The organism is Streptomyces sp. NPDC001339 (assembly GCF_042895955.1).
Taxonomy (GTDB): domain Bacteria; phylum Actinomycetota; class Actinomycetes; order Streptomycetales; family Streptomycetaceae; genus Streptomyces.
In genome coordinates, this window is the sequence record NZ_JBIAWT010000001.1 from 690,347 (window position 1) to 804,333 (window position 113,987).

Below are 113,987 nucleotides of genomic sequence, written 5' to 3' on the forward strand. Positions count from 1 at the left end.
GCTGGAGGCACCGGCGGTGGTGCTGGCCACCGGCGGTATCGGCAAGTCCTTCAAGGTGACCTCGAACTCCTGGGAGTACACCGGCGACGGGCACGCGCTGGCGCTGCTGGCCGGGGCGTCGCTGATCAACATGGAGTTCGTGCAGTTCCACCCCACCGGGATGGTCTGGCCGCCGTCGGTGAAGGGCATCCTCGTCACCGAATCCGTGCGCGGCGATGGCGGGGTGCTGCGCAACAGCGACGGCCGGCGCTTCATGTTCGACTACATCCCGGACGTCTTCAAGGAGAAGTACGCGGAGACCGAGGAGGAGGGCGACCGCTGGTACGAGGATCCGGAGCACAACCGGCGCCCGCCCGAGCTGCTGCCCCGCGACGAGGTCGCCCGCGCCATCAACGCCGAGGTCAAGGCGGGCCGCGGCTCCCCGCACGGCGGGGTGTTCCTGGACGTGTCGACCCGGCTGCCCGCCGAGGTCATCCAGCGGAAGCTGCCGTCCATGCACCACCAGTTCAAGGAGCTGGCGGATGTGGACATCACCGCCGAGCCGATGGAGGTCGGCCCGACCTGCCATTACGTGATGGGCGGGGTGGATGTGGACCCGGACACCGCGGCGGCGACCGGCGTACCGGGCCTGTTCGCGGCCGGCGAGGTGGCCGGCGGAATGCACGGCTCCAACCGTCTGGGCGGCAACTCCCTCTCCGACCTGCTGGTCTTCGGCCGCCGGGCGGGCCTGCACGCGGCCGAGTACGCGGCGGGGCTGGCCGACCGGCCGGCCGCCGATCCGCGGCAGATCGACGCCGCGGAGGCGGAGGCGTTGCGCCCGTTCAGCGCCGAGGTGACCGAAGCGGCGGACGGGACGGAAGCAGCTGAAGCGGCGGAAGGGGCAGAGGGCGGCGCGGTCGGCGGCCCGGCCCCGGCCGAGAACCCATACACCCTCCATCAGGAGCTCCAGCAGTCGATGAACGACCTGGTCGGCATCATCCGCCGGGAGAGCGAGATGTACGAGGCCCTCAAACGCCTGGCGGACCTGCGGGTACGGGCCCGGCGGGCCACCGTCGAGGGGCACCGCCAGTACAACCCCGGCTGGCACCTCGCCCTGGACCTGCGGAACATGCTGCTGGTCAGCGAGTGTGTGGCGCGGGCGGCGCTGGAGCGGGAGGAGAGCCGGGGCGGGCACACCCGCGACGACCATCCGGCGATGGACCGCGGCTGGCGCAACATCAACCTGGTGTGCCGGCTCGCCGATCCGCAGGGCGACTCCCGGGCCGCGGACCCGTCGCTGGGCCAGATCCGGCTGTCCCGCCGCGAGTCCCCGCCGATCCGGCCCGATCTGCTGGAGCTGTTCGAGAAGGACGAACTGGCGAAGTATCTGACGGACGAGGAGCTGAGCCGGTGAGCGAGGCACAGACGGCGCAGGGCGCGGACGAGCGGCGGCGCGACGGCCAGGGAGACGGGCAAGGAGACGGGCAGGGCGACGGGCAGGGCGAGCGGTCCGGGGCGTCCGGGGCGTATCCGGCCCGCTTCCGGGTGTGGCGGGGCGACGCGGGCTCCGGGGGCCTCGCGGACTTCACGGTCGAAGTGCACGAGGGCGAGGTGGTGCTGGACATCATCCACCGTCTGCAGGCGACCCAGGCACCCGATCTCGCGGTGCGCTGGAACTGCAAGGCGGGCAAGTGCGGTTCGTGCAGTGCGGAGATCAACGGGCGGCCGCGGCTGATGTGTATGACCCGGATGTCGGTGTTCGACCGTACGGAGACGATCACGGTCACCCCGATGCGGGCGTTCCCCGTCGTCCGCGACCTGGTCACCGATGTGTCGTTCAACTACACCAAGGCGCGGGAGATCCCGTCGTTCGTCCCGCCCGCGGAGCTGGCGCCCGGTGAGTACCGGATGCGGCAGGAGGACGTGGGCCGCTCACAGGAGTTCCGCAAGTGCATCGAGTGCTTCCTGTGCCAGGACACCTGCCATGTGGTGCGGGACCACGAGGAGAACAAGACGGCGTTCGCCGGTCCGCGGTTCCTGATGCGGATCGCCGAGCTGGACATGCATCCGCTGGACGCGGCGCCGGCTTCCGGGCTCGATCGGAAGACCACCGCGCAGGACGAGCACGGGCTGGGCTACTGCAACATCACCAAGTGCTGTACGGAGGTCTGCCCCGAGCACATCAAGATCACCGACAATGCGCTGATCCCGCTGAAGGAGCGTGCCGCGGACCGGAAGTACGACCCACTGGTGTGGCTCGGGAACAAGATCCGGCGCCGTACGGAGTGAGGCGGACATGCCTACCTCGGAGGGCATGCCTCCCTCGGAGGGGATGCCTACCTCGGAGGGGATGCCTCCCCCGAAGCCTGAGCTGACGCGGCGCGCGGTGCTGGCGGGGATCGGCGGCCTCCCGCTGGCCGCGGCGGCCGGGATGCCCGAGCCCGTCTCCCCGGCGGGCCGGGAGCCGGCCGCCCGTCGGGGCCGGGACGGAGCCCCGGCCGGCGACCGCACCGCCACCCTGCTGCGCGGCGCGGAGCTGGTGCTGACCATGGACCCGGCCGTCGGCGAGGGCCCCCTGGGCACGCTGGAGAACGGCGTCGACGTGCTGCTGCGCGACGGCCGGATCGACGCCGTCGGCCGGCGCCTCGGCGCGCCGCCCGGCGCCCGGGTCGTCGACGTCCGCGGCAAGCTCGTCCTGCCGGGCTTCGTGGACCTGCACAACCACCTCTGGCAGGCCGGTATCCGCGGCGGCTGCGCGGACCGGGACCTGGCCGGCTGGCTGTCCGGCTGCAACCGGCCCGCGCTGCCGAGGATCGACGCCCAGGACATGTACCGCCTGGTGCTGCTGGCCGCGCTCGACGTCGTCCGGACAGGCGTCACCACCGTCGTCGACTGGGTGCACCCGATCCCGTACGGCACCACCGAGCGCTATGTCCGGGCACTCGCCGACGCCGGACCGCGGTTCGTCTACGCGGCCTACCAGCCGGCCTCCGGCCTCCCGCTCGTCCGCAAGGCCGCGGCGGAGTTCCTGGATCCGCTGCCGCTGGCCTCGGCGCAGGTGGCGTCGCGGGCCGCCTGGCCCGACCGTGCCGAGCTCCGGCAGTGCCGGGAGCTCGCCCGCGAGCTGGGCGTGATGCTCAACTGCCATGTCCTCGAACGCCGCGCGGACCGTGCCGACCAGCCGGTCCGTGCGCTGCGGTGGGCCGGCGCCTTCGGGCCGGGGCTGCTGATGAACCACGCGGTGCACCTCACCGCCGAGGAGGTCGCGCTGACCGGCGCGCACGACGTGCGGGTGGCGTACTGCCCGCTGAGCAATATGCGGCTGGGCTCGGGCATCGCACCGCTGCCCGCGCTGCACCGGCACGGCGTACGGGCCGGGCTCGGGCAGGACGGCGGGACCAACGACACCTCGGACATGTTCGCGCTGATGAAGGCGGCGGTCGGGCTGCAGCGGGCCCGTCACGAGGACGCCTCGGTCCATCCGACGATCCCGGCGGTGCTGCGGATGGCGACGCTGGGCGGCGCGGAGTGTCTGGGCATGGCGGACCGGATCGGCTCGCTCACCCCGGGCAAGCGCGCCGATGTCGTCGTCCTGGATCCCGGCACGCTCAATTTCGCCCCGCGCTTCGACTGGACCAGCCAGATCGTCCTCAACGGCCAGCCGCCGAACGTCACCGATGTCTTCGTCGACGGCCGTCCGCTGAAGTCCGGCGGCGAACTGCCCCATGTGGACGTCGAGCGGGTGATCCACGAGGCGGAACGGGCGGCGGCGCGGCTCCGGGCGGCGGTGTGAGGGGGGGCCGGGCGGCGAGGTGGGGGCGGGCGGCGAGGTGAGGGGGCGGGCGGTCGGTCCCGTACGGAAGGCGCCTAAGGGAAGCCCCGTACGGAAGCCCGTACGGAAGGCGCCCCAAGGGAAACCCCGTACGGAAAGTCCCCTAAGGGAAGTCCCCTAAGGGTTCGATGGGCCCCCTTTCATCCAGGGTAGGGGCACCCGCCCATGGCCCGCGCCCCCTGTGGACAGCCGGCCCGTCAGACCCGTCAGACCCGTCAGAACAGGCTCAGCAACGCCTCCGCCGGGTCCGACGCCCCCGACTCCCCGTCCGGCAGGGCGAGTTCGAACCAGACGGTCTTGCCGCGCGGGGTGCGGCGGCTGCCCCAGCCCTGGCTCAGCAGGCCAACCAGCTGGAGCCCGCGGCCGCCCTCGTCGGTGTCGCGGGCGCGGCGGCGGCGCGGCTGGGCGAGGTCGGCGTCCCAGACCTCGCAGACCAGGGTGCGGTCCAGCAGCAGCCGTAGCCGGATATCGCCGTGGCCGTGCCGTAGCGCATTGGTGACCAGCTCGCTGACCAGCAGCTCCGTGGTGTCTACCAGGTCTTGCAGGCCCCAGTCCGTGAGCTGCTCGCGGGCCAGTTCACGGGCCCGGGCCACCGAACGGGCCTCCGGCGCCAGGTTCCAGTCGCCGACCGCGTCCTTGGGCACCCCGTGCACCCGCGCCATCAGCAGTGCGATGTCGTCCTCGCCGTGCGAGGTGTGCAGGGCGGTCAGGACGTGGTCGCAGGCGTCCTCCAACGGGCGGTCGGCGTCCGTCAGGGCGGCCCGGAAGGCGTCCAGCCCCTCGTCGAGGGGGTGGTGCCGGGACTCGACCAGGCCGTCGGTGTACAGCGCGAGCAGCGCCCCGTCCGGCAGCTCGACCTCGGTCTCCTCGAACGGCTCGCCGCCGACGCCCAGCGGCATCCCCGGTGGTACGTCGAGCAGCCGCGCTTCCTCGCCCTCCTGGACCAGCACCGGCGGCAGGTGCCCGGCGTTGGCGAAGGTGGCGCGCCGGGTGACCGGGTCGTACACGGCGTAGACGCAGGTGGCCAGGTAGACCTCGGAGAGGTCGGCGGTTCCGGCGGTGCGGGCGGCGGCGCCGGGTTCCAGTGCGCCCCGGGCGGGTCCGGACGGGCCGCGGGCGGCGGTCCGTCCGCCGCCGGTGCCGCCGAGCCCGCGGGCGATCTCGTCCAGCGCCGAGAGCACCTCGGCGGGCTCCAGGTCGAGCAGCGCCAAGGTCCGTACCGCGGTGCGCAGTTCGCCCATCGCCACGGCGGCGCGCAGGCCGCGGCCCATGACGTCGCCGACGACCAGCGCGGTGCGGTGGCCGGGCAGTTCGATGACGTCGAACCAGTCGCCGCCGACCTCGGTGGCGGTGGTGCCGGGCAGATAGCGGCAGGCGATGTCGAGGCCGGCCGCTTCGGGGTCGCCGGGCGGCAGCAGGCTGCGCTGGAGGATCAGGGCGCGTTCGTGCTCGCGGCGGTAGAGGCGGGCGTTGTCGATGCAGACCGCGGCCCGGGCGGCCAGTTCGACGGCGAGGGCGGTGTCTCGTTCGCCGAACGGCTCGCTGCCCTTCGTACGGGAGAACTGCACCAGTCCGACGACGGTGTCCCGGGCGACCATGGGGACGGCGAGGGTGGAGTGCACCACGGCGACGCCCAGCTCCGGTCCCTCGTCGCTCTCCCGGCCGGGGATGATCTGGGCCCGGGCGGTGCGCAGGGCGCCCGCGCAGGGGGAGTTGAAGGGGTAGCGGTGGACGGCGCCGACCTCGACCGGGCCCGGCCCGTCCGCGGTGACGCAGCAGGCGGTGCCGGCGAGCGGGGCGTCGGAGACGGCGCTGGCGAAGGCGACCCGGCGCAGTTCGGCGCTGCCGTCGCTCATGCCGGGCGGGGTCTCGTCGCCGGCGAGCAGGCCTTGGTAGAGGTCCACCGACGCCAGGTCGCAGAACTGCGGTACGGCGACGTCCAGGAGGGTGCGGGCGGTGGTCTCCAGGTCGAGGGAGTTGCCTATCCGGGCGCCGGCCTCGTTGAGCAGGGCGAGGTTGCGGCGGGCGTTGGCGGCCTCGCGTTCGGCCCGGCGCCGGCCGGTGATGTCGGCGGCGAGGGCGGCGACGCCGATGGGGCGGCCGCTGGCGCCGTGCAGCCGGTAGAGCGACACCGACCAGCGGCGGCGCTCCTCCTCGCCGGGCACCCCGCCGACCAGCTGCAGCTCGGTGACCGGTTCGCCGGTTTCCAGTACGCGGGCGAGGGCGGCGGTCATCCGCTCGGCCTCGGGGCGCGGCAGGAAGTCGTGTGGGGTGCGGCCGCGGTACTTGCTCGCGGGACCGCCGAAGACGGTGGCGAAGCGTTCGTTGACCCGCAGCAGCCTCAGGTCCGTACCGAACAGGGTGAAGCCCATGGGAGATTGGCCGAAAACGGCCTGCGAGGCGGCGAGGTCGGTCTCGATGCCGCGCAGCGCCCGGACGTCGACGACGACGCAGACCGCGGCGCGCTCACCGTCCTCGCCGCGCGAGGGCATCACATAGATCTCGGCGAGGCCGTCGGCGGTGGCGCCTTCCATCCTGCGGTAGGGCACCAGGCCGGTCCATTCACGGCCGTCGAGGATCTCGGAAACCTTGCGGTGTCCGGTCTCGCGCAACTCGCTGGGGACGAAGGCCTCGATGGGGTCCTTGCCGAGGGCGCCACGGGCGGGGATGCCGAGCATCTGCTCGGCTCGCTCGCTCCACTGGTCGATCCGCCCGTCGGGGCCCAGGGAGAAGGAGGCCACCCGGATGTAGTCGTAGATCGAACCGGGCCGGCTGCTCTGCCATACGGGCGGACCCTGCGGGCCGCCTGCCCGCGGACGGCCACTCGGGTCACCGGGGCCGTCCGCACCGCCCTGACCATCGGCCTGCGCGGGTTCCGCCCCGCCGGATGACATCTTGCTCACGAGCCCCGTCCCCTCCAGCTCATCGTGCCCGGACCGGACCAGCCTGAGTATCCAGCACCCGGACTGTCCGGAACACGGTCTTCACGATCACAGCACAGTCTCGATCGCAGGCCATCGACGGAATGTCGGTGGAATGGCAACGATCAGGACTCCACCTGTCTCCTAACCAGCCACCGACCCGGCTAACCAGCCACGGACAGCTCGAACCACACTGTCTTACCGGTCTTTCCATACCGAGTCCCCCAGCGCCGTGAAACGCCCGCGACCAGCTGCAACCCGCGGCCCCCCTCGTCGTCGGGGGCGGCGGTGCGCTCCTGCGGCGGGTCGGGCAGCGGATCGGAGACCTCGACGAGCAGCCCACCGGAGCCCAGCAGGACCATGCGGACGCCGATCGGACCGCTGGCGTAGCGCAGGGAGTTGGTGACGAGCTCGCTGACCAGGAGGACGGCCACATCGGCGGCGCCGTTCAGCCCCCAGTCGTCCAGGACGCGGCGGACCGCGGTGCGGGCGGTGCGTACCGCGCCGGGATCGGCCGGAAAGCTCCATTCGGCGATGGGGGAACCGGTGGCCATGCCGCGCCTGCGGACGGTACGGGAGCCGGTCTGCGGGACCCCTGCCGCTGCGCTGTCGCTCACGCCGATCACATCCCAGCCCGAGGCGTCTCTGACGGATTGCCCGCGTTGCCCGCATCAAACGACTGCAATCTGGACATACCCGATATCCGACCTGAAGTACCGCGCAGAGCGGAGCATCGCGGCACAAACAGCACAAGTGGCATAAACAGAGCGCTGCGGCGCAAATGGTTCATGGGGGACCCGGTACTGCGGTGCAAATGGCCCATACAGGGAAGGCGGGCCAGGGATACGAGGAGGACGGACCTCCGTACGCGCCGGAGAAGCGTGCGCCGGAGGGGCACGGTGCACGGGCAAGGGCACGCGCGGGCGCACGGGGCCCAGGCGCGGCCGCGCACAGCCGCCCGCACGCCGTCCCACGGAGGGGCACGGCGGCACACGGGCCTCAAGGCGCCACGGCCGCCACGGCCGCCACGGCCGCCAGGGCCTACCGCTGCGGCACGACGCCCGGCGTCCCCGGCGTCCCCGGCGCCCCGGCAGCCGCGACCAGTCGGCGCATCGCCTCGGCGACCGCCGGGCGGTCCTGGTCCAGCCAGTCGACCTGATCCTCCTCGCCGGGCAGCAGCCAGCGCAGCTGGTCGTGGTCCTGCAGAGGCCGCGGCGTCCCGGACACCAGCCGGGCGGTCCACACCCGCAGCACATAGCCGGGGCGCAGCACCCACTCGCCCGGAATCCGCTCCGCCACCGCCGCCTCGACGCCCAGCTCCTCGCGCAGCTCGCGCGCCAGCGCCTGTTCCGGCGTCTCGTCGTCCTCCACCTTGCCGCCGGGCAGCTCCCAGCGGCCGGCCAGCGCGGGCGGTGCGCTGCGCCGGGCGGCCAGCAGCCGCCCGCCGTCACACACCGCCGCGCCGACCACTACGCGCACGGTCGTCATGCGCGGCAGCCTACGTCCCCCGCTCTCGTCCCGCTTCTCGCCCGCCGCCCCTCAGGGCGCCTCTCGCCCGCTCTCAGGTCGTCGCGCGGTCGACCTTCTCGACCACGTAGAGCTGCCGGCTGCCGCGGGTGTCGAGCCGGTCGGCCACCTTCTCCGCCTCCACTCGGGTGGCATAGCGGCCGACGCGATACCGGTTGCCGCCTTCGTCCTGGCGGATGACGACCCAGGGGAGCACCGCTCCACCGTCGGTCATTGCGCCCCTCCGTCCGCCGTGCGGCGCGCTGTCACGCGCCCCTCGTCCGCTGATGCCGAAATCGCAATCCGCATATGCCCGAGCGTACGCCCGACCTTTACGCACCGGATATGGAATTACACAAAGAGATACCGAACCGGCCACCCGCGGACCCCGGCGAACCGGAATCGGCCTGCGAGTGGCCGGTTGCGCCCGATGGGCTCGGGCATACGTACGGAATGGCGTGCCGCATGACGTACTGAATGACGTGCGGCGACGCCGGGCCGGCTCAGGCCCCTGCGGGCGCCTTGGCCCCTTCGGTCTCCCCGGACCCGTCCGTCCCACGGGCCTCGTCCGCCGCCTGGATCTCGGCCTCGACCTGGACAAGCGTCGGGTTGCGCCAGGCGCTGCGCACGCCCCAGTAGTAGAAGGCGAGCGCGATCGCCACGACCACCGCGAGGTCGATGCCCTCCGGCAGATAGCCCTTGCCGCCGAACTCCTTACCGCCCAGGTAGGAGACGCACGCCATCACCACCAGGTAGACCACCATCCAGGCGCCCGCCTTCAGGTGCGGCATCAGCTCCCGCCACGGGCTGCGGCCCTGCTTCAGCGGCCGGACGATCTCGTACCACGCCCAGACCGGCAGACCGACGGCCATGATGAAGATGACCTTGCCGGTGAGCGGCCACCTGCCCCAGTACAGGACCAGCGAGCCGAAGATCATCGCGATCGGCGCGATGACAGGCATGGCGCGCAGCTTCACCGGCCGCTTCATATGGGGCGACATGCGCCGCAGGCCCATCACGGCGACCGGTCCGGTGATGTAGGAGATGACGGTCGCGACCGAGACGACCTCGGCGAGCGAGCCCCAGCCGCGGAAGACCGCCAGGAACAGGAAGGCGACGCCGAGGTTGAGCACCAGGGCGGGGCGCGGGATACCGGTCTTGCGGTCCACCTTGCCGAAGACGCCCGGCAGGTGGCCGTTCTCCTGGACGCCCTGGATCATGCGCGAGGTGGTGGCCGCGTAGATCATGCCGGTGCCGGACGGGGAGACGAAGGCGTCCGCGTACAGCAGCAGCGCCAGCCAGTTCAGGCCCCAGGCCAGGCCCAGCTCGGCGAGCGGGGAGTGGTAGTTGAGCCCGCCCCAGCCCCCGCTCAGGTCGGCGGCGGGGACGGCGAAGAGGAAGGCGACCTGCAGCGCGAGGTAGATGACCAGCGCGATGATGATCGAGAACGCGACGGCCTTCGGCAGCGACCGGCCCGGGTTACGGGCCTCACCGGCGAGGTTGAGCGGCGACTGGAAGCCGTTGTAGGCCCAGACGATGCCGGAGAGCGCCACACAGCTGAAGATCGCGCTCCAGCCGTTGGGGGCGAAGCCGCCCGCGCGCTCGATGTTGCCGGTGTCGAAGTGCGCGAACACCAGGGCGCCCGCGGTGAGGATCGGCACGACGACCTTGAACACGGTGATCGCGGTGTTGGTCTTCGCGAACAGCGACACCGCGAACCAGTTCATGAAGAAGTAGAAGATCAGCAGCACGCTGGCCACCGCGACGCCGGAGCCGGTGAGCTCCTTGCCGTCGAAGAGCGCCTTGGCCCAGCCGAAGTCCCAGGAGCTCATGTACTGGACCGAGGCGGTCGCCTCACCGGGGATGACCGAGACGATGGCGATCCAGTTGGCCCACGCCGCCAGGTAACCGGCCAGCGAGCCATGCGAGTACTGACCGTAGCGGACCATGCCGCCCGCCTTGGGGAACATCGAGCCGAGCTCGGTGTAGGTCAGGGCGATGGTCAGGGCGACGACCGCCCCGATGACCCAGGCGAGGATCGCGGCCGGGCCGGCGATGGCGGCGGCCCGCTCGGCTCCGAAGAGCCAGCCGGACCCGATGATCGACCCGAGACCAGTGGCGGTCAGGGCGATGGTCCCGAGGGACCGACGGTAATTCGAATGCGAACCCTGCTCCGCACCCAGGTTTTTCGTCGTGCTCACGTGCTGGTCTCCTGGTCTTCCCCCGTGCCGTGCACAAACTTCGCCATCGTAAGAGCGAATCGGAAGATCACCTGCCCGCAGCTGGCCAAATTTCCCGCCCAACTGAGGGTCTGTGAGGTTTCCAACACCAAGATCCGGCCAACATTTGCTCGCATATCACCGCAAACCGGACATTGAACTTGAGGCCGAAAGCGGTCAAGGATCGCTAACGGGGCGCCGGACGGGCCCACTCAGCGAGGCGAGCAGCAGAGGAAACACGGAGGGAACCGGGCGTAACCGAGGGTAAGCGGAAGGGAAGGGCGACCGGGAGGCCGAGGAGAGAGAAGGGGCCGAGGAGGGAGATAGGGAGATGGGGCCGAGGGACGAGCATGGAACGACAGGCAGAGCCGGCAGAAACCATAGGCAGAGCCGCCAGAACCACAGGCAGAGCCAGCAGGAAACGCCAACCAACAAACTCCGACCGACAAACTCCCACCGACAAGCCCCGACCGACCACCGCACAACCGCTGCCCTCGACCGGCCGCTACCCCTCGGGCAGACGCCCCCGCCGACGGGCGCCTACTGCTGCCCGTTCCCCTTCCCGTTCCCCGCAGGCGCCCACTGCTTCACCGGCAGGTGGTAGGCCACCCGATAGCGGTCCGCGAGCGTGACGACATCCGCCGTCTCCACCGGCCGGCCGCCCGCGTAGTACGTCCGCGAGATGACCAGGACCGCATGCCCCGGCACCCCGCCCAGCGCCATCGCCTCCTCGGCCAGCGCGGGCCGCGCCCCGACCTCCTCGACGACGTTGTCCACCACCACATCGATGGCCGCCATCCGCTCGACCACCCCACGCCCCGCCAGCGGCCCCTCCTCGGGCAGCATCACGGGCGTCCGCCCGGTGACGTCCAGGGGCTCCCAGGACGTCGACAGCATCGCCGGCTCGCCCTCCGCCCGGAAGACATAGCGGGTCCGCATCACCCTGCCCCCCGGCGGAATGCGCAGCCGGGCCGCGACCACCGAACTGGCCGGCTCCTGCTCACTGCTGGACTCCCAGGTGCCGCGCACCCGCTCGTCCGTCTGCTCCTGCCGGAAAGGCGTACAGCCGCCGACCGAGTGGTACCCGACGCGGGCGATACGGCGCGGCACGGGCCGCTCGCGCACGTACGTACCCGAACCCGACCGCCCCTCGACCAGCCCTTCCGCCATCAGCACCTTGCGCGCCTCCAGGGCGACGGTGTCCGAGACGCCGTACTCCTCACGGATCCGGGCCTGGGAGGGAAGGCGGGTGTGCGGCGGCAGCACCCCGTCGACGATCTTCTGGCGCAGGTCGCCGGCGACGCGGAGGTACGCGGGCTGCTCACCGAAAGGCACATGCCCCTCCAACAGCTTGACAGTCAGCAACAGCGTGACAACTCCACGTGGTCATCCGCAACCTTGGGCCAGATATTCACCTGATGTGATGAATCCCAGTTCAGTCCCCCGCAAACCGCACCCAGGCCCATACCGCGTGCCATCCCGCCCCCACGCGCCACCCCACTCCCACCGTGTCACGCTCGACGCACCCCCAACTGGAACCCGCCGACCGACGGACCGCACTACGCCCCACGCCCAGCCCTCCCCCTCCGCCCCGTACTCCGCGCGCATTGCACGAATTCCGCCACCAACCCCGCGACCTCCTCGGGGCGCTCCAGCACCATCGCATGCGTCCCGTCCACCCCCGCGACGCTCACATTCGGCCGGCTGCGCGCCAGCTCGTCCAGATCCCGCCGGAGCCCCACCACATACGCCGCCATCAGCTCATCGACCCACGGCGGCACGCCCGGCACCGGCGGATTGGGCCGCAGCGCCCGTGCGATCAGCAATGGCCGCGTCACCCGCCGGTACAGCGCGAACAGATCGATCCCCGCCATCGCCTCCTGCAGCTCCGCTGCCTGCCGCCGCCCCGGCCGCAGGAACAGCCGCCCGTCCGCCGTCTCCCCCAGCGACCGCCGCACCCCGGCCTCCATCAACTCCCCGGGAACCCCCAACTCCGCGCCCATCGACACCTGATACCCGAGTACCCCGCCCAACGCCTCGGCGCTGAAGGGCTGTCCACCCGCCTCCTCCGCGAACTTCCGTGCCTCCCCCAGCCGTTCCCGCACATACGAGGCGTCCAGCCCCACGTACTGCTCCGGCCGCCCCATACCGTGCCCGTCGAGGTTCACCGCGGCAGGCGTACCGTCCAGCCGCTCCAGACACCGCGCGGCCACCATCCCGCCCAGCGAATGCCCCACCACCACGGCCTCCGGCACCCCGCACGCCGCCAGCACGGCCCGTACGTCCGCCACGGCCACCTCGAACGTCCACGGCACCGTGCCGTCCCCGGACCGCCCGTGCCCCCGCAGATCCATCGCCAGCACCCGGTGCCCCTCGGCCAGCAACGGCGCCACCCGCGCCCAGTCCGCCAGCGTCCGCCCCGCCCCGTGCAGCAACACCACCGCTGCCCCGGCCCCGCCGTAATCCCTTACCGCCAGCTCCACCCCGTCGCCGGCCACACACACCACATCCCGCCCCGCCTGGTCCACCCGGTCCGCCCTACCCGGCTCATCCACCCTGCTCACCCTGCTCGCACTCCTCACACCGCTCTCGGTCATGCATCCACGCTAGGCGCCCGAAACCCCGCAGATTTCCCCCGAGAAGACGATGCGAAGGCCCATGAATCCGAGCCATAATGGATCAAGGCCACAAGGGATCCCGCCCCACGCGCAGGGCGACCAGGTCGCCGGGGCGACGCTGCGGGAACGCCCGACGGGAGCAACGTCAGCTCGGGATCGGCTCACTCTCGCGGGCGGCGCCCCGGAGGGCCTCACTCGACGCGGGCGACCTGCGAGGGGTGTACGCGCATGACGAGCAGACCGGGAACGACGACTCCCAGCAGTCCCAGTGCGGCGCAGCCGAGGGCCACCTGCGCCAGCGCGCCCCACGGCAGGAGGGTCAGCAGATCTGTCGTCGGAAGCGCCAGTCGCGTGGCGAGCCCGGCGAGGGACATGGCCACCACTGCGGTTGCGGCGCTGAGCCCGCTGAGCACGACGACGACGGACTCCCAGCCCAGCATGCGCAGCAGCTGGCCGCGTGTGCTTCCGGTGAGCCGCAGGACCGCGAACTCCTGCCGGCGCTGACGCGTCGCGAGCAGCAAGGTGTTCAGGATGCCGATTCCGGAGAACGTGATGAGGGGGACCATCAGGATGCGCATGCCCACCGCGTTGCGCTCCTGCTGCTTCTGGGCGCGCACCTGCAGCAGCCGCGCCTCCTCGGCGGCACGTTCCTTCGCTGCTTCGATGGCCGCCGGCCCTGTGGTGTGGCTCGACACCGACACCACCGTCGGCCTGGAATCCACCTCCTGCGACACGGAGTTGCCGCACAGCAGCATCGCGCTGAGGCCTGCTGCGATGAGTACGGGGCCGGCCATGGCGGCCACGCGGCGCGTGGCCGCCGCGCTGTTCGCCGCCGCCAGCATCCCTGTGTAACGGGAGAGCAGTCGCCCGGGTACGGCGCTCAGCGCGGCGATCGGGCGCACGAGGAGCGGCATGAGCAGCCATACGGACAGGATCAGCAACAGGCACAGCGCCATGGCTCCGTTGACCGCCTCGTGCGGGCCGTTGCGGCGCCCGTACCAGTCCCAGGACGCCCAGGTGAGCCCGAACATGACGAGCGCCCCGACGGCCCGCCCGGCCGGCATCGCGCGCCGCTCCGCCTCGGCCTCGCGCAGGGCGGCGATCGGTGAGGTCCGCATCGGGCCGTTCGCCGCGGTCCACGCCGCGAGCACGGCGATGCCCGTCGTGCACAACACCCCCGCGCTGAAGCCCGGCAGCGACATTCCACCCGTGGGCCCGGGCTCCAGAACGTCGTTGCGGATGAGCCAGGCCAGAGCGGGCCCGGCCGCGGCCAGGCCGATGCCCGCGCCCACCGCAGCTCCGGCGAGAGAGACCACCAAGGCCTCGCCGACGATTTCCAGCCGCAGTTGCCGGGCAGTGGCCCCGATGGTCCGCAACGCCCCGATCTCACGGCGGCGCTGCTGCACCACCAGGGACATCGTGTTGACGACAAGCAGCCAGGCGGTCAGCCCGGACGTGCCGCCCACAAGGCCCAGCAACGACCCGGCCGAACTCTCGGCACCACCCCCGGAACTCGCTTGATGCACCCGGTCCAGCACGGTCGTCAGGGTGGTGACCAGCGTCGCACTCATCACGACCACAATGAGCACTCCGGCGTACTGCCACAGCCGTGTGCGCAGGGAACCCAGAACGAGGAAGAACACCGTCAGACCTCCAGAGCGGCCATGCGAGCCGCGATGGTCTCGGCAGTGACCTCGGATCCGGCGAGGCGGTCCACGAGCCGGCCGTCGGCGAGCACCAGCACCTCGTCCGCCCAGGCGGCCGCCTGCGGGTCGTGCGTCACCATGACCACGGTCGTGTCCAGGTCGTTGACCGCGTCTCTCAGCAGACCGAGCACGTCACGGCCCGAGGCCCGGTCCAGGGCACCGGTCGGCTCGTCCGCGAAGACCACCTCGGGGCCGGTGACCAGTGCCCGGGCCACGGCGGCCCGCTGCTGCTGACCGCCCGACAACTCGCCCGGTCTGCGATGGCGCTTGTCGGACAGGCCCACAGTGGAGAGCAGTTCCTCCAGTCGGCACGGGTCCGGCCGACGCCCTGCCAGCCGCAGCGGCAGCGCCACGTTGGCGGCGACACTCAGAGCAGGGACGAGGTGGAAATCCTGAAAGACGAACCCGATGCGGTCCCGCCGCAGCAGCGTCAACTGCCGCTCGGAGAGCCCGGCGAGCTCCTGACCGGCCAGCGTCACAGAGCCCGAGGACGGGCGTTCAAGGCCTGCCGCACAGTGCAGCAACGTGGACTTCCCGGAGCCCGAAGGCCCCATCACCGCCGTGAAAGAGCCACGGGGAATGGCATGGTTGAAGTCGTGCAAGGCGATGACCGCCTGCCGGCCCCTTCCGTGCACCTTCCGCAGGGACCGCAAGTCGACGGCGAGACTGCTGCCCGTCACAGGCCTGTAGACGATGTGGGGCGGCTGCGTTGTCTTCATGACGCAAGTCAATCCTTCCCAGAGGGGCGATGTCGGTGGAGCGATCTGGACAGCCGGGGTAGAGCGAGGTCTACCCTTGATCCACTCCCCTGCCGGCGCATCGCAAGGGGTCGGTTGCGAGGACGGGTGGGGGACGGGTGAAGGTCGGGCAGCGTGCCGAGGCGGCACGCACACGATTACGCAGCGGGAGCGCGCGGCTGGCCCGGTCGGTGCTCTACCTGGCAGGTGGCTTCCCCGTCGGGCTGGTGTGGCTGGGCTGCTGCGCGGTCCTGCTGGGGCTGGGCCTGGCGACAGCGCTGTTCCTCGTGGGCATCCCGCTGATCGCCGCCGCGCTGCTGTCGGGCATCCCGCTGGGCGCGGTCGAGCGGGCCCGGCTGCGGATGTTCACCGGCACTGCCGTTCCCTCGCCGCACACCCCGGTCTCCGGCGGTGGACCGCACGCCTGGCTCCGGAAGCGAGCGGGCGAGCGGGCGACATGGTGGGAACTGGCCTACGCGGTGGCCCACTGTGCGCTGTCGATCGGTGACTTCGTCCTGGTGGCCGGAAGCCTGACCCTGTCCCTCGCACTGCTCATGGCGCCGCTCCTGCGCCGTTTCACCCCGGACGGCCAGGTGCGCGTAGCGGTCTTCCAGGCGCATTCGGATGCTCAGGCTGTCCTGCTGGTGCTGTGCGGCGCAGTCGTACTGGCCCTGACATACCTGGCGCTGACCAGGTACGCAGCCGCCCGTGCCCGGCTTGCCACGGGTGTGCTGACGAAACGCCACGACGAAGCCGGTACCGATCGCGACGAACGGATCGGTCAACTCGTCCGGTCCAGGGCCCGCATCCTGGACGCCTACGATGCGGAGCGCCGCCGGATCGAACGCGATCTGCACGACGGTGCCCAGCAGCGCATCACCGGCCTGATCATGACGCTCGGTCTCGCGCGCCTGGAACTCGCCGGGGCCGACACCGCGGCCCGCGAACTCGTGGAGAAGGCCGCCGAGGAGGCGCGGACGACCCTTCGGGAGCTTCGGGAACTCGTCCACGGCATCTATCCCGCGACGCTCACCGACCGGGGCCTGTCCGCCGCGCTCCTGGAGCTCGCGGAGGATTCCGTCCTGCCGGTGGAGGCCGATGTCGAGCTGGCCGAGCGCCCACCGGAGGCCGTGGAGGCAGCGACGTACTTCGTGGCCTGCGAGGCGATGGCCAACGTGACCAAGCACAGCGCCGCCACTGGCGCCCGGCTGTCGCTGCGTCGTACGAGCACAGGGCTCGTGCTGGAGGTGTACGACAATGGCGTCGGTGGTGCCGACGCGGAGTCCGGGACCGGTCTGCTGGGGCTCGCCGACAGAGTCGCGGTCTTCGGCGGAACCATTCATCTCTCAAGCCCGGTCGGGGGACCGACCCTCTTGCATGTGGAGATTCCATGCGGATCGTGATGGCGGAGGATTCCACCCTGCTCAGGGAGGGCCTGGTGCAGATCCTCACCAAGTTCGGCCATCAGGTCGTCGCCGCAGTCGACAACGCGCCCTCCCTCATCGCCGCAGTGCGTGAACACCGGCCTGATCTCGCCCTGGTGGACGTGCGCTTGCCGCCGGGTTTCAAGGACGAGGGGCTGCGTGCGGCCATCGCCCTGCGTGCGGAGCACCCCGGCCTCGGAGTGCTGGTGCTCTCGCAGTACCTGGACACGGACTACGCCGCGGAGCTGCTGGAGACGGATGCCTCCGGAGTCGGATACCTGCTCAAGGACCGGGTGGGCGACATCCCGGCATTCCTCGGCTCGGCGCAGCGCGTGGCCGACGGCGAGACCGTCATCGACACGGAGATTGTCCGGCGGCTGCTGGGCCGTCGCAGGGGACGGTCCTCGGTGCGGAGTCTGACGCCACGTGAGACAGAGGTCCTGGCCCTGATGGCCGAGGGGCGCTCCAACACCTCTATCGCGCACTCCCTGTCCGTCAGCCAGGCAGCGGTGTCGAAACACATCGGGAACATCTTCGACAAGCTCGGTCTGCAGGAAAGCAATACCGATCACCGACGCGTCCTGGCGGTTCTGGCCTACCTGCGGCAGTGACATCAGCGGGAACCGGTGGCAGCCACGGCCGTGGGCACCGCTTCGGCTCCTCCGCTCTGTGCGCGGTGCAGTGCCGCGTACATGCCTGCGGAGGCGAGCAGTTCTTCGTGGGTGCCGCTCTCGGCCACGCTCCCGTTCGCGAGGACGACGATCCGGTTCGCTCCCCGTACCGTCGACAGCCGATGCGCGATCATGAGGGCGGTACGCCCTCTCATCGCATGGGTCAGCGCCTGCTGGAGGCGGGCTTCGGATTCCGAGTCGAGGTGGGCCGTGGCCTCGTCGAGGATCACGATCCTCGGGTCCTTCAGCAGCAGCCGGGCGATCGCCAGCCGCTGCCGCTCGCCACCGGAGAGATGGTGACCGCCGTCACCGACGATGGTGTCCAGGCCATCGGGCAGCCGCTCGACCGTGTCCCAGACCAGGGCCTCCCGACAAACCCGCTCGCAGTCGTCGTCGGTGGCGCCCGGACGCGCATAGACGAGATTGGCGCGCAGGGTGTCGTGGAAGAAGTGGCTGTCCTGGGAGACGACGCCGATGGCGCTCCGCAGTGAGGCCTGGGTGACCGTGCGGAGGTCATGCCCGCCGACCTTCACCGTCCCGTCCGTCGGGTCGTGGAGCCTGCAGAGCAGTTTCATCAGGGTGGACTTGCCGCCGCCCGACGGTCCCACGACCGCGAAGGTCTGCCCCGCAGGGATGTGCAGGTCGATCCCCCGCAGGATGACGCGGTCCCCCGCCCCGTGGCCGGGCACCGGGGCGCCGGTGGGCTTCGGCTCCAGTGAGGCGAGCGTGGTACCGGCCGGCGTGCTGTAGCGGAAGCTCAGGTTCTCGAAGTCGACGGACGAGGCATCCGGCGGCAGGTCCCGGGCGCTCGGAGCGTCCTGGACAGGCGGGTCCAGGTCGAGCACCTCGAAGATCCGCTCGAAGCTGACGACCGCAGCGGTGACGTCGGCACGGGCCTGGGCGAGCGAGGTGATCGGGCCGTAGAGGCGGGCCAGCAGGGTGACCATCGCGATGAGCGTCCCCACGGAGATGCTCCCGCCGATCGCGAGGAAACCGCCGACGAGGTAGACGGCGGCGGTAGCCATGGTTGCCAGCCAGGACACCAAGAGCCCCAGCAGTGTGCCGGTCATCGTCAGCTTGACGCCTGTATCGCGGAGTCTCGCACCCCTGCTCTCGAAGGACCGCTGCTCCCTCTCCTTGTCTCCGTAGAGCTTGGCCAGCTCGGCGCCCTGGCCGGTGAAGCGTTCGGTGAAGAAGGCGGTCAGGGCGGCGTTGTCACCGCGCTGGCGCTGATTGAGCTCCCGCAGCCGCCCGTTGAGGAGGCGTGCCGGGATCAGGCACAGCGGAACGAGCACGGCGGCCAGCAGCGCCACCTGCCAGGACAGAACGAGAACAGTGACGGCCACGGTCAGCAGGGACACCAGGTTCGACAGCAAGCTCGATGCCGTGGTCGTCACGGCACGCTGGGCGGCCAGGACGTCGGTGTCCAGTCGGGCCACCAGGCTGCCGGTCGGTACGCGGGTGAAGAAGGAAACCGGCATGCGCGTCACGTGGGCGAAGGCCCGTCGTCTCAGATCGAGGGTCATGCCTTCGCCGATGCCGATGGACAGCCGGCGCTCGGCCAGGGTGACGGCCATGGTGACCACGGTCAGGAGAACGATGAGCAGCACGAGGGCGACGACGCGTGCCCGGTCGTGCCGGAGCACGCCTTCGTCGATGATGCGCTGGGTGAACAGAGCGGGCAGGACGACGAGTCCGGATTCCATGACGACGAGCACGAAGAAGGCGGCTATACGGCCTCGGTAGGGTCTGGCGCACTGTGCGATCCCGCGCCAGGTATGGGCACCCTGTCTGCCGGCCATGGGCTCGGTCTCTCCTTCGTGAGTTCGTGGGCGACGAAAACGACGTGCGGGGCGGCTCACGCCGCCCCGCACTCATCCAGGCTCGATCAGCCGATCAGCAGAAGACGCTGATGGTGCTGGTGTCGTCGCAGTGGTTGGACTGGCCGCTATCGGCCGAGAGCATGTCCTCCTGCGGGATCTCCATGGCCTGAAGGTCGAGAATGTTCGCCATTCTTATCTCCTTTGTAGGGGTGGGGCGTTGAGACCTCACCGTGGTGTGAACAACTCCGTCAGCCCGCGTGTGCGGCCTGTCGGAGGAACGGGAGGAAACCCACGGAGCCACCGCTCAGCACACTCTTGAGGCCGAGCAGGATGCCCGCGTTTCCAGTGGCGTAGTCCATCGATATCCGCAGCAGCTGGAACCCTGGAAAGACCGCTTCGCCGTGCAGGCCGAGCAGGTGCCAGGAAAGCCGCTCAAGGTGACGCCTGGTGACGTCGGCGACCTCGGGATCACCGGGACCGGACAGGTGCTGCAGCGCCGCCATCTGACCGACACGGCCGGTCCACAGCGCCGGCAGCACGAAGAATTCGCTGGCACAGGACTTTCGTGCCGCTGTGAGGGAGTCGGCCAGTCTGGCGTCCTCCCGGTAACGGATGAGTTCGGCGCACACCAGGGCGATACCGGCGGCTCCGCCTTCCAGGTACGGGTTGAGACGCCAGCCCTCGTCCACGTTGAGGGTGCCGAACTCCGAGACCCGGCATCGGTCGAGATCGCGATGCGATGCCTGGAACGCCGCGTCCAGCCAAGCCGACTCACCCGTGCGCTCGTATGCCCGCAGTAGCAGGAGAGCCGGACCGGACCAGCCGTTCAGCAGCCCGGCAGGCCCCATCAACTTGCGCACAAGGCCCAGTTCGGCAACGGCAGCGGCGGCATTGCCCGGCGTGGGGAAAGCACCCCGGGCCACGGTGTCCGCGACCCGCTGGGCCAGTTGCAGCGCACGATCGCCAAAGGCGCTGTCGCCCGTGACATCCGCGAAGTGCATCAGATTGAGGCCGATGCCGGAGAGGCCCCCGTACAAGTTGGGGTTGTGCAGCCGGTCCAGCAGGGGATCCGCGTGATCCAGCAGTTTCAGTGCCTCGTCCCGCAAGCCCATCTTGTCCAGCACATGAGCCGTGCCGTGGACTCCATCGAAGAACCCCGGCTGCAGGACACCGGCACGATCCACCGCCGCCATGAGCCAGGACTCAGCTCCCTCCGGAATCGGATAGCCGCACTCCATCAGCGCGTACAGCACACCCGAGGCGCCGAACGCGAAAGTGTCTCCTGTATGCGAGAACTGCCGTACGTCGCCGGGGAAGAGCCGGTCCGCCCGGCCGGGCGTCGCGCTCGCGTTGATGGCAGCGGCCATGGAGTCCATGAGCGCCGTCCAGTCGGTGGCGTCGCCTTCGATGCGCACCCTCGGCTTTCCGATGCCTGCCTCGACCGCTCTGGTACTGGGCATCGACGCCCCGAGGCCGTCCCGGATCGCTCTCACATAGGCATCGGACACCGGGAAGTTCTCGCGCATGGCGTCGATCAGGTCGTGTGCCTTGGAGCGATCCAGTGTCAGGACGGGAATGATCGGCATGAACAACCACAGGCGCAGGACGGCCAGGGCGAACTGGTCGATCGCCGCGCCCCGGAACTCGGGCGGTGCCGCGAAGCCCGGTGCCGCCAGGGCCTGCCGGAAGCCTGCCGGATCGGCGGAGGAGGTCTCGAAGTCCACGAGCACCGCCTGGCCGTCGCCCAGGATCAGGACGTTGTGGGGATGGACGTCCCCGTAGACGACTCCTCGGGCGTGAATGCCGTCGAGAAGCGCCTCTACCTGATCGCACACCTCCACGGCCCAGCTGGTGTAAGCGGCCTTCTCCTCGTGCGTGGCCGCAGGGCCGAGCAGCGGATAGGTCTGGGCCTCCCGGGAGCTCAGCCGCTCCCCGTCGAAGTATTCGATCGCCAGGAAGTGGTGGTCCCACGCCATGAAGTATTCGTAGACCCGCGGGACGCCCCGTGTTCCGGCGAGCCTTTCCAGGATGTCGCGCTCCCGCTGCAGCCGCGTGACCGCATCGGTGCCCGCCGCGTCCAGTGCCGCGTGCGGCCGCGCCTCCTTGAGGACCACCCGCGCGCCGTCCGCAGGACGGGTCGCCAGATAGATCCCACCACCGTTGGAGAAGTGCAGCGGCTTTTCCACGTGGTAAGGGAATGGCTCATCAGAGGGCACTGTGCGCGCCGTGATGCTGGCCTTGAGGATGTCCGGCGGAGTGACCCACTCGGGGATCTCGAAGACCGGCTTGCGGATGTCCGGTACCAGTTCCCCGTCGGGTCCCTGCATTGCGGGAACAACGTCGCCGCTCTCCAGGAGGAGTTCGCGCTTGCGGAAGCCGCCATAGCGTACGTACAGCGGCCCGGCCTCGTACCGTGCGTCGCTGAGGATGTAGGGCCCGGGCTCGCCTTCCAGGAGCGCGGAGAGTCCCGTCAGGACGTCCGTCAGTTCCTGCTCGTCCCGGGGATAGATGGTGACGAGCTTGCCACTGCCACCGCGCGGGGCGTACTTGGCGTTCTGCCCGAGGAAGGCGCGCCTGCTGGGCAGGAACTTGAACGCGTAGCCACGGGGCACGCAGAAGCGGTGGACCGTCTCGATGATGTGCTCGGCATTGGCGGCGGTACCCGAGGCGTGGACCTTCCAGCCCTGGTCCACCATGCGCTCACCGCGGGGAGTGAGCTCCAGCCAGATGTCGCCGCGGTGACGCCGCCAGCCTTCCGGAACCGTCCATCCGGCCACCTCGTAGTCGGTACCGGTCCCCTGCTCTCCGTCCCGGCCCGGCGCCTCGAAGAACACCGGGTCGGCCATGCAGTAGGTCTCGTAACGCTTGTCCACGAGTCCCCCTTCTCGATTGCGTGCCAAGTACCCCGGCACCGGCCTGGCGAAGGAGCTCGGGTGGCGATCCACAGTGCCGATCGGCACCTCACACATGCTGCCTTGCCACATGGCCCGGGACGAGAGAAGAACTCCTGAAATGCCCTGGTAATAGTTCATGAAGGGCCGCTGACGGCTCACATCGGCGCCGCACCTCCGGATTCACACCGTGAACCAGTAAGAACTCACAGCCAGTCGGCATCATCCGGAAGGCCGGGGTCAGCCGAGCCTGGGCCACTCCAGCCCGTGGACATGCCTCTCCGAGCCGCTCCCCCTCACCAACGAGCGATCAGTTTCGGACAGCCCATTACCGGCCATTGCTTTCGCCTGGCCCCCCGACCCCGCCCAGGGCTATCATGATCAATTGGAGTAGCGCTTTACAGGGAAGTCACCTGACGCTCTTCACATCGAGATGTCTCACGAACCGGGGGGAAACGTGGACACGACATCGACTTGCCGTAATACCGGACCAGCAGCGATGAGCTTGGTTCCTGGATCACCGTCACGGGTGCGAAATTGCACTTTGGTCGCCATCGCCCTCATCGTCTTCGGATGCTTCGCCGTGGCTTTCCTGTCTGCACTCAAAGAGCCAGGCAATAAAGCCGCGGCGATCGGGGGTGGCTCGGTTCTGCTGGCGCTCCTCGGATTGCAGGTCAAACTGTGCACCCACGCATTACGCAGAACTCCCGCGCCGCGCCTGCAACTGCTCCTCGCCCTGCAGTCCATACTCACGTATGCGCCGCTGCCGCTGACCGGGGAGCACTGGTTCGGCCCGCCCGGATTCCTGGCCGGCTCGCTGCTCCTCACCCTCCGTGGGCGATCCGCATGGGTGCTCGCAGGCTGCGCGACCGTAGCCGATCCCCTCCTGCTCCTCTTTCTTTTCGGCAACGCCCGGATAGCGCTTCACGGGCTGGCGTCGACCGCACTGACAGGGGTGGTGCTGTACTCCGTCGCACGCCTCGCATCCCTCGTCGGCGAGCTGCATGCGATGCGTACGGAACTGGCTCAGCTCGCAGTGACAAAAGAACGCCTCCGCTTCGCTCGCGATCTCCATGATCTAGTGGGATACACGCTGTCCATGGCATCCGTTCAGGCTGAGCTCTCCCGGCGCTTCCTGCACCAGGATCCGGATGCGGCCAGCGCCGAGATCGCTCAGCTCATCACCACACTCCGAAAGACACACCAGGAAGTACGGCAAGTCGCCCGCGGCTATCGCTGTCTATCACTGGAATCAGAGCTGGAATCCGCCCGGATGACTCTCGAATCGGCTGGTATCAAAGCTCATTTGTCGTTTCATGGCGTCGAATTTCCGCAGTATGCGAGCAGCGCCTTGGCGGCGGCCTTGCGAGAAGGCGTGACGAATGTGTTGCGTCACAGCGATGCACGCTCTTGCACCATACGACTCTCGCAATACAAGAACGCCACCCGACTGATCATCGTCAACGACCGCCCTCATCTCGGTCGGCCGAGTCACGAGGAGCACGATGGGTCGGGCCTTCAGAATCTCTCGGAACGCGTCGCGGCACTTGGCGGAGTACTGCTCACCGCCCGGCGGGGAACCGGCCAGAAGGAAGAGTTCCGGCTGGAAGCCCGGCTCCCTGGCGACGTGTCCACGGCCGGCAACACTGCCGAAGCCCGTTGGACCGCAGGTCGGCTTACACCGTGGCCTGCATCAAATCCATCCCTCGCCGAGTGCGATCCGGATGGCGTCGACGCGGTTTCTGGCACCTGACTTGGCGACCACACTGGACAGGTAGTTCCGCACGGTGCTGATCCCCAGATGAAGCCGTTCGGCGATCTCCTGCGCCGGGGCACCCTCGGCCGCCAGATTCAGGACTTCGGCCTCGCGTCTGGTCAGCGGGTTGGTTCTCCCCTCCAGGGCCGTGACGGCAAGCTCGACATCGAGCACCCGCTCGCCTGCCACGATCTTCCGTATCGCCGTGACCAGTTGATCCGGCGGAGTGTCCTTCAAAAGGAAGCCGCTGGCATGCGCCTTCATGGCCCGTCGCAGGTTCCCCGGACGCCCCAGGCTCGTGACGATGAGGCTACGGCACTCCGGCAGACTCCTGTGCAGCTCAGCTGCTGCAGCGATCCCGTCGAGGCCGGGCAGGTCGATGTCGATCAGTGCGACGTCCGGCTTCGTCTCCAGCGCAACGGGGACGATCTCATCACCTCGCCCGAGTTCGGCCACGACCGTGATGTCCTCCTCCCACCGCAGGAGCCGGACCAGGGCGCCACGCAACAGCTCCATGTCTTCCGCCAGAAGCACCCGGATCATTACGCCCCCACCCTCTCCATACGCCACACCCTCAACAAGTGTCACGCCCAAGTTCCCATTATGCTGGGAATAATGGCGATCGGGCGTCTGACCGACGCGCGGGATCACGGCGCCGGCACTCCTGCAGGTCTACCGACCCGAGCCAGTCACAGGTAGATCCACGCCGACGCATGGCCGCGCGCATCACTGTCGACGACGACGCCCGCGCGGCTACCGGCAAGCCGACGAGCACCTGGCGGCTGCGCACCGATCTGCGCATCGGCTCCGAAAGCGCCCGCCAGATCCGCCACTTACTGCCAACCCGCCACCCCGACCCACCCCTGATCGCATGAACGGGACAGCGCTCAGTCCGCCAGTCCGGTGCGATAGGCGTAGCGGACGGCCTGGGCGCGATCACGTACGCCGGTCTTCGCGAAGATGCGGTTGATGTGCGTCTTGACCGTGGCACGGCCGAGGAAGAGGCGCTCACTGATTTCGGCATTGGACAGCCCCTGCGCGATCAGCGCCAGAACCTCCGCCTCACGGGCGGTCAATCGCTCCGGCAGGGGGGCGAGGACGTCCCACCTCGGCTGAGCCGGTTCGGGCGCGGTGGTCGGGGAAGCCGACACGTCGCCGTCCGGAGCCACCTCGGACTGGGGCGGCAGCCCCGAGGTGACGGCCGTGACCAGACGTTCCTGCACCACCGGATCCATCCAGACCCGGCCTGCGTGGACGGCCCGGATCGCCCGTTCGATCTCCTCCGCACCCGCGTCCTTGGTGAGATATCCCTTCGCCCCCGCCCGCAGCGCGGGGAAGACCGACGCGTCGTCCGCGTAGGTCGTCAGCACCAGCACAGCGATCGCCGGGGCTTCCTCGCGCAGCGTCCGGGTTGCGGCAAAGCCGTCCGTTCCGGGCATCGCCAGGTCCATCAGCACGACATCCGGGTGGTGCTCACGGGCCAGCGCCACCGCCTCCGCGCCGTCGGCCGCACCACCCACGACCTCCATGCCCGCGTTCAGGCCGACCAACAGCATCAGGCCCTCGCGGGTCACCCGCTGGTCATCGGCGACCAGCACCTTCACCGGGGTCACGGAATCGCTCATGCCGGTACCTCCATCTCCACGGTCCAGCCCTGCCCGGCGGGCCCGGCATGGGCGACGCCACCGACCTGCTCGATGCGTTCGCGCATGCCCCGCAGTCCGTTTCCACCGCCCGTCCACGCTTCGACGGGCGCCACGGGAACGCCGGTCCCGGTCCCGGCGCCGTCGCCGTCCGCGCCGGAAGCCCGGCCCTGGTCCACGGTGCCCTGGTCCTGGTCCGAGACGGCCCGGCCCTGGTCCGAGATGGTCAGTACGGCGGCCTGTGGTGTGTAGCGCAGCACCATTGCGGTGGGCGAACCGGCCGCGTATCGGGCGGCGTTGGTGAGCGCCTCCTGGGCTCCCCGATAGAGCGCGAGGTTCGCCTCCGGCGCCAGCGTTCGGGCCTGCCCGGTCACCGTCAGCGTGATCGGCAACGCGAGGTCACGACGGCACCGGCGGACCAGGGTGGTGAGCTGATCGACCATCGGCACGTCATCCCCGCGCAAGGCGGCGACGGCCCTCCGTGCGTCGGAGAGGCCCTCCCGGGTCAGTTCGCCGCTGCGTACGATCAGCCGGTGCAGGGCTGGGTCGACCTGGTCACGCTCGGCGAGCTTGCGGGCGCCTTCCAGCTGCACGGAAAGCGCGGACAGGGACTGCGCCAGGATGTCGTGCAGTTCCCGGGCGATCCGGGTGCGTTCAGCGACGGCGGCGGCACGGGCCTGCGCCTCACGAGAGTCCTCGAGCTCGGCGAGCAGCAGTTCTGTGTGGTCGTGTCGCATCCGTGCCTGACGGGCGAAGAAGAAGACGGCGCCGAGCACCACGCAGAGCAACGCGCAGGCCACCGCGGCCTGGAACGCGTTGCGGGACGAGCCGGCGTACGCGGTGATGACCGCGATCGCCACGGTCAGGGGCGCGGCCGGCAGGGCGGCGAGGCTCGGCCGCAAGCGCGCGAAGAGCATCGCCACGGCGGTGGAGACGGGGACCACCGCCATCGAGGCCGGCTGGAGGAACGCAAGCACATTGCCGCTGACGCCCAGGACCAGCGACATCGCGGCGGTGGCCGCCTCCGGCTTCCCGGTGTCGCGGGCCAGGGCCGACACGATCAGGGACACCACGCACCCGGCCAGCGCCAGGCTGATGACAAGGCGTTCGCCGGTCACCCCCGGGTGCGGCCGGCTCTGCAGGACCGAGGCGATGGTGAGGACCATGACCACCCACAGCATCAGGTGCATCCGGGCACCCTGACGCCTGGCACGCGCGGCCGCACGCGACCGGGCCTCCGCCACTCTCGGGCTGTCCCCTCTACGGCCGCCCGGCGGCGTTGCGCTCATGACGTACAGCATAGGAACAACCGGTCCCGGAGAAACCGACCCGGCTCCTGCCCTCTGGTATTCACACCGCCACCGGGCGAGTGGCGGCTTCGGCGGAAGCCAACCGGTAGGCGCGGCAACGGATCACCACCAGCCGGGCCACCACCTGGGCCAGCGCCATCAGGACGAAGGCCGCCACCCACGCCTGGGACGATGAGATCCCATGGTTGCGGCTGAAGTCGGCGATGGCGTCACCGCCACCGTGATCGGCGGCCAAGGCGAAGCACATCCGGAACGCCATGCCGAAGACCCACAATGCTGCGGCGGTGAACCCCGCCTTGGCATACATGCCGTCGGCCTTGCGCCGGAGGTACGTCGTAAGCCCGCAGACCACCCCGAGAGCGGCTCCCGCGCCGGCCAGTACCAGTTCAAGGACGAGATCATTGCCGGCCATCGGCACCGACCGCAGGTAGTACAGGGCAGTGGCGCCGACCAGTGCAACCGGAACCACCAGGTTGATCAGGTCGAGCCGACTGCCCCGAACCTGGCGCACGACGAGCAGGACAAGAATCCCGCTGACGAAGTAATCAGTGATGTTCATGGCTGCAAGCCTGCTCCGACCGCGTCCGCCCATCGTCAGCCCCTGGGTTGAGCCGCGGGTTGACGGGCACCTCCACCCCCGGTTGACGGGGTGTGCCTCAGCTGCGCAGCAATTGCTCGGTGGCCCGACTGATCTGCTCCGGGGAACGGCGCACCTCGGCCAACTGAGCGGGGACCATAGGCCCTTCGCTCTTAGTTGCAACATGTTGCACCTTGGAGCAGTATGGCGCAGCAGGAGGCAGCCGTGGAGAAGCGCCACACAATCGGCACGTCCGGACCGCGAACCTTGGACGACCATGTCCGCGTGACAAAGGCCGACATCGCCGCGCGGCTGCGCTACATTCGCCGACACCACCCCGAGGGACCGTTCAGCCTGGCTGAACTCGCTGACCTCGCCGGGGTTTCCAAACGTAACCTGGCGTCGGCTGAGTCTGCCGAGGGTGCCAACCTCACCATCAAAACCCTGGTGAAGGTGGTGCACAGCCTCGGCATCATGCGCAGTGCGTACTTCCTCGATGAACAGGTCTTTCAGCAGGTCAACAATGAGCTGGACGTCATCCAGGAACTCCGACGCGGCAAAGCGCACGCTCTTGCCCTGCGGACATCGCATGCGGTCCCCGTTCCCAGGGCGGCCGAACAGATCTCACAACTCCTCACCGGGATCATCGATGCAGCGGCCACGGCCCGCGTCTCGCTGCATGGCGCGCCGGAGGCCGGCGATGAGGAACAGCACATTTCCGGTCCTGAGCCACCCACCAGCTCCAGGTGAGAGCGATACCGCATACTCCGCCCAAACCATCCAGCACAGGCCGGCCGGGCGGCATCCGGCGCCCATCGTCCGGGACGGACCGGCAAGAGGCCAAGAAGGTTGGCTATGCACCATGTACGCGACGCCGACTTCTACCGGTGTCCGATCGAGCGCGAGGCGACACCATGACTACACGGCAAGTTCGCAAGCGGTGCCAGACACTCGTCAACGCGCTCGACTTACCCAGACCTTTCTCGGTCAACGCTCTCATCCACGAGCTCTCGACACGGCGGGGCCGACCGATCCGTGTCCACACCGTGTCGATCGGCTCAGCCATCAACGCCTGCGGGCTGTGGATCGCCACCGAAGCCGGCGACATCATCTATGTCGAGGAGAAGACCACCAAGTTCCACCAGGAACACATCATTCTCCACGAGATCGGGCACATTCTGTGCGATCACGGCATCACTGATCAGGAAACTCAAAGCGCGCTCAACACGCTGCTGCCCAGCATCAGCCCCGACATGATCAGCCGGTTCCTGGCTCGCGCCAACTACACCTCCGAGCAAGAGCAGGAAGCCGAACTCGTCGCCAGCCTGATCTATACCGCCGCACAGATGCTCGGCCCCTCGCCGTCGAAGGGTGTGCGCGGCGTGCTCGAAGCCGCCCTCGGGATCCGTGAGTAGGAGCCATGGACACACACTCCCTCTATGAATTGGGTTCCCGCGTCGAACTCTTGGGCGCGCTGGCGCTGTGGCTGGTGATCATTCTCCGATTACCGACAGCCCGCCGCTCTCACCAGCAGAAGATGCTGCTGATCGCCGTCATCGGGATTGCCGGGTCGGTCACGGTCTATCTCGACCCCGTCACCGCGGTTCTGAACCAGTCCTTCACCTTCGCCCAGAGCTGCGGCCTGTTCATGAACGCATGGGGCGTCCTCAGCTCAGCCCTTATTCTCGACTTCGTCCTTGCGGCCATGTCCCGGCGCCGCCCCTGGCTCATCTACGGCCCAATGATCGTCACGATCGCTGCACTGATCGTGCTCAACTACACGGTCGCACCGCACGCCGGCTGCGTCACAGCTGAGGTCGTCCCCTGGTACAGCGCCTTCTGGTGGCTGCTCGTCGCAGCCCACCTTGTCGGCACAATCCCCTGCGCCGTGATGTGTATGCGCTACGGCCGCCAGGCTCACGACAACCGGTCCCTGCGCACCGGCCTTCTCCTGCTCGCCGCCGGCTTCACCTCGTCGTCCGTGTTCTGGTGCGTCGTCCTGGCCTTCCTCCTCGCCCGCCCCGCCTGGCTGGGCGCACTGTTCCCGCTCAACATCGGCCTCACGGCCTGGCTGATGACCGCCGGGGTCTGCCTGCCCTTGGTCCTCACCGCCCGCCGGACGGCCCGCGAAGCAAGTGCCCTGTGGCGCTTGCACCCCCTGTGGCGCGACCTCACCAAGGCCGTCCCGCACGTCACTCTGGACAGCCCGCGCACCCGGATCCGCGCAGTACTCGCCGGCCCGCACACAATCCATCTACGGCTCTACCGTCAGGTCATCGAAATCCGCGACGTCCTGCTCATCCTGCAGGACTACGTGACGCCTGAGGCCGTGGAACGCGTCCGACGCCATGTCATCGCCCTGGCTCTGCCCGAAGAACAGATCGAGCCGACGATCACCGCGTGCTGGCTGCACGCTGCCCTCCGGGCCAAGAGGGCCGCAGGCACCCCCCGACCGCAACTGCTCGCTCCCGCGAGCCCCAGCGACGACGGACTCCGCAGCGAGACCGACTTCCTGCTCGCCGTCCTTCGGGCGCGCACATGCCCCGCCGTACGCTCCTACGTCCTTCCACCAACCGTATCCGTCCTCGCCACACCGGACCGGCACAATGACCACGCCCCGGCCACTCCCACGAAATAGGCAACACTCATGACACTTCACCCTGCCGCCACCACCCCGTACAGCAACGGCATGTTGAGCAATGACGCCCCTCACGAACGCGACCGTTTGGAGTCCATCCAACGCAACGTCGACGCGTTCACCACCGGCATCCTTGACGGCCTTCCCATCGACGCGTCCTGGAACTGCCTGGAACTGGGCGCAGGCGCCGGCTCCATCGCCCACTGGCTCGCCGGACGCTGCCCGGACGGACGCGTGGTAGCCGTCGACATCGACACCCGCCACCTCGATACCGGCCGGGCAGCGAATCTGGAGATCCAGGAAGCCGACATCACACGTGAGGACTACGCGCCCGGCAACTTTGACCTTGTCCACGCCCGCTACCTGTTCTGCCACCTCCAGGAGCGCGACGACATGATCGCGCGGGCCGCCCGCTGGCTCTCCCCTGGTGGCTGGCTCGTCGTCGAAGAGCCGTACCACCTTCCGGCCGACACCTCGCCCTTCCCCCTGGTCCAGCGCATCCTCGACGCCTATCAGCACCTATACCGCGAGCACGGCGCCGACATGACCTGGGCCCGCGGCCTCCCGGCCCTCCTCGCCCGCAACGCACTGACCGACGTAGCCTTCGCCGGCAACCTCGGCTGCATGGGCGGACTCGGCAAGGACCGCTGGCTTCCTCTCCTCACCCAGGCGGCCCCCGCTCTCCTCGCCGATGGCCTCATCACTGAAGCCGACCTGAACGAGTTCGCCACCCTGCTGAAGGATCCGGCGTTCATCGACATCCCGCAAGTCACCATCTCCGCATGGGGCCGCCGCCCCGGGGGAACCCCGAACACGTCGGCCTGAGCAGGAAACCGGGCAGGCCCTTGCTTCCGCATGCGATGCAGGCAGACCAGGACAGCCGCGGCCACGTCCACCACAGAGCCGCAGCTCACGCCCGTGGCGCCCTTACCCAGCTGACGAGACGTCAGGAAATCCAGCACGGATCCAGCACCGGGCATGGCAACGGGGTCGGTCCCGGATGGGGCCGACCCCGTTTGACCTGCATGTTTGCCAGATCAGGGATGCGATACTACGGCGCGCGTCAGACGTTGAAGCGGAACTCCACCACATCCCCGTCCTGCATCACGTACTCCTTGCCCTCCATGCGGGCCTTGCCGGCGGCGCGGGCGTCGGCGACGGAGCCGGTTTCGACCAGGTCGGTGAAGGAGATGACCTCGGCCTTGATGAAGCCCTTCTGGAAGTCGGTGTGGATGACACCGGCGGCCTCGGGGGCGGTGGCGCCCTTCTTGATGGTCCAGGCGCGGGCTTCCTTGGGACCGGCGGTCAGGTAGGTCTGGAGGCCGAGGGTGTCGAAGCCGACGCGGGCGAGGGTGGCGAGGCCGGGCTCGTCCTGGCCGACGGACTGGAGCAGTTCCAGGGCCTCGTCCTCGTCGAGCTCGGCGAGGTCGGCCTCCAGCTTGGCGTTGAGGAAGATCGCCTCGGCCGGGGCGACCAGGGCGCGCTGCTCGTCCTTGAAGGCCTCGTCCGTCAGCTCGTCCTCGTCGACGTTGAAGACGTAGAGGAAGGGCTTGGTGGTGAGGAGGTGGAGGTCGTGGAGGAGCTCGGAGCGCTCGCTGCCCTGGACGATGCCCTGGGAGAAGAGCGTGTCGCCCTTCTCGAGGATCTCCTTGGCCTCCTCGACGGCCTTGACCTTCGGGGCGATGTCCTTCTTGATCCGGGACTCCTTCTGGAGGCGCGGCAGGACCTTCTCGATGGTCTGGAGGTCGGCGAGGATCAGCTCGGTGTTGATGGTCTCGATGTCGTTCTTGGGCGAGACCTTGCCGTCGACGTGGACGACGTTCTCGTCCTTGAAGGCGCGGATGACCTGGCAGATCGCGTCCGACTCGCGGATGTTCGCGAGGAACTTGTTGCCCAGGCCCTCACCCTCGGAGGCGCCGCGGACGATACCGGCGATGTCGACGAAGTCGACGGTGGCGGGGAGGATCCGCTGGGAGCCGAAGATCCCGGCAAGCTTGTCGAGGCGGGTGTCGGGGACACCGACGACGCCGACGTTGGGCTCGATGGTGGCGAACGGGTAGTTGGCCGCCAGGACGTCGTTCTTGGTCAGGGCGTTGAACAGGGTCGACTTGCCGACATTCGGCAGACCGACGATTCCGATCGTGAGCGACACGTGGCGACTCGACTTCCGAAGGGAGGTGGTGGGTGGGCAACCGCTCCGGGACCGGGCCCGGGACGGGCACGGGATCTGGGAGGGCCGATCCACCAGTCTACGGGGCGGCCGTCGGCGACCGGTCGCCAGCGGCACCCCCTGCCGGGGCGCGGGTGGTGCGCGGGTGGTGTGCCGGTGGTGCGCTGGTGGTGTGCCGGCGGGGTGCTGGCGGGGTGACGGCGGGGCGCCAGCGAGCTGCCAGCGGGGTGCGGGGGTCCTCCGGGTGGTGTCGAACGCAGGCCGGCTCAGGACAAACCGCGTGTCCCGCAACCCGTTAATCCCACTTAGCGGCCTACCGTTGGCGAGTGGAGCAACACGAAGCGCACATGGACGATCACGGTCCGCATGGTCCGCCGCCACCTTCGGGACGCCTGGGAACAGGCCGGGATACGGACTGGGAGGCGGACTGGCACGCGGACTGGGATACGGATCGGGATACGGGCTGGGACAGGGACCGGGACCGGGACATGGGCTGGGATACGGGCTGGGAGGACAGGGAGCGGGGTGCGGGCTCGGGAACGCGTTTTCCGCGGCCCGCTGAGGCCCCGGTGTCCGGCCCAGGCTCCGGCTCCGGTTTCAGCTCCGGTTTCAGTCCCGGCTCCGGCTCCGGCTCCGGCTCTGGCTCCGGCTCCGGCTCCGGCTCCGGTTTCAGTTCCGGCTCCGGCTCCGGCCCTGGTCCTGACCCTGATGACGCCTTTCTGTCGGCGATGCGGGCCTCCGGGTTTGTCGCCGTACCGGTGTCGGCGCCCGTGCCGGTGCGTTCACCGGCTCCGGCCCCGGGGCGGGGGCCGACGAGGGCGGGGGCCGACCGGGGCGGATCCCTCTGGGCACCGGCCCTGCCACCCGGGGCGCCCGAGCGCGCCGCACGGCCACCGGGTGGTGCGGATGCCACGGAGGGAGGGGGTCCGGGGCGATGCCCAGAGAAGTGCGGACGGTACCCAGAGAGGCGCGGAGAGTCCTGGGAGGGCTGCGAGGACTGGGAGGGCGGTGAGGGCTGTGAGTGCCGTGATTCGCCGGAGTCCTGGGAGCCGTCGGCGGGGTCTGTTGGGTCCGTGCGGTCCATGGGGTCTGTGGGGTCCGTGGGGTCTGTGGGGTCTTCGGCGGTCGGCTACGGCTACGGGGCAGCGGCACGGTCGCCGTCGTCGCAGCGTGCCGTTCCGGCCGCGTCCTCCGGCCGGGCCGGGCGGACCGGCCGGAGGCCCCGTCGGCTGCCGGCGGCCAAGCTCACCGGACTCGGCTGCTGGCTGCTGGCGACGCTGGCGCTGCTGGCGCTCGCGCTCCTGGACCGGCTGCTGTGCGGCGGTGCGCTGCCCGTGTACGGCGGCTGCTTCCTGCTGGTGAGCGTGGCCGCGGCGGTGTGGGTCCGGCCGTACGACCTGATCTGTGCGCCGGTCATGATGCCGCTCGCGTTCACCGTAGGGGCGCTGCCGGTGCAGCGCGGCGGGGACGGGTTCGGCGGGGTGGCGATGGGCGTCTTCACCGTCCTGGCGCTGGACGCCGGCTGGCTCTACGCCGGCACGCTGATCTGCGCGCTGATCGCGCTCGTCCGCCGGGCGGCGCTCATCGCGCGGCGTCGGGCCAGCCGACCGGCGAGTCGACCACGGACCGGGCCGTACGGGCCACGGGGCCGGCCGGCGGTACGGACGGACGGCCAGGGGCGGCCGGAGAGCCGTCCGTACCCGGCGGCCCACCCGCCCGAGCGGCGTACGCAGCCATCGCGGCCCCGACGATCCCCGCATTGTTCTGAAGCTGAGCCGGCACGATCTCGGCCCTGATGCCCTCGATCAGCGGCAGGAACTTCTCCGCCTTGCGGCTCACCCCGCCGCCGATCACGAAGAGTCCGGGCGAGAAGAGCATCTCCACATGGGCGAGGTACTTCTGGACCCGGCGGGCCCAGCGCGGCCAGCTCAGCTCCCCGTCCTCCTTGGCCTTGCTGGAGGCGCGCGTCTCGGCGTCGCGCCCGTCCAGCTCCAGGTGGCCGAGCTCGGTGTTGGGGACGAGGCGACCGTCGGTGAAGACGGCGCTGCCGATGCCGGTGCCGAAGGTCAGCACGATGACCGTGCCGGCCCGGCCGCGGCCCGCGCCGAAGCGCATCTCGGCCAGGCCTGCCGCGTCGGCGTCGTTGAGGAGGGTGACCGGGCAGCCGCCGGCCTCGTCGCCCAGCACGCCGGTGAGCAACGCGCCGGCGTCGGTGCCGATCCATCCCTTGTCGACATTGGCCGCGGTACGGATCCGGCCGCCGGCAACCACTCCGGGGAAGGTCGCGCCGACCGGCCCCGACCACCCGAAGTGCGCCACGACCTCACGGACGCGGTCCGCGACGTCCTCGGGAGTGGCCGGGTGCGGGGTCAGCACCTTGTAGCGCGGCTCGGCGAGATCGCCGCGCTCCAGATCCACCGGGGCGCCCTTGATCCCCGATCCGCCGATGTCCACGCCGAAGACCCTCATGGGAAAAGGCTAGGCGGGGACGGCTCCGGCCGCCCAGGGGGAGGCACGGATCCGGTGGTGTCAGCTGTTGGTGCCCTGAGACCCGCCGGTGCCCTCGGTGCCCTCGGTGCCCTCGGTGTCCTTGCCACCCTCGCCGCCGTTGCCGCCCTCGACGGACTCGACGGCAGCCTTGGCCTCGGCGCGCAGGTCGCGGCGGAGCTCCTTGGGGAGGGAGAAGGCGATGGACTCCTCGGCGGCGGTGACCGTCTCCACGTCCTCGTAGCCGCGCTGGGCGAGCCACTCCAGGACGCCCTGCACGAGGATGTCGGGGACCGAGGCGCCCGAGGTGACACCGACCGTGCCGACGCCCTCCAGCCAGCTCTCATCGATCTCCTCGGCGTAGTCGACTAGGTGGGCGTCGCGGGCGCCGGCGCCCAGCGCCACCTCGACGAGCCGGACCGAGTTCGAGGAGTTCTTGGAGCCGACGACGATGACCAGGTCGGCCTCGGCACCCATCTGCTTCACCGCGACCTGGCGGTTCTGGGTGGCGTAGCAGATGTCGTCGCTGGGCGGCGAGAGGAGGTTGGGGAAGCGGCCCTTGAGGGCGCCCACGGTCTCCATGGTCTCGTCGACCGAGAGGGTGGTCTGGGAGAGCCAGACGACCTTCTCCGGGTCGCGGACCTCGACGTTGGCGACGTCCTCGGGACCGTCGACGAGCGTGATGTGCTCGGGCGCCTCACCGCTCGTGCCGATGACCTCTTCATGGCCGTCGTGGCCGATGAGGAGGATGTCGTAGTCGTCCTTGGCGTAGCGGATGGCTTCCTTGTGGACCTTGGTGACCAGCGGGCAGGTCGCGTCGATGGTGGCCAGCTTGCCGCGCTTGGCCTCTTCGTGGACGGTCGGGGCGACGCCGTGTGCCGAGAAGATGACGATGTTGCCCTCGGGGACCTCTTCCGTCTCTTCGACGAAGATCGCGCCCTTCTTCTCGAGGGTCTTCACGACGTACTTGTTGTGGACGATCTCGTGGCGTACGTAGACGGGGGCGCCGTACTGCTCGAGAGCCTTCTCGACGGCGATCACGGCGCGGTCCACGCCCGCGCAGTACCCACGGGGGGCGGCGAGCAGGACCTTGCGGTCGGAATCGTCACTGCGGCGCGCAGCGTCTTGGCTTGGGGCGGTGGCGGGCGACGTGCGGGCATCCATGCGGTCCATCGTAAGGCTCCGGCTGATCGCACCGTTGGCCCAGACTGAGGGCGGTACACCACACGAGGCATCACACGGGCACGGTATAGGCACCGCACAGGCATCACGCGGGCATCGCGCGGCATCGCTCGGGGCACCGGACAGCGCATCGGGCAGCGCATCGGGCAGCGCATCGGACGAGACAACGTATGGCCATCGCACGAGGTGGAGGCGGGCGGATGGGGTCGCTGCGGCGGACGCTGACGTTCCGGGATCTGATCGTCTACGGGCTGCTCTTCATCGCCCCCATGGCACCGGTCGGCATCTTCGGCACGCTGCAGGCCACCTCGCACGGTGCGATCACGACCGTCTACGTCGTCGCGACGGCCGCGATGGCGTTCACGGCGTACTCGTACGCCCAGATGGTGCGGGTCGTCCCGCAGGCCGGATCGGTCTACGCGTACGCCCGGGTGGGGCTGGGCGAGGGGGCGGGGTTCGTCGCCGGGTGGATGGCGATGCTGGACTATCTGCTGATTCCGGCGGTGGCGTACCTGTTCTCCGGGATCGCGCTGCATGCGCTGGTGCCGGCGGTGCCCGCCTGGGTGTGGACGGCGAGCGCAGTGGTGGTGACGACGCTGCTGAATCTGCGGGGTGTACGGGCCGCGGCCCTGGCGGGGTTCGCGGTGCTGGCGATGGAGATCGTGGTGCTGGTGGTCTTCGTCGTGGCGGCCGGGTACGTACTGATCGCGCACGGCGCGCAGCGGAGCTGGACGGCGCCGTTCACCGGCGAGGGCGGTGCCGGAGGCGGTTTCCCGGGTGGCTTCTCGGAGGGCCTCTCGGAGGGCTTCTCGGGTGGTCTCTCGGGTGGCTTCTCGATGAGCGCGGTGCTGGCGGCGGTGTCGGTCGCGGTGCTGTCGTATCTGGGCTTCGACGCCATCGCGTCGTTCGCCGAGGAGTCCGCCGGCGGGGCGCGGCGGGTGGCGCGGGCAGTCCTCACGTGCCTGGCGGTGGCGGGGGTGCTGTTCGCCGTCCAGACGTACCTGGCGGCGCTGCTCGCCCCGATGTCGGCCGCGGAACTGGCGGCGAAGCCGGGCGGGCAGGCGGACGCGTTCTATGTGACGGCGCGGGAGGCCGTGGGCGGGTGGCTGCAGCAGCTGGTGGCGGCCAGTAAGGCGATCGGGGCGGCGTTCGCGGCGCTGGCGGGGCAGGCGGCGGCTGGGCGGCTGCTGTTCGCGATGGCCCGGGACCGGCGGCTGCCCGGGGCGATGTCGCAGGTGGACGAGGGCAGCGGGGTGCCGCGCCGGGCACTGCTGGGCGCGGCCGCGGTGTCGCTGGTGGCGGCGGTATGGGCAGCTCGCCGGGACGACGGGCTGGCGCATCTGTCGTCGGTCGTGAACGTGGGGGCGCTGACCGCGTTCGGGCTGCTGCACGCCTCGGTGATCGGCTGGTTCCAGGTGCGCCGGCGCCGGGGGCGCGCCGCGCGCCCGGGGGGCGGCGAGCGGGCGGGCGGCGGCCAGCGGGCGGGCAGCGCGGCTGGTGGGGCGATGGGCAGAGGGGCCGGTGAGGCGACGGGCAGAGGGGCCGGCGGGGAGGCCGGCGGGGAGGCTCGTGGGGCGGCTGGTGGAGCGTCGAGCGTGGTGCGGCACGGGGTGGTGCCGCTGCTGGGGCTGGCGGTGGTGGTGGCGGTGATCGGCTCGGCATCCCGGACGGCACAGGTTGTGGGCGGGGTGTGGGGTGTGGTGGGGCTGGTGGTGCTGTGGGTGCAGCAAGCGACAGCACGCAGGGGTGGCCGAGGCCGGCCGGACGGGGCTGACGGCAGGACCGGACGGGGAGTGACGTCAGGACCAGACAGGGACTGACGGCAGGAGGGGCGGCCGGCGGCGAGACGGTGTCGAGACGGTGTCGAGACGGCGGCCACCGGCGGTGCGCGGTGCATGGCCGCCGCAACCCTCATCGTCAGCGGCAACCCTCGTCGTCAGCGGCAGCCCCGTTGTCAGTGGCCGCCGCTACTCTCGCTCCCATGGCTGTCTCAACGTCCCCGGAAACGCCGATCCCGGTCGGCGAGGTGTCCCGGCTCATCGGCGGGTGGATCGACCGGCTCGGCGCGGTGTGGGTCGAGGGGCAGATCACCCAGCTCTCGCGGCGCCCCGGCGCGGGGGTGGTCTTTCTGACGCTGCGCGATCCGTCGTACGACATCTCGCTGAGCGTGACGTGCTTCCGCCAGGTCTTCGACAAGGTCGCCGATGTGATCAGCGAGGGCGCCCGGGTGGTGGTGCACGCCAAACCGGAGTGGTACGCCCCGCGTGGCCAGCTGTCGCTGCGGGCCGCCGAGATCAGACCGGTCGGGGTCGGCGAACTCCTCGCCAGGCTGGAGCAGTTGAAGAAGTCACTGGCGGCGGAGGGGCTCTTCGCGGCGGAGCGCAAGAAGCCGCTGCCGTTCCTGCCGCAGCTGATCGGCCTGGTCTGCGGCCGGGCCAGCGCCGCGGAGCGGGATGTGCTGGAGAACGCCCGGCATCGCTGGCCGGCTGTCCGCTTCGAGGTGCGCACGGTGCCCGTACAGGGGACGCAGGCGGTGCCGAAGGTGATCGCGGCCGTCCAGGAGCTGGACGCCCTGCCCGAGGTGGACGTGATCATCGTGGCGCGCGGCGGCGGCAGCGTGGAGGATCTGCTGCCGTTCTCCGACGAGCAGTTGGTGCGGGCGGTGGGCGCGGCGACCACACCGGTCGTCTCGGCGATCGGCCATGAGCCGGACACCCCGCTGCTGGATCTCGTCTCCGACCTGCGCGCCTCGACGCCGACCGACGCCGCGAAGAAGGTGGTGCCGGACGTGGGCGAGGAACAGGCCCGGATCCGGCAGCTGCGGGAGCGGGCACTGCGCGCCGTGGACGGCTTTCTGCAACGGGAGGAGCGCGGGCTCGCCGGGGCGTTGCAGCGACCGTGCATACAGCGGCCGCAGCGGATGGTGGAGGAGCGCGAGGAGCAGGTCACGGCACTGCTGGAGCGCGGCCGGCGGACGCTGGGCCATCTGCTGGACCGCGCCGACTCGGAGCTGGCCCACACCCTGGCCCGGGTGGTCGCGCTCTCCCCCAAGGCGACGCTGGAGCGCGGCTATGCGGTCCTCCAGAAGCCGGACGGGATGGCGGTACGGGCACCACAGGAGGTTCGTACGGACGAGGTGCTGCGGGCCCGGGTGGCCGAAGGCGAGTTCACGGTGCGGGTGGACGGCGCGACCGGGGCCACCGGCACGACCGGCGCTGTCACACCCCCTGCATAGGCTTGAAGGCATGGCGAAGGCGAAGGCGAAGGCGGAGACGGACGGCATGACGGACGCGGAGCAGGACATCCAGCGGGACGCGGGGGGAGCGGAGGGAGCGAAGGGAAGGGAGCCGGGCGGGGAGCGGAGCCCGGCGGACGGCACGGAGGCGCGGGTACCGGCCGTGGACTCCACGCTGGGCTACGAACAGGCACGCGATGAGCTGATCGAGGTCGTCCGCAGCCTGGAGGCGGGCGGCACGACGCTGGAGGAGTCGCTCGCACTGTGGGAGCGCGGCGAGGCGCTGGCGAAGGTGTGCCGACGCTGGCTGGAGGGCGCGCGCGCCCGGCTGGACGCGGCGCTGGCGGAGCAGACGGACGAGGGGTGAGCAGGCACGGAGCGCGCCTACTGGCCAGGGGCTCGATAGCTCCCTGACTCCCCCAGACCCCTGCCCCCCAGCCACCTGACTCCCCCCAGCTCCGGCACCTTCACCAGAAGGTCAACATCACCCCCATGTGAACTGGATCACAATTGCCCCGGATTTAGTTGAAGCTTCACATAACCGGGTTACAGTGGTTCCGACCCCGATCCACCCGACCCATCACCGAGGTGCCCTGATGTCTCTCGCCCTTGACGCCGCCGCCCAGGACCTGCTCTTCCGCGAGGCCCGGACCGCCAACACGTTCACGGAGGAGCCGGTCACCGACGAGCAGGTACAGGCCGTCTACGACCTGGTGAAGTACGCGCCGACCGCGTTCAACCAGTCGCCGCTGCGGATCACCCTCGTCCGCTCCGCCGACGCTCGTCAGCGCCTGGTCAAGTACGCCATGGGCGCCAACGGCGACAAGACCCTCACCGCCCCGCTGACCGTCATCCTCTCCACCGACCTGGACTTCCACGAGAAGCTGCCGACGCTCTTCCCGCACGCGCCGAACGTCAAGGACGCCTTCTTCTCCGAGCCCGCCGTCCGCGAGACCGCCGGCACCCAGAACGCCACCCTCCAGGCGGGCTACTTCATCCTCGGCATCCGCGCCGCCGGGCTGGCCGCCGGCCCGATGACCGGCTTCGACTTCGACGGCATCAACAAGGAGTTCTTCGCCGACGGCAAGCAGAAGGCTTTCATGGTGATCAACGTCGGCAAGCCGGGCCCGGACGCCTTCTTCCCCCGTTCGCCGCGGCTGTCCTTCGACGAGGCCGCCGTCACCGTCTGAGGCCCAGCCGGGGCACAGCCGCCCAGGTCCCCCATACGGCATACGAAGGCATACCAGGACATACCAAGACATACGACGAGGCCGCCACACCCCCTCCCGGGTGCGGCGGCCTCGTCGTCCGTGCCATAACTGGAAGCCCGGCTTCGGCCCGGCTTCGACTCAGCCTCGGCCCGGCTTCGACTCAGCCTCGGCCCGGCGTCAGCCCTTCTTCGCCACCAGCGCGGCGGCCAGGTCCGCGAGCCGCCCGTAGGGCGCGGTGCCCGTGATGACCGTGGTCACCCCCGCCTCCTCACGGACCAGCGCCCGGTACTTCTCGCCCTGGTAGCGGTCCCACTTCTCGTTGCCGACGGCCTGCTTGCCCTCGACCTTCGTGGCGCCGAGCGTGACGCTGCGGATGAACTGCTGCGCCGGAGCGTCGCTCTGCTCGACGGCCGCGTACTGCTGCTCGGGGTCGAGCATGCCCAGATGCCAGGCGCCGCCGCTGCGGTCGTTGCTCGCCTTGTACGAGACCGAGGTGGCCCGCCAGGTGTCGGGCAGCCCCTCGGGCGCGGCGACCGGGTACGGCGCCGCCCGCCGGGCCGTGATCAGTTCGACGCGGTAATCGACCCTCTTGACCGCGTTCTGCTCCGCGTCGGCACTGTCGTCGTGCGGGATGAAGAAGTAGATCGCCCCGACGAGGACGCCGATCACCGCCAGCGACAGGACCATGTCCCGCACCGTTTGCCTGCCTCGCATACCTGCCACGTCCCTATGGTCCCCCATCCCCGCAGCCGCTCTGACCGGCCCCCTGGTGACCGCCGTCACCTGCCCGTCATGCGTCCACCACCTGCCCGCACCTGTCGCCACCCGCCCTCACCTGCGCGGTTGCCCCGGGCCCGGGCTTCCTTGACGCCGCTCATGCGTAGGGCCCCCTGCTCATTTTCGCGGCCGCCGGATAAGGTCGTACCTACCCTCATCACTCACGGCCGTCGCCGTACAGAAAGGTGCGCTCGATGACCGAGCATCATCTCCCGTCCCCTCTCGAGGTCAGCCCCGAAGCGCCGGACCGGAATCTCGCGCTGGAACTCGTCCGGGTCACCGAGGCCGGTGCCATGGCATCGGGCCGCTGGGTCGGCCGGGGTGACAAGAACGGCGCGGACGGCGCGGCGGTCAAGGCCATGCGCGCCCTGATCCACACCGTCTCGATGAACGGCGTCGTGGTCATCGGAGAGGGCGAGAAGGACAACGCTCCGATGCTCTACAACGGCGAACGGGTCGGCGACGGCACCGGCGCCGAATGCGATGTGGCCGTGGACCCGGTGGACGGCACCACCCTGACCGCCAAGGGCATGGCCAACGCCGTGTCCGTGATGGCGGTCGCCGAACGCGGCTCCATGTTCGACCCCTCCGCGGTCTTCTACATGGACAAGCTCGCCACCGGCCCGGAAGCGGCGGACTTCGTCGACATCACGGCACCGGTGGCTGTGAACATCAAGCGGATCGCCAAGGCGAAGAAGTGCGCGGTCGAGGACGTCACCGTGGTCATCCTGGACCGGCCGCGCCACGACGGCCTGGTCAAGGAGGTCCGGGAGGCCGGTGCGCGGATCAAGTTCATCTCCGACGGCGACGTCGCCGGCGCGATCATGGCGGCCCGCGAGGGTACCGGCGTCGACCTGCTGCTGGGCATCGGCGGTACGCCCGAGGGGATCATCGCGGCCTGTGCGCTGAAGTGCATGGGCGGCACGTTCCAGGGCAAGCTGTGGCCCAAGGACGATGACGAGCGGCAGCGCGCGCTGGACGCCGGCCACGACCTCGACAAGGTCCTCCAGATCGACGACCTGGTCAGCGGCGACAACGTCTTCTTCGTCGCCACCGGCATCACCGACGGCGAGCTGCTGCGCGGCGTCCGCTACCGCGCCGAGAGCGCCTACACCCAGTCCCTGGTGATGCGCTCCAAGTCCGGCACCATCCGCACGATCGACTCCGAGCACCGGCTGTCCAAGCTGCGCGCGTACAGCTCGGTGGACTTCGAGCGCCCGAGCTAGCACCCCGACAGGCACCTACGAGTCCCCCAACAGGACTACTGGTTCCCCTAGTTCACCGACAGGCGGCAGGCGGCAGGCGGCAGGCGACTGGCAACTGACAACTGGCGGCAGTCAGCAGGCGACAGTCAGCACTTCGCCCCCGCCGGAGTCTCCAGACTCTCCGGCGGGGGCGAAGTGGCCCACCCTCAGCCGCTCGCAGGTCAGGGGTGGCCCATGGACGTGGTCAACCTGCCGCGGGCACCCGGCCGGCACGCTGGAGCTCGGCCTCCCGGCGCCGCCGACGGGTCAGCACCACCCGGCGCTCGGCCGCGGTCAGGCCACCCCAGACGCCGTACGGTTCCGGCTGGAGCAGGGCGTGCTCCCGGCACTCGACCATCACGGGACAGCGGGCACAGACCCGCTTCGCGGCTTCCTCCCTGGCCAGCCGCGCGGCGGTCGGCTCCTTGGACGGGGCGAAGAACAGCCCGGCTTCATCCCGGCGGCACACCGCCTCGGAATGCCAGGGGCCGGACTCGTCGCGCGCAGGCACTCGCGGGGACGGAACGACAGCGGCATCCTGCAGGGGCTGATGCGGTAGCAGCACGGTCTACTCCTGACGACGGCTTCGGCGAGAGAATTCACCCTTGACCGTCTCGCTGCGCACGGCTTTTTTTCGCACCCCGCAGCCGCACGAGAGACGATGCACCAGCCCTACCCGCTGTACGCACGCTTATGCACACCGTGTCGATCGTGCGGAAACGAGACATCGCGACAAGGCGAAAATCGCGTTCTCGCCGCCGGACCCTAAACCGCCCGTCCCCTCGTCCGCCCGGTCCCTTACACGAGGAATGCCGGACCTGCCGACCCTTACCTGGCGAACGCCGGCCTCTTCTGCGAGGCGGCTATATGCGGCGGCGCAGGTCGCGTACGAGATCGCGGATCACGGCGCCGCGCTTCGGCTTCGCCTCGACGCTGCCCAGGATGGCGTAGCCGTTGATGTGCACCTGCGGGGCGTCGCCGTCCACCGCCTCATGCGTCTCGATCTCGAAACTGCCCAGGACTCCGGAGCCGCTGCTGCGCAGCGTGACGTTCTCCGGGACCCGGATCTCGACGCTGCCGAAGATCGCCGTGACGTTGATCTGGACCTGCTGCTGCGGGAAGACCGCCTCGGTCAGGTCGATCTCGACGGAGCCGAAGATCGCCACGGCGTTGATCCGCGCCGGGACCCGCCAGCGGCCCTTGCGGGTGGAGGCGCTGAAGATCGCGACGAGGTTCTGGTCGGGCAGCGGGCCGCCGGGCTCGTACGCATGGGCCTCAGGTGCCGGGCGCCCGCCACCGCCGGCGGCAGGAAGATCCCGTGTGACGAGCTCCAACTCCCCCATGGTCTTGGCGCGGTAGACGACATCGATCCGCTCGGCGTGCTCCTCCGGGTCCAGCCGGCCCTCGGCCAGCGCCTCCCGGAGGATCTCGGCGATCCGGTCGCGGTCCGCGTCGGACGCCCGTATCTCACCCTCGGCCACCGTCTTGGTCAGCTTCACCGCGGGCGAGCCAGGCCTCTGCTCCGGCTTCCGCAGCATTCCGGGCGGGGTCTCGGGGCCCGGACGTCCCCCGTTCTCAGCATCCACGCCCTCAGCCTACCGAAACGCGATAGATCGCGACTAGTGGTCCGCCTGATGATTCCCGAAGGTCCGTAGTGAGCCTTACCTCACCACCGCGGCCCCGCCCCGGGGTTCTACGCTGTGGAAGCGCTGCCGTAGACGCCAGCTCACACCTCCGAGTAAGGATTCATCGCCCCATGTCGGTCTCTTCCCGCCCGGCCCACCCGGCATTCAGCTACACCGACCTGCTCCCCACCGGCGAGGACCACACCCCCTACCGTCTCGTCACCTCGGAGGGCGTGAGCACCTTCGAGGCCAACGGCCGTACGTTCCTCAAGGTGGAGCCGGAGGCACTGCGCAAGCTGGCCGCCGAGGCGATGCACGATATTTCGCACTATCTGCGCCCGGCCCACCTCGCCCAGCTCCGCAAGATCCTCGACGACCCCGAGGCGTCCGCCAACGACCGCTTCGTCGCGCTCGACCTCCTCAAGAACGCGAACATCGCCGCGGCCGGCGTCCTCCCCATGTGCCAGGACACCGGCACCGCCATCGTCATGGGCAAGCGCGGCCAGCAGGTCCTCACCGGAGGCCGCGACGAGGAGGCGCTCTCCCGCGGCATCTACGACGCGTACACCCAGCTGAATCTCCGCTACTCCCAGATGGCCCCGCTGACCATGTGGGAGGAGAAGAACACCGGCTCCAACCTCCCCGCCCAGATCGAGCTGTACGCGACCGACGGCGGCGCCTACAAGTTCCTCTTCATGGCCAAGGGCGGCGGCAGCGCCAACAAGTCCTTCCTCTTCCAGGAGACCAAGGCGGTCCTCAACGAGGCCTCCATGATGAAGTTCCTGGAGCAGAAGATCCGCTCCCTCGGTACGGCCGCCTGTCCGCCGTACCACCTCGCCATCGTCGTCGGCGGTACGTCGGCCGAGTACGCCCTCAAGACCGCCAAGTACGCCTCCGCGCACTACCTCGACGAGCTGCCCGCCGAGGGCTCCCCGGCCGGCCACGGCTTCCGCGACAAGGAGCTGGAGGAGAAGGTCTTCGAGCTGACGCAGAAGATCGGCATCGGCGCCCAGTTCGGCGGCAAGTACTTCTGCCACGACGTCCGCGTCGTCCGCCTCCCCCGTCACGGCGCGTCCTGCCCGGTCGCGATCGCCGTGTCCTGCTCCGCGGACCGCCAGGCCGTCGCGAAGATCACCGCCGAGGGCGTCTTCCTGGAGCAGCTGGAGACCGACCCGGCGAAGTACCTCCCCGACACCACGGACGAGGAGCTCACCGAGGGCGCGGGCGCGGACCTCGACGCGGTCCGGATCGACCTCAACCGCCCCATGGACGAGGTCCTCGCCGAGCTGACCAAGCACCCCGTCAAGACCCGCCTCTCGCTCACCGGCACGCTGGTCGTCGCCCGCGACATCGCCCACGCCAAGATCAAGGAACGCCTGGACGCGGGCGAGGAGATGCCGCAGTACCTCAAGGACCACCCGGTCTACTACGCCGGCCCGGCCAAGACCCCCGAGGGCTACGCCTCCGGTTCCTTCGGCCCGACGACCGCGGGACGTATGGACGCCTACGTCGAGCAGTTCCAGGCCGCCGGCGGCTCCAAGGTCATGCTCGCCAAGGGCAACCGCTCCCAGCAGGTCACCGACGCCTGCGCCGCCCACGGCGGCTTCTACCTCGGCTCCATCGGCGGCCCGGCCGCCCGCCTGGCCCAGGACTGCATCAAGAAGGTCGAGGTCCTCGAATACGAGGAGCTGGGCATGGAAGCCGTCTGGCGGATCGAGGTCGAGGACTTCCCCGCCTTCATCGTCGTCGACGACAAGGGCAACGACTTCTTCCAGGACCCGTCCCCGACGACGCCCACTTTCACGAGCATCCCCGTGCGCCAGTCCAGCTGACGCCACTTCAACTGCCCTACGGCACACGGCCATCAGTCGCGTTCAAGCGAGTGATGGCCGTGTGCCGTATGCACATAGGCCAGGTTTGCGTGAGGCATGTAAGCCGCCGTCAAAGAGGCGTCAACGCGATGACACCTGCATTGGTCACCGTGTTAGGTTCAATAACCTTGATCATTCACGCTTGATCATTCACGCTCGTTCGGGGAACGGTAAGGGCAGGAAGGTGACAGGTGTCCGGTTCAGGGGGGTTCAAGGCCGATGTCGAGGAACTCAATTCACTGTCGACGCGCCTGGAACGCTGCACGGAGTCGATGAAGCACGCCAGCGGAGATCTGCGCAGCGCAACGTTCAGCGAACTCGGAAGCAGCGATATCGACAGGGCCGGCGCGAAGTTCAAGAATTCCTGGGAGTACGGCATTTCGCAGATCTCCGAGGTCACCGAATCCGTTCAACAGGGGCTGCAGGCCACCGCGCGCGCCTACCACGAAACCGACAGCGCTGTTCAGCAGGCATTCGCGAAGGGGCACCGCCAGGGAGACGGGCCGGGGCACGGGGGCGGCGGGCAGGCCAGCCCGTTCGGGTGACAGGTACCTGACAGGTACGGCGGCAGTTCGCACAAGACCACGGGGGTACACGTGTTATCGCTCGGTGAGCGCATATGGGGATACGGCGGCGGGGATCCGTATGAGGACAATGGCCAGTTCTCCGGACTGCAGTTCAACCCGGCACCAGGAGTGCTCCAGGCGATAGGTGATCTCGTAGAAGATCTGAATCGCGCACACAAGAACATCACCGACGCCGCGGACACCCTGCGCGGCATCAACGACGGCACCAGCTGGACGGGCAAAGCCGCAGAAGGCTTCCGCGAGAAGACTCGCCCCCTGCCGAAGATGCTGGACACCGCCGGCAAAAGCTTCGACCAGGCCCGGAAGGCCCTGGACAGCTGGCAGTCGGATCTGGGCACCATGCAGCGTAAGGCGAGTTCGTACGAGAGCGAGGCCAAAACGGCCCGGAAACGGGCCGAGCGGGCCGAGAGCAATCCGGACCTCACGCTCTTCCGCGATGGCGGCATCGGAATGACGGATGCGCAGCAAGCGGTGGCCGCACAGCGCTGCGAAAGCGCCGTCACCGAGCTCAACGCGGCGCACGACCAGCTCTCCGGCATCATCAAAGACGCCAAGAACCTCCGGTCTCAGCACGAAGCACTGTCCGCGAAGACGGCCTCGGCGCTGTCGGCCGCCGCCGAACAGGCCCCAGACGAACCGGGATTCTTCACCGATCTGCTGCAGGGATTCCGGGACCTGGCCCGCGCCATCGCCGACTTCGAACGCGGCATCGGCCAGTGGGTCAAGGAGCACGCCAATGCGATTGCGGCCATTGGTGATGTGTTCGCGGCCATCAGCACGGTCACCGGGATGATCGGGCTCCTCTTCCCGCCGGCGGAAGGAGTTATGGGCACGGTATCCGGGGTCACTTCCCTGGCCGCCTGGGGCCTGCACGCGACAGCTCAGGCTGCGGGCGGTGAGGGCGTCGTCAGTGATCGCACGCTCACTGAGGACAAATTGGGGGCGGTCTCCTTCGGCCTGGGCAGGATCGCCACGGGGCTGGAGAAGGTATCGAAAGCAGTTGTCGTGGGCGATAAAATCAACGATCTCAGCAAGGCTTCGGGCTGGGCCAGCATCGGCATGACCGGCTGGGACTGGCTGAAAGACCAGACGGCCCTGGGATACTTCATCCCGGACAACAAAGAGGAAGCCGCGGTAGTCGGCAGCTCCATGCTGCTCGGCGGCCCCATGGGTCCTGTCGTTCACCTGGGCATGGCCTTCAAACACGCCTGGGAAAAGGGCAGCGAGAAGGATGCCGCAGCGGCACAGCAGGCAGCCGGCTGAGGGCCCGGGATGGTATACCTCCTCATCCTCCTCGCCACCGTGGCCGGCGTCATAGGCGTCATCGTCCTTGCCTTCTCGGATTTCGTCGGTACACAGGACCAGCGCGCCCGCCGGCAACAGGACATCATCCGTTCCTTCGACGGCCGCCCGGAAGTCAGGGCACGGGTGCACGGAACCGGATGGTCCGCGGAACAGATCGCATGGCTGGGCCATCAGTACGGATACTCCGTAGGGCACTGGGAGACCCGTCATGCGTCGCCCCGCTACCTCGTGATGCGGAGAACGACCCCGGCCCCGGCCCCGACCCCGGCCCCCGCACCGCCCCACACGGTCTCCTCGGAACAGATACGACACGAGCTGCGCAAGGCCCCCGATCCGGCTGCCCGGCGCAGCCTGATGATGGCTCTCCCGGTCTTCGGCATCCTGTCCGTCGTCGAAGTCATCAGGAATTACTCTGCCGGTCACTCATACGTGGTTCCGGCCATCGCCGCACCTCTCTTCTTCACCGCTGCGGCAGCCTTGACGTGGCACACACGAAGGGCCGATCAGCGCCGCCGGCAAACTCCTCCCCCGCCACCAGCCCAGCAGAAGTGGTGAATTCCATGAGCGCCGTACGTGTCGCTTTCGAGGTCCCGACCATCTTTCAGAGGATCACCCCTGGCCTGGATCCTGAGCAGGCACGGACCGAGGTGATGGCCCGTGCCCAGGCTCAGGGTGTGGAGATACCCGACGAGCGGATCGACGAGATCGCGACCGAATACCAGAAGGTCTCCACCCTGCTCGCGGCGGCGGGCGTCCTCTACTCCGGCTCCTGCTTCGGCCAGTTCGACAACGACGGAATCATGGGGTCCCTGACCATCGGTCTCCAGCCGCTGTCCTACCGGGACCCCGAGATCGCCGTCGCCGGCATGACCAAGATCTTCACAGCCGAGCACGGACAGAACGCCGAGGTCAGCGCCATCACCCTGCCGTCCGGCCAAGCCACCCTGGTCATCCGGCAGTCACCCGACCTGCGTATGCCGGGTGAACACACGGAATCCGGTGAGGACCTCCCGATCGATGTCGCACAGCTGCAGGCGTTCATTCCCGTCCCTCAAAGTGCGGTGCCCGGCGCCCAGACGCTGGTCACGGTGACATTCAGTACCCCCAGCACGGACCACTGGGCGGACTACTGCGAACTGCTGGTGCCGCTCCTTCAGAGCCTGCGCTTCCTGCCGAACGCCGACGCGGACCCCGCACCAGCCCCCGACGTGCCGCCCGTCGGGAGGCCCACGGCAGTGTTCGGCTGAGCATCGGGTCCAGTCCTTGGTGTCTTCCTCCTGCTCCTCCTCACTGCCGCCCGCGATGTACCGGGCAGGCGCACGGGGGCCATGCCTGGGAGAGCCCGTAGATATTGACCGGGTCGCCGGCCATCACGTGGACCGGCGCCCGTTCCTCCCGTACGACGCCATCGGGGCTCGCGGTGTAGACGCGCATGGTCATCAGCGACTGCCGGGACGGGGGCCTGGGGCATTGTTCGCGGTCTTCGCTCACCAGACCACCTCGACGGGCTGCGGCTGTTGCTCGTACGCGAGGTAGTACGGGCGCACGAGGCGTGTCCTGTCACCGTCGATGGGCAACTCGGCGAGGCGCGGCGGGTTCCAGGGCCAGACGAGGACCGTACGAACGGTCACGGGGCAGATGTGTGGGGCAGGGGTGGCGCGGTGACGTCCCGTGGCGCGCGGAATCAGTAAATCCCGAAATTCCCGCATCCGATCAAGGCAACGGGCAATAAGCTGGCCCATGTTGACGCTCCTCTTGGGTCTAGGCGTTGGCCATGCCCTGGGGCCGTGGTAGCGGTCGCCGGGGCAATCACCTTCTGTGCCCTCATCGTTGCTCTGTGCTGGCTACGATCGATAGAGGGTTGGTGTCCCGGGAGTCGTCCGGGACAAGGAGGGATGGGCCGATGACATTCCAGCCGCACGAACTCTCACCGGGCCGCTCGGCGCGCGATCTGTTCGGCGCCAGGCTGCGGCACCACCGCGAGAAGGCCGGCATGTCACTGAGGCGCCTCGCAGAGGTGCTGGACTACTACAGCAAGTCCCAACTCGCGCGCTATGAAAAGGCGGAGTCGCTGCCGTACGACGACCTGCCGCAGAAGCTGGATGCCTGCTTCGGTACGGAGGGGCTGTTCGTGAGCCTGTACGAGCTTGCGAGGAAGGAGCCGTTCCCCGGCAAGTACCGCCGGGTGATGGAGATCGAGAGCCAGTCAGTCATCATCGAGCAGTACGTGTGCGCCACCGTCCCCGGCCTGCTCCAGACCCCTGAGCTCGCTGAACAGTCGCTGCGCTACGGGCGTCCGTACGCCCCGGACGCAGAGATCGAGGCGATGGTGAAGGCGCGCATAGACAGGCAGGCACGGCTGAGAGCCCCGAAACCGCCGCGTTACTGGTGCATCCTCGACGAGGCGGTGCTACGCCGACCGGTCGGAGGGCCGGAGGTGATGTGCCGACAGATGCTGTCCCTGATCGAACGTGGGACAGCGCCACACGTAACCCTCCAAGTCCTGCCGTTCTCGGCTGGCGGGCACGCGGAGGCGGGCGGTTCGCTGACGCTCTACACGGTGCCCGATCAGCCGCTGGTGGCTTACTCGGAAGGGAGCCAGTCCGGGACGATCCTCGAGGACCAAGTCGTCGTCGCGAAGCGCCGGGAGAATTACGATCTGCTCAGGGCCCACGCCCTCTCGCCTCCCGACTCCGAGGCGATGATTCGAGCAGCAATGGAGGACTGGACGCCATGCGAACCACCCCGGACCTAACTGCTGCTGTCTGGCGGAAGAGCAGCTACAGCAACAACGACGGCGGCGAGTGCGTCGAGGTCGCCGACAACCTCCCCGGCCTCGTCCCCGTGCGGGACAGCAAAGACCCCCACGGCCCTGGCCTCCTCATACCGGGGAGAGCCTGGGCCGCGTTCGTGGCGGGCGTGAAAGCGGAGGGATTCGCCGCCTAGGTCTGCGCTACGGCTTGGGCAGCGTAGTGGCAGCCGTCCTGATGTCCTGGACCGTGGTGCCGAAGGTGCTCATTCCGCTGACGATCTCATTGAGGGATGCGGTGAAGAGGCGCCCGCGCTCCGCGTCGGTCCGGTGCGGGGCGCCCTTGGGCGGGACGGTCGCCTCCTGACAATGCCGGGCCCCGTCGTGCACATGGTTCAGCGCGGCGGACCAGTTCTTCTGAAGGTTCGGGTCCGGGACGGGGAAGTAGTCCCGGGCCTCCTCGATCCGCCGGCCCAGGGCGCCGCAGAGGCGGTGGAACGCCTTCTCGTCCAGCGTGACCTTCCCGTCCGCGTTGCGCTTCCCCGAGGCGGCCTTGAGGAGTTCGGATTGCAGGGCCATCGAGGCGGCGTTGATCTGCGTTGCATGCCGGGTCCCGCCGTCGTTCAGCCAGGACGCCGTCTGCCAGGCACGGGTCTGCGGTGCCCGCTCCGGCGGGGCCGGCCCGCGTTGTTTCCTGGCCGCATCGGCCGTATCGGCCGCGTCGTGCCACAGGCGGGAGTCGTCGGGGACGGATGCCTGAGTGAAGGTCACGGCGGCCAGTGCCACCGCCGGTACGGCGAACGCGAGGAGCGTGCCCGCCTTCAGGAACACGGAGGGCGGGCGGCGGACGGCCACGCGGAAGGCCGGTTCCGTGGCGGTGTCCACGGTCGTCGGGCGGCCTCGGAGCCGGCGCACCGCCCACGCCAGCCCCGCACCCACCAACGCCGCGCAGGCCGATCCAAGGACGGCGTTGACAAGCGTGAGGGAGGTGACCTGACCGTCGATGATCAGGCCCTTGGCGGGACGCCACCGGCACACGTCGAAGGCGGTGTTCAGCGGCCCCAGGCAGCCGTCGGCGGAGAAGAGCAGGAACACCTCGGCGTAGGCGAGCAGTTGGACCACTTGCGCGGCGAGCAGCGCCCGCAGCAGCCAGTGCCGGCGTGCACGGGCGGCCACCACGGCGGCTGTCAGCAGACAGGCCGCCAGGACCGTCACGGTCACCCACCACACATGGATGACGACGAAGGGGCCGGCCTGCCCCTTCAGCGTCGCCGGCCGCGACTGGTTCATCAGGAGTTGGGCCAGGACCAGGCCGGCCGCGCACACCAGGGCCCCGGCGAGGCCGGCGCCGAGCGTCCGGCGCAGCCGCAGCCCTGTGCCTGTCGGGATCGCGCTCGTCGGGACCGTGGCGGTCGGGGCTGTTGCCGTCCGGACCGTGGCCGTCGGGACCGTGGCCGTCGGGACCGTGCGCTGGAGCAGGGCAAGTACCAGCGGTAGCAGCCACATCAGCAGCGCGGCGGCCCCGACCAGGATCTGGCCGCCCAACGGGGTGAGGAGGGCGAGGCCGGTGGCGAAGGCCGAGAGGTCCGGGCCGTAGCCGTGCCAGTCGCCCGGGATCGTCCGGGTGTAGTACGCGGCGAGTTCCGCGCCCCTGTCGACGGCGCCGAGCGAGAGCGCCTGGCCCCCTGTGTGCCACCACCGCAGCCCGGCCCACAGCACCGTCGCGGTCACCAGTGCGCAGCACACCGCGGCCGCCCAGCGCTGCCCCCGTCGGGGCAGGGCGAGTGCCAGTCGCAGGGACTGGGACCACCACACCGCGGGCACGGCGGCGATGAGCAGGAATGCGAGCAGGTACTGGGGCCGCGGCAGCATCCAGTCGAGCCGGTACTCGCCGCTGGACACGAACTCGCCCAGCAGCAGGCCGAAGCCGAGCCAGAGGCCCGCCACCGCGCCGGACCGTCCGTCTTCACCCGACTGCCCTTCTTCGCCGGACCGTCCGTCTCCGCCCGACCGCGCGTCTCCGCCCGACCGCGCGTCTCCGCCCGACCGCCCGTCCTCACCGGACCGCGCGTCCTCGCCGGCTGTGCCCGAGGCCCGTACGAGCGGCAGTCCCAGGGCGAGGCAGAGCACCGGGGCCACTGCGCCGACCGTGAGCCAGAAGGAGCCCGGGCCGTCGGAGAGGACCGGAAGCGTCGCCAGGGCCTGGTGCAGGAGCGCTGCCGAGATGCCGGTGAGGAACATCGCCAGGGGGCTGACCCGGTCGAGGCGGCCGGCGTCGGCGAGTGCGCGCCGGCGCTCCTCCCACCGCGGGTGGGTCCCGAGCAGCGCGGTCAGCCGACGCAGCCACGATGCCACGGGACCGGCGGGGTCGGGGCGCTGCCAACTGGCGGCGTCCGCGCCCCAGGCGACCGCCCGGCGGTCGGCGAACAGTTCGCGCCGCCGAAGCAGGTCGGCCCGGGCGAGGTGCACCAGCCCGGCCAGCAGCAGTCCGACCAGCACGGGGGCCAGCAGCATGGCCGCGGCACTGGGCCACCAGGGTGACTTGGTGCCGGTCAGCGCCAGGACGAGGATCCAGCCGGTCACGGCGAAGGTCGGGATCAGGGCGAGCAGGACGTAGACCCGCCACAGGGCCGTACTGGCGTAGGCGTAGTCCACGTCGCGGTGGTGCACATGGGCGAGTTCGTGCAGGACGACGGCGCGGAAGCCCTCGGGGTCGGTGCGGAGCCGCGGGAGCAGACCGGAGTGCAGGGCGACGGTGTAGCTGCCGGAGCGGCCGTGGACGGCGGCGCCGGAGGTCGTCCGCGCCGGGTCGACGCGGAAGCGCAACCGCGCCCTGATGCCGGTGCGGGCGCACAGTGCGGCGAGCTCGGCCCGCAGTGTGCCGTCGGTGTCGACGGTTTCGAGCGGCACCATCCGGCGCCACCGCTCGCGGGCCGCCGGCAGCCACCAGTACAGGCCGGCCGCGAGGGCGAGCAGCACCAGGGTGGCGAGGGCGCCCCGGTACGGGACGAGCGTGTGGTCGCCGAGGCACTTCTGCAGGGCGCCCGGCCGGCTCAGGGCCGTCAGGGCGTTCTCCAGATCGCCACGGCCGGGGTCGAAACCGGCGGCGTACATGCACCCCGACGGGCCGTGCAGGACCTCCCGGCCGTCGCGCAGGCCGAGAAGCACCGTGGCGTCCTGGAGCAGCGTGTCGAGCGTGGGGATGCTCGACGCCACGACGAGGACCATCAGCAGCGCGAAGCGGGGACCGGTCCCGGTCGCGCTCCGGAGTGCGGCAAGGGCCTTCACGAGGCGGTGCCGGGGGTTGCGGGGCGGTCCTCGCCGGCCGCGGCCGCCGTCGCGATCCGCGCCACGACGCTGTCGGCCAGCGCCTCGGCCTCCCGGCGGTCCACGCCCCGCTCGGTGGCCTGTTCCACGATCTGCGTTCTGACCAGTGCCAATTCGCCGGCGTCCAGCGCGATCAGTGTGCGGTTCGCCGTGCCCGGCGCCCGGCGCAGCAGCCTGCGCACGCCGGCCCGGCCGCGCGTCAACAGGCCCTCCGTGGCCCGGTCGACCGTACGCCGGGCCGCCTGGTCGAGGACGAGCCAGACGACCGGAGTGATCAGCGCGGACACCTCGGCATAGCCGAACCCGAGCGGCTCCCGCTTCCGTCCGCCCCCGGCAAGGGTGCGGACGACTCGGTCGTCGTCCCAGACCCGCAGGCTGTCGACCAACGGCAACTCGTGTGCCGCGTGCTCCGCCACCACCTCGCGCACCAGATCGCGCACATACAGCACCTGCAACCCCCGTACGTAGCAGTCGAGTTCAGTCCCGTTCAGACCATTGCAGCACCATAGGGGAACGGAGGGTACCCGCGGGGGGACACAGCGACGGACGGACCCGTACATGGCGTAGCCGGCCTGACCCAGCCCAGTCCAGCCGGGAGACCAATCGGCTGAAGTGGTGTGACGCGATGTCTGTCGCCGGGAACAGATCCGGGAACAGATCGGCGTTCGCAGGCACTGTCATAGACATGAGTGAACACAGCGAACACAGCGAACACAGCGGACGCAGCGAACACACCGGACATGGCGACAACGCCAGCACCGGCTTCCGCATCGAGCACGACTCCATGGGTGAGGTGCGCGTCCCCGCGCATGCGAAGTGGCGGGCGCAGACGCAGCGGGCGGTGGAGAACTTCCCGGTCTCCGGGCAGCGGTTGGAGCGGGCGCATATCGAGGCGCTGGCGCGTATCAAGGGGGCGGCCGCCAAGGTCAACGCCGAGCTGGGGGTGCTCGACGGCGATATCGCCCAAGCCGTACAGGAGGCGGCTGCCGAGGTGGCGGAGGGGCGGTGGGACGAGCACTTCCCTGTTGATGTTTTCCAGACGGGGTCGGGGACGTCGTCGAACATGAACACCAATGAGGTCATCGCGACGCTGGCCGGTGAGCGGCTGGGGCGGGCGGTGCATCCCAACGATCACGTCAATGCGAGTCAGTCGTCGAATGATGTGTTTCCGTCGTCGATCCATATTGCGGCGACTTCGGCCGTTCTCCGCGACCTGATTCCCGCACTGGAGCATGTGGCGGAGGCTTTTGAGAGGAAGGCCGAGGAGTTCCGAGGTGTCGTGAAGTCGGGGCGGACGCATTTGATGGATGCGACGCCGGTGACGTTGGGGCAGGAGTTCGGGGGATTCGCCGCGCAGGTGCGGTACGGCGTGGAGCGGCTGCGGAGTTCGTTGCCGCGGCTGGCGGAGTTGCCGTTGGGCGGTACGGCGGTGGGGACGGGGATCAATACGCCGCCGGGGTTCTCGGCCGCGGTGATCACCGAGGTGGCACGGGCGACCGGGCTGCCGCTGACGGAGGCGCGGAACCACTTCGAGGCGCAGGGGGCGCGGGACGGGATCGTCGAGACCAGCGGGCAGCTGCGGACGATCGCGGTGGGGCTGACGAAGATTGCCAACGACCTGCGGTGGATGGCTTCCGGGCCGCGGACGGGCCTGGCCGAGATCAACCTGCCCGATCTGCAGCCGGGGTCGTCGATCATGCCGGGGAAGGTCAACCCGGTGATTCCGGAGGCGGTGCTGATGGTGGCGGCGCAGGTCACCGGGAATGACGCGACGGTCGCGGCGGCGGGGGCGTCCGGCAATTTCGAGCTGAATGTGATGCTGCCGGTCATCGCGCGGAATGTGCTGGAGTCCATTCGGCTGCTCGGGAATGTGGCGCGGCTGCTGGCGGACCGTACCGTCGACGGGATCACGGCGAATGCGGAACGGGCCCGGGAGTACGCGGAGTCGTCGCCGTCGGTGGTGACGCCGCTGAACAAGTACCTCGGGTATGAGGAGGCGGCGAAGGTGGCGAAGAGGTCGCTTGCCGAGCGGAAGACGATTCGTCAGGTCGTCATCGAGGGCGGGTATGTGGAGCGCGGGCTGTTGACCGAGGGGCAGTTGGACGAGGCGTTGGATGTGTTGCGGATGACGCGACCGTAAGCCTGTACGAGTGCGGTCCGTGTCACGGCGCGTGTCATGGCGCGCCACTAAAATCTGCGCATGACAGCGGACATGATGGGCGCGGCGGAAGGCACCACAGGGGAAACGGGGGATGCCGATAGGGGGGAAGCCGATACCGCCATGGGGGAAGCCGATACCGCGGAAGGCGGTGCGGTCGGCGGGCCCGGGGTGGCCGGGCCCGCCGGGGTGGCCCGGCCCGCGGCGGAGGGGCGCTGGGCCGTCGGGGAGCAGATTCTGTGGCGGTATCGGGACAACGCCGACCGGCGTCAGTTCCACATCTGCCGGCCGATGACCGTGGTGCGGGACACCGAGGAGCTGCTCGCGGTGTGGATGGCGCCCGGCACCCCGTGTATCCGGCCGGTGCTCGCCGACGGTACGCCCGTGCACCGCGAGCCGCTGTCCACCCGCTACACCAAGCCCCGCCGGACCACCCTCGACCGGTGGTTCGGCGCGGGTGTGCTGAAGCTGGCGCGGCCCGGCGATCCCTGGTCGGTGTGGTTGTTCTGGGAGCGCGGGTGGCAGTTCAAGAACTGGTACGTCAATCTGGAGGAGCCGCGCCGCCGTTGGGCCGGCGGGATCGACTCCGAGGACCACTTTCTCGACATCTGTGTCTATCCGGACCGGCGCTGGGAGTGGCGGGACGAGGACGAGTTCGCGCAGGCACAGCGGGACGGGCTGATCTCGCCGGCCCAGGCCGCCGAGGTCAGGTCCGCCGGCCGGGCCGCGATCGCACAGATCACGGCCTGGCGGAGCCCGTTCGCGGACGGCTGGGAGAACTGGCGGCCGGATCCGGCCTGGGGGATCCCGCGGCTGCCGGAGGGCTGGGACCGCGCGCCGGATCGTTTGCTGTCGTGAGGGAGTGAAGGGAAACGGGGGGAGTGAAGGGGGCGAACCATGGAAAGGTGCGCCTATGGGTGACGCTGTTTCCCGCCGTGAGAAGCGGGGCCGAGCCCCCTTGCTGCGCCATGGGCCGTCAAACGTAGGATCGTCCTCCGCGGGACTGCACAGGCGCAACTCCAGAACGGAAAAACGAGCTTGGCCGCGGCCGGCGGTCGCAGGAGGGGCGAGGTCGTGAGGGCGACTAGCTACGACGCATACGAGGGCCTGAGCCGGTTAGCGCTGGACCGGGCCGGGCAGGCCGAGGCGTTCGACGCGATCGGCGACCGGTACGACGAGGCCTTTCCGCACAAGGAGGGGCAGATCGCCTCGGGCGCCTGGCTGGCCGGTGCGCTGCCCGCCGGTTCGCGGATACTCGACGTCGGGTGCGGTACGGGTCTGCCGACGGCGCGTCAACTGTCGGAGGCCGGGCACCGCGTCGTGGGGATCGATCTCTCCCCTTCGATGGTGAAGCTGGCCCACGACAACGCTCCGAAGGCCGAGTTCCACCGGCTGGATCTCGCCGATCTGCGCGGCGGCCGGCTCGGCGGCCCCGGCTCTTTCGACGGAATAGCCGCATTTTTCTCCCTGCTGATGCTGCCCCGTGCCGAAATCCCTTACGCACTGGCCCTGCTGCATGATCTGCTACGTCCTGAGGGGCTGCTGGCCCTGTCGATGGTCGAGGCGGATGTGGACGACTTCACGATTCCGTTCCTGGGCAACTCGATCCGGGTATCGGGTTACCTGCGGGACGACCTGCGCCGGGTCGTGTGCGACGCGGGATTCGACGTCGTCGGGGAGGACACGTACGCATATGCCCCGGCGAGTACGGACGTACCACCCGAGATCCAGCTCTTTCTGCACCTGCGACGCGCCTGAGACGCAGCGCGTTGGGCGCGCCCCGTACGGGCGACGCGCCCGGAACGCGGCGTGTCGGGCGCGCAGCCCCGGACGGATGGAATCCCACGCGTGACGGAGCACCCCACCTCCCACGAATCGCGGCGGTCCGCATCGACCGCCGCGCCCTCGGCGTCCCCCGCGCGGGGACCGGGCGGGACGGCGCCGCTCGGCGCGGTCCCCGACCCGCGCAGCGCCCTGCGGCAGCCGGCCGCGACCGGGTTCGCCCCGTCGCCCGGCAGCGGTTTCGCGGTGCGCGGCGGTGACGACCTCGGCCTGGCGGGTGCCGCCGTCGCGGCCTCGGCGGGTCCACCGGGGGGCGGGGCCGGGCAGCACGCGGACCACGTGGGCCACACAGGGCATACAGACCACGCCGGTCATGCGGGTCACGCCAGCCACGGAGGCCACACCGACCACACCGGCCATGCGGGCCACACCAGTGGCGAGCCTCCCGCGGACCACGGTGCGGCTCGGGACGGTGCCGTCCGCCCGTATGAACCGTATGGGGAGGCCTGCGGAAGCCCGTACGGCAGCGACTCGCACAGCACGTACGGCGGCGACTCGCACAGCGCGTACGGCAGTGACTCGCACAGCGCGTACGGCGGTGACTCACACGGGGAGGTGGCCATGCCGGCGAGCGGGTGGCCGGGCGGCGCGCCGGAGGCGGGGCGGGAGTCGGCCCGGTCCGGGCGGCGCATGGCGCAGGGTGCGGTGAACCGCGTCGAGGAGCCCGAGCCGGGCGGGGAGCCGCACCGCGGGCAGCGTCCGCACGCGGCCGACGGCGGCGTCGGCCGGGCGCGGGAAGGGGACGGCCGGCGGGCGCGGGAAGAGCGGGACGAGGATGCCCGGCGGTCGCGGGACGAGGACGCTCAGCGGGACGGCCGGCGGTCGCGGCCGCATGGCGGCGAGCCGGGATCGGGCCCGGGGGTGCCGGGGCAGGCGGCGGGCGAGGGTGGCGGCGGCCGGGCGCGGGAGGGCGACGGCCGGCGGTCGCGGAACGAGGACCCCGGGCGGGCGCGTGGCGGGGGCGCGGGAGCTCAGGTGCCGGCGCCCGCCGGTCCGCCGGAGGGCCCGCCGTCCGCTCCGCTGCCGCCGTCTCCCCCGGCGCGCTCGGCGCATCCGGGCGAGAGCCCCGAGGTGGCGGCGGCCCGGCAGGCGGGCGGGGACCGGCTGCGGTTCATCGGCGCGGCGACCCGGCGGATCGCCCGGGGTATCGACCTGGACGAGATCGTGCTGGGCCTGTGCCGGGCCACGGTGCCGACCTTCGCCGACGCGATCCTCGTATATCTGCGGGATCCGCTGCCGGTGGGCGACGAGCGGCCGACCGGGCCGGTGGTGCTGCGGCTGCGGCGTACCGACCGGATCCCGGAGGAGCCGGACACCAACGGCGTGCGGCTGCCCGTACTGCCCGCCCAGCCGGACCTCGGGCCGGCGATGGGCGGCAGCGCGGCGGAGCTGGCCGAGGTGCGGCCGGGCGGTCCGCTGGCGGAGGTGCTGCGGGGCGTGCGGCCGCTGTTCGGTGAGGCGCAGGCGGCACGTACCGCGCTGCCGGAGCTGCTGGGTCCGGATCCGCGGCTGCCCGGCGGGCACCGGGTGATCCTGGCGCCGCTGCGGGGTCGCCGACGGGTGATCGGTGCCGCGGTCTTCCTGCGCCGGCCGGACCGTCCCGCCTTCGAGCCGGACGATCTGCTGGTGGCCGCACAGCTGGCGACGCACACCGCGCTGGGCGTGGACAAGGCGGTGCTGTACGGGCGCGAGGCGTATATCGCCGACGCGCTCCAGCGCACCATGCTGCCGGACTCGCTGCCGCAGCCGACCGGAGTGCGGCTGGCCAGCCGGTATCTGCCGGCCGCCGAGACGGCCCGGGTGGGCGGTGACTGGTACGACGCGATCCCGCTGCCGGGCAGCCGGGTGGCGCTGGTGGTCGGTGACGTCATGGGCCACTCGATGACCTCGGCGGCGATCATGGGCCAGCTGCGGACCACCGCGCAGACCCTGGCGGGGCTCGACCTGCCGCCGCAGGAGGTGCTGCACCACCTCGACGAGCAGGCCCAGCGGCTCGGCACGGACCGCATGGCGACCTGCATGTACGCGGTCTACGACCCGGTGGCGCACCGGATCACCATCGCCAACGCGGGGCATCCGCCGCCGGTGATGCTGCACCGCGGCGGGCGCGCCGAGGTGCTGCGGGTGCCGTCGGGTGCGCCGATCGGGGTCGGCGGGGTGGACTTCGAGGCGGTGGAGCTGGACGCCCCGGAGGGCGCCACGCTGGTGCTCTACACCGACGGTCTGGTCGAGTCGCGGATCCGGGACGTGTGGACCGGTATCGAGCAGCTGCGGGAGCGGCTGGCGGAGACGGCCCGGCTGACCGGGCCCAATCCGCCGCCGCTGGAGCCGCTCTGCGACGAGGTGCTGGACATGCTGGGGCCCGGCGACCGCGATGACGACATCGCGCTGCTGGCGGCCCGGTTCGACGGGATCGCGCCGAGCGATGTCGCGTACTGGTATCTGGACCCGAAGGCGGAGACGGCCCGGCAGGCGCGCCGGCTGGCCCGGCGGGCGCTGGCCCGCTGGGGTCTGGAGGAGCTGAGCGACCAGCTGGAGCTGCTGGTCAGCGAGGTGGTGACGAATGCGGTGCGGTATGCGGAGCGGCCGATCACGCTGCGGTTGCTGCGAACGGACGTACTGCGCTGCGAGGTCGGGGACGACGTACCGCAGCTGCCGAGGCTGCGGCAGGCGCGGCCGTCGGACGAGGGCGGGCGGGGCCTCTACCTCGTCAACCGGATGGCCCGGCGCTGGGGCGCGACCCGTCTGAGCATGGGGAAGGTCGTCTGGTTCGAGCTGAGCATGCCGTCGGGGGCGCCGCGCCGCTGATGGCGTGGTCAGCGGACGGGGTTCCGGCCCGCCGCCGCCCATCGCCCGCCCCTCCTGTCCCACTCATTGGACCCCATCTGAGACCAGATGGGGTCCAACTCTTGCCGACATGCCGTCGGAGGCGTTGACTGCTTGGGTGAACAAAAGGGACTTATTATCCCATCGCTTCACTCCATCGCTCCAGCACCCCGTGATCAACCACCTCGCGATCAACCGCCCCACCTCACTCCATCCCGTCCACGCCTGTCGAAATGGGAGGAACTCCTCCGATGACCAGCACCGCCCGCGATGTGCCGCGTACGACGAACAACGCCGGGGTCCCGGTGGACAGCGACGAACACTCGCTCACCGTCGGCCGCGACGGCCCGATCCTCCTGCACGACCACTACCTGATCGAGAAGATGGCCCAGTTCAACCGCGAGCGGGTCCCCGAGCGGGTGGTGCACGCGAAGGGAGCGGGCGCGTACGGCACCTTCGAGGTCACCAACGACGTCAGCCAGTTCACCAAGGCGATCGTCTTCCAGCCCGGCAAGAAGACCGACATGCTGGCCCGCTTCTCCACCGTGGCCGGTGAGCAGGGCAGCCCCGACACCTGGCGCGACCCGCGCGGCTTCGCGCTCAAGTTCTACACGGAGGTCGGCAACTACGACCTCGTCGGCAACAACACCCCGATCTTCTTCGTCCGCGACACGATCAAGTTCCAGGACTTCATCCGCTCCCAGAAGCGGCGGCCGGACAACGGCCTGCGCGACAACGACATGCAGTGGGACTTCTGGACGCTGTCCCCGGAGTCCGCGCACATGGTCACGTGGCTGATGGGCGACCGCGGTATCCCCAAGACGTACCGCCACATGAACGGCTACGGCTCCCACACCTACATGTGGATCAACGGGAGCGGTGAGCGCTTCTGGATCAAGTACCACTTCAAGACCGACCAGGGGATCGACTTCCTCACCCAGGAGGAGGCCGACCGGCTCGCCGGCACCGACCCCGACGTCCACCGGCGCGACCTGTACGAGGCGATCGAGGGCGGCAACCACCCGTCCTGGACGCTGTACGTCCAGGTCATGCCTTTCGAGGACGCGGCGGACTACCGTTTCAACCCGTTCGACCTGACCAAGGTGTGGCCGCACGGCGACTACCCGCTGATCGAGGTCGGCCGGATGACCCTCAACCACAACCCCGACGACTACTTCATCCACATCGAGCAGGCCGCGTTCGAGCCCGCGAACCTGATTCCGGGCGTCAGCGTCTCGCCCGACAAGATGCTGCTGGGCCGGATCTTCTCCTACCCGGACACCCACCGGTACCGCATCGGCCCGAACTACGCCCAGCTGCCGCCGAACCGGCCGCGGGTGCCGGTGCACTCGTACGCCAAGGACGGCGCGATGCGCTTCGACCCCGCCCGGACGGCCGCACCGTACGCCCCGAACTCCAAGGGCGGGCCGGCCGCCGGGCCCGACCAGTTCGACCCGGCCGCCGGCTGGGAGACCGCGGGCGAGATGGTCCGTAACGCCTACACGCTGCGCCGGGACGACGACGACTGGGGCCAGCCGGGCACCATGGTCCGCGACGTCCTCGACGACGCCGCCCGCGACCGCCTGGTCGGCAACGTCTCCGGCCACCTGCTCAACGGCGTCAGCGAGCCGGTGCTGGAACGCGCACTCCAGTACTGGCGCAATATCGACAAGGGGGTCGGCGACCGGATCGCCAAGAAGGTGAACGGGGGCTGACAACCCGACAGGCGCGCGAAGGCGCCCGGAGCGGATCTGCTCCGGGCGCCTTCGCGTGCCTCAGTACCAGACGGCGGGCCGTCTCAGCCGACGTTCGGCAGGCTGTCGCTGCCGCCCTGGCCTCCGTTGTTGCCGCCGGTTCCGCCGGTGCCGCCACCGGTCGTTCCGGTGTTGGTGCCGCCGGTGTCCGTCCCCCCGTTGGTACCGCCGGTCGGCGGGATGGGCGGGGCGCTGCTCGACGTGGGGTCGCCGGTCGGGCGGTTGCTCGGGGACGGGGGCGGGCTGCTGCTCGGCGTCCGGCTCGGGGACGGGGACGTGCTCGGCTTGCCGCTCGGCGTCGGGGGCACCGACGGGGTGCTCTTCGGCGTCGACGGGGGCGCGGGCGGGGGTGCCACTCCGGCGCCGAGGTTGGTTTCGAGGTCGAACTCGGCGCTGGCGTCCGAGCCCAGCGCGGCCCGGGTGTAGTCGGACCAGACGAGGGCCGGGAAGTGACCGCCGTCGGTACGCTTCTCACCGGCCACGCCGTAGAGCTTGACCTGCTTGCCCGGCGGGGTGGGGTCCTCGCCGAAGATGCCGACCGCGGTGACGAGCTTGGGCGTGTAGCCCACGAACCACGCGGACTTGTTGTCGTCGGAGGTGCCGGTCTTGCCCGCGATGTCGGTGGCGGCGTCGGCCACCCGCCGGCCGGTGCCGCCGGGCTCGTTGACCACACCGGTCAGTACGGAGGTCAGCGTGTCGGCGGTCTTGCGGGACATCACCTCCTCGCCGATCGGGTCCTTGAGCTGGGCCTTCTCCTCGACGTTGTCCTGGGTGGTGCGCTTGGCCTCGACGACCAGGCTCGGGGAGACCGCCTTGCCGTGGTTGGCGAAGGCCGCATAGACCCCGGCCATCTGCTGGGTGCTGGCGCCCATCGAGCCGAGGGCGATGGAGGGCCTGGCCACGATGCCCTTCTCGTTCATGCCGAGCCGGCCCGCGAACTTCTTGACGTTGCCCACCCCGGCGTCCACGCCCATCTGCGCGAAGACGGTGTTGACGGACTTCTCGGTCGCCTTCTGGACGGTGATCGGACCGTAGTCGACATGGTCCTCGTTGTCCGGGGCATACGCGGTGTCGCTGCCCCGGACAGGGCGGTTGCTGTCACCGTTGTAGATGGTGTTGGGCGTGATCTGCTGCCCCTCCTGGGTCACCGCGTTGCCCTCCATCGCGGTGGCGAGGATCAGCGGCTTGAAGGTGGAGGCGGGCTGGTAGTCGGCGCGCTGGGCGTTGTTCACGTAGTGCTGGGTGTAGCCGGCACCGCCGTACATGGCCACGATGTGGCCGGTCTTCGGGTCGACCGAGGTCGCGCCGATCTGGGCGTCCTTGTCGACCTTGCGCTTGTCGGGGTCGAGCTCGTCGGTGAACCGCTCCTTGACCGACTTCTCCAGCGCCTGCTGCTTCTTCCGGTCGATGCCGAGGGTGATGTCCCAGCCGCCCCTGGCGAGCAGCTTGCCGTCGACGCCCTTGCTGATGAGCTCCTGCTTGGCCGCCGCGATGAGGTAGCCGGTCTGGCCCTTCAGCCCGGGGTCGGGCTTGGGCTTGATCGGTATCTGGAACTTCTGGGTCTTGCGCTCCTCGGGCGTCAGCCAGCCCATCTCGACCATGTTGTCGAGCGCGTACGCCCAGCGCTCCTGGACGCGCTTCTTGCCTGCGTCACTGGCGATGGCCCAGTCGTACTGGTTCGGCGCCTGGAGCAGGGCGGCGAGGTAGGCGCCCTGGGAGGGGGTCAGCTTGTCGACGTCGACGCCGTAGTACGCGTGCGCCGCGGCCTGGATGCCGTAGGCGTTGCGGCCGTAGAAGCTGGTGTTGAGGTAGCCGGCGAGGATGTCGTCCTTGTCGTACTTGTTGTCGAGCTTGAGCGAGATCACGATCTCCTGGAGCTTGCGGCTGACCGTCTGCTCCTGGGTGAGGTAGTAGTTCTTCACGTACTGCTGCGTGATCGTCGAACCGCCCTGCTTGCCCTTGCCCATGAGGGTGTTGAGGATGCCGCGGCCGGTGCCCTTCACGTCGACGCCGGAGTCGGTGTAGAAGGTCTTGTTCTCGGCGGCGACGAAGGCCCGCTGGACCTTCAGGGGGATTTTGTCCAGGGCGACGGTCTCACGGTTGACCTCGCCCCTGCGGGCCATGATCGTGCCGTCCGAGTACCGGTAGATGTTGCTCTGGAGGGTGGCGTCTTCGTTGCCGACCTTGGGCACGTCGACGGCCAGGTACAGGCCGACGAAGCCGAGGATGCCCAGGAGGCACGCCCCGAGGAAGGCTCCCAGGAGCTTCTTCCAGGTGAAGAAGCGACGTATGCCGGACTTCTTCCCAGGACGTATACCGGACTTCTTCCCGGTCTGTTTCGCGGTCGGTTTGGCCCGGCGGGCGCTCCCCTGCCGCGCCCGTCTTGCTTCCGCTCGGCCCATCGCTCCAGCAACTCCAGTCGTTCCGCCCCCAGCTAACTCAACTGTTGAAGCTAACACCGCACCTGTCGGCAATTACTCATCGATCGCGGCTTTTGCCGACGTGACAAACAGCACCCGGGCCAGGCGGAACCAGGGGGTGGGTGTTGTTCGTCGCCACCTCCTCACCTGCGCACTTGCCGCGAATCGGGCCCGCACCCAGGCCCGTACGAGGACTGGACGGGCGACCGGCCGGGGGTTAAAGTGCTATCACTTTGCTAGACCAGCGAAAGCATGGAATGCGGTGGACATCACGTACCGCACCGGGAGAAACGGGGATCCGATGACCGACCAGACACCAGCCGAGCGCACCACCGGGCCCACCGGCGACGCCACCACGGACCACACGGACCGCAGCGCGAAGCACCCGGCGGACCTCGCCGTGGACGCTCCCGACATGCCGGAACCCCAGGTCCGCGAGACCCCGGCGCACAGCATCCCGGGCGGCCTCGCCCTGCTGCTGACCGTGCTCGGCGTGGCGGTGGGTATCGGCATGTTCATCGTCGCCGCCGTACTCGGCGACCGCGGCCACAACGCGGTCGCGGTGCCGATGGTCATCGTCGGCATCCTGCTACTGCTCGGCTCGCTCTTCTGCATGACCGGCGTGAAGATGGTCGCGCCCGGTGAAGCCCGGGTCATCCAGCTCTTCGGGCGGTACGTGGGCACCATCCGCACCGACGGTCTGCGCTGGGTCAACCCGCTGACCTCGGCCCGGAAGATCTCCACCCGGGTGCGCAACCACGAGACCGCGGTCCTCAAGGTCAACGACGCCTACGGCAACCCGATCGAGCTGGCCGCGATCGTGGTCTGGAAGGTCCGGGACACCGCCCAGGCGCTCTTCGAGGTCGACGACTTCCTGGAGTTCGTCGCCACCCAGACCGAGGCGGCCGTCCGGCACATCGCCATCGAGTACCCCTATGACGCACACGACGAGAACGGCCTGTCGCTGCGCGGCAACGCCGAGGAGATCACCGAGAAGCTCGCCGTGGAGCTGACCGCCCGGGTCCAGGCCGCCGGCGTCCAGATCATCGAGACCCGCTTCAGCCACCTCGCCTACGCCCCCGAGATCGCCTCTGCCATGCTGCAGCGCCAGCAGGCCGGTGCGGTGGTCGCGGCCCGCCAGCAGATCGTCGAGGGCGCGGTCGGCATGGTCGAGCAGGCGCTGGACCGGATCAGCGAGCAGGGCATCGTCGAGCTGGACGAGGAGCGCAAGGCCGCCATGGTCAGCAACCTGATGGTGGTGCTGTGCGGCGACCGGGCCGCCCAGCCGGTCCTCAACACGGGCTCCCTCTACCAGTGAGCGCGGACCCCTCCGAGGGGGCCGACGCCTCGAGCGGACGGCCCCCCGCGCGACGGCCGCAGCAGCGCAAGCAGGTGCTGCTGCGGCTGGACCCGTTGATCCACGACGCCCTGGCCCGCTGGGCCGACGACGAGCTCCGCAGCGCCAACGCCCAGATCGAGTTCCTGCTCCGCAAGGCGCTGTCCGACGCGGGGCGACTGCCCCGGGGCGCGGGGGCGATACCCCGGCGGGGCCGCCCGCCCAAGACGGCGCGGCCGGAGGAACCAGGCGGCGGGGCAGGCGGCGGGTAGCCAGGGCGGCCCCGCGCCGGCTACGTCACGGGCGGCGCACCGTCCGCCGTCGGGTCGGTCGCGGCGACGTCGAAGCACTGGGACGACGCCTCACCCTCCGGCCAGTCCGGAACGTCACTCCCCGCCGCCTGCACGGCATCGATGCACTCCCCCAGACCGCGCAGCATCTCCGCCAGCTCCTCCTCGGTCAGCTCATCCACCCACGCGGTACGGGCCTTGAGATCCGCCCGCATGAGATCGAGCTGCCGGTACAGGTCCCTGTACCTGATGTGCCGGTTCCACACCCCCTCGACCCGGTAGCGCAGCCGCGACCACGCGCCCAGGCTGCGTACCTCGGCCGTCATCGGCCCTCCCGCTTCGGGTGGGGATGGCGGCGGATCTCGATGTTGGAGTCGATTGCCGTCGACTTGTCGCCGATGGCGTGTGCGTCCGCGCGCTGCCGGGCCAGGGCGGCGCACACGTCACACCCGGCAACCGGCTCGGCCTCCAGCACCGGAAGCGGGTCCTTCAGATGAACGGCGCGACAGATACGGGGCATCAGCCCACCACCTCCACACCGTGGATCCAAAGCGGCCCGGCATCGACCCCGTACGCCGCGAGCCACAGCTCCCGCCGCCGTCCCCGCTGCAAGCGTCGTTCCTGCCGCTCCTCGGACGTGAGGAAGTACGGGCGGATCAGAACCGTGTCCTCACCCCGCAGCAGACCCGGCTCACGTGCAGGCACGCGGGGAAGCGTGAGCGTCGACGCGTCTGCGTACCCCACGGCGGGCAGTGCGGCGGCGGACCTGTGACGGCCCCGCGCGGGCAGCAGCAGCCGCAACAGCGATTCGAAGATCCTGGCGATATGGTTCGGCACGACGTTGGTCCTTAGCAGCGTTGGCCCCGGCTCGCTCGCCGGGTCTGATCACTTCATGCTGCTGCCGCGCCTACAGAACGAGTTTCACGGCTTGTGAAACTTCACGCGATGCCGAGCCACGAGGCAAAGCCCGACAGGGATTGTTTGCTGTACCGCTCCAGCTGAATCAACGTCTTCACGGTTTCCCGCACTTGGGGGTGGTTGCGGGTCTGCTCAGGTGCCACTCTGCGGGCCGCCTGCAGCGCGGCAAACGCCTTCTCGCGATTCCCGTAGTCGAGCCACCCCTTCGCGGCGTCCATATACCAACGGCCCGCGCGTACGGGTGCCACGTTCACGGGCAGGCGGGTGCGTCGGGTGCACAGGACGACTTCGGGCCCGTCATACATCTCCACGGCCACCCCGAGCCGGTGCATCGCGACGTTGGTCGGACCGAACTCCAAGCCGTAGTGGTTCGTGTCCTGTCCAAGGCGCCGCGCGGCGTCCGCTGCGGCGTCGAGGTGTGCGCGCGCAGTAGGCGCGTTCCCAGCACGCGCAGCGAACATGGCAGAGCGCAGGTGTACGGAGCCATGCACGCTGAGCGTCGGTTCGTCCATGCGCCCGATGCCGTCTCCCAGGTCGTGCCGTACCCGGTCGAGGAGCTGCGTGCCGCGATCGTACGCGGCGGCTTGGAGGAACAGGGTCGCACGCTGCCACTGCGTACGACCGATGCGTAGCGGATCACTCGACTCCCGCGCCGCCCATTGCACCCGGTCCATCGCCAGAGAGCGCAGGTCAAAAAGCCCTACGGCGTAAGCGATGGCGGTCACGCCGCTGTACGCCTCCGCGAGCAGCCCGAATAGCCTCTCGCGCTCGGTCCCGGCTGCGGAGTGGCAGGCGGTCGACAGCTCGTCCAGGAGCGGCGGCAGCATCCGGCCGAGCTTCGCGTACCGGGCCTTGCGCCCTAGCGCAGAGGCCCGTGCGACGTCGGCGGCCAGCTCGTCGAAGGGACGGACGGGGAGCTCCTCGTCGGGCAGATCCCACGACAGCATGGATGTCTGGATGTCTGGGATGACCGCGTGCACCTGGCCCCGCTGCGGGTCCTCGTAGGGCTGTCCCGTGAGGTGCTCCAAGCGGATACCGAGCGCGCGAGCGACACCGGCGGTGAGTGACGGCGTTGCGGGCTTGTGGCCCCGCTCCACCTGAGCGATGAGCGACTTTGAGCACGGGATGCGCTGGGCAAGTTGAAGCTGAGTCAAGCCTCGCGTCTTGCGTGCTTCCGCGATGCGCTGCCCGATGCGCTCACTGGCACTGTCACTGGCGTAGGGCATCTGGAACCCCTTCAGATCTCGACACTCTGAAGGTACCGCGCAGCGGGCCGGGGAAATGATTGACTGCCCCCCGTCGCCCGACGGGGGCAGCAGTCGTCATGTCGGCGGTCGAAACAGGAATCCGTACCGTCTGAGCGGAGGATCATGCATTGATTGAGGCGGAGTTGAAAGCGCGTGTACACAATCCCGAGTACGTCATGGGACAGCTTGAGCAAAAGACAGAGGGACGAGCCGAGGTCTACCAAGACACCTACTACGACTACCCGTCGGAAAGCCTCGTCGCACAGGACAAGGAGTTGAGGGTCCGCACGATCCACGGGCCGGACTCGACACGATCCGTACTCACGTACAAGGGCACTCGAGTTGATTCGGAATCCGGCTCCAAACCAGAGCACGAGACGCGGGTGGACAGCCCGGAAGCCGTTCACGCCATGCTGCGGGGACTCGGATACGTTCCGGCAATCGCCTTCCAGAAGCGGTGCCGAAACTACGAGTTCAGGTCTCATGGGCGCAGGCTGCTCGCCACGTTGGTCCAAGTTCCGGAGATCGAAGGAACCTTCCTGGAAGTCGAGACCATGGTTCCGGAAGCGAAGGATCTCACTGCGGCGCTTGACGCTATCCGGTCCGTCATGGGTGAACTCGGGGTCCGTGAGCGCGACTTCACGACAGAGCTCTACACGGACGCTGTAGCGGCCCGCCGCACCCCTGATGCGGGAGCAACCCCGCCCGGCTGAATCCGCGGTGGCCCCACCGAGGTCCCTCGCCTCATCAAGCACAGATGATCAAGCACGGCGATCAAGCACTGACCGCTGGGCCCACCAGTCAGAACGAGGGCAAGGAACGAACGAGAGCAAGGAACGGGGGTGGGGGCTACCCACTCCGTCTATACATCGCGGGTATACACCTCATGTAGAGTGCTCGGCATGCCCACAGGTACCGCAGGGCGATGCCCCCTGCCCGCACTCCCGGAGGCCCGCCGATGACCCCGGCCGGTTCCCTGCTCGAAGCCCGCGCACTGCACAAGGCGTACGGATCCACACCCGCCCTGGACGGTGCGGACTTCTCGATCCACGCAGGTGAGGTCGTCGCCGTCATGGGCCCGTCCGGCTCCGGCAAGTCGACCCTGCTGCACTGCCTGGCCGGCATCGTCAGCCCCGACTCCGGCACCGTCCACTACGGCCCGCACACCCTCACCGACCTGAGCGACGCCCAGCGGAGCGCCCTGCGGCGTACCGACTTCGGCTTCGTCTTCCAGTTCGGCCAGCTCGTCCCGGAGCTGAGCTGCCTGGAGAACGTCGCGCTGCCGCTGCGGCTGAACGGCACCCGGCGCAAGGCCGCCGAGGCGCAGGCCCTCGAGTGGCTGGAGCGCCTGGAGGTCGACGGCGTACGCGGCCAGCGCCCCGGCGAGGTCTCCGGCGGACAGGGCCAGCGCGTCGCCGTCGCCCGCGCCCTCGCGGGCAGCCCCCGCGTCGTCTTCGCCGACGAACCCACCGGCGCCCTCGACTCCCTCAACGGCGAACGCGTGATGACCCTCCTGACCGACGCCGCCCGCGAGTCCCAGGCAGCCGTCGTCCTGGTCACGCACGAAACCCGCGTCGCCGCCTACTCCGACCGCGAGATCACCGTCCGCGACGGCAAGGCGCGAGAGGGGCTGGCCGCGGTATGACCAGCCGTACGACCGTCAACGACAACCGGGCCACCCCGTCTCCGTCGCCGTCCTCGTCCCCCGCCAAGGCCCCCACAGGTCTCCTCGCCTGGTTCCGCGACCTGGCGATGGGCGTGCGCTTCGCCGTGAGCGGCGGGCGTGAGGGCTGGGTACGTACGGCCCTGACCGCGCTCGGCGTCGGGCTCGGGGTGGCGCTGCTGCTGGGCGCCGCCTCCATACCGTCGCTCCAGGACCATCGCAACGAGCGCGGCAACGCCCGCATGATCACGTCCTCGGGGGACCCGGAGGGGCGGCTCAAGCCCTCCGCCACGACCCTCGTCACCCGGCACGCGGGCACCGACTTCCGCGGCACCGGCATCAGCGGGATGCTGCTGCGCCCGGACGGCAGCCGGCCGTCGCTGCCGCCCGGCGTGGACAAGATCCCCGGCCCGGGCGAGATGGTGGTCTCCCCCGCCCTGAAGGAGCTGCTCCAGGCCCCGGACTCGGGGCTGCTGCGCGAGCGGCTGCCCTACCGGATCGTGGGCACCATCGGCGACGCGGGCCTGATCGGGCCGGGCGAGCAGCTGTACTACGCGGGCAGCGACCGCATCACGCAGGACGACGACGGCCAGCGCATCACCGGCTTCGGCGGGGAGCCGGAGTCCTCGCGGATGGATCCCCTCCTGCTGGTGGTGGTCATCGTGGGCTGTGTCGTCCTGCTGATGCCGGTGGCCCTCTTCATCGCCACCGCCGTGCGCTTCGGCGGCGAGCGCCGCGACCGGCGGCTGGCCGCGCTGCGCCTGATCGGCGCCGACGCCCGCACCACGCGCCGGATCGCCGCCGGGGAGGCGCTGCTCGGCTCGGTGCTGGGGCTGGCCGCGGGCGCCGTCCTGTTCCTGATCGGGCGGCAGTTCGCTGAGCTCGTCGAGATCCGGGGCTCCAGCATCTTCCCCACCGATCTGACCCCGGTCCCGGCGCTGGCGGCGCTGATCTCGCTGGCCGTCCCGGCCGCGGCCGTCGCCGTGACGCTGCTCGCCCTGCGCGGGGTGACCATCGAGCCGCTGGGCGTCGTCCGCGATGCCGCCACCCGGCGCCGCCGGCTGTGGTGGCGGCTGCCGGTCCCCGCCATCGGCGTGGTGCTGCTGGTGGCGTACGGCACCGTCGACAAGGACAGCCGGGACATCAACGCGTACCAGATCTCCAGCGGAGCGGCACTGGTGCTGCTGGGCGTCGTCATGCTGCTGCCGTGGCTGGTCGAGGCGGTCGTGGGGCGCCTGAAGGGCGGGCCGGTGCCCTGGCAACTGGCGGTCCGCAGACTCCAGTTGAGCAGTGGCAGCGCGGCCCGCGCGGTCAGCGGCATCACCGTCGCCGTGGCCGGGGCCATCGCGCTCCAGATGTTCTTCTCGTCCACGTCGGCCGACTACGTCAAGCCGACCGGGCAGGACCCCACCCGGGCGCAGCTGATGGTGATGCTGCCCACCCGGGACGGCGGCACCGCACAGCGGATGATCGACGAGTTCCGCGCCACCCAGGGCGTGCGCGGCGTGATCGCCACCGTCCGCTCGGGCGTCACCCGCCCCGGCCCGCCGGACAAGGGCGAGGAGTACCCGCCGGGCGCCATGCTCTCGGTCGGCAGCTGCGCCACCCTGCGCGAGCTGACGAAGGCGGACTCCTGCAAGGACGGCGACGTCTTCCTCGTCAAGGGCACCGACCCCGCCGACGACGGCCCCGGCTCCAAGGCGTTCCTCCGGCCCGGGGCACGCGTGGAGCTCGGCTTCCGCCAGGAGGACAGCACCTCCGGGGAGCGGCCGCGGCAGTGGACCGTCCCCACGGCGCTCCGTACGGCCGAGGCCCGGCCCGACCCGCGCGGCGGGACCCTGAGCGGCCTGTTCGCCACCCCGTCCGCGGTCGACGTCAAGCAGCTGCAGTACCCGACGGCCGAGGCGATGGTGCAGGTCGACCGGGGCGTCCCGGATGCCATCGAGTACGCCCGCAACACGGCCGCCCGGATCGACCCGGGAGCCAACGTCTTCACGATCAACGACGTGTCGACCGACAAGCGGTTCGCGAGCGTGAGCCGGGGCCTGCTGATCGCGTCGATCCTGACCATGGTGCTGATCGCGGCCAGTCTGCTCGTCACGACTCTGGAGCAGCTGCGCGAGCGCCGTCGGCTGCTGTCGGTCCTGGTGGCCTACGGCACCCGCCGGTCCACGCTGGGCTGGTCGATCCTGTGGCAGACCGCGCTTCCCGTCGGGCTGGGGCTCGCCCTGGCCGTCGTCGGGGGCACGGGCCTGGCGTACGTCCTGCTGCGCATGGTGAACCGTCCCGGTATGGACTGGTCGGTGGTGTGGCCGCTGGTCGGGGCCGGTGCCGGGCTGGTGCTGGCGGTCACGCTGCTGAGTCTGCCGCCGCTGTGGCGGATGATGCGCCCGGACGGGCTGCGTACGGAGTGACGTGCGCGCGCACTGCATCACCGCCGGTGACGTGTGCGCACTGCATCACCGCCGGTGACGTACGCGCGATGCGTGCCCCCAGCACAGCTATGCATCGCGCGTATACACCGGCGTTAGAGTCCCGAGTAAGGTGGTCGGCATGTCAATCGGTCATACGCTCCTGGGCCTCCTGGAGTCCGGCCCCCGCCATGGCTACGACCTCAAGCGGGCCTTCGACGAGCACTTCGGCCACGACCGCCCGCTGCACTACGGGCAGGTCTACTCGACGATGTCGCGGCTGCTGAAGCACGGCCTGGTCGAGGTCGACGGCGTGGAGGCCGGCGCCGGGCCGGAGCGCAAGCGGTACGCGATCACGGACGCCGGCATCACCGACGTCGAGCAGTGGCTGGCCCGCCCGGAGAAGCCCGAGCCGTACCTCCAGTCGACGCTCTACACCAAGGTGGTGCTGGCGCTGATGACCGACCGCAACGCCGCCGAGCTGCTGGACAGCCAGCGCACCGAGCACCTGCGGCTGATGCGCGGGCTGACCGAGCGCAAGCGCTCCGGCGACCTCGCCGACCAGCTGATCTGCGACCACGCCCTGTTTCACCTGGAAGCCGATCTGCGCTGGCTGGAGCTGACCGCGGCCCGGCTCGACAAACTGGCGGAGACGGTCCGCCCATGACGCCGGAAGGATCCCTGCTCGCCGCGGAGGGGCTGTACAAGGCGTACGGCCCCACGCCCGCGCTGGACGGGGTGGAGTTCTCCATCCACCCGGGCGAGGTGGTCGCCGTCATGGGCCCGTCCGGCTCCGGCAAGTCGACCCTGCTGCACTGCCTGGCCGGCATCATCAGCCCCGACTCCGGCACCGTCCACTACGGCCCGCACACCCTCACCGACCTGAGCGACGCCCAGCGGAGCGCGCTGCGCCGGACCGACTTCGGCTTCGTCTTCCAGTTCGGCCAGCTCGTCCCGGAGCTGACCGCGCTGGAGAACGTCGCGCTGCCGCTGCGGCTGAACGGCACCCGGCGCAAGGCCGCCGAGGCGCAGGCCCTCGAGTGGCTGGAGCGCCTGGAGGTCGACGGCGTACGCGGCCAACGGCCCGGTGAGCTCTCCGGCGGACAGGGCCAGCGGATCGCGGTCGCCCGCGCGCTGGTCACCCGGCCGCGGGTGGTCTTCGCCGACGAGCCGACCGGCGCCCTGGACTCCCTCAACGGCGAACGCGTACTGACCCTGCTCACCGACGCCGCCCGGGACACCAGCGCCGCGGTCGTACTGGTCACCCACGAGGCCCGGGTGGCCGCCTACTCCGACCGCGAGATCGTCGTCCGCGACGGCAAGGTGAAGGACATGATGGCGGGCCTGAGGTGACGGACATGACGGCGGGCTTGCGGTGAAGGACATGACGGCGGGCTTGATATGAACCCGCCCCGCTGGGCCCGCGACCTGGCGATGGGGATGCGGTTCGCGGCCGGCGGCGGCCGCGAGGGCTGGATCCGTACGGCACTGACCGCCGCCGGCGTCGCCCTGGGCGTGGCCGTCCTGCTCATCGGCGCGTCCGTACCGACCCTGATGGCCGCGCGGCACGGCCGGGAGCAGGCCCGCGAGAACCTTGGCCAGATGCACGAGCCCCGGCCCGGCGACACCACCCTGCGCTACGCCTCGGCCGACACGGCCTTCCACGGCACCCCGATCCGCGGCCGGGTGGTGCGCCCCGACGGCGCGCACCCGCCCCTGCCACCGGGCGTGCCCCAGCTCCCCGGCCCGGGCCGGATGCTGGTCTCACCGGCCCTCAAGGAGCTCCTCGACTCCCCCGAAGGCGACCTGCTCCGCGACCGCCTCGACTACACCGTCGCCGGCACCCTCGGCGACGCCGGCCTGCTCGGCCCGCGGGAGCTCACCTACTTCGCCCAGAAGGCCACCCTGAGCAACGGCTACCACATCAACCGCTTCGGCCACAGCGACTGGGAGCCGAACCGGCTGGGGACGCCGACCGTGCTCCTGGTGACCATGACCTGTGTGGCGCTGATGATGCCGGTGATGGTCTTCATCGGGACGTCCGTACGCTTCGGCAACGAGCGCCGCGAGCGCCGGCTGGCCGCGCTGCGCCTGGTCGGCGCCGATGTCCGGACCACCCGCCGGATCGCCTCCGGCGAGGCGCTGTTCGGCTCGCTGCTGGGCCTCGTCGGCGGCGGCGCGCTGTTCCTCGGCATCCGGCAGCTCGCCCCGCTGATCACTCTCTGGGACATCAATGTCTTCTCCGCCGACGTGACGCCGGGGCCGCTCGCCGCCGCGCTGATCGGGCTGCTGGTCCCGGCCGCTGCGGTGCTGGTGACGCTGTTCGCGCAGCGCCGCGTCACCGTCGAGCCGCTGGGCGTCGTCCGCGCCCGCCCGGCCGTCCGCCGCCGGCTGTGGTGGCGGCTCGTGCTGCCCGCCACGGGCACCCTGCTGCTGGTCCCGCTCGCCTGGGAGCAGCCGTGGAGCGACAACCCGCTGAACACCTTCCGGCTCGCGGCCGGCTCGATGCTGCTGCTGTTCGGCGTCACCGCGCTGCTGCCCTGGCTGGTGGACGTGGTGGTCGGCCGGCTGCGCGGCGGCCCGGTCCCCTGGCAACTGGCCGTCCGCAGGCTCCAGTTGAGCAGCAGCTCGGCCACCCGCGCGGTCGGCGGTATCACCGTCGCGGTGGCCGGCGCCATCGCCATCCACATGCTGATGACCGGGATACAGGCCGGCTACGCCCACGCGTACGCGGAGTCCGGCAAGCTGCCGCGGCTCTCGCTGGCGAGCGGTGCCAGGAGCTGGCCGCAGGTCCAGCAGACGCTCGACGCACTGCGCACCACCCGCGGGGTGACCGCCGTCCACGGCACCATCGAGGCCGGGGCCGGACGGATGCCCGCCCCCGGCGTGGACCCGGCCGACCCCCCGTACACCTCACTCGCCGTCGGCAGCTGCGCCGAACTGCGCCGCCTCGCCGACCTGCCCTCCTGCCGCGACGGCGATGTCTTCCTCAACGCCAACGCCCCGGGCCGGGACCCCGCTCTGGCGCCCGGCTTCACCCTCGACCTCAACACCCCGGCGTACGACGGGAAGCCGGCGGCGGCGCCGCACCCCTGGACGATCCCCGGGAGCGCCCGTGACGCCCGCCTGCGCCACCCCGGCACCGGCCCCGGCCTCGACGGATACGACCTGCTCCTCACCCCGTCCGCGGTCGACATCGCCCGGCTCGACGACCCCACCGCGCAGTTCACGGTCGACTTCGACCGGCACACCCCCGACGCGGTCGAGTACATCCGCAACACCGCCGCCCGCCTCACCCCGTGGACGCAGGAGTTCTCCGTCGTCGACAACCCGCACGACGCCCAGCTGGGCAGCGTCCGCAACGCCCTGTTCATCGGCGCCGTGATCACCCTGCTGCTGATCGGCGCGGGCCTGATCATCACCACCGTCGAGCAGCTCTACGAACGCCGCCGCCTGCTCTCCGTCCTCGACGCCTACGGCACCCGCCGCGCCACCCTGGGCTGGTCGGTGCTCTGGCAGACCGCCGTCCCGGTCACCCTCGGCCTGGCCCTGGCACTGACCTGCGGCCTGGCACTCGGCTCCCTGCTGCTCTCCATGATCGAGAGCGCGGTGATCGTCGACTGGCCGGTGGTGGCGGCGATGACCGCCATCGGCGGCGGGGTGATCCTCTTCGTCACGGCCCTGAGCCTCCCGCCCCTGTGGCGGATGATGCGGCCGGAGGGGCTTCGTACGGAGTGATACCCGAACGGGTGAACGCGGTCATACGAGACGTGCGCGGGCGTCCGTGCCTACGATGATGACCTCGACACCAGCCCACGGGAGGCATGCAATGTCCGCAGCAGCCGTCGAGCATCCTTGCGCGCCCGGCCACGAGCCGCTGACGCTCCTCGAACAGGCCGACCGGCTCATGGAGCAGCTTCCGGGCTACCGCGTCGAGATCCTCGGAGGCGACCTCACCGTGACCCCCCCCTCGGACATTGCCCACGCGTGGGGGTTGTCCAGCCTCCGGGACATCTTTGTCGCGGCGGGATTGAACCGCGGCGAGACGCGAGTACTCGAAGGTCTCGGCCTGTGGCTGCCGGACGGCCCGGCGAACTTCGCCGTTCCCGACCTGTCCGTGGTGGACAGCAACGCCAGGGAGCACATCCTTGAGCACGAGTGCTGCGACCCGGCGGTGTTCCGGATGGTCCTGGAGGTCACGTCTGGGAACTACGCCAACGACCTGCGCATCAAAGTAGCCGCCTACGGCGCGGCGAAGGTACCCGTGTACGTGATCGTCGACCGCAAGCACGAACGCCTCCACGTCCTCACCGAGCCCATGGAGGACGGCTACGACGTGCACCGCATCCATGTGCCCGGGGAGAAGGCCGCCCTCCCCGAGTCGATCGGCGCCGAAGTCACCCTCGATGTCACGCAGATCTTGGACGACTCCCGACGCCTCTCCCCGCGCCGCTGACCCTCACCCCTTGACCATCCGCACCGGCAACCCCTTGAGCGCCCCCCGCAGCGCCCGCGCGAACTCCTCGAACTCCGCCTGCCGCGCGGCGCCCGTGCGCATGGCGAGGGCGATTCTCCGCGAGGGGGCCGGATCCGCGAAGTAGCCGGTGGTGAGCTGATCGTTACGGCTGGTCTCGACACGTAGCGCGGTACGCGGAAGCAGAGTCACCCCCAGCCCGCCCGCCACCAACTGCACCAGGGTGGACAGGCCCGCCGCGCTGGTCGTCATGGGGGCGTTCTCGTCCCTGCCCGCCTCCCGGCAGACGTCCAGGGCCTGGTCGCGCAGGCAGTGCCCCTCATCGAGCAGGAGCAGGTCCAGTTCCCGCAGCGCCTCGCGGGGGATGTCGCCGCGGCCGCCGAGCCAGTGGTCCTTGGGGGCGACCAGCACGAAGTCCTCGTCGAAGAGGGGGAGTTCGGTGACCTGGGGGACGCCGAGGGGGACGGCCAGGAGGAGCAGGTCGAGCCGGCCGTGCGCCAGGCCGTCCAGGAGGGAGGTGGTCTGCTCCTCGTGCACCTGGAGGTCGAGGGCGGGGTACGCGTCGTGGACCAGGCGCAGGACGGCCGGCAGGAGGTAGGGCGCGACAGTCGGGATGACGCCGAGGCGCAGGACGCCCGTGAACGGGGCGCGGGCCGCCTCCGCCTCCTCCATCAGATCGCCGACGGCCTCCAGGACCGTACGGGCGCGGGCCGCCACCCGCTCCCCCGCCGGGGAGAGCAGCACCTTGCGGGTCGTACGCTCCAGGAGCTGCACCCCGAGCGTCTCCTCCAGCGCGGAGACCGCGCCGGACAGTGCGGGCTGGCTCATACCGATCTCGGCCGCCGCCTCGCGGAAGTGCAGATGCTCGGCCACCGCGGCGAACGCGCGCAGCTGGGCGAGGCTGGGCTGGCGGGGTCGTCCGCCACTGGCTGGTGAGGCCACTGATAACCACCTCCGATCAACATCAACCAGTCTAGCTATTTCCCTGATCAATGCCTCCTGTGGCACGGTGGAGCTCGTCCAAGCCTCAGAGAAAGTCCGAAAGTCCCCACAAGGGGCTTTCTGCGCAACAAGGAGAGCGTGTGCTCACTGTCGGTGACAAGTTCCCCGAGTTCGACCTGACTGCCTGTGTCTCCCTGGAGAAGGGCAAGGAGTTCGAGCAGATCGACCACAAGACCTACGAGGGCAAGTGGAAGGTCGTCTTCGCCTGGCCCAAGGACTTCACCTTCGTGTGCCCGACCGAGATCGCGGCCTTCGGCAAGCTGAACGACGAGTTCGCCGACCGTGACGCCCAGATCCTCGGCTTCTCCGGTGACTCCGAGTTCGTGCACCACGCCTGGCGCAAGGACCACCCGGACCTGACCGACCTGCCCTTCCCGATGCTGGCCGACTCGAAGCACGAGCTCATGCGCGCGCTCGGCGTCGAGGGCGAGGACGGCTTCGCGCAGCGCGCGGTCTTCGTCGTCGACCCGAACAACGAGATCCAGTTCACCATGGTGACCGCCGGCTCCGTCGGCCGTAACCCCAAGGAGGTCCTCCGGGTCCTCGACGCCCTCCAGACGGACGAGCTGTGCCCGTGCAACTGGAGCAAGGGTGAGGACACCCTCGACCCGGTCGCCCTGCTGGCTGGTGAGTGACACCCATGGCTCTCGATGACCTGAAGTCCGCCGTTCCGGACTACGCCAAGGACCTGAAGCTGAACCTCGGTTCGGTGATCGGCAACAGCGAGCTGCCGCAGCAGCAGCTGTGGGGCACGGTGCTCGCCTGCGCGATCGCCTCGCGCTCGCCGAAGGTGCTGCGTGAGCTGGAGCCCGAGGCGAAGGCGAACCTCTCCCCCGAGGCCTACGCCGCCGCCAAGTCGGCCGCCGCCATCATGGCGATGAACAACGTCTTCTACCGGACCCGGCACCTGCTGTCGGACCCGGAGTACGGCAACCTGCGCGCCGGTCTGCGGATGAACGTCATCGGCAACCCGGGCGTGGACAAGGTCGACTTCGAGCTGTGGTCGCTGGCCGTCTCGGCCGTCAACGGCTGCGGTATGTGCCTGGACTCGCACGAGCAGGTGCTGCGCAAGGCGGGCGTGGAGCGCGAGACGATCCTCGAGGCCGTCAAGATCGCCTCCGTCCTGCAGGCCGTCGGCGCCACCCTGGACGCCGAGGCCGTCCTCTCGGAGTAAGCCCGGACAACGCCCATGAGCCCCCGCGCGGGCTCATCTCACGGGCTCAAACGGAACCCCGCGGACCACTGTGTCCGCGGGGTTCTGTGCGTATCAGCGCGTATCAGCGCGTATCCGGTCGCTGTATCCGGCCGCCCTAGTCCCGCGGTTCCCCGGTCGTACGGGCCGACGGCGGAAGGGTCGGGGCCACGCCGAGGGCGGTGGCGCCGCGGGGGGCGACGGACATCCGCAGGGCCTGTTCCCTGGAGTAGGCGCGCAGGTAGCCGACGACGGTGTTGGTGACCGCCACGAGGGGGACCGCGACGACCGCGCCGCCGATCCCGGCGATCAGGCCGCCCGCGGCGACCGAGAGGATCACCGCCAGCGGGTGCACCCGGACCGCCCGGCCCAGGATGAACGGCTGCAGGACATGGCCCTCGATCTGCTGGACGGCCAGGACGACCACCAGCACCATCAGCGCCGGGAACACCCCCTGGGTGACCAGCGCGACGACACACGCCAGCGCCCCCGAGACCACCGCGCCGACCAGCGGGATGAAGGCGAAGAGGAAGATGAAGACGGCGAGCGGCACCGCCAGCGGCACATTGAGGAAGTAGAGCCCGATGCCGATGAAGATGGCGTCGATCAGCGCCACGATGACCGTGCCGCGTACGTAGGCGGTCAGGGTCCGCCAGGCCCGGGGGCCGGCCCCCGCCACACCCTCCCGGGCCGCGCCCGGTACGAGCTTGAGCAGCCACTCCCAGATCCGCCGGCCGTCGTAGAGCAGGAAGAGCGTGGTGAACATCGCCAGCAGGATGCCGGTGAAGACCTCCAGGACGACGGTGACGCCCTCCAGCCCGGCCGAGGTGATCGCCTCGGTGTTGGCGCCGATGGCGTCCTGCAGATTCTTGGCGATGCCGTTGATCTGACTCTCGGTCACATGGAACGGGCTCCGCAGCAGCCAGCCCTTGAGTTCGGTGATGCCCTCCTGGACCCGGCTGGAGACCGAGTCGACGTTGTCCTGGACCTGCCAGACGACGAACCAGCCGACCAGGCCCAGGATGACGAAGCCGCCGATGAAGGTCAGTGCGGTGGCCGGCCCGCGGGGCAGCCCGCGGCGGCGCAGCCAGCCCACCGTGGGCTGGAGCAGCGCGGTGATCAGCATCGCCACGGTGAAGGACAGCACGACCAGTTCGATGGCGGTGATGACCTTCGCCAGCACCCAGACCGTGGCGGCCAGCACCAGCAGCCGCCAGCCCACCTCGGCCGCGACCCGTACGCCCCACGGCACGGCGGCGACCGGATCGGGGCGGGCCATGACGGCCGGGGCGTAGTCGGGCGGTGCGGGCACGGACTCCGGCGGGCGTGCGGCGGCGGCCGGCTGCTCCGGCGCCGGCGTACGCGCGTGCGTGTGCTCCCCGTCCACCGAAGGGTGCGGCACGCCGTCCACCGTTTCCGGCAAGTGGTACGACATACGGGTGGCGGTGAGCGTGCCCACCGGGGAACCGCTCACCGCGGAGCCGCTCACGGCGACAGACGGCGCACCGGCCGCCGAGCCGTTCACCGAGCCGTCGACCGCCGACGCCTCGGCGCGTCCGGCACGCCTCAGCTCCACCGGGTCGCCGGCTGCCGCCGCAACCTCCGCGCGGCGGCGCTGTTCCTCCAGCCGCTGCGCGAGACGCGTCAGACCGGCGCCGATACCGCCGACCCACTGAGGCAATCTGGACATGGCCGTTCCTCTTCTCCTCCCACACGCCGCATTCCGACGGGACGACGTTACCTGTGCCGGATACGCGAAACCCCCGACGCCGTCGCGTTCGGGGGTTTCGGGAGCGCCGTGGCGCAGCCGACAGGCCTGGGGACAGGGCCTAGTACCAGCTGTTGGCCTGCCAGAACGACCAGGCGCCGCAGGGGCTGCCGTAGCGGTCGTTCATGTAGTTGAGGCCCCACTTGATCTGGGTTGCCGGGTTCGTCTGCCAGTCGGATCCGGCCGAGGACATCTTGGAGCCGGGCAGCGCCTGGACGAGCCCGTAGGCACCTGAGGAGGCGTTGCTGGCGCGGTAATTCCAGCTGGACTCGTTGTCCACTATGTTGCTGAAGCACTGGAACTGGTCGCCGGGGATCATCTGGCGTGCGATGGCCTGCGTCTCGGCAACGGTGTACGAGCTCTTGCCGAGCAGGTCGCCGACGTCGCGCGCGGAGGAGCGGGACGCGGCCGCCTCTTCCTTCTTGCGCTCCTCGGCTTCCTTCTTCGCCTTGGCCTCGTCCGCGGCGTCCTTCTTGCTCTGCGCGGTCTCGGCGGCAGCCTTACGGGCGGCTTCCTGCGCGGACTTGAGGGCTGCCGTGTCCGCCTGGACGGACGCGTCGTCCGCCTGCTGCGTCAGCGAAGCCGTCTGCACCTGTGCCTGAGCGCCTGCGGGGATATCGGCGATCGTCGCGTCGGCAGCCGCGGCCTCGGTGTTGCCTACCGAGGAGGGCTGTCCCGCGGCGACGCCGACGACGGCGCCGACGGTGGTGACCGCGGTGGCGGATGCCACGGCGAATCCCCGGACCGAAATCCGGCTCACACGTTTTCCTTCCAGCATCGCCCGCATAGGTGACCTCGCGGACGCAATCGTGCCCCTGGCGCTGGTCTCCCCTTGTTCCGGGCCCTGTTGAGCGGACGGGTCCGGCTGGTCACGGGAGGCACTGGCCCGGTACGTCCCCCTCGGGGTCCGCGTGGTGCTCGGGCGGCACACGGCGACTCGCTATGAAGTTCAGTTCGTTCCGCACCGCTGGGGGTGCTTGTGCTGCCGTATGCGGGGCCTGACAGGACCCAGACTCTGCCCGAACGACACACCGGGAATCAATTCCGATCCGGGTGTGAAAGCTCACACCTCGTTTACCCGGGGGGAATTTCGGATATCGGCCCACAGCACGACGCCGCCCGGCTATGCTCCTGCGCTTCGCCGGGCGGCGCCTCTTCGGCCCACAACTGGTCAGATCCTGCCGTCCTCCAGCATTTCGGTCACCAGTGCGGCGATCGGCGAGCGCTCCGAGCGGTTCAGCGTGACGTGCGCGAAGAGCGGATGTCCCTTCAGTTTCTCAACGACCGCGACTACTCCGTCGTACCGTCCGACCCGGAGATTGTCGCGCTGTGCGACATCATGCGTCAGAACAACTCGGGAGTTGGCCCCGATGCGGGACAGAACGGTCAGAAGGACGTTCCGTTCCAGCGACTGGGCCTCGTCCACGATGACGAACGCGTCGTGCAGCGACCGCCCCCGGATGTGGGTCAGCGGCAGCACCTCCAACATGCCGCGCTCCACCACCTCTTCGATGACGTCCTTGGTGGTCACCGCGGACAGCGTGTCGAAGACGGCCTGCGCCCAGGGGCTCATCTTCTCCGCCTCGCTGCCCGGCAGATAGCCCAGCTCCTGCCCGCCGACGGCGTACAGCGGGCGGAACACCATCACCTTGCGGTGCTGCCGGCGCTCCAGTACGGCCTCCAGACCCGCGCACAGCGCCAGCGCCGACTTGCCCGTACCGGCCCGTCCGCCCATCGAGACGATGCCGACGTCGGGGTCGAGCAGCAGGTCCAGCGCGATCCGCTGCTCTGCGCTGCGGCCGTGGATACCGAAGGCCTCCCGGTCGCCGCGCACCAGCCGGACCGCGCCCTCGGCGGTGACCCGGCCGAGCGCGTTGCCGCGCTCGGACTGCAGCACAAGTCCGGTATGCACCGGAAGTTCGGAGGCGCCCGGTACGTTCGCGGTCTCGGCGGCGAAGAGGTCGTCGACGTGCTCGGCCGGCACGGTCAGTTCGGCCATACCGGTCCAGCCGGAATCCGTGATGGCCAGTTCGGCCCGGTACTCCTCGGCCAGCAGGCCGACCGAGGAGGCCTTGATGCGCATCGGCAGATCCTTGGAGACGACGGTGACGTCGTACCCCTCCGCCTGGAGGTTGCGCGCGACCGCGAGGATCCGTGAGTCGTTGTCACCGAGCCGGTGCCCGTTCAGGAACGCGGCCGGCAACACCCCCGGGTCGGAATGGTTGAGTTCGACCCGGAGTGTCCCGCCGAGCTCTCCGATGGGGAGGGGCGCGTCCAGCCGCCCGAACCGCACCCGGTACTCGTCCAGGAGGCGGAGCGCCTTCCGGGCGAAGTAGCCGAGCTCCGGATGGTGCCGCTTGGCCTCCAACTCCGTGACCACCACGACCGGGAGCACGACCTCGTGCTCGTCGAAGCGGGACATGGCTCCTGGATCCGCCAGCAGCACACTGGTGTCGAGGACATACGTACGCCGGTCGTTGTCACGGCGCTGCTTGCTGTTCACCACGGGTGGACGAACCCCCTCGGATGAGGTTGGGGTGCGACGGCGTCGCGGGGCGGTGTGCTCCCAGGGGGCGCTGCCCCCGGGACCCCCGGCCATCTCCTGACCGGACCGGGCCGGGCCCCGATAGCACGGGCCGAGCACCGGCCCCTCGCGTCGCCCGTGCGGTGCGCACGGATGTCCGTGATGTGCAAAGGGCCTCCCGGGCGGACGGCCCCATGCCGTCCGCTGAGATACGGCGCCCGATGGCTTGTTCCGGACGCCGACCTGCAAGGGATATTCCCTTGAACCCCCGCGCCCATGCCACGGCATATGACGCACAGTCGATGAACGTTTGGTGACCCGTCCTCTGCCGGTCCGCTGCGCTTGGCCAGCTTCCCACGTTGTCGTCTGCGGCGCCGTACCTCCGCCTCGCCGTTGCGCCTGGCGGCGGGCCGTTACCGCTGCGCGGGGCTGTACGTCACGGGTGCGCCCCTCCGGACTGCCGTCCTGCGGTGCGCCCCCTCCCGTGGATGGGTGGAAAGAGACCGGTGGGGGTGTACGTAAGCGATCATCCGCAGGAAGCGGACCACTTGCGTACACCCCCACTCACCGTTTTTCCTCCCCCTCACGGGAGGGGCCGCTCCGCAGGACGAAGTCCGGAGGAGCGGACCCGCGCCCGACAAAACCACGCCCGCCGCAGGCGTCACGGCGAGAAACACCCACGGCGGGACGGCCGACAACGACTAGAAGCCATACCGCCGATGCCGCGCAGCGTAATCGCGAAGGGCGCGCAGGAAGTCGACCTTCCGGAACGCCGGCCAGAAGACCTCGCAGAAGTAGTACTCCGAATGGGCGCTCTGCCAGAGCATGAAGCCCGACAGCCGCTGCTCGCCGCTCGTACGGATCACCAGGTCCGGGTCCGGCTGGCCGCGGGTGTAGAGGTGCTCCGAGATGAGGTCGATGTCGACGATCTCGGCCAGTTCCTCGAAGGAGGTGCCGCGCTCGGCGTGGTCCAGCAGCAGCGAGCGCACCGCGTCCGCGATCTCCTGCCGGCCGCCGTAGCCGACGGCCACGTTCACCAGGACGCCGGTGTTGTCGAGGGTGGCCTGTTCGGCTTCCTTGAGCACCCGCTGGGTGGCCTCGGGGAGAAGATCGCGATTGCCGACGTGGTGGACCCGCCAGCGGCCGTCGGCGGCCAGATTGCGCACGGTGTTCTCGATGATGCCCAGCAGCGGGGTCAGCTCGGCCTCGGGCCGGTCGAGGTTGTCCGTCGACAGCAGCCACAGCGTGACGACCTCGACGTCGGTCTCGTCGCACCAGCCCAGCAGCTCTTCGATCTTGGCTGCGCCCGCCTGATGGCCCTGCTCGGTGGAGAGCCCGTCCGCCCGGGCCCAGCGGCGGTTGCCGTCCAGGATGACGCCGATGTGCTTGGGCACCTGGGTGTGGTCCAGGCGGCCTTCCACCCGGCGCGCGTACAGCCGGTAGACGAAATTACGCAGTGCAGGCGGATACGGGATGCGCTTCCCGGAAGATCGCAGCATGTGTGGTCCAGCCCCTCCGTGCCGAATGTCGGTCGCCCCGTCGCCTCAAGTGAGCAACTTTACTTCTCGGCTGGCGTGACAGCCCCATCAGGTCTGTCACAAGTACGTGCAGTTCTGTCACGAGTACGTGATAGGAGATGACCATGACTGGCACCGACTACCGCGCGGCGGATTCCCGCTACGACTCGATGACGTACCGGCGAACGGGCCGCAGCGGGCTGAAACTCCCCGCTGTCTCCCTTGGACTCTGGCACAACTTCGGTGACGACCGCACCCTGAGCTCCCAGCGGGCCATCCTGCGCCGCGCCTTCGACCTGGGTGTCACCCACTTCGATCTGGCCAACAACTACGGCCCGCCACCCGGGTCCGCGGAGCTCAACTTCGGAAAGATCTTCGCGCAGGACTTCCGCGGCCATCGCGACGAGATGATTCTCTCGACGAAGGCCGGATATCTGATGCATCCGGGTCCCTACGGCGAATGGGGTTCGCGGAAATACCTCCTCTCGTCACTGGATGCGTCACTGAAGCGGATGGATGTCGATTACGTCGATATCTTCTACTCGCACCGCTTTGATCCGGACACCCCGCTGGAGGAGACCATGGGCGCCCTGGCGTCCGCGGTCCAGCAGGGCAAGGCCCTCTACGCGGGCGTCTCCTCGTACAGCGCCGAGCAGACCCGTGAGGCCGCCGGGATCCTGCGCGACCTGGGCGTACCGGCGCTGATCCACCAGCCGTCGTACTCGATGATCAACCGCTGGACCGAGGACGACCTCCTGCTGGACACGCTGGAGGACGAGGGCATGGGCTGCATCGCCTTCGCACCGCTGGCACAGGGCCTGCTCACGGACAAGTACCTGAACGGCGTCCCCGAGGGCTCGCGCGCCGCCCAGGGCAAGTCGCTGGACCCGGACCTGCTCTCCGACGAGGTCGTCCGCCGCCTCCGCGGCCTGAACGACATCGCCGCCCGCCGCGGCCAGACCCTGGCCCAGCTGGCCCTGCGCTGGGTGCTCCGCGACGACCGTATGACCTCTGCGCTGATCGGCGCCAGCAGCGTCGCCCAATTGGAGGCCAATATCGCGGCCCTCGACGCGGCGCCGATCACGGATGCGGAACTGGCCGAGATCGATGAGTTCGCCAAGACGACGGAGGGCGTGAACATCTGGGCCCGGCGGTAGAGGACCAGGGGAGAGCGGTAGAGGACCAGGGGGACCGGGGGGAAGGGGCCGCCCGGTGGTAGAGGCCTCCCGGTGGTGGCGCGCGTGACGCCGTGGGAGCTGTCGCGGGGGCCTGGGGCCTGTGCCCGGCCCGGCAAGAGAGCCGGTGCCCGGTCCGAGAAGAAAAGCGGGCCGGTCCGTGGGGGGGATACGGACCGGCCCGAGGGGGGGGCTTCCACCATAACCCCGCGGGAGGGGTGCTCGGTGCACCGGCGCGCGCGGTGGCGTGGCCCGTCTCCGCCGGGGGCGTACGGCCCGGCTCCCCGCGAGCGGGCGCGGGACGGTGTTCAGGGGGCCGCGGCGGCGCCCAGCAACAGGCCGCAGAATGCCCCGATGATCATGAATGGCCCGAACGGAATGGCGGCTTTCCGGGCGCCGCACCGGGCGATCACCAGCCCCGCGCCGTAGACCGCGCCGATCAGCACCCCCGCAGCGCCCCCGGTGACCAGAGTGCGCCAGCCGTACCACCCAAGGGCGACCCCCAGCCCGAGCGCCAGCTTGACGTCGCCCAGCCCGATGCCGGACGGATTGGCGATATAGAGGACGAGATAGCAGACGGCGAGGACCAGTCCGCCCAGGAGCGCGCGCCCCCACGCACCGGTCTCCCCCGTGAGCCCTCCGACGAGCCCCAGCGTGCCGGCCCCCAGCACGGCGAGCGGCAGGGTCAGCGCGTCCGGCAGGCGCCGGGCCCGCCAGTCGACGGCCGCCAGCAGGACCGCGACCGGTGCCATCGTCAGCCAGACGGCGAGTTCCGGCCGTGGCCCGGTGACCGCCGCCAGCGCCGCGCAGGCCAGGGCGGTGACCGCCGACGTCGGCAGCGCCCCGGGCCCGTACGCCCCGCACTCCGCGCAGCGCCCCGGCCCCAGCCAGCCCCGCGCCGGCCCTGTGATCGGATGCCCGCCGGGGCAGACCGCGCGCCACTCCTCCTCGGGCTCGACGGCCATCCGGTGGGCGGGCCGCGGTATCAGCAGCCCGGCCGCGGCCCCGTAGGCGGCGGCGAGAACGACGAGAACGATCAGCATCGGCGGCACCTGTCGACCCTAGGACGTGCCCGTCGGCCCATGGGGCGGACCGGTGTGGAACCGGACGGGGTGGACGGAAGCGGACGGGGACTGGGCGGGAACTGGTCGGGGACTGGGCGGGAACGGGGCGGGAGCGGGCGCGGGAGCTGATAGAACGCTGGGTATGGCGCGTTGGGGGAATGGCTCAGGAAACTGGGGGAACGGCCCGGGAATGCTGTACGGCGCGGAGACCGCCGTTCCCGTGGAGATCGCGTCGTCCTACCGCGCCCGCACCCGCGGCCTGCTGGGCCGTGACGGCATCGAGGGGGCGCTGCTGCTGACCCCTGCCAGCGGAGTGCACACCTTCCGGATGCGGTTCACGATCGATGTCGCCTACCTGGGGCGGGACTTGACCGTGCTCGCCGTACGGACCATGCGCCCGGGCCGGTTCGGCCTCCCCCGCCTCCGCGCCCGGCATGTGCTGGAGGCGGAAGCGGGCGCGCTGGCGGCCTGGGGGATCCGCCCGGGCCTGCGCCTCAGGGTGGAGCCGGCCCGCCCGGCCCCGTGACCGCGCCGCGCGCTCATTCCCGCCAGTCGGCGACGAGCGCCAGCAGCCCGGGGAACCGGGCCTCCAGGTCGTCGATCCGGACCTGGCTGCGCCGCTCCAGCCCGTACTGCCGCTGACGGATCAGCCCGGCCTCCCGGAGGGTCCGGAAGTGGTGGGTGAGCGAGGACTTGGGCCGGTCGAAGCCGAACCAGCCGCAGGTGTGGTCGAAGGCCTCCGACTCCAGCAGAAGGGTGCGCACGATCCGGATCCGCAGCGGGTCGCTGAGCGCGCCCATGACGGTCTCCAGCCGCAGGGCGTCCCGCTCGGGCTCCGGCAGCGGGTCGGGGGCGTCAGACGGTACGGGTCGTCGCAGCGCGGCGAAGTCGCGCGGCGCCCCGTCCGCCCCGTGCGCCTGCCCGGCCCCCGGCCCGCTCCGCACCGCTTTCCCGTTCTTCTCCTTCTTCCCCTGCTTCTCGTTCTTCCCGTTCCTGGACGACGTTCCGGCGCTCGTCTCGGCGCTCATCCCGGCACCCCTTCCGCTCGGCGATCCCGCTCCCGTACCGGAGCACCGGTGGACCGGCCTACCGATGGACCGGCACACCCACCTCCAGTACGACTTGCATCGTACTGTCAACTCCATGTACGAATCTCCTCGTACTGCTTGTACGAGGAGATTCGTACCGACTGGACGAGGAGGGGGACACCCATGCCCGCGACCCGCATGGCGCCCATACCCGAAACCCGCACGACGCCTGCATCCGACGCCCGTACGGTGCCTGCGCCCGACGTCCGTACGGTGCCAGCGCCCGACGCGCAGACGGCGCCCGCGCCGCCGCCCGCCCGGGAGATCTGGTTCGCCGCCTGGCCGGTGGTCGCACTCTTCGTACTGTCGAACGCGGCGATGCCGCTGTACGCGGTCTGGCAGCACCAGATCGGCTTCACCTCGGGCACCTTGACGCTGATCTACGCGGCGTACATGGCCGGGCTGCTCGGCGCGCTGCCGGTGGCCGGGGTGGCCTCGGACCGTCTCGGACGGAAGCCGGTCCTGATCCCGGCACTGCTCCTGGGCGTCGTCGCCTGCCTCATCTACGCCACCGCGTCGTCGGTGGCCGCCCTGGTCGCCGCCCGCCTGCTGACCGGCGTGGCCACCGGTGCCGCCGTATCGGCCGGTATGGCAGCGGTGACGGACATCGCCGCCGGGCGGAGGCTCGGCCCGCTGCTGGCGTCCACCGGGATGGTCCTGGGCGCCGGGATCGGCCCCGTACTGGCCGGAGTGCTGTCGGAGACCGTTCCCGGACCGACCGTCACCGTGTTCGTCGTGGAAGCCGTCCTGCTGGCAACGGCGTTGGCGATGACGGCCAGGATGCCGCTACCGCGACGGAGCACCGACTCCGCCTCACGCTCCGGCTCCTGGGTGCGGCTGCCCGCCGTCCCCCGGGACAACCGGCGCCATCTCGCCCTCGGACTCGCCGCGTTCGCCCCGGGCATCAGCGGCACGGGCTTCGTCCTGTCGCTCGGGCCGTCGCTGCTGGCCGGTCTGCTCGATACCGCGAACCGGGCGCTGGTGGGCGGGATGGCGCTGGCGATGTTCCTGTCCGCCACCGGCGTGCAGTTCGCGCTGCGACGGACGGCCGTCCGCACCACCTTGCTGGCCTCCGGCGCGGCCACCGTCGCGGGCACCCTGGCTCTGATCACCGCCGTCCACACCGCCACACTGGCACCACTGGTCGCCGCGGTGATCCTGGCCGGCGCGGGCCAGGGCGCCGGCCAGCTGGGCGGGCTGACGCTACTGAGCCGCAAGGTCCCGGCCACCCGGCGCGCGGAGGCCAACGCGGCCCTGAACGCCGGGGGTTACTTCCTCGCCGGCGCCCTTCCGGTCGCCGACGGGTACCTCAGCGACGCCATCGGCCTCCCGGCGGCCGCCACCCTCTTCGGCCTGACAGTCGCCGCCCTCGCCGTGGCCGGCGCGGCACTGGTGGCGGTACGGGGCGGGGAGGCGGCCGGGTAGGGGTGTTCCCGTAGGTGGGGAGGGGGGTTCCCGTAGGGGATGGTCGAACGGATTCCCTAGGGGATGCGAGGCCCCCCTGCGGGGCCACAACAAGGTGGGAGGGGCGGGTATTCCACCCGCTGGGGGGCGGGGGCGGAGGGGGCCGGGGAGCTGGGGAGCCGGGGATTCGGGGGCCGGGGAGCCGGGGGGCCGGGAGCCGGGACCGGGGGCCGGGAGCCGGGACCGGGGGCCGGGAGGGCGTGACGGCCGGAGGGCTCAGAACGCCGTCAGCGCGGCGTCCGCGACTTGCTCCAGCGCCGCACGGCCGACGCCGGCCCGCGCCGAGACGCGCAGCCCGCTGACCGTGGCGATGACGAGATGCGCGAGGGTGCGGGAATCCTTGTCGGGGGTGATATCGCCGTCGCGCTGACCGGACTCGATCACGGCGCGGATCGCCTCCAGCCGTACGCCGTAATCCCGCTCCAGCGAGGCCGCGACCGACGGGTCATGGGCCGACACCTCGACACATGTGTTGACGACCAGACAGCCACGGCCGTCCGTATGGCAGCTGAACTCATCGTCGATGATCCGCCGGAACACCGCACGGATCTTCTGCCGTGCGGGCAGCTCGCCCGCCAGCAGCTCGTCGAACTCGCCGTTCTTCCGCTCCATGTAGTGGGCGAGGGCCCGTTCGAAGAGGTCGTGCTTGCTCTTGAACGTGTTGTAGATGCTGCTGCGCCCCAGGCCCGTGGCATCGCAGAGGTCCTGGGTGGACGTCGCTTCATAGCCGGCGACCCAGAACGCCTCCATCGCGGCGTCGACCGCCTGCCCCTCGTCGAACTTCCTGGGCCGTGCCATGGGGTCATACTCACACATACTGTACCGAGCGGTCCAATTCGTGGGACGTCAGCCGGGCTTTGCGGGAGGTCAGCCGGGCTTTGTGAGAGGTCAGCCAGGCTTTGTGGGAGGTCAACCAGGCTTTGCGGGACGTCAGCCAGGCGGAGCGGACCGCGGGAAGCTGACCTCGACCCGGCGGTTCTTCCGGCGGCCCTCCTCGGTGCTGTTGTCGGCGATCGGGTACTGCTCCCCGTAGCCGCGGATCTCGAAACTCACCGACGGGCCCAGGCCCCTGGCCAGCTCCTGCTGGACGGCAGTGGCGCGCTCCTTGGACAGGACCAGCCCATGGCTCGCCGACCCCAGATCATCGGTGAAGCCGAACACCCGCAGGCGGCCGGCGCGCTGCTTCCCGATCTCCGCGGCGATGGCGGCGATCCGTGACAGCGCGTCGGGGGTCAGCTCGGCGCTGTCCTTGCTGAAAAGCACCTCGGCCTGGAGCGCGAACGTCACATTGTCGTTGGTGTCCTGGCGTCGTTCCGAACCGTCGTCGGCCTCCACGATCGACTTGATGTTGAGCACTTTGGACGGAGCGAGCTTGGCGCCCTGGACCATCCTCAGATCGGGGTCGCTGGGGTCGATCCTGACGGGGGGATCGGCGCCCTCGATCACACCGGGCGGGTCGGCATGCGCGGTGGGCACCGTCAGCGCCATGGCCAGCAGCAGGGCGACAGCGGCGGTGGCGGCCGTACGCGGGGCTCGGCGCGTGCGCACTGGCCGGAGCTTCTCGGGCGCGGTCATCGGAGGCCCGCTCAATCCGTGATCTGCACGCTGGCGGGCGGCATGGTCGGCAGCTGGAAGTCCACCTCGGTCACTTTGGCCGGGGGCGCCGGAAACTGCGCGAATATCGGGCGGCTGGCTCCCGGCAGCAGACCGCTGAGCCCGGTGGTGCACAGGCATTCGCCGTTGGTGTCCCGCAGCACCAGGTACCGCTTCTTGCCCGCCTTGTCGACGAGGGTGGCTCCCGAGATCGACGAACGGGAGCGCAGCTCGGTCTCGTTCGAGCGCCAGTTGATGGCGTTGAAGGCGCGGGTGCCGTGGTTGGTCACGGTGCCGCTGACGGTGACGAAGCCGCCGGAGTCGCGGATGACGGAGTGCAGGGTGATCACTATGCCGTCGGGGCCCTTCATCTCGCCGATCACCTTGCTGGAGTCGGCCGCGGGGCTGCCGGGGCCCCCGTCCTTCGGGGTGGTGGTGCGGACCGGGGGCTTGGCATTGCCCGCCCCCGGCCCGCCGGCACCGGCGTCACCGCCCCCACCGCAGCCGGCCACGACGAGAGCCAGGCCGACAGCGCTCGCCATGGCGACCGCTCCCCTGGCGGCCTTCGTGGTGCGCCGAATGCTCATGGATGCGAATCCTTCGATCGTCGTGTGCTCGGTGGGTCGGTGGTCAGCGGCCAGGCGGTCAGGCGGTCAGGCGGTCAGCGATCCGCGGCCAGGCGGTCAGTGGTCAGGCGGTCAGCGGTCAGGTCGTCAGTGGTCAGGTGGTCAGTGGGCGAGGCGTACGGAGAAGAGGTCGGTGGCGTCGGGGAGGTGGTGGAGGTCGTCGGGGTCGAGCGTCCAGCGCTTGCCGTCGCAGGTGAGGGTGACGGGGGCGGGCTTGGGGCCGGGCGCAGGTCCGGGCTTGGGATCGTCCTCGCCCTTGCCTTCCGGGCCGTCTTTGCCCTTGCCTTCCGGGCCATCCTTGCCCTTGGCGTCCGTGCCGGGCGTGAGGGCGCAGCGCGGGCCGACGACGGACCTTGCCTCGGCCGATGCATGGGTGCTGTCGGTGCCCGGGATGACCGAACGGCCCACGGTGTTACGGGTCCTGACGGTGACGGCGAACGAGGTGGGCCAGGAGTCCGGGGTGCAGGAGGTGACCCCGGCGTCGTTGCGGCCGGCGAACCAGTCGGCGCTCGCGCAGGCCGCCGCGGACGGGGCGCCGCGCCCGTTCAGCAGGTCGCCCCAGGCGTCCCGGTCGCCGGCGTACCGCCCGTCGCGCAGACCGTCGAGCAGGTCCTTGGTGAGCAGCTCACGGTACTTGTGGCCGGCGGCGAGCGCGGCCGCGTCGGCGGCGGTCTGGGCACCGTTACGGGTGGCCGCCGCCTGCCCCACGGCGAAGAAGGCGAGCGCGAGAAAGAGCAGGCCTCCGACCGCGACGATGTAGAGCGGGAAGGCCTGCCCGGCGTCACGCCTGTTGTCGCGCCTGATGTCGCGTCTGTTGTCGCGCCTGTTGCGGCGCGTGGTGAGGGCCGGCACGGCGGTGGCGACAGCGGAATCCAGTGCCCGGGGCACTAGATTCCGACGACGTCGGAGATCTTGTTGGCGATGGCGTTGGCGATCTGGCTGCCGAAGTCCGTGGTCGACAGGACCAGGACGATGGCCACGACCACCGCGATGATGCCGAGGTACTCGATCGAGGTCTGTCCCCGGTCGTTCCCCAAATTCCGCTTCACCATCGTCTTCCCCTCCATGGGCGGCCGCACTGCTCCGGTCCGGCTGGTCCGGCCCCGTGATGCCGGCGCATTCGGCCGCGTTCATGACACCCATCCGGACACCAGAAACGTACGCCGGTACAGCGTTCCCGGGACAGGGATTCCGAACCCCTTCCTCTTTCGGGGGTACGGACGCACGGCACAGCGGCGACTTTCGGCCACTCGGTCGCATCCTGCCCACCCCCGCTCCCCCTCCGGGACAATGCCCCACTCCTGTGCCGGTGCGATGCGCCGGTGCTCTGCCGCCTCACTGCCCATGTGGGCCGTCGGACCGTCCCGCACGGTGGTACGCGGGTGACCGTCGGCTCACCCACTGTGGCACAACTCGTTGCTCCTGCGAAGGCGTTGACGAGAAGCGAACGGTGGAACGTACGCATCCGGACGGCTTCACCGGGCTGGTTCACCAACAGTTCGCCGCACCGACGCCACGTCAGTCTCCGGTCAGGGAAGTGAAGTCGGTGCCCGAGCCCAGGAAGAAGCCGGCGATGAGCAGGATCATGGTGGCCGGGACCATGAACGTCGTGACGACCATGGTTGCCTTGGGGACCGCGCGGGCGGCCCGGCGGCGGGCGTTCTGGGCGTCCGTACGGCGCATGTCGTTGGCGATCTGGATCAGCGTCTCGACGATCGGGGAACCCAGCTCCTCGCCCTGCTGGAGGGCGGTGACGAACTGCGCGACCTGCTCGGAGTCGTTGCGTTTGCGCAGTTCGTCGAAGGCGGCGCGGCGGCTGACACCCATGTCCATCTGACGGAGTGTGATGCGGAGTTCATCGGCCCAGGGTCCCTCGTACTTCTCCGCCACCCGGTCGAGTGCCTGGCGGAAGCTGAGTCCGGCGCTGACGACGACGGCAAGCACATCCAGAAAGTCCGGAAGGGTACGTTCGATGGTGTCCTTGCGTTGACGGATCGCGGCCCAGATGCCGACCTCGTTCCAGAACAGGCCGAAGAGCACCATCAGGACACCGAGAACCGGCTGGCCCCGCAGGAACATCACCAGCGCGCCGAAGAACCCGAGCGCGCCGTAGACGGCACGGCGGGCGGCGTAGCGGTCGACGGTCAGGCCGCCCGGGTTGCCGGCGAGGTCGATCCGGCGGCGGATGCGGCCGGTGCGCTTCTCGCCCATCAGGCGGAGGACGAGCGGGGCGTAGCGCATACCGGCCCGGTCCACCGCCGAGCCGACGGCCGTCGTACGCGTCGCACCGACCTCCAGAGACAGCGCCAGGTCGGGCGGCAGCCGGGCCTCGTGGCGGTAGAGGGCGACACCGCAGCAGATGCCGACGACCGAGAGGGCGAAGGCCGTGGCCAGCAGAATTCCGATCACCGTGCAGTTCCTGTCCCGATCACCGTGCAGCTCCCCTTCCGATCACCGTGCAGTTCTCCTTCCGGTCACCGTGCGGCTCCCGTATCAGATTCAGACGTCGATCTTGGACAGTCGGCGGATGAGGAAGAAGCCGAGCCCGTAGAGGACGAAGGCCGCCACGACCGCGAGCTGGCCGAGAAAGGAGGACGTCATCCGGTCGATGGCGCCGGGCGCGATCCGGTTCATCAGGAGCAGGGTGCCGATGCCGAGCAGAGGGACGACGTATGCGGTGACGACGACCTGGGAGAGCTGGGTACGGACCTCCCGGCGGGTCTCCTTACGCTCCTCCAGCGTCTTGGTGAGGTTGCGCAGCGAGCCGACGACGGTGCCGCCGGCGCGGTTGGCGAGCACCAAGGTGGTGACCAGGACGACGAGTTCGCGGGAGGGAAGGCGTTCGGCCAGCTCGCCGAGGGCCTCGTCGACGGAGTGACCGACCGCGAGCTTGTCGGAGACCTTGGCCAGCTCCTCCCCGGCCGGGGCCTCCAGTTCCTCGGCCGCCATACCGAGGGCCGTCCGGAGGGCCAGCCCGGCCTGAGTGGCGTTGGCGAGGATCCGGGAGAGTTCGGGGAGCTGGTTGATGAACTTCTCGATGCGCTTCTGGCGCTGCCAGTTGAGGAACGCGAACGCCGCCCAGACGGCGGTCAGCGCGGCGATCGGGCCGAAGAACGCGGCGAGGGTGACCTGGGCGACCAGCCACAGCGCGAGGGCCGCGCCGAGCGTGGCGACGACGAATTCGCCGGGGGTGACGTCCAGGCCGGTGGCGGCCAGCCGCAGGGCGAGGCGGCGGCCGGCGCGGGTGCCGTGCAGGGCCCGGTCGACGGACAGGAAGCGGCGGCGCCGTCCCGCTACCGGCAGTCCGCGCTCGTCGGCGAGTCGGTCGACGACGGCCTGGCGCTGGGCTCGCCCGGCGGCGTAGGTCCGTACGCCGGCGATCGCGAGCACCCCGCACAGCAGGGTGGCCCCTATGGCGAGGAGGGGAAGGGCGTTCCCGCCGGCCATGGCGAGGGCGTTCCCACCGGCCATGGCGAGGGCGTTCCCGCCGGCCATGGCGAGGGCATTCCCACTGGTCACGAGGCCGCCTTCCGGGTGGCGAGTTGGTCTTCGGTGGCCGCTACCCCGAAGGCGGGCGGGGCGGGTTCGCTCGCCATGAAGAGGCGTTCGGCGATCCGGCGGGGCAGCGGGAAGTAGCGGAACGCGCCGTGCACGACGCGGTCGGCGCCCATCGGTTCGGCCTCGAAGCGGCAGACCGTCGCGAGCCGGTAGTCCTCGTGGCCGCGCGAGTCGAGGAGGGCGATCTCGCTGATCCGGCGGGCGCCGTCGGCGTACCGGGTGAGCTGGACGAGGCAGTCGACGGCGCTGTTGATCTGGTCCCGGAGCGCCTCGAAGGGGATGGTGACGTCCGACATGGAGGCCAGCGTCTGCAGCCGCATCAGGGCGTCCTCGGCGCTGTTGGCGTGCACGGTGGCGAGCGAACCGTCGTGGCCGGTGGACATCGCCTGGAGCATGTCGAGGGTCTCACCGCCACGGACCTCACCGACGATGATGCGGTCGGGGCGCATGCGCAGGGAGTTGCGTACGAGGTCGCGAATCGTGATCCGGCCCTTGCCCTCCACATTGGGCGGCCGGGCCTCCAGCCGGATGACATGGGACTGCTGGAGCTGGAGTTCGGCGGCGTCCTCGACGGTGATGATCCGTTCCCCGTCCGGGATCAGGCCGGAGAGCGCGTTGAGGAGGGTGGTCTTGCCCGCGCCGGTCGCCCCGGAGACGACGATGTTGAACTTGGCCCGGACCAGCCCCGCGAGCAGCATCAGCATCTGCTCGTCGAGGGTGCCCATACCGATCAGCTCGGCGAGAGTGTAGGCGCGGGGGAAGCGGCGGATGGTGAGGGTGGCGCCGTTCAGGGCGAGCGGCGGGATGATGACGTTGACCCGCTCGCCGGACGGGAGGCGGGCGTCGACCATCGGATTCGACTCGTCCACACGGCGGTTGACGGTGGAGACGATCCGTTCGATGGTCTGCATCAGCTGCTCGTGCGAGGCGAAGCGGACGGGGACGAGCTCGACCCGGCCTGCGCGCTCGACGTACACCTGATCCGGGCCGTTGACCATGATCTCGGTGATCGAGGCGTCTTCGAGGAGGGGTTCGAGGACGCCCAGGCCCAGCGCCTCGTCGACCACCCGCCGGATGAGCTGGGCGCGTTCGGCGGTGGACAGGACCGGGCCCTCACGGCTGATGATGTGGCCCAGTACGCGTTCCAGCCGCGAGCGGCGCTCGGCGGCGGCCAGCGAGGACATCTCGGCGAGGTCGATCTCCGCCAGCAGCTTGGCGCGGTAGACGGCCACCAGATGGTTGTCGTGGCGCGCCTCTCCGGCCGTCTCGGGCGCGACGATTCTGGCTTTGAGGCTCATCGCGGGGGTGCTCCTGGTGCTTGTGTGCCCTGGGACATGGTGGCGCTGCGGCTGGCCGAGCCGAAGTCGACGCCGGGGATGAGGGAGGGGATCCGTACGCGGGCCGTGGCGCGGACCGCGTCGCCACCGCCCCCGGCAGAGACGGAGATCGTGGCGTGGTCGGCGACCCAGCCGGTCATCGCGGCGCGGCCGGCGGTCTGCGGGTCGGTTTCGCGGTCGGCGCGGTCCATCGAGGCGGTACGGGCCGCGGCGCGGGCTCCGGTGCCGGCCTGCTGGACGGCGTAGGCGGCCAGGCCGAGCTGGATCACGGCCAGGGCGACGAGCAGCAGGATCGGGAGGAAGCCGAGGAACTCGATGGATGCCTGGCCGCGGTCGCGGTCGCGGTCGTGGTCCCGGTCGTGACCGCGGTCGTGGTCGTGGTCGTGACCGCGCAGCCGGGCAGGGAAGCGGCTCATCCTCGGGCCTCCTTCGCCGCGCCCGCCGAACCGGTGACGGTCCAGGGGAAGTCGCCCGCGCCGGGGAAGAGCACCGGCACCTTGATCCGGACCCTGGCCTGCCACAGACCGGCCACCGTCCCGCAGGAGGCCGAGGCGCTGCCGCGCCAGGCGGACGGCAGCTGGTCCTCGGCGGCGGTGCGGCAGGCGCCCGCGCCGCCGTCCTCCGTGGCGGTGGCGGCCCGCGCTCCGCGGTCGGCGGAGTGGGCGGCCAGCGAGTAGGTGTAGCCGACCAGCGCGCACTGCCAGAGGAGTACGAGAACCAGCAGGATCAGCGGGAGCAGCCCCAAGAACTCCACGGACACCTGTCCCCGGTCGCTGCCGCCCAGTGGGCGCCGCACCGCTCAGCCCTCCCGGTACGGACCGGCTGGACCTGCTGGACCTGCTGGACCTGCTGGACCTGCTGGACCTGCTGGACCTGCTGGACCGTACGCAACGATCCCCGAACCGGCCCCCGGGCCGGGTCCTGAGCGAAGCCCTGCGCCAGGCCCTGCGCCAGGCCCTGAGCCGGACCCGGAGGCCGGCCCCGATGCCGGACCCGGACCCGTCCCGGAACCGGGAGCCGCCCCCGCCGTGAGCGCCTTGCGCCTGCGCCCGGTCAGTGACGGACGCGCCCGGTGGCCGCCCCGGCCACCGCCGCCCTGCCGCACCACCGGCGACTCGACCAGGCCGAGTTCTCCGGCCAGCATCCACAGCGCCTGCTTGACCGTCGACCGGTCGTCCAGGTCCTGCATCCGGCCCGCGTCGACGCAAGGCTGCAACTCCTTGAAGGCGGCCGGAACATGGGTCCCGGCCACCCGGGTGCCGGTGGCCTTGGCGACCAGCGGTGGCTGGATCTCGGTATGCCGGGTGAGCCGGTTGACGACCGTGGTGGTGTCCTCCGCCTTGCGGATCTGCAGCCGGTCCCACAGCCGCACCTGCCGCTTGGCGGCCCGTACGGACACCACGTCCGGGGTGGTCACCAGCAGTGCCACATCGGCGAGTTCGACGGCCGCGGCATTCGCGGACTGCATCTGGGATCCGCAGTCGACCACCACCACCTCGTAGCGGGAGCGCAGCGCCCCGATGACCTGGCGGGCCGCCCGGTCGTCGACCTCCTCGCCGCGCTCCCCCTCCTCCGGTGCGAGCAGCAGCCCCAGGCCGGTGTGGTGGTCGTGCACCGCGTCCTGGAGGACCCGTACGGAGATGTCCTGGATGCCGGCCAGGTCGACGACCGAGCGACGGAACCGGACGTCCAGGTAGGAGGCGACATCGCCGGACTGGAGGTCCAGATCGAGCAGGGCGACGCTCCGCCCGGCGGCGCGCGCGGCCAGCGCCAGCTGGACGGCGGCGACGGTGGTGCCGACTCCGCCCTTGGCACCGGTCACGGTCACCAGCGTGCCGCTCGGTCCGGGCAGTGCCGTGTCAGGGGTTCCCCCTAGGTGGACCCGTACGCCCGCCGACCACTGGGCGGCGGCCTGCACCCGGGCGGCCAACTCGTCGTAGGCGAGCGGCAGTCCGGCGACGCCACGGGCGCCGGCGTCCATCGCGGCGGAGAACAGTGCGGGCCCGGCATCGGCCGTGATCAGTACCACGCCCACGGCGGGGAAGCGCAGCGCCACCTCGCGGATCAGTTCCAGCGCCGGTGTCGGCCCGATCCGCTCATGGACCAGGACGACCTCGGGGAGCGCCTCGGAGCAGCCCTGGGCGGCGACCCCGGACCCCTGAGCGGCGGCGCCGGACCCCTGGGTGGCGCCCCCGGACCCCTGACCGGCGGCACCGGCCAGCGCGTTGAGCAGCGCGGTGGAGTCGGCGACCGTGGGCGCCGGGGCGGTGTCCGGGAGCTGGCCGAGCAGCGCGGCCACCGCGCGTGCGGCGTCCGGGTCGCCGATCGCCGGGAGGATCCGGATGGTCACCTGTGCCTCCTCATGGTCACCATGGTCACCTGTGCCTCTTCGTGCCTCTTCGCTTGTCGCATCCACTTGTCGCCGTCTTCACTTGTCGCCGTCGAGGGTGTAGGTGCGCTCGCCGGGCGGGATGGTGTTCTCGCTGCCGGGTGCGAGCAGAGCGAGCCGCACGTGGGAGGCGAAGGACTCGGCGTAGGCGACCCGTTGGGCGTCCTGGGTGTTCAGCGCGAAGGTGATCGGGACCGCGTCGCCGCCCCGCCGGCCGCCGCCGGCGGTGCTGCCGCTCGCGGTGCTGTCACCCGGATCCCTGGCCTCCAGGGGGGTCAGCTTGCCGACGTCGATGACCTGGGCGCCGGCGACGATGACCTTCGAGACCGGTTTGTCCTCGGGACGCTTGCCCTCGAACGTGGCGTAGATGTTCACCCGGGCACCCGGGTTGATCTTGCCGGCGACACCGGTGGCAGCGTCGATCATGATGGCGATCTCCTGCTGTCCGGCCTGCAGCGCCGGCCGGTCGACGAGCATGTCGTCCTGCAACAGCGACCCCTTCTTCAACGGGGTCACCGCGATCTTGCCGTTGACCCTGTCCAGATCGGTCACGGCGGTGGGAGGCAGCCAGCGCTGCGGCATCGTCACCTTTTCGAACTGCCCCGGATCCAGCGCTTTATAGGCCGCGACATCCGTCTTGAGACGGTACGCGGTCCGCTCCGGCCCGACCTTGGACTCGATGTTCTCGATCACCGACAGCACGCCGACGAACGCGCCGACCGCACAGAGGGCCGACAGGAGCAGCAGGATCACTCCGCGGCGCTGGCGTGAGTTCATGGGGGAGGGACCTCGATCGGGACGGGGGGAGGACGGGGTAGGACGGAGACGCGGGCGGATGGGTGGTGGATGTGGGTGGTGGACGGGTGGTGGATGTGGATGGTGGATGGGGTGGCCGGGGTCGGCTGAAGTGGTCCGGCTCAGCGCATACGGGCCATGCGGGCAGCTGTGCGCGGGCCACCGCCGGGAGCGTCCGGCTCACCGGTGAAGGCGGGGTGGGCGGGCAGATCCCGGTGGGCGGGCAGATCCCGGTGGGCGGGCAGATCTCGGTGGGCGGGCAGATCTCGGTGGGCTGGGAGGTCCCGGCGACCGGGACCAGGATGGGTGTCCGCCGCATAGGGGTTGCCCGGAACGGGATGGCCGGTTCCGTACGTACCGGTACCCCGCGTGCCCGACCTGTCTGCACTGGTCCCGTACGCGCCGGACCCGCACGTACTGGCCTCGTACGTACTGGCCTCGTACGCGCCCGGCCCGTACGGGCTCCCGGGAACACCCGGCTCCCCAGGGACACCTGGCTTCCCCGGAGCAACCGGTCCGGGCGCGCCCGTCGGGAGTATCGGTCCGGCGGCGCCCGCCGGGAGGACCGGTCCGCGGACGTCCAACTGCCCTGGTCCGCCACGGCCGACGGAACCACTGCCGCATACGCCCGCCACACCCTGCACACCTACAACCCCCGGCACACCGGCGACGCCCTGCACACCCATGACACCAGGCACACCCGCGACGCCCTGCACACCCATGACACCAGGCACACCCGCGACGCCCTGCACACCTAAGACCCCAGGCACACCCGCGGCGGCGGACCGGCCCCCTGGTACGCCCGACGGCGCCACCGGTGCCAGCCCGCGCTCGGCCCACGGCGCGGCCGACGACTCGGACGTGCCCGGGCCCGGACCCGGGCCCGCGGCGCCCTCCGTCCCCGGCCCCGTCCCCCGCCCCAGCGACGACCCCGGCAGCGACCCCGACGGGGTCCCCGACGGCGTCCCCGCTATGGCCACCGGGCCGCGCCCGGCCGAACCACCGCTCTGCGCCGCGCGGTTGCGCGCCACCGGCGCCGCGCAGAACGCACAGTGATCGCCGAGGACTTCCCGACCGCACCAGCCGCACTCCTCACGTCGTACCGACGCCACCAACTGGTGCAGTACCGACGGATCGGGGATGGCCGCGGCGAATTCCACCAGCTTCCGGGTCCCCCACCACCGCGCGGACTCGGCGGGCAGCCGGGCCTCGTACGCCCCCTGCACCCGCCAGGCCGGAGCGAGCGCCTCGGTCACCCACTCCGCGGTGAGCTGGCCCCGGGCGATAGCCAGCCGGGTGGCAAAGCCGGGCGCCCGCAGACCGGTCCGGGTGCCGTGCCGGTCCAGATGCACCAACTGCGGTTCGGGGTTGGCCAGCACCGCGAAGTGGGTGCCGGGCAGCCAGGACTTCAGATGGGAGCGCAGATCGACTTCGATCCGGTCCAGGCCACCGACGCTGCCGAGCAGCGCGCCCGCGTGGACGTAATGGGCCAGCAGCCGCGCCGCGCTGGCCAGTACCCCGGGGCTGAAGTCGCTCAGCGACAGCTGCCGCAGCTGCTGGCCGAGCACGGCGACGCCCAGCGGCGGCAGCGGCATCGGCAGAATCGCGATCCGGTCGCTCTCCAGGAGGGTGCGCAGGGTGTGCAGCCGTCGGACGTGCTCGGGCGGGCAGGCGGAGGAGTACAGCACGACGAGATGGCCGTGGTGCTCCAGCACCGCACCGAGCTCCACCAGAGCCTCGTCCAGCGGCTGATGGTGCGGGGCCTGGAGGACGACCGCGGCGGGGGTGTGCCGGTCGACCGAAGGCAGCGCGAGGTCAGGGCTGGTGACTGCAATCGCGGTCGGCACGTCGCTCCCCCACTTCCTCCGGCCGCCGGGAGTTCCCGGGACCGCGGATCGGCACAGCTCTGCGCCATCGGCGCCATACGCTCAGCACTTTATCCACAGAGATACGCCCCAGAGAACACGTTCCGGGCTACTCGTCGTCAGCATCCCGCACAGGGAGGCCGTCGGCTTCCCCTCGCAATCGGCGCGCACCTCCCCTCGCCATCCCCGCGCAGGGGAACGGCGTATACCGCTCAGGTGACGCGGACGGGAACCGCTGCCTCCGACAAAGCCCTTGACAGGATCAATGGTCTGGACCACGTTGGGGGCGCGCGCAGGGGCCCCTGAACGCGCATCCCCCCCCCCACAATTCCCCCACACACGGAGGCAGTAGTGGTTCGCGCTCGATCATTCGCGGCTCGCGCACGGTCAAGGAAAGCCACCACCGGAACGCTGCTCGCCGGACTCGCCACCGCGGTACTGACGGCCGCCGCCGTCCTCACCACGGGCGCCGCCAACGCATCCCAGGAACATCCGGAAGGCCCGGCCAAACCGGCCGGTCCGGCAGCCTCGGCCGGAACCACCCCCGCCCCATCGCCCCACACCTCGGCGGTCCCCGCGCACGCCCTCACCGGCTACTGGCAGAACTTCAACAACGGTGCCACGGTGCAGAAGCTGAAGGACGTCGACGACGCCTACGACATCATCGCGGTCGCCTTCGCCGATACGACCGGCCAACCGGGCGCGGTCACCTTCAACCTCGACCCGGCCGTCGGGTACGCCTCCGCCGACGACTTCAAGGCGGACATCAAGACCAAGCAGGCGGCCGGGAAATCGGTCATCATCTCCGTCGGCGGCGAGAAGGGCACGGTGTCCGTCAATGACGACGCCTCCGCCAAGAACTTCGCCGACTCGATCAACAAGCTGATGGACGAGTACGGCTTCAACGGCGTCGATATCGACCTCGAAAACGGCCTCAACTCGACGTATATGACGCAGGCGCTCAAGGCCGTACACGCCGCGCACAGCGATGTCGTGGTGACCATGGCCCCGCAGACCGTCGATATGCAGTCGCCGCAGAACGAGTACTTCAAGACGGCCCTGGCCATCAAGGACTTCCTGACGGTCGTCAATATGCAGTACTACAACAGCGGTTCCATGAACGGCTGCGACGGCAAGGTCTACTCCCAGGGCTCGGTGGACTTCCTCACCGGACTGGCCTGCATCCAGCTGGAGGGCGGACTCGACCCGTCCCAGGTCGGCATCGGCGTACCGGCATCCTCCCGCGCGGCCGGCAGCGGCTACGTCGCCCCGTCGGTCGTCAACGCGGCCCTGGACTGCCTCACCCAGGGCAACAACTGCGGTTCCTTCAAGCCCTCCAAGACCTACCCGGGACTGCGCGGGGCGATGGCCTGGTCCACCAACTGGGACGCGTCCAGCGGCAATGAGTTCGCCGGCCAGGTCGGCGCCCACGTCCACGCCCTCCCGTAGCACCACCCCATCACGACCCCCACGACCCCATCACGCCACCCCGCCGAAAGGAAGGATCCGCCAGGTCCCGCGCACACCCCGTGCCCGGGACCTGGCGTCCGTTCAGATTTCGGTCACCTACGGCTCGCCGCCGGCTTCGGCAGCGCACACCCCTCCGCGCTCAGATCCAGCTTGTTGCCGGCCCCGAAGCACTTCGGGATCCCGTACGTCTGCTGCGCGTAGTTGATGCCCTTGTGCACCGTGACGTTGCCGTTCTCGTCGACCTCGCACGGGTTGTTCTCGGTGCACCGCTCACCGCTCTCATTACCCGTGTTGTTGATCGCCGCGACCTTGCCGCTGGCGGTGTCGATCACCGGCGACCCGGACGTCCCGCCTATCGTCTTGCACTCCGGCGTGTAACGGACCGAGTCCTTCCAGGTCCAGTCCCCCTCCTTGAGGGTGGGGACGAACCCGTCGATCTTGCAGGAGTAGATCTTCTTCCAGAAGCCGGAGACCACGCTGATCGACGCACCCTGGGCAGGGTGGTCGGCGGCCAGCTCCAGCGGCTTGATCCCGTACTGCTTCTCGATCTCGGCGTACGTCGAACCGGTCTCGTAGAGCGAGACGTCGGTGTCGGTCATCGTGGCGTAGGCGATCTTGGTGGCCCGGATCGTGCCCAACTCGCCTGCCGATTTGTCGAGCAGGGTGAAACTGCGGCTGGACGGCTGGTCGACGATGACCTCGCCGGCGCCGGGCATACCGCTTTCCAGACAGTGGCCGTTGGACATCACCAGGGCCGGGTCGTTCTCCTGCGAGGTGGGCATCCGGACGACGGAACCGGAGCAGTTGTCCAGCGCCACGGTGCCGGCGAAGTCCACGGCCTGGGACGTCACGCCTACCGCCTTGGACTTCCCGCCTACGGCCTTGGAAGTCGCACCTACGGCCGTGGACTTGACGCCCATTGCCCTGGACGTGGCGTCCGCCGCCTGGGCTGTTCCGACGGTGCCCACCAGGGTCGCGGCTCCCAGTACGGCCGTGACGAGGGTGCCGACGAGAGGTCTTTTCATGTGGGGGGATCCTCTCCGCGTCTGTACCGAGGGCCGCTCACAACCCTCAGTTTTGTCGTGGCATTGTCAACTCCACGCCCCCACGGGGCAATCAATTTCCCCAAATCGGTGGCAAATTGCCGGATTCCCCCGCAACCATCGAGTCATCGCACCGCCCCGCAGCCGGCGCCACATCTGACCATTCCACATCTTGACCCGATCATGCCAACGCCCAAAAACTGACGGTGTCGCTTCGACTCACTCACACCCCCACACCCCCACACACCCCCACAGGAGATCGCATGCGACCACGAATCCGTGTCCGCGGCGGACGCACCACCGTCCTCGCCGCGCTCCTCTCCCTCGCGCTCGCCGCGCCCCTCACCGCCGCCCAGGCGTTCGGCGCCCCGTCCGACTCCCCCACCGGGCGCGCCACCGGCGTCACCACGGACGTCGAGCGGCCTCACCAGTACGAGGTCACCGGCCTCGCCACTCCCACGGCCCGCACCGCCCTCACCGCCACCGGCGCCAGCATCGACGAGGTCCACTCCGGGTCCGTCGTCATCACCGCCAACCGCGCCCAGGCCGCAGCCGCACGCAAACTCGGCTACACCCTCCGCAAACTGGCCGATCCCCCGGTCCCCGAGCCGAAGACACCGGGCAGCAAGGTCAAGGACTTCCCCTCCGGCTACACCGGCTACCACACCTACGACGAGGAGACGAAGGAGATCGACACCCTCGTCGCCAAGTACCCGGAGATCCTCTCCAAGCAGGTCATCGGGACCTCCCACGAGGGGCGCAAGATCCTCGCCCTCAAACTCAGCAAGAACGTCGCCAAGGACGAGAACGAACCCGAGGTGCTCTTCACCGCCCACCAGCACGCCCGGGAACACCTCACCGTCGAGATGGCCCTCTACCTCCTCAACGAGTTCACCTCCAAGTACGGCTCCGACGACCGCATCACCAAGATGCTCGACTCCCGCGAGATCTGGATCGTCCCGAACGTCAACCCGGACGGCGGCGAGTACGACATCGCCTCCGGCGACTTCGCCATGTGGCGCAAGAACCGCCAGCCCAACGAGGGCTCCGGCGAGGTCGGTACGGACCTCAACCGCAACTGGGACTTCAAGTGGGGCTGCTGCGGCGGCTCCTCCGACGACCCCGGCGACGAGACCTACCGCGGCGCCTCCGCCGCCTCCGCCCCCGAGGTCAAGGTGGTCGCGGACTTCGTCCGCAGCCGCAACGTGGGCGGTAAGCAGCAGATCAAGACCGCCATCGACTTCCACACCTACAGCGAACTCGTCCTGTGGCCCTACGGCTACACCAACGACGACACCGGTCCCGGCATGACCCAGGACGACTACGACACCCACGCCGCCATCGGCAAGAAGATGGCTGAGAGCAACGGCTACACCCCCGAGCAGTCCAGCGACCTCTACGTCACCGACGGCTCGATCGACGACTGGCTGTGGGGCGACCAGAAGGTCTTCGCCTACACCTTCGAGATGTACCCGTCATCGGCCGGCTCGGGCGGCTTCTACCCCCGTGACTCGGTGATCCCGAAGGAAACCTCCCGCAACCGCGAGGCCGTACTCCACCTCCTGGAAACCTCCGACTGCCCCTACCGCGCCATCGGCAAGGAACAGCAGTACTGCAAGGCCCATTGATCGACTGACGGCGAACCGAAGGGCGCCCGCCCCAGACCCCTGTCCGGGCCGGGCGCCCTCCCCTTCCCCGCAGGCCTCTACCTCTGATCTCGCCCAGCGCTCCGGCATTTACACCGGAGATGAAGGGCGTCCTTGGCCCTGCAGCGCGGAACGCCACAGCATCCCTCCGGGGGGTTTCACGAAAGTTAGCCAACTGCCCTATTTGGCATGCTGGTTCGATAGGATTGGGATGTGAAGCTCAGGTACCAGTTCCGTGTGTACCCGAGCGTTCCTCAGCGTCAGGCTTTGGCTCGGGTGTTTGGGTGCGCCCGCGTCGTGTTCAACGACGCGTTGCGTATCCGGCAGGACGCTTACCGGCAGGGCCTGCCCCGCCCCACGGCGGCCGAGCTGTCCAAGCGGGTCATAACCGAGGCGAAGAAGACGGCTGAGCGTGCCTGGCTCGGCGAGGTGTCGGCGGTGGTGCTGCAGCAGTCGCTGCGGGACCTGGAGGCCGCGTTCTCGAACTTCTTCGCCTCGGTCAAGGGCACCCGCAAGGGCGCCAGAATGGGCCCGCCCCGGTTCAAGAGGAAAACCGGCCGCCAGACGGTGCGGTTCACCAGCAACGCCGGGTTCAGGGTCTTGTCGGACGGGCTGCTGCGGCTTCCGAAGATCGGTGATCTTGAGGTGCGCTGGTCCCGTGAGCTGCCGTCGGCTCCGTCGTCGGTGACGGTCATCAAGGACCCGGCCGACAGGTACTTCGTGAGCTTCGTTGTGGAGGCGGAGGACAAGCCCCTGCCGGAGCTGGACGAGGAGGCCACCGGAACCGGTATCGACCTGGGTTTGTCCCACTACGCCGTACTGCGGAGCCGGAAGATCACCTCCCCGAAGTTCTTCCGGCGGCAGGAGCGTAAGCTCCGCCGGGCTCAGCGCAAGCTGTCCCGCTGCCAGAAGGGCTCAGCCAACCGCCGCAAAGCGAAGCTGGCTGTCGCGAAGATCCATGCCCGAGTTGCCGATCAGCGGCGCGACTTCATCGAGCAGCACACCACCACTATCACGCGTGAGAGCCAAGCCGTGTACGTGGAGGACCTGAACGCGAAGGGCATCGCCAAGACCTTCGGCAAGAGCCTGCACGACCAGTCGCTCGGTATGTTCCTGCGCACCCTCGAAGCGAAGTGCGCGAGATACGGGCGGACGTTTGTGAAGGTGGACCGGTTCTTCCCCTCCACCCAGCTGTGCTCCCACTGCGGGGCGCTCACCGGGCCGAAGGGCCGCGAGCAGCTGCGTATACGCACCTGGGAATGCAACTGCGGGGCTGTCCATGACAGGGACGGCAACGCGGAGATCAACCTGCGCCGTGAGGGGCGGCGCATCGTGGCGGAGGGAAGAGCCGACACGTAAAGCGCCTGCGGAGCCCGTGTAAGACCCGGCAAGCCGGGCAGTGGGCGATGAAGCAGGAACCGCTCGAAGCCCGCCACACAACGACGGCGGGCAGGCGAGAATTCTCCACCTCCAGGTGGAGGAGACTTCAAAGCAGGTGATCGGCCTTGCCCGCCTTGATCTCAAGGATGAGCGCACGAAGAGCCTCACGGGAATCGGTTACGTACGCGCCCTCGCAGCGGCCTGCGACGGCAGGCGGCGGTCCGCGCTCCTGCTTCTGGCCTGCGTGATGCACGCCTGTGACGGCACGTGGGGATTCGGGGAGTCGTCCACGTCCGACGAGGGGACGCGAATGTGGGCCGTACTGCCGCGCGAAGGGGCACGGGCGTACGAGAATGCGGTTTGACCTCAGGTGCGGTTGAGGTACGAGGGTTGCTCACCATGACGCACTTGACGCACTTGACGCACTTCATGGAACTCGTTCAGCCCGAGGCCGGAACGGCTTTGATCAGTGAGTGGCGTACCGGCGCTTCCGAGCTTTCGCGCGCCGCCGCCGACGCCATGATCGGAGAGCTGGAGGCCGCCGAGACGCCCTCCGCGCTCCTCGCCCAGCACCTGTTCCTGTCCACGGACGGGACCAGCCTCCTCTTCTACGCCCAGTGGACAAGCGACGAGGATCACCTGGTGTGGGCCCGTGCCCACCGCAACGCGAGGGTCAGCCGCATCGACGCGATCGTGCCCGGTATCGAGCGCCCCGGGCTCAACCGAACCCGCCTCCATCGCAGCGTGGTTCATGACGCGGACCGCCGCCCCGGCGTCTTCGTGGTGACGACGATGGCGACCGACGAAGCGGAGGGTGCGGTCAGGCCGACGCCGGGCTTGCTCGCCGGACACATCCACCTGACGACGGACGGAGAGCGAGCCATCGTCGTCACGGAGTGGACCGATGCCGCCTCACACGAGGCGGCGGTGACCACCGCTTCCGGCACTTCGGGCACCGGCCACCAGCAGTACAAGCGGTACACGCTTCACCACTCGTTCCTGGGGTGCGGTGCGAAGGTCGCGTCCGAAACAGATGCCGTGGACCGCAGGGGGATGTAATGTTCCCTCCTTGGCGATGTCTATTACCCGGCTGGTGATGCGGCCGCTGTTTCGGGAGGGCTTGATGGTTGCGGACATAGTCAGGACCTGGGTGGCGGGCTGGGCTGTATCACGGCGGACTCCCCCGCCGGTCGACATGCCCTGGGGTCTCTACGTCGAGGTGACCGACAGCCCCGACGAAAGGGGACGCCATGTCCTGCCGGAAGCTGACGAGCAGTTGGTCCGCAGCGCCGCTGCCTCGGTGAACGTGCCGCGGACCTGGATGAAGATGCCCGCGGAGCCGGAGGAGATCGAGCCCTGGCTACCGCAGGGCTGGGTGAGGGAGGAGACCGGGCATCTGATGGCCGTCGACCTGGTGGCCTCCGGCCCGGTCGCACCTGAGGGGTACACCGCGACTGTGGAGGCCTCCGGCGCCGTCGTCCACGCCCGGGTGTGGGACGCGACGGGCGAGCAGGCGGCTCAGGGGCAGATGGCACTCCTCGGGGAGGCCGCGGTGGTGGACCGGGTGGTGACCGAGGAGGCCCATCGGCGGCGCGGACTGGGCAACTTCGTGATGCGTACGCTCACCGACCACGCCTTGGACCAGGGCGCGGTCCTCGGCGTTCTCGGCGCGACCGACGCCGGACGTGCACTGTACGAGACGCTGGGCTGGAAGAAACACTCCACGCTGGCGGAGTACGTCTACCGGCCCTTGGCCCCCTCGGTCGGTTGAACATAGCCCGGTGCCGGTCCCGGACAGCCAGACCGCCCCGCTGGTCAGCCCATGCTCTTGGCGCCGTCCAGGCATTCGCGGATGATGTCGGCGTGGCCGGCGTGCTGGGCGGTCTCGGAGATGATGTGCATCAGCACCCGGCGGGCCGACCACCCCTCGCCGGGCTCGAACCACGGCGCCTTGGGCAGCGGCTGGGTGGCGTCCAGGTCGGGCAGGGTGGCGACCAGTTCGTCGGTCCGGCGTGCCACCTCGGCGTAGTGGTCCAGCACACCCGCCAACGTGTCACCGGGCAGCATGCGGAACTCGTCAGCCCGTTGAGCCCAGTCGGCCTCGGTCATGGCGGTGAAGTCACCCATCGCGGCCGGGCCGTCCAGGATGAAGTCGACCCAGTTGCGTTCGGCCGCGGCGACGTGCTTGATCAGGCCGCCCAAGCACAGCTCACTGACGGTGGTGCGCAGCGTCGCCTGGTCATCGGTGAGGTCGCGGGTGGTGAAGCGCAGGAGGTGCCGGTGCTTGGCCAGCATCGCCAACAAGTCTGCGCGCTCGCCGGCGGCTGCCGGCGTGTGGGCTGCATTGCTGGTGGTGATGGACTCGGTGGAGGTCATGATCTCCGCCTTTCTTGGTCCTGTTCCGTGGGTCGGGACCAACGTAGATAGCCTCTAGGTCAGATTCTGACCTAGATCCCTACCAACAGGATGAGAAGCGTGTTGATACAAACGATCACGTTCGGAAAGCGGATGGCTTCTCAGAACAGGCCCTGGCTGTCTAGCCGCACTGGAAGGTGAACATCGCCCGGTCGAAGCGGCGGTTGGCCAGGTCTTCGGGGCGTATCAGCCAGTAAAGAGTTCCGCAGTCACCCCACATCATGTCGGCGTCGTCGTCCGTATCGAACTGAGCGAGCAGCACCCAGCGGAGGGCTTCCTCCTTGATACGTGGGTCGCCCCACGGCGGGCTGCCCAGGATGCCGCGGGCGACCTCGGACTCCACCTCGTCCTGCACGGGGGTCGCATGGCCGCCGACACGGTGACGAGTGCCCTCGGAGTGGTCCCACAAGGCTTCCCGGAAGTCCCCGTCCCAGAGCGGGTGGTCGTCGGGCATCGGTGCGAACTCCCGGTAGACCACCGGGTGCCAGGCATACGGTGCTGTCGTCTCGGCGCGCGCGGTCAGTGGCACTTCGGGGTACGGCTCAAGTCCCTCCGGTGCCGTCCGCTCGGTGACGGGGACGCCCGCCGGTATATACAGCACGCGTGCTCCCGCCCAGGTGTCGGGTTCGTCGGGCAAGACCACCGCGGAGAAGTCATCGAACTGCCCGTCGAAGTAGAAGAAGGCCAGCGTGCCGTCTGCCGGGAGGTCGATGTCGAGGGTGGAGGGAGGGAGCTGGGCACAGTCGAGTGAGGCGATGAAGGAGAGCGGGCCGTGGCCCTCCCAGATCGGCCACTGCTCGTCCTCCGGCAGCTTCGGCAGGCCTCCGAGCCGGCCGATGACCGGATCGGCGGACGGCGCGGACGTATCCATACCTGTATCCGCACCCGTGCCCGTATCCGGGGCCTTCTCCAGGCGTAGGGCGGGGCGGAGCAGGCCGATCCATCGCTCGGCGATGTCGTGCGGCAGGTGCTCGCGGGCGAGATTGTGCAGGGTGTCGGTGGTGCTCGATGTCATGAGAACGATGATGCACGGGACCACTGACAATGGGCCGTCCGTGCAGTGCCGAGGGCCTGAGATCCTGAGGGCCTGAGCGGCTGCCCCGGCGTGAGGGCTCCGTTCTGCGTCCGGCATCCTGTCTGGGCTGATCTGTCCGGATCGGCCCAGACAGGAGAGGAACGTATGCGTAAGAGGCTGGTGTCCCGCATCGCCGTGGCGTTGGCGCTGACCGCCACCACCGCCCTGACCACGCTGACTGCCGGGATCGCTGCCCAGGCCACCGATCAGGCCACCGATCAGACCGGCGACCAGGCTGCCGCCCAGGCAACCGCCCCGGCCGCCGCGTCCGCAGGTGTGACCACCGAGGCGGTGTTCAACAATCCGAACGGCAGCCGGGCCGAGCAGCTTGCCATCGTGAACCGGCAGGTTGAGCTGATATCCGGGGCCCCCGCGGGCTCCCGCATACGGATGGCCATGTTCTACGCATCACACGCCCCCGTTGTCGACGCGCTGGCCGCGGCCCATCAGCGCGGCGTGCGCGTCCAGGCCGTCTTCGACGACAAGGCCGTGGGCTCGGCCCCGTACGGCAGGCTCGTCAGCGAACTCGGGACCGACACCTCGGCCGCCTCATGGGTCATGAACTGCGGTAAGGGCCGCGGCTGCATCGGCACCCGTGAGATGGGCGGTGTCCACGCCATCAACCACAACAAGTTCCTGCTCTTCTCGGAGACCCGGGGCACCCGCAATGTGGTCCTGCAGTCCTCGTCCAACCTCAACGACGGCCGGGACGGCACCAAGGGCTGGAACAACGCCCTTGTCCTCACCGGGAATGACGGTATCTACCGTGCGTACGACGCCTACTTCGACGATCTGGCAGCGCGCGAGGCCAACAGCGACTACTACACCACCGGCCGTCGGCCCGTCGGCTCCGGCCAGGCCAAGATCCACTTCTACCCGCGCGCCGAACAGCCTGGCGCCAACCCTTACCGCGACCCGTCCCAGGACACCGTCGCCACGATCCTGAGCAACGTCCGCTGCACCGGAAACTCCTCCGTCGGCACCCCCCGTGACCACCGCACCCGCATCCGCGTCAGCATGACGGCGATCAGTCGCCCCTACCTCGCACAGCAGCTCGCGCAGTTGGACGCGCAGGGCTGCGAGGTGGAGGTCGCGCAGACCTACGATCCGAGCAGCAAGTTGGAGAGGGAGTCGCTGGAGAATCTGCTCCGCCCGGCCTCCGGGCGCTATGGCGGCGTCCGGGTCGGCTACTACTGCAAGCCGACGGCATCCACCTGGATACACGACAAGTACCTGCTCATCGAGGGCAATTACTACAACCGGCCCGACCGCAGGATCGTCTGGACGGGCAGCCACAACTGGACCGGGAACTCCCTACGGCAGAGCGATGAGACCGTGCTTCAGTTGGAGGACTCCGCCGTCTTCGGCGCGTACGCCCGTAACTTCGCGCTGACCCACGCCGCGACGACCCATCAGCCCGCCAATGGCGACGCCATCGCCTGCGAGCCGCCGAAGGCGTAGCAGGTCCAGAGCCACTGCCGCCCGGTGTGAGCAGCATTGGGTCTAGAGCAGCAGGCCGGCCAGGGACGCGGCTGCGAAGCCCGTGGTGGAGAGCACGGACTCCAGGACCGTCCATGACTTCAGCGTGTCGCGCACGGAGATGCCGAAGTACTTGGCGACCATCCAGAAGCCGCCGTCGTTGACGTGCGAGGCGAAGATCGAGCCCGCCGAGATGGCCACGATGATCAGGGCGAGGTGGGGCTGGGAGAGGTCCTGGCCGTCGGTCAGGGGAACGACGATTCCGGCGGTGGTGACGATGGCGACGGTCGCCGAGCCCTGGGCTACGCGGAGAACGACGGCGAGCAGCCAGGCGAGGACGATGACGGGGAGGCCGGCGCCGTGGAAGGTGTCGGCGAGGGCGTCGGCGACGCCGCTGCCCTGGAGCACCGCGCCGAAGACGCCGCCCGCGCCGACGACGAGCAGGATGTTGCCGAGGGGCTTGAGTGACGCGGCGGAGACGGACTCGAGAGACGTACGGGACCAGCCGCGGCGGACGCCCAGGAGGTAGTACGACATCAGCAGGGCGAGGGTCAGGGCGACGAAGGGGTTGCCGAAAAACTCCAGGACGGAACGGAGGGTGCCCGGCTCCAGGGCGATGGAGGAGAAGGTCGCCAGGAGGATGAGGAGGAGAGGGGTGCCGATGACGGTGAGGACGGTCGGGAGGGGGACGGGGCGTTCCGTTGCCCCAGCGCCTTGGTCGGCGGCTCCCGCGCCCCGGTCATCGGCGGCGGCCGCCGCCTTCGCGGCCGCTGCGGCCTCGACCATGTCCTGGGGTACCGGCACGAAGACGCGTTTGCCGATCCAGGCCGCGTACGCCCAGGCGCACAGGACCGCCGGCAGGCCGCAGAGGGCACCCATGAGGATGACCCAGCCCAGATCGACGCGGAAGAGTCCGGCCGCGGCCACCGGCCCGGGGTGCGGTGGCAGGAAGGCGTGTGTCATCGACAGGCCCGCGAGCAGCGGCAGGCAGGAGAGAAGGACCGATGTGCCGCTCCTCCGCGCGGCCGCGTAGACGAGGGGCGCGAGGACGAAGATGCCGACGTCGAAGAAGACCGGAATGCCGAAGAGCAAGCCGGTCAGTCCCATGGCGAGCGGGGCACGCCGCTCACCGAAGAGCCCCAGCAGTCGGGTGCTCAACACC

Annotated in this window: 103 protein-coding genes and 1 pseudogene (2 of these 104 running past the window's edge); 49 read left to right on the forward strand and 55 right to left on the reverse strand. The window is 70.0% G+C overall.

Annotated features, from left to right (window positions below; genetic code table 11):
• From ACFY12_RS02930 to ACFY12_RS02940, 3 genes are all read left to right on the forward strand, one after another.
• A protein-coding gene (locus ACFY12_RS02930; protein WP_390713914.1) for a fumarate reductase/succinate dehydrogenase flavoprotein subunit crosses the window boundary here: on the forward strand, window positions 1-1,393 show its 3' portion. It extends 596 nt beyond the left edge of the window; only the last 1,393 of its 1,989 coding nucleotides appear in the window; the start codon falls outside the window, past its left edge; its stop codon occupies window positions 1,391-1,393.
• On the forward strand, window positions 1,390-2,268 hold the full coding sequence (locus ACFY12_RS02935) for a succinate dehydrogenase/fumarate reductase iron-sulfur subunit (RefSeq protein ID WP_390713915.1): 879 nt from the start codon (window positions 1,390-1,392) through the stop codon (window positions 2,266-2,268). The genes ACFY12_RS02930 and ACFY12_RS02935 overlap by 4 nt, the downstream gene beginning before the upstream one ends.
• A gap of 61 nt (window positions 2,269-2,329) precedes the next feature.
• Window positions 2,330-3,772: an amidohydrolase family protein gene (locus ACFY12_RS02940; protein WP_390713916.1), complete on the forward strand. Its 1,443-nt coding sequence runs from the start codon at window positions 2,330-2,332 to the stop codon at window positions 3,770-3,772.
• Window positions 3,773-4,026: 254 nt separating this feature from the next.
• On the opposite strand, the gene ACFY12_RS02945 is transcribed toward ACFY12_RS02940, so the two are convergent.
• The 9 genes from ACFY12_RS02945 to ACFY12_RS02985 all read right to left on the reverse strand — a co-directional run bounded on the left by ACFY12_RS02945 (window position 4,027) and on the right by ACFY12_RS02985 (window position 15,500).
• Window positions 4,027-6,705, reverse strand: a complete 2,679-nt coding sequence (locus tag ACFY12_RS02945; protein WP_390714353.1) for a SpoIIE family protein phosphatase — start codon at window positions 6,703-6,705, stop codon at window positions 4,027-4,029.
• Window positions 6,706-6,896: 191 nt separating this feature from the next.
• Window positions 6,897-7,358, reverse strand: a complete 462-nt coding sequence (locus ACFY12_RS02950; RefSeq protein WP_390713917.1) for an ATP-binding protein — start codon at window positions 7,356-7,358, stop codon at window positions 6,897-6,899.
• Window positions 7,359-7,773: 415 nt separating this feature from the next.
• Window positions 7,774-8,220, reverse strand: coding sequence for a (deoxy)nucleoside triphosphate pyrophosphohydrolase (locus ACFY12_RS02955; RefSeq protein ID WP_390713918.1), 447 nt, complete (start codon window positions 8,218-8,220; stop codon window positions 7,774-7,776).
• A gap of 73 nt (window positions 8,221-8,293) precedes the next feature.
• A complete protein-coding gene (locus ACFY12_RS02960; RefSeq protein ID WP_390713919.1) occupies window positions 8,294-8,473 on the reverse strand; it encodes an SPOR domain-containing protein in 180 nt (59 codons plus the stop codon).
• Between the two features lie 268 nt (window positions 8,474-8,741).
• On the reverse strand, window positions 8,742-10,439 hold the full coding sequence (locus tag ACFY12_RS02965; RefSeq protein WP_390713920.1) for an APC family permease: 1,698 nt from the start codon (window positions 10,437-10,439) through the stop codon (window positions 8,742-8,744).
• Window positions 10,440-10,997: 558 nt separating this feature from the next.
• On the reverse strand, window positions 10,998-11,792 hold the full coding sequence (locus ACFY12_RS02970; RefSeq protein WP_390714354.1) for a GntR family transcriptional regulator: 795 nt from the start codon (window positions 11,790-11,792) through the stop codon (window positions 10,998-11,000).
• Window positions 11,793-12,016: 224 nt separating this feature from the next.
• Entirely contained in the window at window positions 12,017-13,021 is a 1,005-nt protein-coding gene (locus ACFY12_RS02975) for an alpha/beta fold hydrolase (RefSeq protein WP_390713921.1), read from the reverse strand.
• 245 nt (window positions 13,022-13,266) lie between these two features.
• Window positions 13,267-14,718 (reverse strand): FtsX-like permease family protein, encoded by a 1,452-nt coding sequence (locus ACFY12_RS02980; RefSeq protein WP_390713922.1) that lies wholly within the window; start codon window positions 14,716-14,718, stop codon window positions 13,267-13,269.
• Between the two features lie 2 nt (window positions 14,719-14,720).
• The gene (locus ACFY12_RS02985) at window positions 14,721-15,500 is read right to left on the reverse strand and encodes an ABC transporter ATP-binding protein (RefSeq protein WP_390713923.1); all 780 of its coding nucleotides are present in this window, start codon (window positions 15,498-15,500) and stop codon (window positions 14,721-14,723) included.
• A gap of 137 nt (window positions 15,501-15,637) precedes the next feature.
• On the opposite strand from ACFY12_RS02985, the gene ACFY12_RS02990 reads away from it, so the two are divergent.
• The gene (locus ACFY12_RS02990; RefSeq protein ID WP_390713924.1) at window positions 15,638-16,921 is read left to right on the forward strand and encodes a sensor histidine kinase; all 1,284 of its coding nucleotides are present in this window, start codon (window positions 15,638-15,640) and stop codon (window positions 16,919-16,921) included.
• On the forward strand, window positions 16,909-17,553 hold the full coding sequence (locus ACFY12_RS02995) for a response regulator (RefSeq protein WP_390713925.1): 645 nt from the start codon (window positions 16,909-16,911) through the stop codon (window positions 17,551-17,553). Before ACFY12_RS02990 ends, ACFY12_RS02995 begins: the two co-directional genes overlap by 13 nt.
• A gap of 2 nt (window positions 17,554-17,555) precedes the next feature.
• Here ACFY12_RS02995 and ACFY12_RS03000 read toward each other — a convergent pair whose 3' ends face one another.
• The 3 genes from ACFY12_RS03000 to lanKC form a co-directional block, all read right to left on the reverse strand.
• On the reverse strand, window positions 17,556-19,415 hold the full coding sequence (locus ACFY12_RS03000) for an ABC transporter ATP-binding protein (RefSeq protein ID WP_390713926.1): 1,860 nt from the start codon (window positions 19,413-19,415) through the stop codon (window positions 17,556-17,558).
• A gap of 94 nt (window positions 19,416-19,509) precedes the next feature.
• On the reverse strand, window positions 19,510-19,626 hold the full coding sequence (locus ACFY12_RS03005) for a class III lanthipeptide (protein WP_390713927.1): 117 nt from the start codon (window positions 19,624-19,626) through the stop codon (window positions 19,510-19,512).
• 58 nt (window positions 19,627-19,684) lie between these two features.
• Window positions 19,685-22,309, reverse strand: a complete 2,625-nt coding sequence (lanKC, locus tag ACFY12_RS03010) for a class III lanthionine synthetase LanKC (RefSeq protein ID WP_390713928.1) — start codon at window positions 22,307-22,309, stop codon at window positions 19,685-19,687.
• Window positions 22,310-22,871: 562 nt separating this feature from the next.
• Here lanKC and ACFY12_RS03015 point away from each other — a divergent pair.
• Entirely contained in the window at window positions 22,872-24,080 is a 1,209-nt protein-coding gene (locus ACFY12_RS03015; protein ID WP_390713929.1) for a sensor histidine kinase, read from the forward strand.
• Here the strand turns inward: ACFY12_RS03015 and ACFY12_RS03020 are convergent.
• Window positions 24,021-24,626: a DNA-binding response regulator gene (locus ACFY12_RS03020; RefSeq protein ID WP_390713930.1), complete on the reverse strand. Its 606-nt coding sequence runs from the start codon at window positions 24,624-24,626 to the stop codon at window positions 24,021-24,023. The genes ACFY12_RS03015 and ACFY12_RS03020 overlap by 60 nt on opposite strands.
• A 170-nt stretch (window positions 24,627-24,796) precedes the next feature.
• Here ACFY12_RS03020 and ACFY12_RS03025 point away from each other — a divergent pair, with 170 nt between their 5' ends.
• Window positions 24,797-24,958 (forward strand): hypothetical protein, encoded by a 162-nt coding sequence (locus tag ACFY12_RS03025; RefSeq protein ID WP_390713931.1) that lies wholly within the window; start codon window positions 24,797-24,799, stop codon window positions 24,956-24,958.
• Window positions 24,959-24,970: 12 nt separating this feature from the next.
• On the opposite strand, the gene ACFY12_RS03030 is transcribed toward ACFY12_RS03025, so the two are convergent.
• The 3 genes from ACFY12_RS03030 to ACFY12_RS03040 form a co-directional block, all read right to left on the reverse strand.
• Window positions 24,971-25,708, reverse strand: coding sequence for a response regulator (locus ACFY12_RS03030; RefSeq protein ID WP_390713932.1), 738 nt, complete (start codon window positions 25,706-25,708; stop codon window positions 24,971-24,973).
• Entirely contained in the window at window positions 25,705-26,916 is a 1,212-nt protein-coding gene (locus ACFY12_RS03035) for a sensor histidine kinase (RefSeq protein WP_390713933.1), read from the reverse strand. Before ACFY12_RS03035 ends, ACFY12_RS03030 begins: the two co-directional genes overlap by 4 nt.
• 160 nt (window positions 26,917-27,076) lie before the next feature.
• Complete coding sequence (locus tag ACFY12_RS03040; RefSeq protein WP_390713934.1) at window positions 27,077-27,595, reverse strand: hypothetical protein; 519 nt, start codon at window positions 27,593-27,595, stop codon at window positions 27,077-27,079.
• Between the two features lie 222 nt (window positions 27,596-27,817).
• Here ACFY12_RS03040 and ACFY12_RS03045 point away from each other — a divergent pair, with 222 nt between their 5' ends.
• The 4 genes from ACFY12_RS03045 (at window position 27,818) to ACFY12_RS03060 (ending at window position 31,076) form a co-directional block, all read left to right on the forward strand.
• Window positions 27,818-28,363 carry a helix-turn-helix domain-containing protein gene (locus ACFY12_RS03045; RefSeq protein ID WP_390713935.1) on the forward strand — a complete coding sequence of 182 codons (546 nt, stop codon included), beginning with the start codon at window positions 27,818-27,820 and terminating at the stop codon, window positions 28,361-28,363.
• Window positions 28,364-28,527: 164 nt separating this feature from the next.
• Window positions 28,528-29,028 carry a hypothetical protein gene (locus tag ACFY12_RS03050; protein ID WP_390713936.1) on the forward strand — a complete coding sequence of 167 codons (501 nt, stop codon included), beginning with the start codon at window positions 28,528-28,530 and terminating at the stop codon, window positions 29,026-29,028.
• A gap of 5 nt (window positions 29,029-29,033) precedes the next feature.
• Window positions 29,034-30,251 carry an MAB_1171c family putative transporter gene (locus tag ACFY12_RS03055; protein WP_390713937.1) on the forward strand — a complete coding sequence of 406 codons (1,218 nt, stop codon included), beginning with the start codon at window positions 29,034-29,036 and terminating at the stop codon, window positions 30,249-30,251.
• A gap of 9 nt (window positions 30,252-30,260) precedes the next feature.
• Window positions 30,261-31,076: a class I SAM-dependent methyltransferase gene (locus ACFY12_RS03060; RefSeq protein WP_390713938.1), complete on the forward strand. Its 816-nt coding sequence runs from the start codon at window positions 30,261-30,263 to the stop codon at window positions 31,074-31,076.
• A 238-nt stretch (window positions 31,077-31,314) separates the two neighbouring features.
• Here ACFY12_RS03060 and ychF read toward each other — a convergent pair whose 3' ends face one another.
• On the reverse strand, window positions 31,315-32,403 hold the full coding sequence (gene ychF, locus ACFY12_RS03065) for a redox-regulated ATPase YchF (protein ID WP_390713939.1): 1,089 nt from the start codon (window positions 32,401-32,403) through the stop codon (window positions 31,315-31,317).
• 1,100 nt (window positions 32,404-33,503) lie between these two features.
• Between ychF and ACFY12_RS03070 the strand changes: the two are divergent.
• Window positions 33,504-33,941, forward strand: a pseudogene (locus tag ACFY12_RS03070) (DUF6542 domain-containing protein); the annotation flags it as partial.
• A 61-nt stretch (window positions 33,942-34,002) separates the two neighbouring features.
• Here the strand turns inward: ACFY12_RS03070 and ppgK are convergent.
• Entirely contained in the window at window positions 34,003-34,890 is an 888-nt protein-coding gene (gene ppgK / locus ACFY12_RS03075; RefSeq protein ID WP_390713940.1) for a polyphosphate--glucose phosphotransferase, read from the reverse strand.
• A gap of 60 nt (window positions 34,891-34,950) precedes the next feature.
• Complete coding sequence (locus ACFY12_RS03080; protein ID WP_390713941.1) at window positions 34,951-36,081, reverse strand: 4-hydroxy-3-methylbut-2-enyl diphosphate reductase; 1,131 nt, start codon at window positions 36,079-36,081, stop codon at window positions 34,951-34,953.
• A gap of 179 nt (window positions 36,082-36,260) precedes the next feature.
• Between ACFY12_RS03080 and ACFY12_RS03085 the strand changes: the two genes are divergently transcribed.
• The 4 genes from ACFY12_RS03085 to ACFY12_RS03100 all read left to right on the forward strand — a co-directional run bounded on the left by ACFY12_RS03085 (window position 36,261) and on the right by ACFY12_RS03100 (window position 40,515).
• Window positions 36,261-37,910 (forward strand): APC family permease, encoded by a 1,650-nt coding sequence (locus tag ACFY12_RS03085; RefSeq protein WP_390713942.1) that lies wholly within the window; start codon window positions 36,261-36,263, stop codon window positions 37,908-37,910.
• 161 nt (window positions 37,911-38,071) lie between these two features.
• Window positions 38,072-39,325 (forward strand): exodeoxyribonuclease VII large subunit, encoded by a 1,254-nt coding sequence (gene xseA / locus ACFY12_RS03090; protein WP_390713943.1) that lies wholly within the window; start codon window positions 38,072-38,074, stop codon window positions 39,323-39,325.
• A gap of 163 nt (window positions 39,326-39,488) precedes the next feature.
• Window positions 39,489-39,692: an exodeoxyribonuclease VII small subunit gene (locus ACFY12_RS03095; RefSeq protein ID WP_390714355.1), complete on the forward strand. Its 204-nt coding sequence runs from the start codon at window positions 39,489-39,491 to the stop codon at window positions 39,690-39,692.
• A gap of 229 nt (window positions 39,693-39,921) precedes the next feature.
• The gene (locus ACFY12_RS03100; protein ID WP_390713944.1) at window positions 39,922-40,515 is read left to right on the forward strand and encodes a malonic semialdehyde reductase; all 594 of its coding nucleotides are present in this window, start codon (window positions 39,922-39,924) and stop codon (window positions 40,513-40,515) included.
• Window positions 40,516-40,713: 198 nt separating this feature from the next.
• On the opposite strand, the gene ACFY12_RS03105 is transcribed toward ACFY12_RS03100, so the two are convergent.
• The gene (locus tag ACFY12_RS03105; protein ID WP_390714356.1) at window positions 40,714-41,250 is read right to left on the reverse strand and encodes a DUF4245 domain-containing protein; all 537 of its coding nucleotides are present in this window, start codon (window positions 41,248-41,250) and stop codon (window positions 40,714-40,716) included.
• 257 nt (window positions 41,251-41,507) lie between these two features.
• On the opposite strand from ACFY12_RS03105, the gene glpX reads away from it, so the two are divergent.
• Window positions 41,508-42,539 (forward strand): class II fructose-bisphosphatase, encoded by a 1,032-nt coding sequence (glpX, locus tag ACFY12_RS03110; RefSeq protein ID WP_390713945.1) that lies wholly within the window; start codon window positions 41,508-41,510, stop codon window positions 42,537-42,539.
• A 223-nt stretch (window positions 42,540-42,762) separates the two neighbouring features.
• Here glpX and ACFY12_RS03115 read toward each other — a convergent pair whose 3' ends face one another.
• On the reverse strand, window positions 42,763-43,122 hold the full coding sequence (locus ACFY12_RS03115) for a WhiB family transcriptional regulator (RefSeq protein ID WP_390713946.1): 360 nt from the start codon (window positions 43,120-43,122) through the stop codon (window positions 42,763-42,765).
• A 298-nt stretch (window positions 43,123-43,420) separates the two neighbouring features.
• Complete coding sequence (locus tag ACFY12_RS03120; protein ID WP_390714357.1) at window positions 43,421-44,095, reverse strand: DUF1707 domain-containing protein; 675 nt, start codon at window positions 44,093-44,095, stop codon at window positions 43,421-43,423.
• Window positions 44,096-44,313: 218 nt separating this feature from the next.
• Here ACFY12_RS03120 and ACFY12_RS03125 point away from each other — a divergent pair, with 218 nt between their 5' ends.
• The 5 genes from ACFY12_RS03125 (at window position 44,314) to ACFY12_RS03145 (ending at window position 49,192) form a co-directional block, all read left to right on the forward strand.
• Window positions 44,314-46,014, forward strand: a complete 1,701-nt coding sequence (locus ACFY12_RS03125) for a fumarate hydratase (RefSeq protein WP_390713947.1) — start codon at window positions 44,314-44,316, stop codon at window positions 46,012-46,014.
• Window positions 46,015-46,244: 230 nt separating this feature from the next.
• Window positions 46,245-46,598 (forward strand): hypothetical protein, encoded by a 354-nt coding sequence (locus ACFY12_RS03130; RefSeq protein ID WP_390713948.1) that lies wholly within the window; start codon window positions 46,245-46,247, stop codon window positions 46,596-46,598.
• A 51-nt stretch (window positions 46,599-46,649) separates the two neighbouring features.
• Window positions 46,650-47,903: a putative T7SS-secreted protein gene (locus ACFY12_RS03135; RefSeq protein WP_390713949.1), complete on the forward strand. Its 1,254-nt coding sequence runs from the start codon at window positions 46,650-46,652 to the stop codon at window positions 47,901-47,903.
• A 9-nt stretch (window positions 47,904-47,912) separates the two neighbouring features.
• A complete protein-coding gene (locus ACFY12_RS03140; RefSeq protein ID WP_390713950.1) occupies window positions 47,913-48,500 on the forward strand; it encodes a hypothetical protein in 588 nt (195 codons plus the stop codon).
• A 5-nt stretch (window positions 48,501-48,505) separates the two neighbouring features.
• Window positions 48,506-49,192 carry a hypothetical protein gene (locus tag ACFY12_RS03145; protein ID WP_390713951.1) on the forward strand — a complete coding sequence of 229 codons (687 nt, stop codon included), beginning with the start codon at window positions 48,506-48,508 and terminating at the stop codon, window positions 49,190-49,192.
• Between the two features lie 40 nt (window positions 49,193-49,232).
• Here ACFY12_RS03145 and ACFY12_RS03150 read toward each other — a convergent pair whose 3' ends face one another.
• Window positions 49,233-49,436, reverse strand: coding sequence for a hypothetical protein (locus ACFY12_RS03150; protein WP_390713952.1), 204 nt, complete (start codon window positions 49,434-49,436; stop codon window positions 49,233-49,235).
• Window positions 49,433-49,576 (reverse strand): hypothetical protein, encoded by a 144-nt coding sequence (locus ACFY12_RS03155; RefSeq protein ID WP_390713953.1) that lies wholly within the window; start codon window positions 49,574-49,576, stop codon window positions 49,433-49,435. Before ACFY12_RS03155 ends, ACFY12_RS03150 begins: the two co-directional genes overlap by 4 nt.
• A 272-nt stretch (window positions 49,577-49,848) precedes the next feature.
• Between ACFY12_RS03155 and ACFY12_RS03160 the strand changes: the two genes are divergently transcribed.
• Window positions 49,849-50,700 (forward strand): Scr1 family TA system antitoxin-like transcriptional regulator, encoded by an 852-nt coding sequence (locus ACFY12_RS03160; protein WP_390713954.1) that lies wholly within the window; start codon window positions 49,849-49,851, stop codon window positions 50,698-50,700.
• The gene (locus ACFY12_RS03165) at window positions 50,679-50,891 is read left to right on the forward strand and encodes a DUF397 domain-containing protein (protein WP_390713955.1); all 213 of its coding nucleotides are present in this window, start codon (window positions 50,679-50,681) and stop codon (window positions 50,889-50,891) included. The genes ACFY12_RS03160 and ACFY12_RS03165 overlap by 22 nt, the downstream gene beginning before the upstream one ends.
• A 7-nt stretch (window positions 50,892-50,898) precedes the next feature.
• On the opposite strand, the gene ACFY12_RS03170 is transcribed toward ACFY12_RS03165, so the two are convergent.
• Together ACFY12_RS03170 and ACFY12_RS03175 are read right to left on the reverse strand one after the other, a co-directional pair.
• Window positions 50,899-53,910 carry a M48 family metalloprotease gene (locus ACFY12_RS03170; protein WP_390713956.1) on the reverse strand — a complete coding sequence of 1,004 codons (3,012 nt, stop codon included), beginning with the start codon at window positions 53,908-53,910 and terminating at the stop codon, window positions 50,899-50,901.
• A 68-nt stretch (window positions 53,911-53,978) separates the two neighbouring features.
• Entirely contained in the window at window positions 53,979-54,461 is a 483-nt protein-coding gene (locus ACFY12_RS03175) for a hypothetical protein (RefSeq protein ID WP_390713957.1), read from the reverse strand.
• A gap of 344 nt (window positions 54,462-54,805) precedes the next feature.
• Between ACFY12_RS03175 and ACFY12_RS03180 the strand changes: the two genes are divergently transcribed.
• The 5 genes from ACFY12_RS03180 to ACFY12_RS03200 all read left to right on the forward strand — a co-directional run bounded on the left by ACFY12_RS03180 (window position 54,806) and on the right by ACFY12_RS03200 (window position 62,562).
• Window positions 54,806-56,161 carry a class II fumarate hydratase gene (locus ACFY12_RS03180; RefSeq protein WP_390714358.1) on the forward strand — a complete coding sequence of 452 codons (1,356 nt, stop codon included), beginning with the start codon at window positions 54,806-54,808 and terminating at the stop codon, window positions 56,159-56,161.
• 141 nt (window positions 56,162-56,302) lie between these two features.
• Window positions 56,303-57,037, forward strand: a complete 735-nt coding sequence (locus ACFY12_RS03185) for a DUF402 domain-containing protein (protein WP_390714359.1) — start codon at window positions 56,303-56,305, stop codon at window positions 57,035-57,037.
• Window positions 57,038-57,253: 216 nt separating this feature from the next.
• Window positions 57,254-57,937, forward strand: coding sequence for a class I SAM-dependent DNA methyltransferase (locus tag ACFY12_RS03190; RefSeq protein ID WP_390713958.1), 684 nt, complete (start codon window positions 57,254-57,256; stop codon window positions 57,935-57,937).
• 90 nt (window positions 57,938-58,027) lie between these two features.
• Entirely contained in the window at window positions 58,028-60,829 is a 2,802-nt protein-coding gene (locus ACFY12_RS03195; RefSeq protein WP_390713959.1) for a SpoIIE family protein phosphatase, read from the forward strand.
• 269 nt (window positions 60,830-61,098) lie between these two features.
• The gene (locus ACFY12_RS03200) at window positions 61,099-62,562 is read left to right on the forward strand and encodes a catalase (RefSeq protein WP_390713960.1); all 1,464 of its coding nucleotides are present in this window, start codon (window positions 61,099-61,101) and stop codon (window positions 62,560-62,562) included.
• Between the two features lie 83 nt (window positions 62,563-62,645).
• Here ACFY12_RS03200 and ACFY12_RS03205 read toward each other — a convergent pair whose 3' ends face one another.
• Window positions 62,646-65,003 (reverse strand): transglycosylase domain-containing protein, encoded by a 2,358-nt coding sequence (locus ACFY12_RS03205; protein ID WP_390713961.1) that lies wholly within the window; start codon window positions 65,001-65,003, stop codon window positions 62,646-62,648.
• A gap of 433 nt (window positions 65,004-65,436) precedes the next feature.
• Here ACFY12_RS03205 and ACFY12_RS03210 point away from each other — a divergent pair, with 433 nt between their 5' ends.
• A complete protein-coding gene (locus tag ACFY12_RS03210) occupies window positions 65,437-66,339 on the forward strand; it encodes an SPFH domain-containing protein (protein ID WP_390714360.1) in 903 nt (300 codons plus the stop codon).
• Window positions 66,336-66,629, forward strand: coding sequence for a hypothetical protein (locus ACFY12_RS03215; RefSeq protein ID WP_390713962.1), 294 nt, complete (start codon window positions 66,336-66,338; stop codon window positions 66,627-66,629). Before ACFY12_RS03210 ends, ACFY12_RS03215 begins: the two co-directional genes overlap by 4 nt.
• 20 nt (window positions 66,630-66,649) lie before the next feature.
• Here the strand turns inward: ACFY12_RS03215 and ACFY12_RS03220 are convergent, their stop codons facing one another.
• From ACFY12_RS03220 to ACFY12_RS03235, 4 genes are all read right to left on the reverse strand, one after another.
• Entirely contained in the window at window positions 66,650-66,973 is a 324-nt protein-coding gene (locus tag ACFY12_RS03220; RefSeq protein ID WP_390713963.1) for a hypothetical protein, read from the reverse strand.
• Window positions 66,970-67,167: a hypothetical protein gene (locus ACFY12_RS03225; protein ID WP_390713964.1), complete on the reverse strand. Its 198-nt coding sequence runs from the start codon at window positions 67,165-67,167 to the stop codon at window positions 66,970-66,972. The genes ACFY12_RS03220 and ACFY12_RS03225 overlap by 4 nt, the downstream gene beginning before the upstream one ends.
• On the reverse strand, window positions 67,167-67,484 hold the full coding sequence (locus ACFY12_RS03230; RefSeq protein WP_390713965.1) for a hypothetical protein: 318 nt from the start codon (window positions 67,482-67,484) through the stop codon (window positions 67,167-67,169). Before ACFY12_RS03230 ends, ACFY12_RS03225 begins: the two co-directional genes overlap by 1 nt.
• Before the next feature lie 101 nt (window positions 67,485-67,585).
• Window positions 67,586-68,791 (reverse strand): helix-turn-helix domain-containing protein, encoded by a 1,206-nt coding sequence (locus ACFY12_RS03235; RefSeq protein WP_390713966.1) that lies wholly within the window; start codon window positions 68,789-68,791, stop codon window positions 67,586-67,588.
• A 149-nt stretch (window positions 68,792-68,940) separates the two neighbouring features.
• Here ACFY12_RS03235 and cyaB point away from each other — a divergent pair, with 149 nt between their 5' ends.
• The 7 genes from cyaB to ACFY12_RS03270 all read left to right on the forward strand — a co-directional run bounded on the left by cyaB (window position 68,941) and on the right by ACFY12_RS03270 (window position 77,342).
• Window positions 68,941-69,525 (forward strand): class IV adenylate cyclase, encoded by a 585-nt coding sequence (cyaB, locus tag ACFY12_RS03240; protein WP_390713967.1) that lies wholly within the window; start codon window positions 68,941-68,943, stop codon window positions 69,523-69,525.
• A gap of 245 nt (window positions 69,526-69,770) precedes the next feature.
• Window positions 69,771-70,457, forward strand: a complete 687-nt coding sequence (locus ACFY12_RS03245) for an ABC transporter ATP-binding protein (RefSeq protein ID WP_390713968.1) — start codon at window positions 69,771-69,773, stop codon at window positions 70,455-70,457.
• A complete protein-coding gene (locus ACFY12_RS03250) occupies window positions 70,454-72,889 on the forward strand; it encodes an FtsX-like permease family protein (RefSeq protein ID WP_390713969.1) in 2,436 nt (811 codons plus the stop codon). Before ACFY12_RS03245 ends, ACFY12_RS03250 begins: the two co-directional genes overlap by 4 nt.
• A 139-nt stretch (window positions 72,890-73,028) precedes the next feature.
• The gene (locus ACFY12_RS03255; protein ID WP_390713970.1) at window positions 73,029-73,553 is read left to right on the forward strand and encodes a PadR family transcriptional regulator; all 525 of its coding nucleotides are present in this window, start codon (window positions 73,029-73,031) and stop codon (window positions 73,551-73,553) included.
• Window positions 73,550-74,239: an ABC transporter ATP-binding protein gene (locus ACFY12_RS03260; RefSeq protein ID WP_390713971.1), complete on the forward strand. Its 690-nt coding sequence runs from the start codon at window positions 73,550-73,552 to the stop codon at window positions 74,237-74,239. Before ACFY12_RS03255 ends, ACFY12_RS03260 begins: the two co-directional genes overlap by 4 nt.
• 48 nt (window positions 74,240-74,287) lie before the next feature.
• Window positions 74,288-76,624 carry an FtsX-like permease family protein gene (locus ACFY12_RS03265; RefSeq protein ID WP_390713972.1) on the forward strand — a complete coding sequence of 779 codons (2,337 nt, stop codon included), beginning with the start codon at window positions 74,288-74,290 and terminating at the stop codon, window positions 76,622-76,624.
• A gap of 91 nt (window positions 76,625-76,715) precedes the next feature.
• Window positions 76,716-77,342 (forward strand): Uma2 family endonuclease, encoded by a 627-nt coding sequence (locus tag ACFY12_RS03270; protein ID WP_390713973.1) that lies wholly within the window; start codon window positions 76,716-76,718, stop codon window positions 77,340-77,342.
• 3 nt (window positions 77,343-77,345) lie between these two features.
• On the opposite strand, the gene ACFY12_RS03275 is transcribed toward ACFY12_RS03270, so the two are convergent.
• Window positions 77,346-78,302, reverse strand: a complete 957-nt coding sequence (locus ACFY12_RS03275; RefSeq protein WP_390713974.1) for a hydrogen peroxide-inducible genes activator — start codon at window positions 78,300-78,302, stop codon at window positions 77,346-77,348.
• A 140-nt stretch (window positions 78,303-78,442) separates the two neighbouring features.
• Here ACFY12_RS03275 and ACFY12_RS03280 point away from each other — a divergent pair, with 140 nt between their 5' ends.
• Together ACFY12_RS03280 and ACFY12_RS03285 are read left to right on the forward strand one after the other, a co-directional pair.
• The gene (locus ACFY12_RS03280) at window positions 78,443-78,997 is read left to right on the forward strand and encodes a peroxiredoxin (protein WP_390713975.1); all 555 of its coding nucleotides are present in this window, start codon (window positions 78,443-78,445) and stop codon (window positions 78,995-78,997) included.
• Window positions 78,998-79,002: 5 nt separating this feature from the next.
• Window positions 79,003-79,536, forward strand: coding sequence for an alkyl hydroperoxide reductase (locus ACFY12_RS03285; RefSeq protein ID WP_390713976.1), 534 nt, complete (start codon window positions 79,003-79,005; stop codon window positions 79,534-79,536).
• 136 nt (window positions 79,537-79,672) lie between these two features.
• On the opposite strand, the gene ACFY12_RS03290 is transcribed toward ACFY12_RS03285, so the two are convergent.
• The 4 genes from ACFY12_RS03290 to ACFY12_RS03305 form a co-directional block, all read right to left on the reverse strand.
• Entirely contained in the window at window positions 79,673-81,244 is a 1,572-nt protein-coding gene (locus tag ACFY12_RS03290; protein WP_390713977.1) for an AI-2E family transporter, read from the reverse strand.
• Between the two features lie 139 nt (window positions 81,245-81,383).
• Window positions 81,384-82,082 carry a transglycosylase SLT domain-containing protein gene (locus ACFY12_RS03295; protein WP_390713978.1) on the reverse strand — a complete coding sequence of 233 codons (699 nt, stop codon included), beginning with the start codon at window positions 82,080-82,082 and terminating at the stop codon, window positions 81,384-81,386.
• 411 nt (window positions 82,083-82,493) lie between these two features.
• Window positions 82,494-83,828 carry a PhoH family protein gene (locus ACFY12_RS03300; protein WP_390713979.1) on the reverse strand — a complete coding sequence of 445 codons (1,335 nt, stop codon included), beginning with the start codon at window positions 83,826-83,828 and terminating at the stop codon, window positions 82,494-82,496.
• A 719-nt stretch (window positions 83,829-84,547) separates the two neighbouring features.
• Window positions 84,548-85,345 (reverse strand): isoprenyl transferase, encoded by a 798-nt coding sequence (locus tag ACFY12_RS03305; RefSeq protein ID WP_390713980.1) that lies wholly within the window; start codon window positions 85,343-85,345, stop codon window positions 84,548-84,550.
• A 143-nt stretch (window positions 85,346-85,488) separates the two neighbouring features.
• On the opposite strand from ACFY12_RS03305, the gene mgrA reads away from it, so the two are divergent.
• A complete protein-coding gene (gene mgrA, locus ACFY12_RS03310) occupies window positions 85,489-86,520 on the forward strand; it encodes an L-glyceraldehyde 3-phosphate reductase (RefSeq protein ID WP_390713981.1) in 1,032 nt (343 codons plus the stop codon).
• A 326-nt stretch (window positions 86,521-86,846) separates the two neighbouring features.
• On the opposite strand, the gene ACFY12_RS03315 is transcribed toward mgrA, so the two are convergent.
• A complete protein-coding gene (locus ACFY12_RS03315) occupies window positions 86,847-87,581 on the reverse strand; it encodes a prepilin peptidase (protein WP_390713982.1) in 735 nt (244 codons plus the stop codon).
• 211 nt (window positions 87,582-87,792) lie between these two features.
• On the opposite strand from ACFY12_RS03315, the gene ACFY12_RS03320 reads away from it, so the two are divergent.
• Window positions 87,793-88,128 (forward strand): DUF192 domain-containing protein, encoded by a 336-nt coding sequence (locus ACFY12_RS03320; protein WP_390713983.1) that lies wholly within the window; start codon window positions 87,793-87,795, stop codon window positions 88,126-88,128.
• A 13-nt stretch (window positions 88,129-88,141) separates the two neighbouring features.
• On the opposite strand, the gene ACFY12_RS03325 is transcribed toward ACFY12_RS03320, so the two are convergent.
• Window positions 88,142-88,480, reverse strand: a complete 339-nt coding sequence (locus ACFY12_RS03325) for an ArsR/SmtB family transcription factor (protein ID WP_390714361.1) — start codon at window positions 88,478-88,480, stop codon at window positions 88,142-88,144.
• Window positions 88,481-88,813: 333 nt separating this feature from the next.
• Between ACFY12_RS03325 and ACFY12_RS03330 the strand changes: the two genes are divergently transcribed.
• On the forward strand, window positions 88,814-90,115 hold the full coding sequence (locus tag ACFY12_RS03330; protein WP_390713984.1) for an MFS transporter: 1,302 nt from the start codon (window positions 88,814-88,816) through the stop codon (window positions 90,113-90,115).
• Between the two features lie 255 nt (window positions 90,116-90,370).
• Here the strand turns inward: ACFY12_RS03330 and ACFY12_RS03335 are convergent, their stop codons facing one another.
• The 13 genes from ACFY12_RS03335 to ACFY12_RS03395 form a co-directional block, all read right to left on the reverse strand.
• Complete coding sequence (locus ACFY12_RS03335) at window positions 90,371-90,952, reverse strand: TetR/AcrR family transcriptional regulator (RefSeq protein ID WP_390713985.1); 582 nt, start codon at window positions 90,950-90,952, stop codon at window positions 90,371-90,373.
• A 132-nt stretch (window positions 90,953-91,084) separates the two neighbouring features.
• Complete coding sequence (locus tag ACFY12_RS03340; RefSeq protein WP_390713986.1) at window positions 91,085-91,729, reverse strand: OmpA family protein; 645 nt, start codon at window positions 91,727-91,729, stop codon at window positions 91,085-91,087.
• Window positions 91,730-91,740: 11 nt separating this feature from the next.
• Complete coding sequence (locus tag ACFY12_RS03345; RefSeq protein WP_390713987.1) at window positions 91,741-92,334, reverse strand: hypothetical protein; 594 nt, start codon at window positions 92,332-92,334, stop codon at window positions 91,741-91,743.
• Between the two features lie 141 nt (window positions 92,335-92,475).
• Complete coding sequence (locus tag ACFY12_RS03350) at window positions 92,476-93,177, reverse strand: pilus assembly protein TadG-related protein (RefSeq protein ID WP_390714362.1); 702 nt, start codon at window positions 93,175-93,177, stop codon at window positions 92,476-92,478.
• A gap of 83 nt (window positions 93,178-93,260) precedes the next feature.
• A complete protein-coding gene (locus ACFY12_RS03355; RefSeq protein WP_390713988.1) occupies window positions 93,261-93,425 on the reverse strand; it encodes a hypothetical protein in 165 nt (54 codons plus the stop codon).
• Window positions 93,426-93,891: 466 nt separating this feature from the next.
• A complete protein-coding gene (locus ACFY12_RS03360) occupies window positions 93,892-94,779 on the reverse strand; it encodes a DUF5936 domain-containing protein (protein ID WP_390714363.1) in 888 nt (295 codons plus the stop codon).
• A 93-nt stretch (window positions 94,780-94,872) separates the two neighbouring features.
• Complete coding sequence (locus tag ACFY12_RS03365; RefSeq protein WP_390714364.1) at window positions 94,873-95,820, reverse strand: type II secretion system F family protein; 948 nt, start codon at window positions 95,818-95,820, stop codon at window positions 94,873-94,875.
• 68 nt (window positions 95,821-95,888) lie between these two features.
• Window positions 95,889-97,229, reverse strand: a complete 1,341-nt coding sequence (locus tag ACFY12_RS03370; RefSeq protein WP_390713989.1) for a CpaF family protein — start codon at window positions 97,227-97,229, stop codon at window positions 95,889-95,891.
• Complete coding sequence (locus ACFY12_RS03375; RefSeq protein WP_390713990.1) at window positions 97,226-97,684, reverse strand: TadE/TadG family type IV pilus assembly protein; 459 nt, start codon at window positions 97,682-97,684, stop codon at window positions 97,226-97,228. Before ACFY12_RS03375 ends, ACFY12_RS03370 begins: the two co-directional genes overlap by 4 nt.
• Window positions 97,681-98,064, reverse strand: coding sequence for a TadE/TadG family type IV pilus assembly protein (locus ACFY12_RS03380; RefSeq protein ID WP_390713991.1), 384 nt, complete (start codon window positions 98,062-98,064; stop codon window positions 97,681-97,683). Before ACFY12_RS03380 ends, ACFY12_RS03375 begins: the two co-directional genes overlap by 4 nt.
• 3 nt (window positions 98,065-98,067) lie before the next feature.
• Window positions 98,068-99,618, reverse strand: coding sequence for a CpaE family protein (locus tag ACFY12_RS03385; RefSeq protein WP_390713992.1), 1,551 nt, complete (start codon window positions 99,616-99,618; stop codon window positions 98,068-98,070).
• Between the two features lie 78 nt (window positions 99,619-99,696).
• Window positions 99,697-100,434 (reverse strand): Flp pilus assembly protein CpaB, encoded by a 738-nt coding sequence (gene cpaB / locus ACFY12_RS03390; RefSeq protein ID WP_390713993.1) that lies wholly within the window; start codon window positions 100,432-100,434, stop codon window positions 99,697-99,699.
• A gap of 140 nt (window positions 100,435-100,574) precedes the next feature.
• Entirely contained in the window at window positions 100,575-102,299 is a 1,725-nt protein-coding gene (locus ACFY12_RS03395; protein WP_390713994.1) for a hypothetical protein, read from the reverse strand.
• Window positions 102,300-102,668: 369 nt separating this feature from the next.
• Between ACFY12_RS03395 and ACFY12_RS03400 the strand changes: the two genes are divergently transcribed.
• Window positions 102,669-103,766: a chitinase gene (locus ACFY12_RS03400; RefSeq protein ID WP_390713995.1), complete on the forward strand. Its 1,098-nt coding sequence runs from the start codon at window positions 102,669-102,671 to the stop codon at window positions 103,764-103,766.
• 113 nt (window positions 103,767-103,879) lie between these two features.
• Here the strand turns inward: ACFY12_RS03400 and ACFY12_RS03405 are convergent, their stop codons facing one another.
• The gene (locus ACFY12_RS03405) at window positions 103,880-104,812 is read right to left on the reverse strand and encodes a trypsin-like peptidase domain-containing protein (protein ID WP_390713996.1); all 933 of its coding nucleotides are present in this window, start codon (window positions 104,810-104,812) and stop codon (window positions 103,880-103,882) included.
• Window positions 104,813-105,093: 281 nt separating this feature from the next.
• Between ACFY12_RS03405 and ACFY12_RS03410 the strand changes: the two genes are divergently transcribed.
• From ACFY12_RS03410 to ACFY12_RS03425, 4 genes are all read left to right on the forward strand, one after another.
• Entirely contained in the window at window positions 105,094-106,458 is a 1,365-nt protein-coding gene (locus ACFY12_RS03410) for a M14 family metallopeptidase (RefSeq protein ID WP_390713997.1), read from the forward strand.
• A gap of 255 nt (window positions 106,459-106,713) precedes the next feature.
• Window positions 106,714-107,835, forward strand: a complete 1,122-nt coding sequence (locus ACFY12_RS03415) for an RNA-guided endonuclease InsQ/TnpB family protein (RefSeq protein ID WP_390714365.1) — start codon at window positions 106,714-106,716, stop codon at window positions 107,833-107,835.
• A gap of 429 nt (window positions 107,836-108,264) precedes the next feature.
• Complete coding sequence (locus ACFY12_RS03420) at window positions 108,265-108,915, forward strand: hypothetical protein (protein WP_390713998.1); 651 nt, start codon at window positions 108,265-108,267, stop codon at window positions 108,913-108,915.
• 64 nt (window positions 108,916-108,979) lie between these two features.
• Window positions 108,980-109,627: a GNAT family N-acetyltransferase gene (locus tag ACFY12_RS03425; protein WP_390713999.1), complete on the forward strand. Its 648-nt coding sequence runs from the start codon at window positions 108,980-108,982 to the stop codon at window positions 109,625-109,627.
• Between the two features lie 44 nt (window positions 109,628-109,671).
• Here ACFY12_RS03425 and ACFY12_RS03430 read toward each other — a convergent pair whose 3' ends face one another.
• Entirely contained in the window at window positions 109,672-110,232 is a 561-nt protein-coding gene (locus tag ACFY12_RS03430) for a DinB family protein (RefSeq protein WP_390714000.1), read from the reverse strand.
• A 160-nt stretch (window positions 110,233-110,392) separates the two neighbouring features.
• A complete protein-coding gene (locus ACFY12_RS03435; protein WP_390714001.1) occupies window positions 110,393-111,286 on the reverse strand; it encodes a YwqG family protein in 894 nt (297 codons plus the stop codon).
• A 165-nt stretch (window positions 111,287-111,451) separates the two neighbouring features.
• On the opposite strand from ACFY12_RS03435, the gene ACFY12_RS03440 reads away from it, so the two are divergent.
• Window positions 111,452-112,807, forward strand: coding sequence for a phosphatidylserine/phosphatidylglycerophosphate/cardiolipin synthase family protein (locus ACFY12_RS03440; protein ID WP_390714002.1), 1,356 nt, complete (start codon window positions 111,452-111,454; stop codon window positions 112,805-112,807).
• A 42-nt stretch (window positions 112,808-112,849) separates the two neighbouring features.
• Here the strand turns inward: ACFY12_RS03440 and ACFY12_RS03445 are convergent, their stop codons facing one another.
• Window positions 112,850-113,987: the 3' portion of a GntP family permease gene (locus ACFY12_RS03445; RefSeq protein WP_390714003.1), read on the reverse strand. The gene runs 350 nt beyond the window's last position; 1,138 of the gene's 1,488 nt are visible here — the last part of the coding sequence; the start codon falls outside the window, past its right edge; it ends in the stop codon at window positions 112,850-112,852.

Bases quoted from the DNA above. Each gene is read 5' to 3' on its own strand.
- ACFY12_RS02940 (WP_390713916.1), top strand. From the start codon at position 2,330: ATGCCTCCCCCGAAGCCTGAGCTGACGCGGCGCGCGGTGCTGGCGGGG.
- ACFY12_RS02945 (WP_390714353.1), bottom strand. From the start codon at position 6,705: ATGTCATCCGGCGGGGCGGAACCCGCGCAGGCCGATGGTCAGGGCGGT.
- ACFY12_RS02955 (WP_390713918.1), bottom strand. From the start codon at position 8,220: ATGACGACCGTGCGCGTAGTGGTCGGCGCGGCGGTGTGTGACGGCGGG.
- ACFY12_RS02960 (WP_390713919.1), bottom strand. From the start codon at position 8,473: ATGACCGACGGTGGAGCGGTGCTCCCCTGGGTCGTCATCCGCCAGGAC.
- ACFY12_RS02985 (WP_390713923.1), bottom strand. From the start codon at position 15,500: ATGAAGACAACGCAGCCGCCCCACATCGTCTACAGGCCTGTGACGGGC.
- ACFY12_RS02995 (WP_390713925.1), top strand. From the start codon at position 16,909: ATGCGGATCGTGATGGCGGAGGATTCCACCCTGCTCAGGGAGGGCCTG.
- ACFY12_RS03000 (WP_390713926.1), bottom strand. From the start codon at position 19,415: ATGGCCGGCAGACAGGGTGCCCATACCTGGCGCGGGATCGCACAGTGC.
- ACFY12_RS03005 (WP_390713927.1), bottom strand. From the start codon at position 19,626: ATGGCGAACATTCTCGACCTTCAGGCCATGGAGATCCCGCAGGAGGAC.
- ACFY12_RS03020 (WP_390713930.1), bottom strand. From the start codon at position 24,626: ATGATCCGGGTGCTTCTGGCGGAAGACATGGAGCTGTTGCGTGGCGCC.
- ACFY12_RS03025 (WP_390713931.1), top strand. From the start codon at position 24,797: ATGGCCGCGCGCATCACTGTCGACGACGACGCCCGCGCGGCTACCGGC.
- ACFY12_RS03030 (WP_390713932.1), bottom strand. From the start codon at position 25,708: ATGAGCGATTCCGTGACCCCGGTGAAGGTGCTGGTCGCCGATGACCAG.
- ACFY12_RS03035 (WP_390713933.1), bottom strand. From the start codon at position 26,916: ATGCACCTGATGCTGTGGGTGGTCATGGTCCTCACCATCGCCTCGGTC.
- ACFY12_RS03040 (WP_390713934.1), bottom strand. From the start codon at position 27,595: ATGAACATCACTGATTACTTCGTCAGCGGGATTCTTGTCCTGCTCGTC.
- ACFY12_RS03045 (WP_390713935.1), top strand. From the start codon at position 27,818: ATGGCGCAGCAGGAGGCAGCCGTGGAGAAGCGCCACACAATCGGCACG.
- ACFY12_RS03050 (WP_390713936.1), top strand. From the start codon at position 28,528: ATGACTACACGGCAAGTTCGCAAGCGGTGCCAGACACTCGTCAACGCG.
- ACFY12_RS03055 (WP_390713937.1), top strand. From the start codon at position 29,034: ATGGACACACACTCCCTCTATGAATTGGGTTCCCGCGTCGAACTCTTG.
- ACFY12_RS03060 (WP_390713938.1), top strand. From the start codon at position 30,261: ATGACACTTCACCCTGCCGCCACCACCCCGTACAGCAACGGCATGTTG.
- ppgK (WP_390713940.1), bottom strand. From the start codon at position 34,890: ATGAGGGTCTTCGGCGTGGACATCGGCGGATCGGGGATCAAGGGCGCC.
- ACFY12_RS03080 (WP_390713941.1), bottom strand. From the start codon at position 36,081: ATGGACCGCATGGATGCCCGCACGTCGCCCGCCACCGCCCCAAGCCAA.
- ACFY12_RS03085 (WP_390713942.1), top strand. From the start codon at position 36,261: ATGGCCATCGCACGAGGTGGAGGCGGGCGGATGGGGTCGCTGCGGCGG.
- xseA (WP_390713943.1), top strand. From the start codon at position 38,072: ATGGCTGTCTCAACGTCCCCGGAAACGCCGATCCCGGTCGGCGAGGTG.
- ACFY12_RS03100 (WP_390713944.1), top strand. From the start codon at position 39,922: ATGTCTCTCGCCCTTGACGCCGCCGCCCAGGACCTGCTCTTCCGCGAG.
- ACFY12_RS03105 (WP_390714356.1), bottom strand. From the start codon at position 41,250: ATGCGAGGCAGGCAAACGGTGCGGGACATGGTCCTGTCGCTGGCGGTG.
- glpX (WP_390713945.1), top strand. From the start codon at position 41,508: ATGACCGAGCATCATCTCCCGTCCCCTCTCGAGGTCAGCCCCGAAGCG.
- ACFY12_RS03120 (WP_390714357.1), bottom strand. From the start codon at position 44,095: ATGCTGCGGAAGCCGGAGCAGAGGCCTGGCTCGCCCGCGGTGAAGCTG.
- ACFY12_RS03125 (WP_390713947.1), top strand. From the start codon at position 44,314: ATGTCGGTCTCTTCCCGCCCGGCCCACCCGGCATTCAGCTACACCGAC.
- ACFY12_RS03140 (WP_390713950.1), top strand. From the start codon at position 47,913: ATGGTATACCTCCTCATCCTCCTCGCCACCGTGGCCGGCGTCATAGGC.
- ACFY12_RS03145 (WP_390713951.1), top strand. From the start codon at position 48,506: ATGAGCGCCGTACGTGTCGCTTTCGAGGTCCCGACCATCTTTCAGAGG.
- ACFY12_RS03160 (WP_390713954.1), top strand. From the start codon at position 49,849: ATGACATTCCAGCCGCACGAACTCTCACCGGGCCGCTCGGCGCGCGAT.
- ACFY12_RS03165 (WP_390713955.1), top strand. From the start codon at position 50,679: ATGCGAACCACCCCGGACCTAACTGCTGCTGTCTGGCGGAAGAGCAGC.
- ACFY12_RS03180 (WP_390714358.1), top strand. From the start codon at position 54,806: ATGGGTGAGGTGCGCGTCCCCGCGCATGCGAAGTGGCGGGCGCAGACG.
- ACFY12_RS03185 (WP_390714359.1), top strand. From the start codon at position 56,303: ATGGGGGAAGCCGATACCGCGGAAGGCGGTGCGGTCGGCGGGCCCGGG.
- ACFY12_RS03200 (WP_390713960.1), top strand. From the start codon at position 61,099: ATGACCAGCACCGCCCGCGATGTGCCGCGTACGACGAACAACGCCGGG.
- ACFY12_RS03205 (WP_390713961.1), bottom strand. From the start codon at position 65,003: ATGGGCCGAGCGGAAGCAAGACGGGCGCGGCAGGGGAGCGCCCGCCGG.
- ACFY12_RS03210 (WP_390714360.1), top strand. From the start codon at position 65,437: ATGCCGGAACCCCAGGTCCGCGAGACCCCGGCGCACAGCATCCCGGGC.
- ACFY12_RS03220 (WP_390713963.1), bottom strand. From the start codon at position 66,973: ATGACGGCCGAGGTACGCAGCCTGGGCGCGTGGTCGCGGCTGCGCTAC.
- ACFY12_RS03225 (WP_390713964.1), bottom strand. From the start codon at position 67,167: ATGCCCCGTATCTGTCGCGCCGTTCATCTGAAGGACCCGCTTCCGGTG.
- ACFY12_RS03235 (WP_390713966.1), bottom strand. From the start codon at position 68,791: ATGCCCTACGCCAGTGACAGTGCCAGTGAGCGCATCGGGCAGCGCATC.
- ACFY12_RS03245 (WP_390713968.1), top strand. From the start codon at position 69,771: ATGACCCCGGCCGGTTCCCTGCTCGAAGCCCGCGCACTGCACAAGGCG.
- ACFY12_RS03250 (WP_390713969.1), top strand. From the start codon at position 70,454: ATGACCAGCCGTACGACCGTCAACGACAACCGGGCCACCCCGTCTCCG.
- ACFY12_RS03255 (WP_390713970.1), top strand. From the start codon at position 73,029: ATGTCAATCGGTCATACGCTCCTGGGCCTCCTGGAGTCCGGCCCCCGC.
- ACFY12_RS03260 (WP_390713971.1), top strand. From the start codon at position 73,550: ATGACGCCGGAAGGATCCCTGCTCGCCGCGGAGGGGCTGTACAAGGCG.
- ACFY12_RS03265 (WP_390713972.1), top strand. From the start codon at position 74,288: ATGAACCCGCCCCGCTGGGCCCGCGACCTGGCGATGGGGATGCGGTTC.
- ACFY12_RS03270 (WP_390713973.1), top strand. From the start codon at position 76,716: ATGTCCGCAGCAGCCGTCGAGCATCCTTGCGCGCCCGGCCACGAGCCG.
- ACFY12_RS03285 (WP_390713976.1), top strand. From the start codon at position 79,003: ATGGCTCTCGATGACCTGAAGTCCGCCGTTCCGGACTACGCCAAGGAC.
- ACFY12_RS03290 (WP_390713977.1), bottom strand. From the start codon at position 81,244: ATGTCCAGATTGCCTCAGTGGGTCGGCGGTATCGGCGCCGGTCTGACG.
- ACFY12_RS03305 (WP_390713980.1), bottom strand. From the start codon at position 85,345: ATGCTGCGATCTTCCGGGAAGCGCATCCCGTATCCGCCTGCACTGCGT.
- mgrA (WP_390713981.1), top strand. From the start codon at position 85,489: ATGACTGGCACCGACTACCGCGCGGCGGATTCCCGCTACGACTCGATG.
- ACFY12_RS03315 (WP_390713982.1), bottom strand. From the start codon at position 87,581: ATGCTGATCGTTCTCGTCGTTCTCGCCGCCGCCTACGGGGCCGCGGCC.
- ACFY12_RS03320 (WP_390713983.1), top strand. From the start codon at position 87,793: ATGCTGTACGGCGCGGAGACCGCCGTTCCCGTGGAGATCGCGTCGTCC.
- ACFY12_RS03330 (WP_390713984.1), top strand. From the start codon at position 88,814: ATGCCCGCGACCCGCATGGCGCCCATACCCGAAACCCGCACGACGCCT.
- ACFY12_RS03335 (WP_390713985.1), bottom strand. From the start codon at position 90,952: ATGGCACGGCCCAGGAAGTTCGACGAGGGGCAGGCGGTCGACGCCGCG.
- ACFY12_RS03340 (WP_390713986.1), bottom strand. From the start codon at position 91,729: ATGACCGCGCCCGAGAAGCTCCGGCCAGTGCGCACGCGCCGAGCCCCG.
- ACFY12_RS03345 (WP_390713987.1), bottom strand. From the start codon at position 92,334: ATGAGCATTCGGCGCACCACGAAGGCCGCCAGGGGAGCGGTCGCCATG.
- ACFY12_RS03355 (WP_390713988.1), bottom strand. From the start codon at position 93,425: ATGGTGAAGCGGAATTTGGGGAACGACCGGGGACAGACCTCGATCGAG.
- ACFY12_RS03365 (WP_390714364.1), bottom strand. From the start codon at position 95,820: ATGGCCGGCGGGAACGCCCTTCCCCTCCTCGCCATAGGGGCCACCCTG.
- ACFY12_RS03370 (WP_390713989.1), bottom strand. From the start codon at position 97,229: ATGAGCCTCAAAGCCAGAATCGTCGCGCCCGAGACGGCCGGAGAGGCG.
- ACFY12_RS03375 (WP_390713990.1), bottom strand. From the start codon at position 97,684: ATGAGCCGCTTCCCTGCCCGGCTGCGCGGTCACGACCACGACCACGAC.
- cpaB (WP_390713993.1), bottom strand. From the start codon at position 100,434: ATGAACTCACGCCAGCGCCGCGGAGTGATCCTGCTGCTCCTGTCGGCC.
- ACFY12_RS03405 (WP_390713996.1), bottom strand. From the start codon at position 104,812: ATGAAAAGACCTCTCGTCGGCACCCTCGTCACGGCCGTACTGGGAGCC.
- ACFY12_RS03410 (WP_390713997.1), top strand. From the start codon at position 105,094: ATGCGACCACGAATCCGTGTCCGCGGCGGACGCACCACCGTCCTCGCC.
- ACFY12_RS03425 (WP_390713999.1), top strand. From the start codon at position 108,980: ATGGTTGCGGACATAGTCAGGACCTGGGTGGCGGGCTGGGCTGTATCA.
- ACFY12_RS03430 (WP_390714000.1), bottom strand. From the start codon at position 110,232: ATGACCTCCACCGAGTCCATCACCACCAGCAATGCAGCCCACACGCCG.
- ACFY12_RS03435 (WP_390714001.1), bottom strand. From the start codon at position 111,286: ATGACATCGAGCACCACCGACACCCTGCACAATCTCGCCCGCGAGCAC.
- ACFY12_RS03440 (WP_390714002.1), top strand. From the start codon at position 111,452: ATGCGTAAGAGGCTGGTGTCCCGCATCGCCGTGGCGTTGGCGCTGACC.